Below are 114407 nucleotides of genomic sequence, written 5' to 3' on the forward strand. Positions count from 1 at the left end.
ACCCGCCGCGAGCTCGCCAGGGTCGCCGCCCAGCGCGAGCACGCGCTCAACCGCTACCAGAGCCTCATCGAGGCCACGAGCGCCGCGGTGTGGGTCCGGGAGGTCGACGGCAGCGCCCGCCGCGACGCCCCGGGGCTGCGCGCGATCACCGGGCAGAGCGTCGCGGAGATGCGCGGCTGGGGCTTCCTCGACGCGGTCCACCCCCAGCACCGCGACGCCTGGCGCGCGGCGTGGGAGCAGGCCGTCACCGCCGAGACCGCCGAGGTGTTCTCGCTGGTCTACCGGCTGCGCACGGCCGACGGCGGGTACCGGTGGTTCCGCACCCGCGCCGTCCCGGTCCGCACCGAGGGCCGCGTCGCGCAGTGGGTCGGCACCGAGACCGACATCGACGACGCGATCCGGGCCCGCGACCGGCTCGACCTGCTCGCCCGGGCCACGCTCGCGATGAACTCGGCCGTCGAGCCCGAGGGCGAGCTCGGGGCCCTCGCCGACGCGCTGGTGCCCGACTTCGCCGACGTCTGCCGCGTCTACCTGGTGGACCCGCCACGGGCGCGGGGCGGCATCACCGGGCGCCGCTCGGTGGCCCGGACCGCGCCCGGCCTGCCGGAGTCCCCGATGACCGACCCCCGGTTCGTGTTCGCCGCCGACCACCCCATCGCCCGGTGCGTCCGCACGGCCGCACCGGTGCTCGCCGCGGTGCCCCGGATCGGCGAGCAGGACTGGCAGCCGACCCCGCAGATGGCGCGGTGGGGGGTCGGCGTCGACGCCCACTCGGTGCTGGTCGCGCCGGTGCTCTCCGGCGGGGTCGTCGTCGCCGCCCTGCTGTTCGTGGGCGCCGGCGACCGGCCCCCCTACACCGAGGACGACCTGGGCCTGGTCGGCGAGCTGGGCACGCGGGCGTCGGCCGCGGTGGAGAAGGCGATCGCGTTCCAGCAGAGCAGGCAGGTCGCCGTCGCCCTGCAGAGCGCGATGCTCACCGAGCCGCCGACGGCGCCCGGCCTGGAGATCCAGACGCGCTACCTGCCGGCCGCGGCGGGCCTCGCGGTGGGCGGCGACTGGTTCGACGCGTTCCCGCTGCCCGGCGGCGACCTCGCCGTCGGGGTGGGCGACGTCGCCGGTCACGACCTGCCCGCGGCGGCCACGATGGGCCAGCTCCGCAGCATGCTGCGGGCGCTCGCCGACGACGCCCGCCCCCCGTCGGCGGCGGTGGCGGCGCTGGACCGCGTCGCGACCCGGCTCGGCGTCACCCGGTTCACCACGCTGGTGCACGGACACGTGGTGCGGGGCGCCGGGGGCACGGTGTTCCGCTGGTCCAACGCCGGGCACCCGCAGCCCGTGCTGGTGTCGGCCGACGGCGATCCCGCGTTCCTGGCCGGGGACGTCGGGGTGGTCCTCGGCGTCGCGCCGGGCAGCGCGCGCCGCGACAACGAGGCCGTGCTGCCGCCGGGGAGCACCCTGCTGCTCTACACCGACGGGCTCGTCGAGCGCCGCCGCGACCCCGACGACCGGGCGAACGCCGACCTGCTCGCGCTCGCCCGCGCCCACGCCCACCGCCCGCTCGGCGAGTTCTGCGACCACCTGGTCCGCGACACCGCCGCCGACACCGACGACGACATCGTGGTGCTGGCGGTGCGCGTCTCGTGACCCCCGACGTCGTGGCCGATCTCGTGTCCCGCATCGGCGCGCTGCCCGGCGACAGGGTCGTGGTGGGCGTCGCCGGTTGTCCCGGCGCGGGCAAGTCGACGCTGGTCGCGGCCCTGCTCACGGCGCTGGCGGCCGAGCACGGGCCCGAGTCCGTCGCGCACGTCCCGATGGACGGGTTCCACCTCGCCGACGTCGAGCTCGCCCGCCTGGGCCGGTCGGACCGCAAGGGCGCCCCCGACACCTTCGACGCCGGCGGGTACGTCGCGCTGCTGCGGCGGATCGCCGCGCACGACGAGGACGTCGTCTACGCGCCGGCGTTCGAGCGCGACCTCGAGCAGCCCGTGGCCGGGGCGATCCCGGTGCCGCGCACGGCCCGGGTGGTCCTCACCGAGGGCAACTACCTGCTGCTCGACGCGCCGGGCTGGCGCGCGGTGCCCGGCCTGCTCGACGCCGCCTGGTTCTGCGACGTCGACCCGGCGCTGCGCCACGAGCGGCTGGTCGCCCGGCACGTGGCGTTCGGGAAGACCCCGGCCGCGGCGGCCGCCTGGGTGGCGGCGGTCGACGGCCCGAACGCGGCGCTGGTCGAGGCCTCGCGCGACCGCGCCGACCTGGTGGTGCGGGTCGGCTAGTGGTGCCGGGCCCGGTGCGCGGCGAGGGTGTCCAGCCCGAAGTCGGCCTCCGGGTCGCGCCACACCGAGTGCGCGTGGTTGACGTCGCGCTGGGTGTTGTCCCACTCCAGCAGCAGCCGGGGGCCCTGCAGCCGGTAGTAGTGCGGCTCGCCCGGTGCCGTCGATCCCGCCCAGGCCAGGTGCACCGCGTCGAGGGCGGTGTCGTCGGCGTAGCGGGGCAGCGGGGAGAGCCCCTCGGGGACGCGGTCGAGGTAGCAGCCCAGCAGCGCGCGCAGCCGCTCGCGCTGGCCCGCGTCCAGCGCCGACGCCGGCACCCCCTTCGGGGCGTCGGTGAGCGCGACGGCGGCGTGGTCGGCGTCGTCGAGACCGGCCTTGTCGTCGATGCCGTCGCTCATCCTCTGCAGCTTCGCCTGCTCGGCCGCGTCCTCGAACGGGGCGCGCCAGATCCCGGCCAGCGGGATCACCCGGTCACCCGCCGACGCGCGGGTCCGGTTGCCCGAGACGATGTCCGACGGCGCGCGCGGCAGCAGCACCGCCGCGGCGGCGAGGTCGGGGTCGAGCGAGCGGACGAGGTCGCGCGCGAGGTCCTCGACGGCCCCGAGCGGGCGCAGCCGCGCCCCGCCCAGCAGCGGGGAGGAGGCGGGGTCGGCGCCGAGGAACAGCGGCGTCGTCGCGGCCACCCGCCCGTCGACGACGAGGACGTTGACCGACACGTGGTGCCCGCCGAACCGCCACGCCCACGGCGCCGCTCCGCCCGGCTCGCCGAAGACCCGCAGGTAGTACAGCCCGGGGTCGCGTCCGCGGTCGCGGTCGAAGGAGGTGACGAAGCCCTCCGTGCGGTCCAGGACGTTCTCCAGGCCCATCACAGTCGCGACGGTGACGTACGCGGCCTCGGACAGCGCGCTCGCGACCAGGGCCATCGCCAGCCGCTGCTGGGCGGGGCGCTGCGCGTGCACGGTGAGCCCGCCGTGGTCGGTCGGCGTGTAGAACCAGCGCAGCCGCTCGGCGTCGTCGGCGGACCCGGGGACCGCGCCCGAGGCGACGCGGCGCTGCTCGGCGTCGAGGGAGTCGAGCCACGCGGCGGCGGCCTCGGCGCAGCGGGCGGCGACGTCGCGGGCGGCGGCATCTGCGGTGATCACCGGCGGATGCTAACCGCTCAGGGGCGGGGCCGCCCCGCCCCGATCCGGCAGTCGATCTCCTCCGGGGCGAGGCCGGTGAGGTCGGCGATCAGCGAGCGGGCGGCGTCCTCGGCGCCCACCATCGAGACGACCGTGGTGGCCGCCTCGATCTCCGGCACGTAGAGCACGATCCGCCGGTCCGACGGCCAGGCCAGCACCTCGAAGATGCGCACACCGGGCCCGTCGTCCACGCCGCCAACGGTAGACCCGCCGGAGGCGTCGCGACACGGGCTCAGCCGCAGGGCGTGACGGAGCAGTCCTGGGTCGACGGCGGGGTCCGCGTCTCCTGCGGTGCGCCGCCGCCGGTGCCGAACAGCAGGGAGTCGTCCTCGCGGGGGCGCTCGGGCTGCGGGGCGCCGGACTCCTGCGGGGCCTCCGGCGCCGGGGGCGGCGGCTCCTCCGTCGGCGTGACGACCGGTTCCGGCGTGGGCGTCGGGGTCGGCGTCGCCTCCGGGTCGACGCCGGGGGGCGCGTCGGAGGCGGCCTCGCCGATCGGGCGGTACGGCGGGAACGTCTCCACCGGCGCCTCGTCGAGCGCCTGGCCCATGAACGTCCGCCAGACCTCGCCGGGCAGGGTCTTGCCGCTGATCGGCTCGCCGCTCGCCGTCCGGATCGGGGAGTTCATGTCGGTGCCGATCCACACCGACGTCGACAGCGACGGGGTGAACCCGGCCATCCAGGCGTCGTTGTTGTCGCCGTCGAACCGCGACTGCACCGTGCCGGTCTTGGCCGCGACCGGGCGCCCGCCGGGCAGCGACAGGCCGTCCTGCTCGGCGACCTCCAGCATCGACTCGACGACGTTGCGCGCGACCCGCTCGGGGAAGCGCCGCTCGCCCTCGGTGATGCCCCCCGCCCCCGCGGCGGAGAACAGCACCCGCCCGTCGGCGGTGACGACCTCGCTGACCAGGTGCGGCTGGTGCCACACCCCGCCGCCGGCGATCGTCGCGTACGCCGAGGCCAGCTCGAGCGCACTGACCTCCTTGTTGCCCAGCGCGATGCCCTCGTTCGGGTCGTCGAGCGGCGCGGTGATCCCGGCCGCCCGGGCCGCCGCGGCGACGGCCTCGGGGCCGACCTGCTTGGCGAGGGTGTTGAACACGACGTTGTTGGACACCGTCATGGCCTGCTTGAGGTCGCAGCGGTCGCAGTCGGCGCCCTCGGCGTTGCGCAGCCCGGGCACCTCCTCGCCGTCGAAGGTCTCGCCGAGCCCGACCGGCGGGTCCTGCTGCAGGCCGGCGAGCACCACGAACGGCTTGAACGTCGACCCGGCGAGGCGCTGCACGCGCGCGTAGTCCAGGCCCAGGCCGTTGTCGCCGCCGTAGTAGGCGAGGATCCCCCCGGTCTGCGGGTCGATCGCGACCATCGCGCTGCGCAGGTCGTCCGGCTGCCCCTCCAGGGCCGCCTGCGCGGCCTCGACGGCCTGCTGCTGGCGCTCGGGGTCGATCGTCGTGGTGATCCGCAGGCCCTCCTGGGCGAGGTCCTCCGAGGTGATGCCGAGCGCGTCCAGCTCCGCGGTGACGGCCGTGACGACGTGCCCGTTCGCGTCGGCGGGCACCCCGGCCGCGGCCCGGCGGGGCTCGATCGTCGCGGGGAACTGCACCGCGGCCCGCTCCGCCGGGTCGAGCCAGCCCTGCGCGACCATCCCGTCGAGCACGAAGTTCCAGCGCTCGACGGCGCGGTCGGGGTTGCGCGCGGGGTCCCAGCGCGACGGCGACTGGATCAGCCCGGCCAGCAGCGCGCCCTCGCTGGGGTCCAGCAGCTGCACCGGCTTGCCGAAGTAGGCCTGGCTCGCCGACTGGATGCCGTAGGCGCCGCGGCCGAAGTAGATCGCGTTGAGGTAGTCGCCGAGGATCTCGTCCTTCGTGCGCTCCTGCGAGATCTTGACGGCGAGCACGACCTCCTTGTACTTGCGCCACAGCGAGTACTCGTCGCCGACGAGGGCGTTCTTGACGTACTGCTGGGTGATGGTCGAGCCGCCGCCGGACCCGCCCTGCACCTGGTTCCAGACCGCCCGCAGGATGCCGGTCAGGTCGAAGCCGGGGTTGGAGTAGAACGTGCGGTCCTCGGCGGCGAGCACGGCGTCGCGGACGTGCGGGGGGACGTCCTCGATGGCCACCGCGATCCGGTTGCCCTCCTCGGGCACCAGCCGCGTCAGCCGGCTGCCGTCGGAGTAGGACACCAGCGCGACCTGGTTGGTCACCGCGTCGGTGGGGCTGGGGACGGAGAAGAACACCCAGCCCAGCCCGAAGGCCAGCAGCGGGCCCAGCAGCACCGCGGCCAGGCCCGCGAGGGCGGTGCGGCGGACCAGGCGCAGGCGCTGGGCGCGGCGCTCCTCCGGGGTGGCGGGCCTGCGGTGCTGCGACCCGCCGCCGCCGGGGCGCAGCCGGTTGACGAGGGCGCCGATCCGGCCGGGGGCGGCGCGGCGGCGGCCGGTGCCGTCCGCGCGGGCGGTGTCCTGGACCGTCGCGCCGCGGCGGCGCGTCGGGGGCTGCCACCAGCCGACCTCGCCCGCGGCGGCCCGGCGCCTCCCGCCCGCGGACCGCGACCCGTGGCCCGGACGCCGTGCGGAGGCGACGGTGTGTGCTCCCGACACCGGTCACCTCCCGTTCGTCCTGCCGCTCCGGGGCGCCGGAGGTTCCACCGCTCCAACGGGTCTCCGCACGGCCGCGGTGTGGCGGGCGCTCCGAGATCACCCGATGAGAGGAAGCGTGTCGCGCCTCGACCCGGTGACCCGGTCGACCGCGGCCACTGTACGTAGTCGGGCTGGGCCGTTCGGCCCAACCCCCCGCAGGCGTAGCGTCGGTGGGGTTGCGGAGCGGTCCGACGGGGCCGCGCCATCGGTGGATCTCGGGTGGTGGGTGGATCGTGGTGTGGCGGCGGGCCGTGCGGGGCGCGGGATTCGCGGTGGGGGCGCTGGGTGTGCTCGGCGCGGCCGGGGCGCGGCGCCCGGTGATCCGGCGCTGGCCTGCGTCGATCGTGCAGGCGGCGCCGTGCCTGCCCGCGTCGGAGTTCCCGGGGGCGGTGTCGCTGCTGGCCGGGGCGGCCGGGGTGGGTGCCGCGCTGGCCGGCGGCCCGGCCGGGCTCGCCGCCGCGGCGCTGAACGGTGTCGCGGTGGCCGCCCTGCACGGTCTGCGCGGTGACGCAGCGCGCTCGGCCGTGGTCCTCGACGCGGCGCTGGCGGGCCTGCCCCGGACACCGGGGCCGGCCCCCGCCGGACGGCTGCCGGCGGGGCGCGCGGCCCGGTCCCGGCACCTGCGCGCGGCCGACCTCGCCTACGGCGACGACCCCGCCCAGCGCCTCGACGTGTGGGGCCCGGCGGAGCCCGTCCGGGGCGCGCCGGTGCTCGTCCAGGTCCACGGCGGCGGGTGGACGGGCGGGGACAAGGCGCTGTCCGCCTCGCCGCTGCTTTCGCACCTCGTCGACCGCGGCTGGGTGTGCGTCACCGTCAACTACCGCCTCGGCCCGCAGGAGCGGTGGCCGTCGATGATCGTCGACGTCAAGCGCGCGCTCGCGTGGGTGCACGAGCACATCGCCGAGCACGGGGGCGACCCGTCGTCCGTCGCGATCACCGGGGGGTCCGCGGGCGGGCACCTGGCCTCGCTGGCCGCGGTCACGGCGGGCGACCCGGCGTTCCAGCCCGGTTTCGAGGCCGCCGACACCTCCGTCGTCGCGGCGGTGCCGGTGTACGGCGTGCACGACTTCTCCGTCGACGAGCACGGCCTGCACCACACGGTGGAGCACGACGTGATCGGCACGACGTACGCCGCCGACCGCGCGACGTGGCTGGCCGCGTCACCGCTGCACCGGGCCGGGCCGGACGCCCCGCCGTTCCTGGTCGTGCACGGCAGCGCCGACACGATCGTCTCCGTCGGCCAGTCGCGGCGGTTCGTCGCGCGGATGCGGGAGCTGGGCAACGAGGTGCACTTCGCCGAGCTGCCGCACGCCCAGCACGGCTTCGACGGGTTCCCGTCGGCGCGCACCGGGCACCACGTCCGGGCGGTCCACCGGTTCCTCTCCGCCGTCCACGCCCGACGCCCGGCCCCGGCCGCCACCACCGTGGGGTGACGCGGTGGAGTTGCGCGCAACGGAATTGTGCGCGAACGGCCTATGGCGTCGCGGCTCCCGACCGCACAGACTGGGCGCGCGGCCCGGGGCTGGCCGCGGTGGGCGGCTCGGGGAGTACGACGTGCTGGCATGGGTCGTGGGTGGAGCCGCCGTCTGGATGGTGTCCGCCGTGGGCGTGGCGGGTGTGCTCGGCGCGGTGATCGCGCGGGCCGACCGCGAGGACCCCTTCGTCGACGACTCCCGGATGCTCGTGCCCACCCAGCGCACCGCCTCACCGCTGTGCGACTGCCCGGTGCACAGCGCCGTCTCCTGAGCGCCGTCCCCCTCAGCGCCGTCCCCCCGGGTCGGGTCCCGATCTCCTACGGGGTGAGCAGGGCCGCCATCCGCTCGCGCAGCGCGGTGGCCGCCGAGTAGGGCCGCACCATCACCGTCAGCTCCGTGAGCACGCCGTCGACGGCCCTGAGGATGTCGACGCCCTGCAGTGCGCGGTCGCCGACGCGGGCGGTGAAGACGAGCACCCGCCCGTCGTCGTCGCCGTACGCGTCGGTGTAGGTGAAGTCCTCGAACACGCCCACGACGGCGGTGAGGATCGCCCGCAGCGCGTCGCGCCCGACGTAGGGCCGGTGGACGACGGGGGAGACGAAGACGGCGTCGGGGGCGAACAGCGCCACCGCCGCGTCCACGTCGCCGCGGTGCACGGCGTCGCGGAAGGCGGAGATCGGGTCGGTCATCGGGCCGTCGTGCCCGCGGGGGCGAACGCCTCGGTCAGCAGCTCGTAGGACCGGATCCGGTCGGCTCCGGCGTGGGCGCCGGTGACGACCATCAGCTCGTCGACGCCGGTGCGCTCGACGAGCGCGCGCACGCCGTCGCGGACCGTGTCGGGCGAGCCGATGACCTGCCCGGCCAGCCGGTCGTCGACGAACGCCCGCTCCTGGGCGGAGTACGGGTACGCGGCGGCCTCCTCGGGGGTGGGCACGAGGCCGGGCGTGCCCAGGCGGAGCCGGAGGAACTGCAGGGCGCTGGGCAGCGCCAGCCGCTGCGCCTGCGCGTCGGTCTCGGCGGCCAGCACCGAGGCGCAGATCATCGCGTAGGGCTCCTGCAGGGTGCCGGGCCGGAAGGTCTCGCGGTACAGCGCCAGCGCGGCGTCGGTGTTCTCGCCGCTGAAGTGGTGCGCGAAGGCGAACGGCAGGCCGAGCAGCCCCGCGACCTGCGCGCTGTACCCGCTGGAGCCCAGCAGCCACATGTCCGGCCGCTGCCCGTGCGCGGGCACCGCGGTGACCGGCCCCTCGCCGCGGAAGTAGGAGGCCAGCTCAGTGAGCTGCTCGAGGAAGTCGTCGGCGCCCAGCGACCCGGCGCCGCGGCGCAGGGCCTGCGCGGTGCGCGGGTCGGTGCCGGGGGCGCGCCCGATGCCGAGGTCGATCCGGCCGGGGTGCAGGGCGTCGAGGGTGCCGAACTGCTCGGCGACGACCAGCGGCTGGTGGTTGGGCAGCATGACGCCGCCGGAGCCGACCCGGATCGTCGAGGTGGCCCCGGCGAGGTGCGCGATGAGCACGGCGGGCGACGAGCTGGCGATGCCGGGCATGCCGTGGTGCTCGGCCACCCAGTAGCGCCGGTAGCCCAGCTGCTCCACGCGCCGGATCAGCGCGGTGCTGTCCTGCAGCGCTTCGGTGGGGGTCGAGCCGGAGCCGACGGGGACGAGGTCGAGTACGGAGAGAGGCACCACGACGGGTGCAACCGCCGCGCCCCGGCCGTTCTTCCCGACCGCGCGTCCGGCCCAGCGGGGCGCCCGCGGAGCGCTACCGGGCAGTAGGCGGTCGGTCACCGTCGGTGAGCTGGGAAGTACTCGACCGGAGCAGTCCGGGGGATCGGAATCGTCGGCGATCGGACCTGCGGGGCGTACGGCGTTCGGCCGCAGGTGCGGATCCGAAAGCGTTGCCGGAAACTGCTCCGAGGACGTCGTGGAACAATTCGCGGCCGAGGAAGGACGGCCGCTTGTCAACGATCCACGACGTCCTCCGGGAACTGCTCCAGATGCCCGGTGCGACCTATTCCTGTGCCGCCGTCCGGGCGAGTGGCGACGTCGTCGCCGAGGCCGGTGCGGAGCCGGTCGACCCGGCCGCCGTCGTGCGCTGGGCGCGCACGGCCGCCGACCTGCTCGCCGACGCGGACGACGACCTCGAGGACCTGATGGTCACCTCGCGGCGGTCCTACCGGATCGTCCGCCCGGTCGACGGGGGAGAGCGGGGTCCGCTGCTGCTGCTGCTGTGCCTCGACCGGTCCCGCGCCACCCTGGCCGCCGCCCGCCGCGAGCTGGCGCTGGTCCGGCTCGTCGACGCCCCGCCCGCACCGTCGGCCCTCCCACCTGGGGTGATCGAGGTCCCGCCCCCCTCGCAGGCGCTCGCGGCGCCGCCGGCGCCGCTGCCGCGCCGGGTGCCCGCGGCGATCCCGCCGCCCGCGGTGCGGATCCCGTCGACGCGGGCCCCGCGGTGGCCGTCGCGGGCCCGGCCGCCCGGGTCCGTCGCCGTCGCGCCGCCGCCCGCGGCGCCGTCGGTGGTGCCGCAGCCGCGCCGTGGCGCGCCGGTCCCAGGGCCCGCGCCCGGAGCCGACCGCGGCGCCGGCGCCGCGCTGGGCCGACGACGTCGGCACCCTGCGCCGGCTGCTGGCCGGGCTCCGCGCCCTGTAGTGGTCCGGGCCCCGCGACAATGCCCGGAAAAGGGGGTCCCGTGCGGGCCCGAAAATGGTGGGGGATACGGTCGGCACACCCCGAACGGGTGACGGTCGCGAACTCCCCGCGTCGACCGGATTCTGTGCCCCTGGAGGCTCGGCAATGAACATCGAACACTCGCTCGACATGGTCGCCAACATCAAGGGCGCCTTCGCGGCCGCGATCGTCGACTACGACAGCGGCATGACGCTCGGCTCGCGCGGCGGCAGCCCGGAGTTCGACCTCGACGTCGCCGCACCCGGCAACAGCGAGGTCGTCCGGACGAAGCTCGAGGTCATGGAGAAGCTGGGCCTGCGCGAGACGATCGAGGACATCCTCATCACCCTCGACACCCAGTACCACCTGATCCGCCCGATCCACGGCAACAACGACGAGAAGCTGTTCTTCTACCTCGTCCTCAACCGCGCCCAGGCGAACCTGGCCATGGCCCGGCGGGACCTGCGCGTCATCGAGCAGCAGTTCTACATGGCCGCCCCCGGGGTGAAGGCCGGTCGTCCCAGCCCGGGTGACCAGGCGTTCTTCCCCGCCGCAGCCGGTCGCTGAGCGGTCCGCGCGGGGTGTGGGGGAGGCCGGTCCCGATGTCGCGCCACCGTCACACCGTGAACGTCCGCGCGGACGGGCTGCGGGCCGTGCTCGGGCCGCTGCTGCGCGACCGGCGCGTCGTCACCGCGGTGCTCGTCGACGTCGACAGCGGCATGGTGCTCGACGCCTGGTCCTCGCACCTCGGGCGCACCGAGCTGGAGCTCCTGGGTGCCGGGCACGCCGAGCTGGTGCGCACCGCCCGCGGCGGTGCGCGCGGCCCGGACCAGGGGTGCGAGGTCGTGGTGAGCCACGGCGACGACTGGCACCACGTGGTCCGGACCGTCCCGGACCCGCACGGCGACCACCTCGCCCTGGCCGTCGTCGTCGCGGGCCGGCGGCGGGTGCTGGAGCGGGCGCGGCGCCGGCTGCGGGTGGTGTCGACCCCGGCCCTGACCGCAGGTCCCACGATGTCGCGCCGTCCGGACGCGCTGCGCCGCCCCGACCCGGAGGCGGTCCCTGAGGTGGCCCCGGACGCCCGTGGCGGCGGGGCGCCGATGTCGGTGGCGTCCGGATCTGCTCGCGCGGGATCCGGCGCGGCGGGGCCCGCCGCGGTCGGCGGGGTGCGGAGACCCGATCCGGACGGTCCGGGCCCGGACGGTCGGGGCCAGCACGGTTCCGGCCAGGACGGTTCCGGTCCGGTCCGGCCGGGATCCGGCGGCCGGACGCGGGAGGACGCGGCCCTGCTCTCCCTGGGCGGCGCGTTCCGGCCCGAGGGGCCGCGCGCGGCGCTGGACCTCGGCGGGGACGTGCTGCCGCCCCGCGCGCCGGTCCTCCGCGCGGTGCCGCCGACGGCCACCGCCCCTGCGCCGCCGGGTCCCGTACCGCGCTCGGACCGGCGGCCGGACCGTCCCCGCGCCCCGATCTCGGCCCTGGCCCCGGGTCCCCGTCGGCAGCATCCGGCCGACGGTTGACGGCGGACGGCAGACGGCCGACCCGGATGGGCCGTCCGGTCCAATCCGGCGTGTCCGGACGGGCGGGTCCGGCCGGGTCGCGCCCGGTGCGGGAGTATGCGGCGATGGCCGTCCCCGCCCCTCGGCTCCCCGCACCACGGCTCGCCGCCGCACTGGCCGAGCTGCTGTCGCGTGCCGGCGCGCGGGCCGTCCGGGTCGTCGACGGCACCGGGACGGTCGTCGCCACCGCGGGGGCGGACCCCGACGGCCCGTCCGGGTCCGACGACCCGTCCACGGTGGTGGCGCTGCTCCGCGAGGCGACGGCGTTCGGGTCGGGCGGTCTCGACGACGTCGTGGTCACCACCGACCGGTCCGTGCACGTCCTGCGCCGGGGCTCGGTCGCCGGGGTCTTCGTGCACCTGTGGGTGGACCGGGACGGGGCCGACACCGCGCGGGCCCGGCACGCCCTCGCCGACCCGGCGTTCCACGAGGTGGTGCGGCGGGCCGTGGCGCCCGGCGGGGTGGCGGCGTTCGGCCCGGTCCGCGGGACCGCCCCCGCCGGGTCCCTCCCCGCCGCCGCCCGCCGCCCCGGGCGGAGCGTCGTCGGGTCGCCCCCGTCGCCGTTCGCGGCCGCACCGGCCGCCGCGACCCCGGAGCCCACGCCGTCCGACGCCGCCCCCTCGGGTCCGGCGGCTCCCGTTCCCCTCCCGGGTGTCGCTCCCACCCCGGAGCCCGCCCCGCCGTCCGACCCGGCCGCCGCGGTCCCGCACCCCCGGCCGGCCGTGGCCCCGGTCCGCGCCGTCTCACCGGTCCCCGCCTCCCCGGTCCCCGTGGAGGCTCCGGTCCCGGCCGCCCACCGGGTCCCGGCCCCGCGCACCGCCCCCGGCCGGCCGGTCCCGCAGCAGCCCGCGCTGGCCGGTCTGGTCGCGGACCGCGCCCGCACCGGGGACGGGGTGCTGGCCGCGGTCGCCCTCGCCGAGCTCAGCCGACCCGACGCGCCGCCCGTCGTGCTGCCCCGCCGCCGGGCCGCCGGGGCGGTGCGGTCGGTGCCCGCCCCGCGCCCGGGCGGCACGGTGGGCCTGCCCGACCGCGCCTGGGCCCGCGACCTCGACACCCTGCGCCGCCTCGCCGACGGCCTGCGCCGCCTGAGCTGACCCGCACGGGCGGCGCGCCGGCGTCGTCCCCGTCCGGGGAGCCGCGCCGACGGCCCGCGGCACGAGACCTCTAGCATCGACGCGACGTCCGCACCACCCCCTGGAGGCCCTCCGTGTCCGCGCCCGCACCCAGTCCCGCCCCCGCTCCCGTCCGGGTGCCGGCGGGGACGACCGCGGGCGCCGCCGTCCGCGAGGCGGGCCTGCCGACGAGCGGCCCGAGCGCGGTCGTCGTCGTCCGCGACGCGCAGGGGCAGCTCCGCGACCTGGCCTGGGCACCCGACGCGGACGCCGAGGTCGAGTCGGTCGGCGCCGACACCCCGGACGGCCGCGCCGTGATCCGGCACTCCGCCGCGCACGTGCTCGCGCAGGCCGTGCAGCAGCTGCGCCCGGAGGCGAAGCTCGGGATCGGCCCGCCCGTCGTCGACGGCTTCTACTACGACTTCGACGTGGAAGTCCCGTTCACCCCCGAGGACCTGACGAAGCTCGAGTCCGCGATGAAGAAGATCATCAAGGCCGGGCAGAGGTTCGCCCGGCGCCGCTACGACTCCCTCGACGACGCCCGCAAGGAGCTCGCCGACGAGCCGTACAAGCTGGAGCTCATCGAGCTCAAGGGCGTCGACACGAGCGAGGTCATGGAGGTCGGCGGGGCGGAGCTCACGGCCTACGACAACGTGCACGCCCACACCGGCGAGGTCGTGTGGTCGGACCTGTGCCGCGGCCCGCACGTGCCCACCACGAAGTTCATCCCGGCGTTCAAGCTGATGCGCAGCGCCGCGGCCTACTGGCGCGGCAGCGAGAAGAACCCGATGCTGCAGCGCATCTACGGCACCGCGTGGGAGTCCACCGAGGCCATGGACCTCCACCTGGACCGCCTGCTGGAGGCCGAGAAGCGCGACCACCGCCGGCTGGGCTCCGAGCTCGACCTGTTCTCGTTCCCCGACGAGATCGGCTCCGGCCTCCCGGTCTTCCACCCCAAGGGCGGGATCATCCGCCGCGAGATGGAGGACTACGCGCGCCGCCGGCACGAGGAGGCGGGCTACGAGTTCGTCAACACCCCGCACATCACCAAGGGGCAGCTGTTCGAGACCTCGGGTCACCTCGCCTGGTACGCCGAGGGCATGTACCCGCCCATGCAGATCGACGCGGAGATCGGCGCGGACGGCGAGGTGCGCAAGCCCGGCCAGGACTACTACCTCAAGCCGATGAACTGCCCGATGCACAACCTGATCTACCGGGCGCGCGGGCGGTCCTACCGGGAGCTGCCGCTGCGGCTGTTCGAGTTCGGCTCGGTGTACCGCTACGAGAAGTCCGGCGTGGTGCACGGCCTGACCCGCGCGCGCGGCTTCACCCAGGACGACGCCCACATCTACTGCAGCCGCGAGCAGATGGGCGAGGAGATCCGCTCGCTGCTGCAGTTCGTGCTCGACCTGCTGCGCGACTACGGCCTCGACGACTTCTACCTTGAGCTCTCCACCCGCGACCCGGAGAAGTCGATCGGCAGCGACGAGGACTGGGAGGCGGCCACCGACGCCCTGCGCGAGGCGGCCGAGGCCAGCGGGCTCGAGCTCGTCCTCGACCCGGGCGGGGCCGCGTTCTACGCCCCGAAGATCAGCGTGCAGGCCAAGGACGCGATCGGGCGCACCTGGCAGCTCTCCACGATCCAGGTCGACCTCATGGAGCCCGGCCTGTTCGACCTGGAGTACACCTCCACCGACGGCTCCCGGCAGCAGCCCGTCATGATCCACCGCGCGCTGTTCGGCTCGATCGAGCGGTTCTTCGGCGTGCTGCTGGAGCACTACGCGGGCGCGTTCCCGGCGTGGCTGGCGCCGGTGCAGGTCGTCGCGATCCCCGTCACCGACGACCAGGTCCCCGCCGTCCGCGAGATCGCGGCGGCGCTGCGGGCGCGCGGGATCCGGGTCGACGTCGACGCGGGCGACGACCGGATGCAGAAGAAGATCCGCACCCACACCCTCGCCAAGGTGCCGTTCCTGCTCCTCGCGGGTGCCCGGGACGTCGAGGCGGGCGCGGTGAGCTTCCGGTTCCGCGACGGCACCCAGGTCAACGGCGTGCCGGTGGCCGACGCGGTGGAGCGGATCGCCGCGTGGGTGGCGAGCCGCAACAACGCCAACCCCACCGCCGACGCCCTCACCGCCTGACCGTCGACGGCCGCACGCCGGACCCCGGCCTAGGATCGGTGACCATGAGCGACGCCGCCGATCCGGAGCTGGAGCCCCGCGACGGCATCGGCACGCCCGACGGTTTCCGCAGGCTGTGGACCCCGCACCGGATGGCCTACATCAAGGACGCCGGGGCCACGGGCTGCCCGTTCTGCCGGATCCCGTCGCTGCCCGACGCCGAGGGTCTCGTCGTCGCCCGCGGTGACGCCGTCTACACCGTGCTCAACCTGCACCCCTACAACCCCGGCCACCTCATGGTGCTGCCCTACCGGCACGTCGCGGAGCTGGAGGACCTCACGCCCGACGAGGCGGGGGAGCTGATGGCGTTCACGCAGGAGGCGGTGCGCACCATGAAGCGGGTGGCGGCCCCGCACGCGTTCAACGTCGGGCTGAACCTGGGCACCGTCGCGGGCGGGTCGCTGGCCGACCACCTGCACCAGCACGTCGTGCCGCGCTGGGGCGGCGACGCCAACTTCATCGCCGTCGTCGGGCAGACCAAGGTCATCCCGCAGCTGCTGAGTGAGACCCGCGACCTGCTGGCCTCGGCGTGGGACCAGCACGGATAGGCTGGAGTCCCCACCAGCAGGAGCGCGATGCTCAACCTCTTCGCCCGTGTCCACGTCAACCGCGCCGTCGAGCCCTTCGGGCGCTGGCTGGTCGCGCGCGGGGTCACGCCGAACGCGGTCACCGTGATCGGGACGATCGGCACGGTCGCCGCGGCGGTGTGGTTCCTGCCGCGCGGCGAGCTGTTCGTGGGCACCCTCGTCATCTGGTTCTTCGTGATGTTCGACATGATCGACGGCGCGATGGCGCGCGCCCGCGGCCACAGCACCCCGTTCGGCGCGGTGCTCGACTCCACCTGCGACCGCCTCGCCGACGGCGCCCTGTTCGCCGCGCTGGCCTGGTGGGCGCTGGGTGTGGGGGAGCAGCGGCTGGTCGGGCTCGCGGCACTGGTCTGCCTGGTCGCGGGCTCGCTCGTGTCCTACGTCAAGGCGCGCGCGGAGGGGGCGGGCCTGTCGGCCGACGGGGGCCTGGTCGAGCGGGCGGAGCGGCTGATCATCGCGCTCGTCGGCAGCGGGCTGGAGGGCCTCGGCGTCCCGTACGCCCTGGCCGTGGCCCTGTGGCTGCTCGCGGCGGCGTCGGTGTGGACGTTCGGGCAGCGGCTGGTCGCGGTCCACCGCAGCGCCACCCCGGCCCAGGCGTGAGCGCGCGGGCCCACCTCGTCGACGCCGCCTACGCGGCCGGCTGGCGGGGGGTGCGGATGCTGCCCGGGCCCGTCGCGCAGCGGCTGTTCCGGCTCGGGGCCGACCGGGCCCGTTCCCCCCAGCTGCGGGCCAACCTGGCCCGGCTCGCCCCTGAGGCCGACCTCGACGCGCTGACCCGCGAGGGTCTGCGCAGCTACGCCCGCTACTGGTGCGAGGTGTTCCGGCTCCCGTCGGCGGACCTCGCCGACGTGCACCGCCGGATGGACCGCCACGTCCGCGGCGCCCAGCCGTTCCTCGACGCCCAGGAGCAGGGCCGCGGCGTCGTCTTCGCGCTCACCCACAGCGGCAACTGGGACGTCGCCGGGGTCTGGCTCGTCGAGACGCTGCGCGCGCTCGGCCGCGACCCCTCGTTCACGACGGTCGCGGCGAAGCTGGAGCCGGAGTCGCTGTACCGGCGGTTCGTGGCGTACCGGGAGTCGCTGGGGTTCGAGGTGGTGGCCGCGGAGGACGGGTCGCGGGCCCACCGCGCGCTGATGCGGCGGCTGCGCGGCGGCGGGGTCGTCTGCCTGGTCTCCGACCTCGACCTGAGCCGCTCCGGCGTCGACGTCGACCTCTGCGGCGAGCCCGCCCGCCTCCCCGGCGGGGCCGCGCGCCTCGCCGCCGCGACCGGTGCGCTGCTGCTGCCCGCGGTCCCGTCGTTCACCCCCGCCGGGTGGGCGCTCGACATCGCCGCCCCGGTCCCGGTGCCCGACCGGGCCGCCGTCGCGAAGGCGACCCAGGGCGTCGCCGACGCGTTCGGGTCGATGCTGGCGCGGGTGCCGCAGGACTGGCACATGCTGCAACCGATCTGGACCGCCGATCGTGGATGACGCGGATCGGTCATGAGGGTCGGCATGGTCTGCCCGTACTCGCTCGACGTGCCCGGCGGCGTCCAGGCCCACGTCCTCGACCTCGCGCACGCCCTGGTCGCGGCCGGGCACGACGTCGACGTGCTCGCCCCCGCCGGCCCGGACACCCCGGTGCCGCCGTTCGTGACCCGGGCCGGGCGCGCGCTGTCGGTGCCCTACAACGGGTCCGTGGCGCGGGTGCGGTTCGGGCCGGTGTCGTTCACGCGGGTGCGGCGCTGGCTCGACGCGCACGAGTTCGACGTCCTGCACCTGCACGAGCCCACGACCGTCAGCCTCTCGGTGCTGACGCTCCTGGCCGCCGAGCCCTGCCCCTACGGGGGGCCGATCGTCGCCACGTTCCACACCGCGACCGACCGCTCCCGCGCCCTGAGCGCGCTCGGCGGCGTGCTGCGCCCGCTGATGGAGAAGGTGACGGCGCGGATCGCGGTCTCGCCGACGGCCCGCGCGGTGCAGGTGCGCCACCTCGGCGGCGACGCGGTGGAGATCCCGAACGGCGTCGACGTCGCCCGGTTCGCGCGGGGGCCCGTCCTGCCGACGGCGGGGGAGACCGTCGGGTTCGTCGGGCGGTTCGACGAGCCGCGCAAGGGGATGGCGCTGCTGCTCGACGCGCTGCGGGTGCTCGCCCCGGCCCGGCCCGACCTGCGGGTGCTGGTCGTCGGGCGCGGTGACGCCGACGCGCTGCGCCGCGCGGCCGGGCCGTGGGCCGACCGGCTCGAGGTCCTCGGCCCCGTCGACGACGCCACCAAGGCCGCGGCCCTGCGCTCGGTGCGCGTGCTGTGCGCGCCCCACCTGCACGGCGAGAGCTTCGGCATGGTGCTCACCGAGGCGATGGCCGCCGGGGCGCCGGTGCTCGCGGCCGACCTCGACGCGTTCCGGGCCGTCCTGGGCCCGGCGGGCGCGCTGTTCCCGGCCGGGGACGCCGCGGCGCTGGCCCGGTCGCTGGCCGCGCTGCTCGACGACGGGCCCCGCCGGGCCGCCCTGTCCGCGGCGGGCCGCGAGCGGGTGGCCGCCTACGACTGGCCGGTCGTCGCGGCCGACGTCGTGCGCGTCTACCGGGCTGCGCTGGCCGGGGCGCCGCGCCGGAGGGCGGGATGACCTCCGGCGGGTCGGGGTCCGGCGGTGCGCGGGTCGGGGTCCCGTGGCGGCGCTGACGGTGCTGCTCGCCGTCGCGGTGCTCGCCGCGGCGGTGATGGTGGCCGGTCGCGTGCGCCGGCTGCACCGCCTGCACATCCGCGTCGACGCCGCCCGTGCCGGGCTCGACGCGGCGCTGCGGCGGCGGGCGGAGGTGGGGGCCGAGATCGGGTCGCGGGACGCGGGGCTGGGGGCCGTCGCCGCGGCCGCCCTCGCCGCGCGGGGGGTGGACGGGGCGCGGGAGTCCGTCGAGAACGAGCTGGGCCGCCGGCTCGCCGCCGTCGACCGGACAGGGGTGGCGGCGTCGCTGGTGTCGCAGCTCACCGAGGCCGAGCGGTTCGTGGTGCTCGGGCGCAGCGTCTACCACGACGCCGTCCGCGACACCCTCGACCTGCGCTCACGCCGCCTCGTCCGCTGGCTGCGCCTGGCCGGCACGGCCCCGCTGCCGGCGTACTTCGAGATCGCCGTGATCCCCGCCGCGGCCGCACGCGCCGCTCCGGGCCCTGACGTACGATCGATCGACCGCCCTTCCGAGCACCCCGCTTCTTGCGATCTGAGAGGTACCACCGTGTCGTCGCCCGAGCAGTCCGCAGCCACCGCCTCCCCCCAGCTGGGCACCGCGCGCGTCAAGCGCGGGATGGCCGAGATGCTGAAGGGCGGCGTGATCATGGACGTGGTCGACGCCTCGCAGGCGAAGATCGCCGAGGACGCGGGCGCCGTCGCCGTCATGGCGCTGGAGCGGGTCCCCGCCGACATCCGCGCCCAGGGCGGCGTCGCGCGCATGAGCGACCCCGACATGATCCAGGGCATCGTCGACGCCGTCTCGATCCCCGTCATGGCCAAGGCCCGCATCGGGCACTTCGTCGAGGCGCAGGTGCTGCAGAGCCTCGGCGTCGACTACATCGACGAGTCCGAGGTCCTCACCCCGGCCGACGAGGCGCACCACATCGACAAGTGGGCCTACACCGTGCCGTTCGTGTGCGGCGCCACCAACCTGGGCGAGGCGCTGCGGCGCATCTCCGAGGGTGCGGCGATGATCCGCTCCAAGGGCGAGGCCGGCACCGGCAACGTCGTCGAGGCCACCCGGCACATGCGCTCCATCCGCGGGGAGATCCGCAAGCTCGCCGGGCTCGACGAGGCCGAGCTGTGGGTCGCGGCCAAGGAGCTGCGCGCCCCGATCGACCTGGTCCGCGAGGTCGCCGCCGCGGGCAAGCTCCCCGTCGTGCTGTTCACCGCGGGCGGCATCGCCACCCCGGCCGACGCCGCGATGATGATGCAGCTCGGCGCCGAGGGCGTGTTCGTCGGCTCCGGCATCTTCAAGTCCGGCGACCCGGCCCAGCGCGCCGAGGCCATCGTCAAGGCCACCACGTTCTTCGACGACCCCGACGTGATCGCCAAGGTCTCCCGCGGCCTCGGCGAGGCCATGGTCGGCATCAACATCGACCAGCTGCCCGCCGACCAGCGCTACGCCGGCCGCGGTTGGTGACCCTGCGTCCCCGGGCCGGGTGCTTCACCCGGCCCGATGGGGTGACGCAGCGGTTCCACCTCACGCACAGCCCCTAACGTCCCCGGCGTCGAACGTGACGGATGGGGATGGTGGGACTCATGAGGCGACAGGTGACGGTCGGGGGTCTGGTGGCCCTCGCGCTGCTGACCGGTTCCGTGGTGGCCCACGCCGCCCCGGCGGCGCGGGACTGCGGGGGAGTGGAGAGCGCGGCGTCGGGCCTGGTCGCGGGTGCGGACGATCCGGCCGACGACCCCGGTGACGACGACACCGGCGACGACTCCGATGGTGACGGCGACACCGGCGACGGCGACGCTGCGGCCGGTGACGACGCTTCCGGTGACGACGCTTCCGGCGACGACGCCGTGGACGACGACACGGCCGCCGACGACCCCGCGGACGGCGACGACCCCGCGGACGGCGACGACTCCGCTGACGGCGACTCCGCTGACGGCGACTCCGCTGACGGCGACTCCGCAGACGACGGCGACTCCGCAGACGACGGCGACAGCGCAGACGACGGCGACGCCGCTGACGACTCCGCCGGCGACGGGTCGGGGGACGACGACGCGGCCGTCGAGCCCACGGACGGCGACTCGTCCGATGACGGCTCCGTGGACGACACGACCGACCCCTCCGCCGACGAGCCCGCGGACGGCCCGCCCACCGGCGACACGCCCGACACCGACGAGCCCGCGGCCGCCTCGACCGACGAGCCCGGCACCGACGACGGCACCGGCGACCCCGCCGCGGGCGCGCCGGACGAGACCGCGGCCGGAGGGGAGGCCTGCGCCGCCCCGACCGCCGCGGAAGCGCTGGGCTGGGGCGAGCCCGCGATGGCCGACGAGTTCGACGGTCCGCTGGCCGGGGCGTGGCGGGTCTACTCCGGCACCGGGTTCGACGGGCAGGGCACCCGCACCGCGGACGCACTGACCGTCGACGACGGCGTCCTCACCATCACCGGCGACGCCGCGGGCGCGACCGGGGGGATGGCGTGGTCGGCGGGCCAGGAGTACGGGCGCTGGGAGGCGCGGGTGCGCACCCCGGCGAGCGACCCGTCGTACAACGCGGTCCTGCTGCTGTGGCCCGACGACCCCGCCGCCGCCGGTCGCGAGATCGACTTCATGGAGATGCTCGACCCCACCCGCCGCACCGCGAACGCCTTCGTCCACCCCGGCGCGGAGGCGGCCCCGGTGATGGGCGAGATCGCCGTCGACGGCACCGCGTGGCACACCTGGGCGGTCGAGTGGACCCCGACGTCGGTCACCACCTTCCTCGACGGCGTCGAGTGGTGGCGCGTCGACGACCCCGCCCTCGTCCCGTCCGGCCCGATGCACCTGTGCCTGCAGCTGGACTGGTTCCCGACCGGGGCCGCGGACGTGCAGGAGTCGTCGATGCAGGTCGACTGGGTGCGCCAGTACGCGCTCCCGGCGGGCGCCGCCGCGGCCGACGTCCCGCCCGTCTCCGCCGACCCGACGGGGATCGACCCGTCCGGCGCCGACCCGACGGGCACCCCGGACGACGTCACCGCCGCGTCCGAGGGCGGACCGGCCCCCCGCCTCGCGGAGGGCGCACCGGACGCCCCGGCCCGCCCGGGCCTGATCCCCCACCCCGTCCGCATCGGCTGAGCACCACCGGCGCGTGAACGGAACACGGGTGGCCGTCGGTCCGTGATCGAACAGCCACCACGTTCCGTTCACGGGCGGCTCAGACGTACTCCATCACCAGCACCCCGGCGCACCCGGGGACCAGCGCCTGGTAGGTGTGCGCGCGGTCGCCGGGGAAGCGGGCGTAGTCGCCGACGGCGAGCTCCACCTCCCCGCCCACCGGTCCCGCCCGCCACCGTCCCGCCGTGACGAGCAGGTGCTCGGTGGTGCCGGGGATGTGGGCGTGGGCCTCGCGCGCCGGGCCCGGCTCCGCGGTGATGACGTGCAGGTCGCGCCGCGCCCCGGGCGGGCAGGCGGCGAGCAGGGTGCCGGTGAACGGGGAGTGCTCCGAGGTCAGCGCGAGCCCCTCGCCCGCGCGGACCACCCGCACCGGGGACTCGACGGGGTCGACGAGCCGGCTGAACGGGACGTCGAGCACGACCGCGATCGCCCACAGCGTCTCCACGCTCGGGTTGCCGGTGCCCGACTCCAGCTGCGACAGCGTCGACTTCGCGATCCCCGCCCGCCGCGCCAGCTCGGTGAGCGAGAGGCCCATCCGCTCGCGCTCGCGGCGCAGCGCGGCGGCGATCGCCGCGAGCGGTGCCGTTCGTTCCATCGGACTCCTTGTTCGGCTTGACGAACGATGGTCGAGGTGTTCAGTCTAGAGGACATGCGTTCGCTGAATCGAACGGACGGCCTGCGGGACGTCCTGGCGCTCGCCTCCGCGGTCGGGGTGGTCGGGGCGTCGTTCGGGGCGCTCGCCGCCGCGGCCGGCATCCCGCTCGCCCTCGCCGTGGGGATGTCGCTGCTGGTGTTCGCGGGGGGATCGCAGTTCCTCGTGGTGAGCGTGGTCGCGGCGGGCGGGAGCCCGGTCGCCGCGGTCGTCGCCGGGCTGCTGATCAACGCCCGGCACCTGCCGTTCGGGCTGGCCATGGCCTCCGTCGTCGGCCGGTCCTGGCCGCGTCGGCTGCTCGGCGCGCACGTCCTCATCGACGAGTCGGTCGCCTTCGCCCGCGGCCGGGGCGCCCGCGCGTTCTGGACCAGCGGCGTCGCGCTGTTCGTGTTCTGGAACGTCGGCACCGTCGTCGGGGTCCTCGGCGGGGCCGCCGTGCCCGACACCGACGCGTTCGGCATCGACGCCGCCTTCCCCGCCGCCCTGCTCGCCCTGCTGTTCCCCGGCCTGCGCGCGGCCGACGCCCGCCGGGTCGGGCTGACGGCCGCGGCCCTCGCGCTCGTCGCCACGCCGTTCCTCCCGCCGGGTCTCCCGGTGCTGGTCGGCCTGCTCGGCCTGGTCGTGGCCGGGCGCGCGCCTGCCGCCGCGACGCCGCCCGCCGCGACACCGCCCGCCGGGACACCGGACCGGGGGCCGGCGTCGTGACCTGGCCCGCCGTCCTCGCCCTCGCCGCCGGCACCTACCTGCTGCGACTGTCCGGCCTGGTCCTGCGCGACCGGATGACGCTGTCCCCGCGCCTGGAGCGCCTGCTCGACCTCGGAGCGACCGCGCTGCTCGTCGCCCTGCTCGCCACCGCCGCGCTCACCCAGGACGGCGGGTTCGCGGGCTGGGCGCGCACCGGGGGCGTCGCGGTCGGGGCGCTGGCCGCGTGGCGGCGGGTGCCGTTCGTCGTGGTCGTGGTGCTCGCCGCCGCCACGACGGCGGGGCTGCGCCTCCTCGGGGTGCAGTGACCAGGGGAGTAGGGGAGGCTCGGAGCCGTGCACTGTCTGGTGATCGGGGCGACCGGCTACGTCGGCGCCCGCCTCGTGCCCCATCTGCTGTCCGCGGGACACGCCGTCCGCGTCCTCGTCCGCGACCCGGCGAAGCTGGACCGCCTGCCGTGGGCCCACGACGTCGAGCGCGTCGTCGGCGACGTCGACTCCGCGGCCGACCGCGCCTGCACCGGCGTGGAGGCCGTGTTCTACCTCGTGCACTCCATGGACGGCCCCGGGTACGCCGGTCGTGACCGCGCCGCCGCCGAGCGCCTGGCGGCCGCCGCGGGGGAGGCCGGCGTGCGGCGCGTGGTCTACCTGGGCGGGCTGCAACCGGCCGGGGAGGAGAACTCCGAGCACCTCGCGTCGCGCCGCGAGACCGGTGACGCCCTGCTCGCCGGACCGGTGCCCGCCGCGGTGCTGCAGGCCGGGATCGTCGTCGGGGCGGGGTCGGCGAGCTTCGAGATGATCCGCCACCTCGCCACGCTGTCGCCGGTCCTGCCGCTGCCCGACCGCGCCTGGAACGCCGTGCAGCCCATCGGCATCGACGACGTCCTGCACCACCTGACGGCCTGCCTCGAGCTCGCACCCGAGGTCAACCGCACCTTCGACATCGGCGGCGCGGAGGTCCTGTCCTTCCGCGAGCTGATGACCGGCTTCGCCACCGTCGCGGGGAGGTTCCGCCCGCTGACCGTGCCGCTGCCGGTGTCGGCGCCGCGGATGCTCGCCCGCGCCGTGGAGGCGCTGACCCCGGTCGACCGGCACCTCGCCGGGCCGCTGCTGGAGTCCATGGCGCACGACCTGGTCGTCCGCGACGACCCGCCGAACGGCCCCCCGCCCGGCGGCCCCACCCCCTACGCGGAGACGGTCCGGCGCGCGCTGGCCGAGGAGGGCGCGGCCGGGCGCGCGGCCACCGACCTGCCCGAACCGGTGCTGCACGGCGAGCACGTCGAGGACGTCGAGGCGCCCGCGGCGGTGCTGTGGGAGGTGATCAGCGGCATCGGCGGCGACAACGGCTGGTACACGGTGCCCGGGGTGTGGGCGCTGCGCGGCGGGATCGACCGGCTGCTCGGCGGCGTCGGGGCCCGGCGCACGCGCGCCGCCCGCCCGGTGGAGGGCGCGGCACTGGACTGGTGGCGCGTGGAGGAGGTCGACGAGGGCCGCTCGCTGACGCTGCGCGCGGAGACCAAGCTGCCCGGCACCGTGCACCTGGAGCTGCGCGCCGAGCCCGTCGACGCCGGCCGCAGCCGTTACGTCCAGCGCGTCGTGTTCCGCCCGGACGGCCTGACCGGCCGCGCCTACTGGTACGCCCAGCTCCCCGCGCACGACTTCGTGTTCGCGGTGATGGCGCGGACGATCGCGGGCGTGGCCCGGACCCGGGCTAGGCGAGGGGCGGCGACGCGGCGGGCGGCGACGCGGCGGGCACAGCCGGCCTGACCAGCCGCCGCGCCGCGGGCAGGGCCAGCAGGGCCGCGCACCCGGCGACGACGACGGCGAGCACGCCGAGCGGGCGGGCGAACCCGGCGGAGCCCCCGGCGAGCGACAGCAGCAGCGGCACGCCGAAGCCCAGGTAGGCGCACGCGTAGAAGGTGCCGGTCAGGGCGCCGCGCGCGGTGGGGGAGGCGAGCTCGCCGACCATCGTCAGCCCGGCGGCCAGGCACAGGCCGTAGCCGACGCCGAGCAGCAGCGCGACCGGCACGAGCAGCGGCCAGGCGCCGGTGGAGACACCCAGGAGGCTCAGCCCGAACCCCGCGGCCCCGACCGCGAGTCCCGTCGGCCCGGCGGCGACGTAGCCGATCCGCCGGCCCAGCGGCTGGGCGAACACCCCGGTCAGCAGCGTCACCCCGGCCACGAGCCCGGTGATCGCCACCGCGATCTGCGGCATCGACGGCGTCAGCAGCAGCGGCAGCACCGTGACCGCGGTGGAGGGGAAGGTGAACACCCCGATCGCGACGGGCAGCACGACCAGCACGAACGCCGTCCGGGTCCCGGGCGGCACGCCGAGGTTGATCCACGGTCCGCGGCGGCGGTCGGCGGGGGCGAGGGTCTCCGGGACCCGCGGCAGCAGCGCGAGCCCGACCAGCATCAGGGCCACGTGCACGAGGTAGGGGAGCACGGTCGGCAGCGGCAGCCACTGCGCCAGCAGCCCCGACACCAGCGGCCCGATCGCCCAGCCGCCGCCCAGCGCCGCGGTCGTCAGCCGGGCGGCGCGGGCCGGGTCGCCGACCAGCTCGCCGAGCCAGGCCGTGCCGACGCTGAACACCACCCCGGACACCGCGCCCTGCAGGAACCGGCAGACGAACAGCAGCAGCACCGACCCGGACGCGCCGAGGAACAGCAGCGACGTGACGACCGAGAGCACCACGAACGGCACGACGACCCGGCGGCGCCCGAAGCGGTCCGACGCGGGCCCGGCGAGCAGCAGCGCCGGCACGAGCCCGGCAGCGTAGACGCCGAACGCGCCGGTCAGGGCGTCCGACGACAGGCCGAGGAGGTCGCGGTAGACCAGCAGCAGCGGGGTGGGCACGTTGGTGCCGAAGGCGACCACGAAGACCGCGGTCCACAGGGCGGCCACGGCGCGTCGGTGCACCGGGCGCACGCTACCCCGCGGGGGCCTCGTCGTAGCGCGCGAACCGGCGGGTGAACGCGGCGGTGCCCGACGTCATCGCCCGCAGATCGACGGCGTAGCGCAGCAGCTCGACGCACGGCACCTCGGCCCGGACGAGCGTGCGGCCGGGCGTGTCGACCTCGGTGCCCAGCACCCGCCCGCGCCGCCCGGACAGGTCGCCGAGCACGGTGCCGAGGTGCTGGTCGGGGATCCGCACGTGCACCTCGTCGAACGGTTCGAGCAGCACCGTGCCGCAGACGGCCGCCGCCTCGCGCACCGCCAGCGCCCCCGCGGTCTGGAACGCGGCGTCGGAGGAGTCGACGGAGTGCGCCTTGCCGTCGACCAGGACCGCGCGGACGTCGACGACGGGATGGCGGTCGTCGTCGAGGCCGCGGTCGAGCTGGGCGCGGATGCCCTTCTCGACGCTCGGGACGAACTGCGTCGGCACGGCCCCGCCGACGACCGCGGACCGGAACTCGACCCCCGATCCCCGCGGCAGCGGCTCGAACTCGACGTGGCACACGGCGTACTGCCCGTGCCCGCCGCTCTGCTTGACGTGTCGTCCGGTGACCCGACCCGGACCGGCGAGGGTGACCCGCATCGCGACCCGCACGGGCTCGGTGTCGATGCCCGCCCCGCCCGCGCGCAGCCGGGACAGCACGACGTCGGCGTGGGCCTCGCCCATGCACCACAGCACGCTCTGGTGGGTCTCGGTGTTGCGCTCGAGCACCAGCGTCGGGTCGGCGGCGACGATCTTGCCCAGGGACTTGACCAGCGCGTCCTCGTCGCCGCGGGTGCGGGCGACGACGGCGATCGGCAGCAGCGGCTCGGGCAGGTCCCAGCAGGACAGCAGCAGCGGACGGTCGGCCGCCGACACGGTGTCGCCGGTCTCGGCCGACCCGAGGCGGGTGAGCGCGGCGATGTCCCCGGCCACGACGGCGTCGACCTCGTGCAGCGTCGCCCCCAGCGGCACGTGGACGTGGGCGAGCCGTTCGTCGTCGTCGTGGGCGTGGTCGGCCCCGCGCTGGCGGGGGACCGCGGTCCGCCCCCAGGCGGCGTGGCCGCTGACGTGCACGGCGGTGTCGGGCCGCAGCGTCCCGGAGAACACGCGGACCAGCGAGACCCGTCCGACGTAGGCGTCGACCGAGGTCCGGACGACCTCGGCGGCGAGCGGGCCGTCGGGGTCGGCGGACAGGGCGTCGCGGGGGCTGCCGTCGATGCCGCAGACCGGGGGCAGCGGGTGCTCCAGCGGCGACGGGAACCCGCCCGCGAGCACCTCCAGCAGCGCGTCGAGCCCGATCCCGCCCGCGGCGCAGACCGGGATCACCGGGTGGAACGACCCGCGCGCGACGGCGGTCTCCAGGTCGGCGACGAGCGTGCCGAGCTCGAGGTCCTCGCCGTCGAGGTAGCGCTCCATCAGCGTCTCGTCCTCGGACTGCTCGATGATCCCCTCGATCAGCGACGCCCGGGCCTCGCGCGCGCCGTGCGGGGCCTGGCCGGCGGGGGTGCGGGAGAGCAGGCCGTAGATGCCGGTGAGGCGCTCGCCGATGCGGATCGGCAGGTAGAGCGGGGCGACCCCGGCCCCGAACGACTCCTGGCAGGCGGCGATCGTGGCCTCCAGGTCGGCGCGCGGGCCGTCGCAGCGGGCGACGACGACGGCCCGCGGCATGCCCACCGCCGCGCACTCCTCCCACTGCGCCACCGTCGCCGGGTCGATCCGGCCCTCGCGGCCCTCGTCGGCCGAGACGACGAACAGCGCGGCGTCGGCGGCGCGCAGGCCCGCCCGCAGCTCGCCGACGAAGTCGCCGTAGCCGGGCGTGTCGACCAGGTTGATCTTGATGCCGTCGTGGAGCACGGGGGCGACCGACAGCGCGACGGACCGCTGCTGGCGGACCGCGGCGGGATCGTGGTCGCCCACCGTCGTGCCGTCGGTGACCGACCCGGCCCGGGGGATCGTGCCGGTGTGCGCGAGCAGCGCCTCCACCAGCGTCGTCTTGCCGGACCCGGACGGCCCGACCAGCACCACGTTCCGGATCCGTGCGGGGGAGACGGCCGCCCCGACCGTCCGCGTCCGCACGCCCGCTGCTCTGCCGGCCATGGTGACCACCTCGTCCCCGTCGACGTGAGCGTCATCACACACCTGAGCGGCCTCCCGGGACAAGGGCCGCACGACCACAACGGTCAGAACCCGGGTGCATTGGTGCCCGCCGGTAGGGTCTGCGCCGTGGCTGTCCCCGGTCCTGGTTACGCGATCACCGCCCGTGTCGAGGTCCCCTCCTCCGCGAGCGCGGCAGGCGATCTCACGATGGCCGTCGGCCGGGTCGGGGGTGTCGTCACCGCGTTCGACGTGGTCGAGGCGGCCACCGCCACCCTCGTCGTCGACATCTCCTGCAACGCCCTCAACGAGGGGCACGCGCAGGAGATCACCGCGGCACTGGAGGCGCTGCCGGGCGTCTCGGTGCGCAAGGTGTCGGACCGGACGTTCCTGCTGCACCTTGGCGGCAAGATCGAGGTGACGTCGAAGGTCAGCCTCCGCAACCGCGACGACCTCTCCCGCGCCTACACCCCCGGCGTCGCCCGGGTCTGCCAGGCGATCGCGGCCAACCCGGCCGACGCCCGGCGGCTGACGATCAAGCGCAACACCGTCGCCGTCGTCACCGACGGCTCCGCGGTGCTCGGGCTGGGCAACCTCGGCGCGGCCGCCGCGATGCCGGTCATGGAGGGCAAGGCGGCGCTGTTCAAGCGCTTCGCCGGCGTCGACGCCTGGCCGGTCGCCCTGGACACCCAGGACACCGAGGAGATCATCCGGACCGTCCAGATCCTCGCGCCCGCCTACGGCGGCATCAACCTCGAGGACATCGCCGCACCCCGCTGCTTCGAGATCGAGGCCCGGCTGCGGGAGATGCTCGACATCCCCGTGTTCCACGACGACCAGCACGGCACCGCGGTCGTCGTGCTCGGGGCGCTGCGCAACGCGCTGCGGGTCGTCGACAAGAAGCTGGACGAGTGCAAGGTCGTGGTCTGCGGGGTGGGCGCGGCGGGCTCGGCGATCATCCGGCTGCTGCGGTCGGGCTCGCCCGGTGACGTGCTCGCCGTCGACATCGACGGGATCGTGCACTCCGCCCGGCCCGGCCTCGACGACAACCTCACCTCGATCGCGGGGATGACGAACCGCTCCGGGACCACCGGCACGCTCGCCGACGCCCTCGTCGGGGCCGACGTCTTCATCGGGGTGTCCGCGCCCAACCTCTTCGGCGCGGCCGAGCTCGCCACGATGGCCGACGACGCGATCGTGTTCGCCCTGGCCAACCCCGACCCCGAGGTCGACCCGGCGCTGGCGCTGCAGCACGCCGCGGTCGTCGCGACCGGGCGGTCGGACTACCCGAACCAGATCAACAACGTCCTCGCCTTCCCGGGGGTGTTCCGCGGCCTGCTCGACGCCCAGGCCCGCGACATCACCGACGCCATGCTGCTCGCCGCGTCCGCCGCGATCGCCGACGTGGTGACCGAGCCCAACGCCAGCTTCATCGTGCCCAGCGTGTTCGACGCGGCCGTGGCCCCGGCGGTGGCGGAGGCGGTGCGGAACGCGACGGCGAAGAAGGACGTCGCCCCCGCCTGACCGCCGCGCCCCCACCCGGTGGGCCGCGGATTACCCTGGCCCGCGTGGTTCCCGTGATCGGTGTGCTGGCCCTGCAGGGCGACGTCCGCGAGCACGTGCGCGCGCTGGAGGAGTGCGGGGCGCGGGCGGTGGCCGTCCGCCGCCCGGCCGAGCTCGCCGCCGTCGACGCGATGGTGCTGCCCGGCGGGGAGTCGACCACGATGAGCCGGCTGCTGGTCACCTTCGACCTGCTCGAGCCCCTGCGCGCCCGCGTCGCCGACGGCATGCCGACCTACGGGTCGTGCGCCGGGATGATCCTGCTCGCGCGCGAGGTCCTCGACGGCCGCCCCGACCAGGAGCAGCTCGGCGGCCTCGACGTCGTGGTGCGGCGCAACGCGTTCGGCCGCCAGGTCGACTCGTTCGAGACCGACCTCGACGTCACCGGCGTGCCGGGCGACCCGGTGCGCGCGGTCTTCATCCGCGCGCCCTGGGTGGAGAAGGCGGGCGACGACGTGGAGGTGCTGGCCACGGTGCCCGACCACACGGTCAGCGGGGCCGGCACCGGCGCCGCGGCCGGGCGGCCGGTCGCGGTGCGGCAGGGCAGCGTGCTGGCCACGGCCTTCCACCCCGAGCTGACCGGCGACCTGCGCATCCACGCTCTCTTCGTGGCGACGCTGCGCTGACGCCCCACCCCGCCCCGCGCCCCCCGCCGCTCGCCGCGCCCGCCCGCCCCGCCCCGCCCCGCCTCGGTTGCAGTGGGGTGGCTCCACTCCAATCCGGTTGGAGTGGAGCCACCCCACTGCGACTCATCGTGGGCGGGCTCCCGGCCCCTCGGCCGTGACCGGAGGGCGGGGGCGGGCCGCGGCCGCCCGGTAGGACGCGACGAGCTCCGCCGTCACCTCGCGACGCTGCACGCGCAGGCGGCCGGGGAGGGTCGGGAGGATCGCCGCACCGGCCGCCGTGAACCGCGCCCGCTTCTCCTGCTCCCGCGCGTAGTCCTCCGGTGCGAGGTGCCACTGGTAGGAGTTGATCTCCCAGGCCAGCGCGACGTCGTCCCACCACGCGTCGGCGATCCCCAGGAACCGGCCCGCGGCGTCGTGCACCGGTGCGTTCCACCACGGTTCGGGCAGTCCGGACCGGTGCCACAGCTTCTTCGCGTCCAGCTCGGCGGCGGACCGGATGCCGTCGCGCACGTCGCGCAGGACCCGCCGCGGGGTGGCGGACCCGTGCTGGCCGCCGGCGTCGAGCTCGGTGACCAGCTGCGCGACGGTGCACAGGTTCCGCTGCACGGCGTCGGAGATCAGCTCCGCGATCTCGCGCTCCGAGCGCAGCAGCCGCGCCGCGTCGGCGACGGCCCGTGCGACCGGTGCCAGCGGGATCCCGCCGCGGGAGACCGGGTGGGGCAGCCTCCGGGTCCGGTCGATCCGGAGGAACCAGGTGTTGCGGACCTGACGCGTGTGCGGCACCAGGAGATGCAGCGACGCACCGGAGGCCGGGCCGCGCCGGATGCGGTGCCGGCGGCAGGCCTCGAGCCCGGTCAGCACGGCGTCGGCGCCGGCGTGCAGGAGTGCGGCGACCACGAGCTGGTCCGAGGTCGGCTGCCCCGTGGACAGCAGCAGGACGCCGGGCGCGAGCCGCTGCCACGGACCGCCGTCACGGCAGCGGTGGTACACCGTCGACTCCGGCACCCCGAGCGCCACCAGGGCACGGGCGGTGATCACCCCGCCGCGCGACGCGGCCCAGATGGCCGCCCGATCAGGTCCACGCCTCCGCCTCACGCCGCAGATGATGCGGGTGGAGGCCGCACCTGCGAGGCGTTTCGGACCAACTGCCACCGCCCGGGTCCCCGTCCCGTCGCAGTGGGCGGTGAGCAGCGGGCGGCGGTGCGGCGGGGGGGCGGGTCAGGTGGGGAGGCGGTAGCGGATCAGGCGGCTGCTGTTGCCCACCACCGCGACGCTGCTCGCGTTGTGCAGGACCGCCGCCACCACCGGGCTCAGCGCGCCGCCCGCGCCGATCAGCAGGCCTGCCGCGTTCACCGCGATGGACATGCCGTAGTTCTGGCGGATCAGGCCGATGCCGCGGCGGCCGAGGTCGCGCAGGGCGAGCAGGGCGCGGAGGTCGTCGCCGGCCAGCGCGACGTCGGCGGTCTCCACCGCCACGTCGGTGCCGCCGACCCCCATCGCGATGCCGATGTCGGCCAGGGCGAGCGCGGGGGCGTCCTTGGTGCCGTCGCCGACCATCGCGACGGTGTGGCCGTCGGCCTGCAGCGCCCGCACGAGGTCCTGCTTCTCCTCGGGCATGACCTGCGCCCGGAACTCGGTGATCCCCAGCTCCTCCGCGACCGCGGCGGCCGTGGTCGGGTGGTCGCCGGTGAGCATGACGATCCGGGTGACGCCGTCGGCGCGCAGCGCGTCGAGCACCTCCCGGGACTCCGGCCGCACGGTGTCGCGCAGCGACACCAGCCCCACCAGCCGCCCGTCGACGGCGAGCAGCAGCGGCGTCTCCGCCGCCCGCTGCAGCCGCCGCACCCAGTCCTGCGCCCGCCGCGACACCGGCACCCGCTGCGCCCGCAGCAGCTCGCGCGACCCGATGAGCAGCACCCGCCCGTCGCTCTGCACGCGCATGCCCTGCCCGAGCAGCACCTCGCACTCCTCGTGCGGCGGGATCGCGATGTGCCGCTCCTCGGTGGAGCGGATCACGGCCTGCGCCAGCGGGTGCCGCGAGTGGATCTCCGAGCTCGCCGAGTACGCGAGGACCTGCTCCGGCGACCAGTCGTCGTCGAACGACACGACGTTCGTGACGACCGGCCGCCCCTGCGTCAGCGTCCCGGTCTTGTCGAACACCACCGCGTCGACGCGCCCGGCCGCCTCCAGGTGCGCCCCGCCCTTGATCAGGATGCCGCGCCGGGCCCCGTTGCCGATCGCGGCGCTGATCGCGGTGGGCGTGGCCAGCCCGACGGCGCACGGGCACGCGATGAGCAGCATCGTCATCGCGCGCCGGACGTCGCGGGTGACCAGCAGCGTCAGCGCGGCGACCGCGAACGAGGTGGGCACGAAGCGCCGCGAGAAGTTCTCGCCGACGGTCTGGATCGGGGCGCGGTCGTCCTGGGCCTGCTCGACCCGGGCGATGATCCGCCCGATCGCGGTGTCGCGCCCCACCGCCGACGCGCGGACGACCAGCCGCCCGCGCAGCAGCACCGACCCGGCGTGCAGCGCCGCGCCGGGCTCCACGGCGACGGGCAGCGTCTCCCCGGTGATCGCGGCCTGGTCGACGACGCCCTCGCCGGAGACCACCACCCCGTCGACGGGCAGCACGACGTGCTCGTGCACGACGACCTCGTCGCCGATCACGAGGTGGTCGATGTCCACCTCGATCTCCGTGCCGTCGGCGAGCCGGGTCCAGGTGCGGGTCTGCGTGCCCGTCAGCAGCTCGGAGATCGCGCGCCGGGAGCGGCGCAGCGTGAGGTCGGCGACGTACTCGCCGATGTTGAGCAGCCACAGCACCGTCAGCGCGACGACGTTCTCGCGCAGCAGCAGCGAAGCGACCGTCGCCGCGGACACGAGCGCGTCGGTGCCCGCCCCGCGGCCGCCGACGAGCGCGCCGAACGCCCCCTTGAGGAACGGGTAGCCGGTGAAGATCGTCACGCCGGTGGCGACCGTGCGGCTCGTCGGCCCCAGCAGCGGGGGCCGGCCCAGGCCGCGGCGCACCCCGAGCGCGGCGAGCGCGACCCCGCCGACGACGAGCCGGACGAGGTCGCCGTCGCGGGCGTCGGCCGAGCGCGGCGTGCGGGCCGACGTCGCCTCCGGGTCGGCGCCGAGTCCCTTCTCGACGGCCTCGACGAGCTCGCCGCGGTCGCAGCGGGCCGGGTCGAACCAGACGACGACGTTGCCGGTGCGCGGGTACGCGTGGACCTGGCGGACCCCGGCGACCGCGTCCACCGCATCCTCGACGGCGACCGCGAGGGCGGGGGAGCGGAGCAGGCCCGGCGTGGCGAACCGGACACGCCCGGCGGCGTCGGACCGGACGGTGGCTGGAGGCTGGACGGTGGCGGCCGGCACCACTAGTGGGAGTGCCCGTGACCGGTCGCCGCGCCCGGCGCCGGGGCCTGCTCGCCGATCCGCTCGCGGGCCTCGGCGACGATGTCGGCGGTGGCGAGCCGGGCCTTCTCGGCGCCGGTCTCCGCCGCCCGCGCCCCGCGCAGGCCCAGCGCGGTGACGCCGACGGCGGTGCCGCGCACGGCGTCGCGGGTGACGACCTTCTTGACCCCCTCGAACGCGACCGCGCCCGCCAGACCGGTGACCACCAGCGAGGCGGCCTTGCCGACGAATGCGCCGAGCACCATGGAGCCACTCCTATCGAGAACCGTTGTCGATCCCGACCAGACTACAACGATCACGGACCGCGTCGGCACAGCGTCTAGACTCGGCCACGGCAAGATCGGTCGCGGAGGTGTCGCATGGACGGTCCCCCGACCGCCGAGCTGGGCGGGGAGGCGGCGCTGCGGGAACGGGTCCGGGCTGTGGGCCGCCTGCTGGTCGCCTACTCCGGCGGGGTCGACTCCGCGCTGCTCGCCGTCGTCGCCGCGCAGGAGCTGGGCACCGGCGCCGTCGCTGTCACCGCCGTGTCGGCGAGCCTGCCGCACAGCGAGCGCGTCGCCGCCCGGGCCTTCGCCCGCGCGCACGGCGTCTCCCACGTCGAGGTCTGCACCGACGAGCTCGACCGTCCCGAGTACGCCGCCAACGACGGCGACCGCTGCTACCACTGCAAGTCGGCGCTGCTCGACGTCCTGACCCCGCTCGCGGCGCTGAGCGGCGCGCGGATCGCGCTCGGCACCACGTGCGACGACCTCGGCGACCACCGGCCCGGGCAGCGCGCCGCCGCCGCGCGCGGGGCGATCGCGCCGCTGGTCGAGGCGGGCCTGGGCAAGGCCGACGTCCGCCGGATCAGCGCCGGGCTCGGGCTCGGCACCGCCGACAAGCCCGCCGCCGCGTGCCTGTCCTCGCGCGTCGCCTACGGCGAGCCCGTCACCGTCGAGGTGCTGGGCCGGATCGAGCGGGCCGAGGACGCCGTGCGCGCGCTCGGCTTCGCGGTCTGCCGCGTCCGGTCGCACGGCGACGGCTCCGTCGCGCGGATCGAGGTCCCCGCCGCCGACGTGCCCCGCGCCGCCGACCTGCGCCGCGAGCTCGACGCCGCGGTCCGGGCGGCCGGCTTCGCGTTCTGCGCGCTGGACCTGCAGGGCTTCGCGAGCGGGCGGATGAACGTGCTGCTCGGGCTGCCGGCCCTGCGGTGACGGGGCCCGAGGGGTACGCCGACCTCGGCTACGCCCGCCCCGACCTCGACCGCGAGCAGCGGTCGGGGCTGCCCGAGGTCGTCTACGGCCCCGGCAAGACCCCGGAGGCGATCTCCGGGGTGGTGCGCGAGCTGCTGGCCGCCAACACGGGCCCGGTGCTGGTCACCCGGATCGAGGCCGGTGCCGCCGCTGAGGTGGCGGTGCCCGGCGGCACCTACGACGCGGCGGCCCGGCTGCTCGTCTGGCGCCCCGCCCCGTCGCGGGGGTTCCGGGTCGTCGTCGCCTCGGCCGGCACCTCCGACGCCCCGGTCGCGGCGGAGGCGGCCGCCGTCGCCGCCGCGGTGGGGCTGGAGGTCCACGAGATCCGCGACGTCGGCGTCGCGGGGCTGCACCGGCTGCTCGCCGAGCGCGAGGTGCTCGCCGCGGCCGACACCGTCGTCTGCGTGGCCGGGATGGAGGGCGCGCTGGCCAGCGTCGTCGGCGGGCTGGTCGGGTGCCCGGTCGTCGCGGTGCCGACGTCGGTGGGTTACGGCGCCGCGCTGGAGGGCGTCACGGCGCTGCTCGCGATGCTCACCTCGTGCGCGGCCGGCGTCGTCGTGGTCAACATCGACTCCGGGTTCGGCGCGGCGATGGCGGCGCACCGCCTCGCGCACGCGGCGGACCGTCGGGCGGCCGCGCGGTGATCTGCTGGCTGAACCCCGTCGGCGGGGTGTCCGGCGACATGCTGCTCGGGGCCCTGCTCGATCTCGGCGCCCCGCTCGACGGGGTCCGCGCCGCCGTCGCCGCGACGGGCCTGCAGGGCTGGAGCCTCGACGCCGAGCGCGTCACCCGCGGGGCGCTGACGGCGACCCGCGCCGTCGTCACCGTCCACGACACCGCGACCGAGCGCCGGGCCGCCGCCCTGCTGGAGCGGGTCGCGGCCTGGCCGACGGCGGTGCGCGCGGTGCGGGCGATCGCCGAGGTGGAGGCCCGCATCCACGGCGTCGACCCGGCGCAGGTGCACCTGCACGAGATCGGCGGGCTCGACACGGTCGTCGACACCGTGGGGGTCGCCGCGGCGCTCGACCTGCTCGGCGTCACCGCCCTGCACTGCGGCCCGCTCCCGCTGGGGCACGGCACCGTGACCACGCGGCACGGCGTCCTCCCGCTCCCCGCCCCCGCCACCGCCGCGCTGCTCGCGGCCGCGGGCGCGCCGGTGACCGGGGTGGGGGAGGGCGAGACCGTGACGCCGACCGGCGCCGCCCTGCTTCTCGGCGCCGTCTTCGGGCCCGTCCCGCCGATGGTCCTGCGCGCGGTGGGCTACGGGGCGGGCGGCCGCGACGACCCGGACCGCCCGAACGTCCTGCAGGCACTGCTCGGGCAGGCGCAGGGGGAGGTGGGGACGATGACGCTGCTGGAGACCAACGTCGACGACGTCACCGGCGAGGTGCTCGGGCACCTGGTCGCCCGCCTCCTCGACGCCGGGGCCGCCGACGCCTGGATCACCCCGATCGTGATGAAGAAGGGCCGCCCGGCGCACACCGTGCACGTCCTGGCCGCGCCGGAGCGGGCCGCCGGGTGCGAGCGGATCGTCCTCGCCGAGACCGGCAGCCTGGGCCTGCGGCGCAGCCCCGTCGAGCGCGTGGCGCTGCCGCGGCGCACCACGACCGTCGACGTGGACGGGCACGCGGTCCGCGTCAAGCACGGGCCGTGGGGGTCCAAGCCCGAGCACGACGACGTCGCCGCGGCCGCCGCGGCGCTCGGGCTACCCCTGCGCGAGGTCGCCCGGCGCGCCCGCGACGACGGTGATCGCGGGCCCGAGCTTGAGGGTCCGGGTGACGTAGCAGACCCGTTCCGCTGACGCGACGAGCGCGTCGCGCTCCTCGCCCGTCGGCGACTCGGTGGTGACGGTGATCCGCAGCGCGGAGAACTGCGGGCCGTCGTAGGTGCCCGTGACCACGACGTCCAGCCCGACCAGCTCGATGTCGCGCTTGCGCGCGGAGTAGGCCATGGCGAGCGTCATGCAGGAGGCCACCGAGGCGAGCAGCAGGTCGGTCGGCTGCGGCCCCTTCCCGGTGCCGCCCGGGACGGACTCCGGCTCGTCCACGACGAGCTCGAACCCCCCGGCGTCGACGACGGCGCGCAGGCCGCCGTCCCAGCGCGAGCTGACCGTGCGTTCGGTCACGAGTACCTCCGGTAGTGGGACGTGCAACACACGTGCAACGAACACCTGGGAACGTGGCGCCTCGCCCGACCCGAGGAGCTGCTGATGACGATCATGACGTGTCCCGCCGCGACCGCGACCCGAGCCGCCTGCACCGACGGGTGCACGATCGACCCGGCCCTGCGCGCCCACCACGACCGCCTCCTCACCGTGGAGCACGACGCCGACGAGGTGCTCGAGCTGATGGAGCTGGCCGTCACGTGGGGCGAGCTGGAGTACGCCGACGAGCCGCTCGTCGGCCCGGACCGGTGGATCGAGTTCGCGGCCACCCACGTCTGGGTCGACGCCGACCGCGCCGAACGGATCTTCTCCCTGGCCGCCGACGTCGCGGCCCGCTCGGCGGTCCCGGTCCGGATCGCGGCGTAACCGGTCACCGGGCCAGGCCCGTCACCGGCTCGGTCCCGACGTCGAACACCGTGGCGGTCGCGTCGCCGAGCCGCAGGTCGAGGTGCCCGGTGTCGTCGAGCGTGCCCAGCACGGCGGCGTGCAGGCCGCGCGCGGTGAACGCCGCGACGAGCTCGTCCTCGCGCCCGTCCGGGGCGCAGAGCAGGAAGCCGAAGCTGGGGAAGCACGTGAGCCAGGCGGCCAGGTCGACGCCGGCGGGCACCGGCAGCGCGGCCAGGTCGACCGCGACGCCGAACCGGCCCTGCTCCAGCAGCATCGCCAGCGACCCCGCGAACCCGGCCATGCTGATGTCCTTCGCGGCCACGCACGACCCGGCGGCCGCCACGGCGGCGAGCAGCCGGACGTCGTCGGCGCAGCGGGTGCCGCGGGCCTCGAAGGCGGGGAAGAACGGGAAGTCCGGGCGCATCGTCCCGTCGAGGGCGTAGGCCACCACCAGCTTCTGCCCGACGGCCATGCGCGTCACCGACAGCGGGTGCGTCGCGGCGCCGACGCCGAACGCGGACACCGCGGGCTCGCCGTCGTGCTCGGTGAGGTGCCCGCCGATCACCGGGACGCGCAGCAGCTCGCAGGCCCGGCGCATGCCCTCCAGCACGCGGCGCGCGACCCCGGCGTCGGCGACGACGGTGTCGACGATCCCCAGCGGGACCGCGCCCATCGCGGCGAGGTCGTTGACGTTGGTGAGCACCGCGGCGAAACCGGCGCCGAACGGGTCGGCCCGCACGAAGGGCGGCCACATCGCCTCGCCGCAGGCCACGACCGACCCGCCGAACGCCTCGACGACCGCGCCGTCGTCGCCCGGCCCGCCCAGCCAGTCGCTGCGGCCCAGCACCTCCGACACCAGGCCGATCGCGGCCTTGCCGCGCATCCCGGGATGGGAGCGCAGCACGGTGACGAGGGCGTCGAGCGAGTCCTGATCAGTACGGGGCACGTCTCCTATAGTAGGTGTCTCTCCACTATGTGACCTATCATCGACGCGTGGTCGACCCGTCGTTCCTGCATCTCCCCGCGCGAGCGGCCAAGCCCCGCAGCACCGGGCTGACCCACGTGCTCGACCCGGGCATCCCGCCCGGCGCCGCCGCGGACCTGCTGTCCTCGGCCGCGGCCCACGTCGACATCTGGAAGGTCGGCTGGGGCACCGCCTACGTCGACGCCGCGCTCGACGCCAAGCTCGCGCTGCTCGCGGCGCAGGGCGTGCCCGCCTGCCTCGGCGGCACGCTGCTGGAGATCGCGTTCGCGCAGGGCCGCGCCCGGGAGTGCCTGGCGTGGGCCCACGACACGGGGTTCGCGATGGTCGAGGTCTCGCGCGGCACCGTCGACATGACGCTGCCGGAGAAGCGCGCGCTGATCGCCTCGGCCGTCGACCGCTTCACCGTGCTCGCCGAGGTGGGCGCGAAGTCGCCGGGCGAGCAGCTCGCGGCCCGCACCTGGCCCGCCGAGGCCCTGTCCGACCTCGACGCGGGCGCGAGCCTGGTCGTCACCGAGGGACGGCAGAGCGGCACCGTCGGCACCTTCGACTCCGCGGGGCGCGTCCGGCCCGACGTCGTGGAGGCCGTCGCGGCCGCCGTCGGCGTGGAGCGGGTGGTGTTCGAGGCGCCGCGGTCCTCGCAGCAGGCGTGGTTCGTCCGCCGCTTCGGGCCCGACGTCAACCTCGGCAACGTCGCGCTCTCGGAGGTGCTCTCGGTCGAGACGCTGCGCCTCGGGCTGCGCTCGGACACCGCCGCCGCCCGGCAGGAGGACGCGGCCGGGGCGGGTCCCGCGTGAGCGCCCCCGCCGCGGCGCCGCGGACCGGGCCCAACGTTGTCCCCGGCCGCTACCGCGGGGTGTCCGTGGCGGCCCTGCCGCCCGGCCTCGGGATCGACGAGGAGTCGCTGCGCGCGTACTTCACCGGGCGCGACGCCTACCGCCGCACCCGGTTCGTCGTCGCGCGGTCGGAGGGCCGCGTCGCCGTGCTGCACGTCGTCAAGGCGGGGGAGGTGGAGCTGTTCTCCCCGATCGTGCAGGTCACGCTGCTCGCCGGGCCCGACGAGTGCGCGTGGGTGCACGACCCGGAGGTCGACACCGCGATCCCGTCGGCGCTCGCCGCGGCCGCGGCCACCGTGCCCGGGAAGCGCGCGGTCGTCGTGCAGGGCCGCTACGAGCACGTCAACTTCATCCTCGACCCCGCGCCGCTGCGGATCGTGGTGCGCGAGGTCGTGCCCCCGGAACCGGCGAAGCTGTTCGACCAGGCGCAGCGGATCCTCGCGATCACCGAGGACCTGCCGCCGATCGAGCTGGTCAGCGAGCTGACCGACCTCGGCGCGCTGGCCGCCGAGCACCCGGCGGGGCACTACCTGCTGCCGTGCCGCGGCTCCGGGGGCGACGTCGCGGGCGCGCAGGTGTCCTACCTCGACGAGCACCCGCCGCAGGCCGACTGGACCCTGCTCGGCTGCACCCGCTCGCAGCAGATCCACGAGTGGTTCTACGGCACGGAGGTCCCCGTCGTGGACTTCTGCCCGAAGCGCGCCCCCGGCCCGCAGCCGCCGGTGCTGCTCACGAAGTGCTGCCTGCAGGAGGAGCACACCGACACCGCGCCCGGGCGGGTCACGGTGCCGTGGGGCTCGTCGCTGGAGCACGTCCGCGAGGCGCTGCGCACCCTCGCCGCGCAGCAGGAGCCGGTGTGGGCACCCGTCTGAGCAGCTCCACCCTCTACGCCCACCTGTGGGGCACCCCCGAGCTGGCGGCGGTCTTCGACGAGCGCGCGATGCTGCAGACCTGGCTCGACGTCCTCGCCGCGCTCGCCCGCGCGCAGGCGTCCCTCGGGATCGTCCCCGACTCGGCGGCCGCGGCGCTCGCCGAGATCGGCATCGACGACCTCGACCTCGACCACGTCGCCGAGCAGACCCGGGCCACCTCGCACTCGACGCTCGGCCTGATCCGGGGCCTGCTGCGGGTGCTGCCCGAGCACGCCCGCGAGCACGTCTACGTCGGGGCGACGGTGCAGGACGTCACCGACAGCTGGTTCGGGATCGTCATGCGCGACGTCGGCGCGATCGTGCGGCGCGACCTGCTCGCCGTCGAGGGGCGGCTGCTGGCGCTCGCGCGGGAGCACCGGAGCACCGTGATGGCCGGGCGGACCCACGGGCAGCCCGGTGCGCCGATCACGTTCGGCTTCAAGGTCGCGTCCTGGGCCGACGAGGTGCACCGCCACCTCGACCGGCTGGACGAGGGCGCCCCGCGCTGGACGGTCGGGCAGCTCGGCGGGGCCGTCGGCGCGCTCGCGTTCTTCGGCGCCGACGGGCCGCAGCTGCGGGCCCGGTTCTGCGCGGAGCTCGGGCTCGGCGACCCCGGCATCTCCTGGCTCACCGCGCGCGACCGCGTCGCGGAGTTCGGCGGGGTGCTGGCCGGGGTCTGCGGCACGCTGGCGCGGATCGGCACCGAGGTCTACGAGCTCGCCCGCCCGGAGATCGGCGAGCTGGCCGAGGCCGCGCCACCGGGGGCCGTCAGCTCGATCACGATGCCGCACAAGCGCAACCCCGAGGGCAGCGAGCACCTCGACACCCTCGCCCGCCTCGCCCGGTCCTCGGCCGCGGTGCTGCTGGAGGGGATGGTCGGCGGCCACGAGCGCGACGGGCGGTCGTGGAAGGCCGAGTGGATCGCGCTGCCGGAGGTCTGCCAGCTCACCGGCACCGCCACGGCGCTGGCGCTGCGCCTGCTCGACGGCCTGGAGGTCGACGCGGCGGCGATGGCCGCGAACGCGCAGCGCTACGGCGGGGGGCTGACCTCCGAGCGGGTGCTGGCCGGGCTGTCCGGGGTGCTCGGCAAGCACCGCGCCCAGCAGGTGCTGCACGAGGTGCTGCGCGAGTCCGGCGAGGACCTCGTGGCCGGGCTCGTCGCGCGCGGGGTGGCCGACGAGGCGCAGGTCCGGGCCTGGGCGACCGGCCCCGCCGTCGACGCGGCGGCGGGGATGGTGGACGGCGTCGTTGCGCGGGCGCGCTCGTGCGCGGAAAGGGTGGCCCTGGCCACCCTTTCCGCGCACGGCCGCTTTCCGCTCGGCGTGTTCCCGACACCGCTGCACCGCGCACACCGCCTGGAGGCCGCGCTCGGCTGCGGGCCGGTGTGGGTCAAGCGCGACGACCTCGCCGGGTTCGGGGTCGCCGGCAACAAGACCCGGCCGCTGGAGGTCCTGGTCGCCGCCGCGCTCGCCGAGGGCGCCGACGTCCTCGTCACCGGGGGAGGGGCGGGGTCCAACTTCGCCCCCGCCGCCGCGCTGGCCGCCCGGGTCGCGGGGCTGGACTGCGAGCTGCTCGTCGCCGGCGCCCCGGGCGGCGCCCCCGCCCCGAACCTGGCGCTCGCCGTCGCCTCGGGGGCGGAGCTGCGCTACACCGGCGAGGACCGCAGCCGGCTCGACCGCGACGTCGCCGACCGCGCCGCCGAGCTGCGCGCGGCGGGCCGCCGCCCCTACGCCGTGCCCCGCGGGGGATCGACCGGGCTCGGGGCACTGGGGTTCGCCGCCGCGGCGGCCGAGGTGCTCGCGGAGCTGACGCCCGCGCTGGTCGTGCTGTCGGTCGGCTCGGGCGGCAGCATCGCCGGGCTGACGGCCGGGTTCGCCGCGGCCGGCGTCGACGTGCCGGTGCTCGGGGTGTCGGTGAGCCGCCCGCTGCCCGACATCGCCGCCCACGTCGCCGGGCTGGCCGCCGACTGCGCGGCGCTGCTGGGCGGGCCCGTCCCCACCGCCCCCGAGTGGGTCGACGCCCGCGGCGCCGGGTTCGGCGTCGCGTCGGCGCGCGACCGCGACGCCGCCCGCCTCGCCCTGCACACCGAGGGCCTGCTGCTCGACGACTCCTACGGCGCGAAGGCGTTCGCGGTGCTGCTCGACCGGCTCCCCGCCGCCGGCCCGGTCGTGTACTGGCACACCGGCGGCGTGCTCCCCGCCCTCACCCACCTACCCGCCAGCCCCGACGTGGAGGCCCCGCAGTGACCACCCCCCGCCGCACCCGCGAGGGCGGACCGCCCCAGGGCGGCCCGGCCCGCGAGCTGGTCGAGTCCGGGTTCGCCCTGGAGAACGCCGACGCCCCGTTCCTGCACCGCGGGCTCAACCTCGCCGACATCTCCCACGTCCTCGACCTCGCCCGCCGCGGCATCGTCGCCCCCGACGCCGAGCGGGAGCTGCTTGCCCTGCTCCTCGACGTCCACGAGATCCCGGCCGAGGACTTCCCCTACGACCCGGAGTTCGGCGAGGCCTACAACTCCCGCGAGCACTACTTCGTCGGCCGGATCGGCGACGCCGCGGGCTGGCTGCACGCCGGGCGCCCGCGCCGCGAGGCCACCCGGATCGCGCTGCGCCTGCACCTGCGCCGCCAGCTCGCCGAGCTCGTCACCGAGGCCGTCGCCTTCGCGCGCGTGGCCTGCGACCGCGCCGAGGAGCACTCCCACACCCTGCTCCCGGACCAGACCTACCTGCAGCAGGCCCAGCCGTCGACGTTCGGGCACTACCTGCTCTCGTTCGTCTACTCCTGCGTCCGCGACGCCCGCCGCCTGCTCGACGAGCTCGACTGGGTCGACTGCTCGCCCGGGGGCGCGGGCTGCGTCAACGGCACCCGGCTGCTCGAGGACCGCAGCTTCATCGCCGCCTCGCTCGGGTTCGAGGGCGTCATCGAGCACACCCGCGACGCGATGTGGCAGGTCGACGGCCTGATCCACGTGCTGGCGACGGCCTCGAGCCTGCTGTCGAACTTCTCCAAGCTCGCCGAGGACCTGGAGATCTTCTCCTCGAGCGAGTTCGACTTCGTCGACCTCGACGACTCCTTCACCCGCTCGTCGGTGCTCATGCCGAACAAGCGCAACCCCTACGCGCTGGCGATCGTCCGCGGCGCGTCGGGCGTGATCATCGGTCGGCTCTCCGGCTTCCTCGCGGTGACGAAGAGCCCGTCGGCCCGCAGCGACAACCTGATCTTCGCCTACGGCGAGGTGCCCCGGGCCCTGGACCTCACCCTGCGGATCACGCGCCTGTTCACCGGCGTCGTGCGCACCCTGCGGGTCAACGCCGACCGGATGGCCGAGGAGCTCGCCCGCGGCTACACCCAGGCCACCGACCTCGCCGAGCACCTCGTGCAGCGGGTCGGCGTCGACTACCGCACCGCCTACGTCGTGGTCGGTCGCGCGGTCCGCACCGCCAGCCGGGCCGGGATCCCGGGCGGCGGCATCACCGGCGAGATGATCGACGAGGCCGCGCGGGAGCACACCGGCCACGACTGGGGCCTCGCCGGGGCCGACCTGTCCGAGGTGCTCGACCCCTGGCGGATCGTCCTGTCGCGCGCGGCCCAGGGCGGGGCCGCGCCCGACGCCGTCGCCGCCATGATCGCCTCCCTGCGCACCCGCCTCGACGGCCTCGACGCCGAGGCCGCCGCCCGGACCGCGGGCTTCGACCGCGTCGAGGACGCCCTGCTCGAGACCGCGCGCGCCGTGGTCGACCACAAGGAGAACCGATGCTGACGCTCCCCACCGATGTCGCCGTCGTCAACGTCGGGCTGCCGATGTTCGCCGACTCCGTCCGCGAGCAGGGCGTGCCCGTCCAGCAGGTGGACTGGTCGCCCCCCGCGGGCGGCGACCCCGACCTCGTCGCCGCCCTGACCCGGGTCTACGGTCCGCGGGCCGCGGAGATCGACGCCGCGAACGCGGAGGTCGTGCGCCGCCTCGACGAGGGCGTGCCCACCCTGACCGGCGTGTCCCGGGTCGCCGACGTCCTGCCCGGGCTCGGCGAGCGCACCCTGCTGCACTGCGGGCCGTCGATCACCTGGGACCGGGTGTGCGACCCGCTGCGCCGCTCGATGCGCGCCGCCGTCGTCGCCGAGGGCTGGGCGTCCGACGTCGACGAGGCCGGGCGGGCGCTGGCCGACGGGTCGGTGACGCTGGCCCCGGCCAACGCCCACGACACGGTGGTGCCGATGGCCAGCGCGATCGGCCCGTCCGCGCCGGTGTGGGTCGTCGACTGCCCGCAGGGCGGCACCCGCGCCTACGCGCCGATCAACCAGGGACCGGGCGAGGTGCCGTGGTTCGGCCGCGAGACCCCCGCCGCGATCGAGCGGCTGCGGTTCCTGCGCGACGTCGCGGGCCCCGCGCTCGCGCGCGTCGTCGAGGAGGCGGGCCCGCTCGACGTGTTCGCCCTCGCGAAGCAGGGCGTCGCGATGGGCGACGACCTGCACATGCGCACCCAGGCCACCACCAACCTGCTCATCCGGACCTGGCTGCCGCAGATCGCCGCGCTGCCCTCGCCCGAGCGCGAGCAGGTGGCACGGTTCCTGGCGGGCAACCACCTGTTCTTCCTCACCGTCGCGATGGCCGGGGCGCGCTCGCTGACGGCGTGGGCCGGGCAGGTGCGGGGGTCGAGCATCGTCACGACGATGAGCCGCAACGGCACCGACTTCGGCATCCGGCTCGCGGGCTCCGACACCTGGCACATCACCGACTCCCCGCCCGTCGGTGACGCGCTCTACAACGCCGGCATGGGCCCCGACGACGCCGCGCCCGACATCGGCGACAGCGCGGTGCTCGAGCTGACCGGCCTCGGCGGGCCCGCGGCCGGCGGCTCGCCCGCCGTCGCCGGGTTCCTCGGCGGCACGATGGCGGCCGCCGCGGAGGCCACCGAGCGGTTCGCGCGGATCAGCGCGGGGCGCAGCAGCCGCTTCACGCTGCCGCCGATGGGCTTCGTCGGCACGCCGCTGGGCGTCGACGTCCGCCGGGTGGTGGAGCTGGGCATCCGCCCGCAGGTCACCACCGGGATCCTGCACGCCCACGACGGCAGCGGGCAGGTCGGCGCCGGGGTGGCGACGGCCCCGGCCGCGTGCTTCGAGGCGGCCCTGAAGGAACTGGCCGGCTGACGTGGGGGACCGGGGACGGTCGGCGGCGCGCCCGCCCGGGCGGGCCACCACGACGCTCGACGTCGGTCTCGGCGTCCGCGAGGTGCTGGCCGGGCCCGCGACCGGGCAGGTGGTCTCCGTCCACCGGGTGGCCGCCTACCTGCGGTTCCCGGCCGGGCTGATCGCCCTGACCAGCGGGCTCGCCCCGTCCGGGCCGCTGCACCTGCGCGTGGCCGTGCTCCCCGGTCTGCACGTGGGGGAGCGGGTGGTCGTCGAGGGCCCGGCGCTGTCGGGGCCGACCTGGTCGCGGTCCCTCGACGCGCCCACCTGGACCGGATCCCTCCCCCCGCATCCTCCTGCCGGTGGTCGCACACCCGGCCGAGGTGTGCGCGCGCTGCGGGACCTCGCCGCGCGCCTCGGCGGCCGCGGACCCGGCCTGACCCCCGAGGGCGACGACGTGCTCGCCGGGGCGCTGCTGGCGACGCGGGCCGTGGCGGGGCCGTCGGTCGAACCGGAGCTGCGGGAGATCGCCGCGTCGGTGCGCACCACGGAGGTGGCGGCGGCGTTCCTGGCCTGGGCGGCGCGCGGGCAGTGCATCGCCCCCGCCCACGACCGGCTCACCGCCACCGACGACCACGCCCGCCGCAGCGCGGAGCGGCGGTTGCGGGCCATCGGGGCCAGCTCGGGCGCGGCCCTGCTGCGGGGTCTGCGGTGGGGTCTGCGGTGGGGGAGCGGTCAGGCCTCGGGCACCGACAACCAGATCGCCCTGCTGGGGTCGGCACCGGAGTTCGACCAGCTGTGCGGGCGGTCGGTGGGGTAGTGCAGCGCGTCGCCGTCCCGCAGGGTGTACCGCTCGCCCGCCACCTCGACGTCGAGGGCGCCCTCCAGCACCAGCAGCAGCTCCTCGCCGGGCCGCGGCCGGGGGCGGCCCCCGGCTCCCGCCGCGATGGTCGCCACCGAGCCCGCGGCGCGGAACCGCTCGGGCGGCCCGCTGATCCCGCGCAGCTCCACCCCCTCCGCCTCGGAGCGGACGGCCGGGCGCGCGCCCGCGGGGACGTGCGCGGCGACGGGGACGGTGTCGACGCCCTCCACGAAGTGCCCGATGGGGCGCTCCAGCGCGGCCGCGAGCTTGAGCAGCGTGGTGATCGTGGGGACCATGTCGCTGCGCTCCACCTTGTGGATCGCGGCGGCGGAGACGCCCGAGCGCTGCGCGAGCTGCTGCAGGGACAGGCCGATCTGCTGGCGCAGGTCGCGCACCTTCGGACCGATGGCGCCGACGATCGGCTCCCACGCCGCGGGGTCGCCCGGGCCGCGCGTCTCGGGCGGGGCAGCGGTCATGTCGGCTCTCCTTGACACAGTGATCACGTTCAGTATAGTAGATTTCTCGTTGCTTATGGTGGACGCAAGCGTGATCGTCCACCTCCTATTACACATCGACCGACGGAAGCGGGTTCCACCTTGCCTCGCAAGACGGTGATCATCGGCGGCGGCGCGGCGGGTCTGGGGTCCGCGGGCGGGGTCAAGGCCGCCGATCCCGGCGCCGACGTCGTCGTCTACACGGAGAACGAGGACGTCGCCTACAGCCCCTGCGGCATCCCCTACGTGCACGGCGGCGAGATCCCGGACTTCGAGCGGCTCTTCCTGGCCGGCAAGCAGGCCTACGTCGACGCCGGCATCGACGTCCACTACGAGACCGCGGTCACCGCGATCGACACCGCGGCCAAGACGGTCACGGTGGCGGGCGAGGGCGCGGTCTCCTACGACCAGCTCATCATCGCCACGGGCTGGAACTACGCCGACCCCGGCGTCCCCGGCGGCGAGCTGAGCGGCCTGTACTACGTCAAGAACATCCGGCGGGCCATGGAGTGGGACAAGGTCATCTCCGAGACGAAGAGCGCGGTGGTCGTCGAGGCCGGCCCGCTCGGCCTGGAGATGGTCACCGCGCTCGCGCACCGCGGCGTCGAGACGCACCTGATCGACCCGAACCCCTACGCGCTGGCGATGATGGCCGACCCGGACATCATGAAGCCGGTCGAGGACTCCTGGCGCGAGCTCGGCGTGCACCTGCACTTCAACACCACGCTCGAGGCGTTCCTCGGGGACGCCGACGGCAAGGTCCGGGCGGTGCAGACCTCCGGCGGCGAGATCGCGGCCGACCTCGTCGTCATCTCCACGCACAAGACGCCCGAGAACGCGCTCGCGAAGGCGGCCGGGATCAAGCTCGGCTCCACCGGGGCGATCGTCGTCGACGAGAGGATGAAGACCTCCGCGCCCGACGTGTGGGCCGCCGGCGACGTCGTCGAGATCCCGCACGGCCTCACCCGCACCCCGCTGCAGGGGCTGACCGGGTCGCACGCCTACGCCCAGGGCAAGACCGCGGGCACCAACGCCGGCGGCGGCGACCGCGCCTACCGCGCCGTGTACGTGCCCTGGGGCACGCCCGCGGGCAAGTGGGTCATCGGCGGGGCCTCCTTCGGCGAGGCCACGGCCACCGCGCTGGGCATCCCGTACGTCAAGGGCGAGGCCCAGGGCATCTCGCGGGCCCGCTACTACCCGGGCGTGCAGCCGGTGCGCGTGAAGCTGCTCGCCGAGCCGGGCACGCTGCGGCTCATCGGCGCGCAGATGGTCGGCGGCGGCGAGGGCATCAAGGAGCGGGCCGACTTCCTCGCCCAGGCCATCCGCTTCGGGATGACGCTGCACGACCTGTCGACGATGGAGAACGTCTACTCGCCGGCCATCGGGGCCCTCAACGAGCCGATCGTGGTGGCGGCCACGAACGGCGTCGCCGAGTCGAAGAAGAAGGCCTGACCATGGCGGGCACGGGCTTCTTCGGCTGGTTGCGCAGCAACTCCGAGCACTACCTCCTGATCGCCGCCCACCAGAAGCTGGCCAGGACGCAGGGCTCCCCGCCCCCGCGGCCGCCGAAGGGGGCCAAGGAGATCTTCTGGCTGAAGGTCTTCGCGCCGACCTACGCGCTGCTGCCGTGGCCGCTGCGCAGCCGGATCATGCGGGCGATGCCCGGCAGCCACCGTCAGACCTGGGCAGCGCCGCCCCGATCCCAAGGACCCGCGGTCTGACCGCGACAGGTATCCACCGCACCAGAAGGAGAAGAACGTGGCTCAGATCAAGGGCGAGCGCCCCACCGAGGGCGACATCATCGTCGACTACGACGAGAAGCTCTTCGACGACATCCAGGCCAACGAGGGCGAGAAGGCCTACATCTTCATGCACACCGTCCCCTACGAGGGCTCGGTCGGCTTCGTCAACATGCTCACCGCCACCCGGATCAACCGGAAGGGCTTCGACACCTCGATGGTGCTCTACGGCCCCGGCGTGCTCATGGCGTCGGGTACCCGCGGCTTCCCCACCGTGGGCGCCGAGGCCTTCCCCGGCCACATGAACTTCAACAACCAGCTCCAGACGTTCATGAAGGAGGGCGGCAAGGTCTACGCGTGCCGCTTCGCCATGGCCGCGCTGTACGGCATGCGCGAGGCCGACCTCATCGAGGGCGTCAAGCCGATGCACCCGCTCGACGTGCTCGACGCGACGCTCACCGCCCGCCGTGAGGGCGCCCTCGTCCTGCAGACCTGGACGCTCTGACACACGCCGGACCAGTGGGGCGGGGGTCGCATCGCGACCACCCGCCCCTTCGGCCATCGAGAGGGACACGATGAGCAGCATCGCCAACATGGGCGGCACCGAGGGGTGGGGTCGTGCCACCGCCCCGACGCCGGACGAGCCGCCGTTCGCCGAGTCGTGGGAGGGTCGGGCGTTCGCGCTCACCCTGCTGACGATGGGCCGCATCTCCGGCCGCAACCTCGACGCGTTCCGGCACGCCCTGGGCAGCCTCGACCGCGCCTCCTACCTCGACGACGGCTACTACGGCCGCTGGCTCAACGCGGCCGAGCTCATGCTCACCGAGAGCGCGATCCTCGCCCCCGGCACCGTCGACGCCCGCGTCCGGGCCAACCGGGGCGAGTCCGTCGAGGTGCCGCCGGCGCCGGAGCAGGACGCCAAGCCGGACTACAAGCCCACCGCCGCGGGATCGCTGCGGACGGTGGAGGAGCCACCCCGCTTCGCCGTCGGCGACCGCGTGCTCGTCAAGGACGAGGACCCGACCGGGCACACCCAGCTCGTCGCCTACCTGCGCGGACGGACGGGCGTCGTCACGATCGTCCAGCCCGCCGCGCTGCTGCCCGACACGCACGCGCACTTCCTGGGGGAGAACGCCCAGCACGTCTACGCGGTGGAGTTCGACTCGCACGACCTGTGGGGCGCCGACGCGGAGTCGTTCACCCTCACCGCCGACATGTTCGACAGCTACCTGGAGCCGGCATGACCATCAATCCCGACCGCCTGTCCCCGGCGCTGCGCACCGAGGCCCTCGAGCAGATCCTCACCGAGCGCGGGCTCGTCGACCCGGCCGTGATGGACAAGTTCATCAGCACCTACGAGAACGACGTGGGCCCGCTCAACGGCGCCAAGGTCGTCGCGAAGGCCTGGACCGACCCGGAGTACAGGGCGCGCCTGCTCGCCGAGGGCACCTCCGCGATCAAGGAGCTCGGGTTCGCCGGGCCGCAGGGCGAGCACATCGTCGTCCTGGAGAACACGCCGTCGCTGCACCACGTCGTCACCTGCACGCTGTGCTCGTGCTACCCGTGGCCGGTGCTCGGCCTGCCGCCGGGCTGGTACAAGGACCCGGCCTACCGGGCGCGGATCGTGCGCGAGCCGCGGACCGTGCTCGCCGAGATGGGCCTGACCCTGGCCGACGACGTCGAGGTCAAGGTGTGGGACTCCAGCAGCGAGGTGCGTTACCTCGTGCTGCCGCTGCGCCCCGCCGGCACCGAGGACGCGTCGGAGGAGGAGCTGGTCGGGCACGTCACGCGCGACATGATGGTCGGCGTGGCGCGGTGACGACCCCGCTGCTGGAGGTCGACGGGCCCGCGGCGCCGCCGCGCGACAACGGCGAGCTGGTCTTCGCCGAGCCGTGGGAGAGCCGCGCGTTCGGCCTCGCGGTGACGCTGCACGACGCCGGCTCGTTCACCTGGGACGACTTCCGCGACCACCTCGTCGCCCGCATCGCCTACTGGGAGCGCTCGCACCCGGAGGGGGAGTGCTACAGCTACTACCGCTGCTGGCTCCAGGCGCTGGAGTCGGTGGTGCAGGAGCGCGGGCTGGTGGCGGACGGGGAGGTCACCGGCCGGGCGGGCGAGCTCGCCGAGCGCCCGGCGGGACACGACCACGAGCACGACGAGGGCCACGGCCACGGCCACGGGCACTGACCCCTCGTGAGCGGGAACGGCGGCCGGGGCCGCCGTTCCCGCTCACGGGCGGGTCCGCCGGATCTCCGCGTAGACCTCCCGGTGCCGCTGCGCGCTCGCGGCCCAGGTGTAGCGCCCCGCCACCGCGTGCCCGGCGGTCCGCAGGCGGTCGCGCAGGGCGTGGTCGGTGACGATCCGGTGCAGCGCGTCGGCCAGTGCCGGGCTGTCGCCGACGGCGGGGAGCAGGGCGTCGACGCCGTCGGTGAGGTACTCGCCGAACACCGGCAGGTCGCTCGCGACGACGGGCAGGCCCATGCTCAGCGCCTCCAGGACGACGAGCCCCCAGCCCTCCTTGACCGACGGGAACGCGAGCGCGTCGGCCGCGGAGTACCAGCCGGCCAGCTCGGCCTCGTCGACCGTGCCGAGCTGCACCACGTCGACGCCGAGCTCCAGCCCGAGCGAGGGCAGTGACGCGAGCGCGGCGTCGCGGTAGGCGGTGTAGTCCTGGAAGGAGTGCCCGCCGACGACCGCGAGGACCGGGCGCTCGTCCCGGTCGCGGGCCAGCGCGCCGAGCGCCTCGAACAGGTGGTGGGTGCCCTTGCGCGGCTCCACCCCGCCGACGGCGAGCAGCAGGAACCGCTCGCGCGCCCCGACCCGCTCCCGCAGCGCGGCCCGCTGCTGCGCGGTGACCGGCGGGAACCGGGCGGTGTCGACGCCGTTGGGCACGACGTCCGGGGTCACGCCGTACTCGTCGCGCAGGATGCCGCGCCACTGCTCGCTGACGACGAGCACGCGGTCGGGCTGGTGGATGGCCTTGGCCTGGCAGTCGATCAGGGCGGGGGTGGTGAAGTCGTCGACGTGGTGGACGGTGCGCACGACCGTCACCGGTGCCCCGTCGTCGCGCACGGCGACGGCGGCCCGGGCGGAGATGCAGTCCTGCGGGTGCAGGATGTCGAACCGGCCCGCGAGCCCGCGCAGGCCGTCGGTGAGGGCGTCGATCGCGGCGAACACCCGCTCGTCGAGCGTGCCCGCGCGCTCGCGCACCGGGACGATCGTGTGCGGCACGTCGACGGGGCGGAAGAAGCCGACGTCGGGGTCGCCGAGGGTCACCACGTGCACCGGGTAGCCCTGGCGGTGCAGCTCCTCGGCCAGGCACAGCGTGTGCACGACGCCGCCGCGCGGCTTCGTCGAGTACGTCAAGAGTGCGACCCCGCGCGTCACACCGCCCGCCCGACGATCTCCGGGTCGCGCGCGGCGATGGCGGCCGCGGCGAGCGCGGCCCGGGCGGCCGTGGCCGTGACCACGCACCCGGCCTCGGTGAACACCCGCCGCTGGGCCTCGAGGCCCTGGGGGTCGCCGTCGGAGCCCAGCACGTAGACGACGATGCGCGGTCCGCCGCCGGCGATGATGTCGGCGCAGACCGGGGCGAGCTCGGCGGCCGGGTCGGGGTGCGCGCCGTGGCCGAGCACGACGTCGAGCACGATCACGGCGACGTCGGGGTCCGCACCGTCGGAGCGCAGCATCTCGATCCGCGCCTCCGGGTCGATCATCGGGTGCGGGCGGCCCTGCGTGTACTCCTCCTCGCCCAGGTCCAGGCACGTGTGGGCGCCGTCCGGGGCGGGCAGCCCCAGCGACTTGTCGACCGGGGTGTTGGAGTGCACGTCGCCCAGCGCGCCGGCCAGGATGACCAGTGCCTCGTAGCAGAGCGTGCCGCCGGAGTAGAGGCCGCGCAGCAGCGTCCGCTCGGCGGGCAGGTCGGCGATCGCGGCGGCGACGGCGTCGCGCAGGCCCTCGGTGGGGTCGGGGGCGGTGCGGCCCAGCGCCTCCAGCGCCCGCACCGCGCCGGTCTCCAACGACCCGGCGAGGACGACGCCGTCGGGCACCTCGATCGACCCGGGCTCGAGCCCGATCAGCGCGGCGACGACCGGCTTCCCGGCCGCGGCGGCGAGCACCGACCGCGCGACGTCGGGGTCCGGGGGCTTGGAGACGAACAGCACGACCTCGGTGGCGTCGTCGGCGCGCAGCGCGGCCAGCGCCTCGCGGGCCATGATGCCGCCGACCGCGGCGGACATGTCGCGGCCGCCGAGCCCGATGACGTGCGAGACGCCGACGCCCCAGCGGTCGACCAGGGTCATCGCCTCCTGCGCGCCGGTGCCCGCCGCGGCGACGACGGCGACGGGCCCCGGCGTCACGACGTTGGAGAAGCCCAGGCAGGTGCCGCCGAGCATCGCGGTGCCCGCCCCGGGGCCCATCACCAGCAGGCCGAGACCGGCGGCGCGCTCCTTGAGCTCCACCTCCGCCTCGACGGGGACGTTGTCGCTGAACAGCAGCACGTGCAGGCCGGCGGTGAGGGCCTGGTGGGCCTCCAGCGCGGCGTAGTCGCCGGGCACCGACACCACGGCGACCGAGCTGTCCGGCGCGATCTCCAGCGCCTCGCGGACGCTGCGGGCGGACCGGACCGGCCCGTCGGCGGCGTCGGTGGAGCCGCGGCTGAACATCGCCTCCTCGCCCGCGGTGGTGCCCGCGGCCACGGCGTCGTCGGACTCGCCGCGCACGGCGATGAACAGGTCGCCCGCCCCGGCGCCCGACCACTCGCCTGCGTCGAAGCCCTCCGAGCCGAGCGTGTCGAGGTTCGCGGGCGTGGCCATCGCCGCCGACGCCCACTCGACGCCCTCGACCTGGCGCATCGTGCGCGTGCCGGTGAGCTGGACGACGGAGTCGAGGTAGGTGTCGCGGAAGAGGGTGACCCGGTGGACGGTCACAGCACGGCTCCGATCGGGGAGTGCGCGGCGAGGATGCGGGTGCCGGCCTCGCCGCCGTCGGTGGGGTCGAGGGAGGCGCGCACGTGCGCCACGTCGGTGATCACGGCGGCCTGGCCGCCGTGCCGGACGAAGTCGATCGCGGCCGCCATCTTGGGGCCCATGCTGCCGGGCGGGAACTGCCCGTCGTCGTGGTGGCCCTGGGCCTCGTCGACGCCCATGTCGAGGATCGGGCGCTGCCGGTCGGTGCCGAAGTCGAGCGCGACCCGGTCGATGTCGGTGATGAGGACGAGCGCCTCCGCGCCGAGCTCGGTGGCGACGAGGCGGGCGGTGAGGTCCTTGTCGATGACGCCGTCGACGCCGCGGTACCCGCCCGCGTCCTCGACGACGGGGACGCCGCCCCCGCCGCAGGTGATCACGATCATCCCCTGGTCGACGAGCGAGCGGACCGCGCCGATCTCCAGGATCCGGCGGGGGGCGGGCGAGGCGACGATCTGGCGGTAGCCGCGCCCGGAGTCCTCGACGACCGTCCAGCCGCGCTCGGCGGCGAGCCGCTCCGCCTCGTCCTTCTCGAAGAACGGGCCGATCGGCTTGGTCGGCTCGCCGAAGGCGGGGTCCTCGCCGTCGACGACGACGTGGGTGACCATCGCGACGACGGCGGGCGGGGCCTCGCTCACGACCTCGTGCAGCGCCAGGACGAGCAGCGTGCCGAGCTGGCCCTGCGTCATCGCCCCCTGCACGAACAGCGGGAGCGCGGGCACCTCCTCGGCCGCACCGTGCTGCTGGATCGACAGGTTGCCGACCTGGGGTCCGTTGCCGTGGACGACCACGACGACCCAGCCGGCGTCGCGGAGCTCGCAGATGGCCTGGGCCATCGACCGGGCGTTGGCCGCCTGTTCGGTGTGCGTGCCGGCCTGACCGGCACGGATGATGGCGTTGCCCCCGAGGGCGACGACGGCGGTCCGCGGCATGACTCGTACTCCAGCCGTACAGGATGATGATGGGTAATCAACTATAGTGGATGAACCTGGGTGAGTGGAGGACCGGAGTGCACGGAGCAGCGGCAGAGCAGGCGGCGCAGGCCCGGTGGCGCGCCGCGGAGGACCGGCTCTACCCGGTGGCGATGAGCGATCCCGACGGCTACCGCCGGGGGCTGGAGTCGGTGCAGGCATTGGTGGGTGAGCTGCGTCGCACCGCGGGATCGTTCGACGACCTGCTCGCCGCGGAGGCCGACCCGCAGGCGCTGCTGGCCGTGCTGCCCGAGGACCGGCCGGCCCTGCCCGTCGACCTGCTGGTGGGTGCGGCGTGCAGCGCGCGGGCCCGGGAGGTCCTCGCCGAGCGCGAGGGCGGGCGGCGGGCGGCGGTGATCGCGACCGCGCGGGCCGAGGGCAGGTCGTGGGCGGTGCTGCAGGGCCCGGAGCGGATCGAGGAGCTCTACGGCGGCTCGACCGTCACGACCCACCTGGCCACCGGCCGCACGCTGCTGGCCGCGGTCGACCCCTACGCCGGGGCGGAGCCGTACCTGCTGCAGGAGTACGCCGCCGACGGCGCGCCGGGCCGGGAGCGGGCCTTCGCCGACGCGGCCGCCTGGGTCGCCGAGCGCGACCGGTGGGCCGCCGAGATCGAGTCCTCTTGACTGATCACGATGCGAAGGGTCTCCTATACGACATGACCGCTCTCTATAGTGAATCCTCGTCGACGGGGCGGAGCACGGGCGTGGACGTCAGCTCGCTGATCATCGATCTGCAGAGCGTCGGACTCCGCGTCGAGGCGCCGGTCGAGTCCCGGCGCGGGGGAGCGGGCCCGTCCGACTCCGGCATGCTGTGGATCGAGGGCGTGCCGGTCACCGTGCCCACGCAGACCGACGGCCCCTCGCCCTACGTGCTGAAGGCCGAGGACGACGGGCAGGGCATCTACCGCGACGGCGTCAAGCTGGCCTCGGTCGCCACCAGCCACCGGCCGCGCTTCTACGACATGACCACGGCCGACGGCGTGCCGTACTGGAAGATCGCGCTGCTGCACCTCGACTCGCTGGCCAGCACCGTCCTGCAGACCTGCAACTACTGGGGCAACTCCGACCAGTGCAGGTTCTGCGGCATCGGCGTCTCGCTGGACTCCGGGCGCACCATCGCGAAGAAGACCCCGGCGCAGCTGGCCGAGGTGGCCGTCGCCGCGCGCGACCTCGACGGCGCCGTCGACGCCACCCTCACCACCGGGAGCACCCGGGCCCCCGACCGCGGCGCGTACTACGTCGCCGAGTGCGGTCAGGCGGTCAAGGAGGCCTCCGGGCTGCCCGTCGAGGTGCAGTTCGAGCCGCCGCACGACCTCGCGGTGCTCGACCGGGTCCACGGGTCGGGCGTCGACGCCGTCGGGATCCACGTCGAGTCGTTCGACCCGAAGGTGCTCGCGCACGTCGCGCCCGGGAAGTTCCGCACCGGCATCGAGACCTACTTCCGGACCTGGGAGCGGGCCGTCGAGCTGTGGGGGCCGGGGCGCGTGTCGACCTACGTCATCCTCGGCATGGGCGAGGACCCGGACCTGACGATCGCCGCGTGCAAGCGGGCCGTCGAGATCGGCGTCTACCCCTTCGTGGTGCCGCTGCGGCCCGTCGCGGGCTCGCTGATGGAGGAGGTCGCGCCGCCGACCGCGGAGTACACCGAGCGCGTGTACCGCAAGGTCGCGGGCTACCTGGAGGAGCGCGGGATCGGCGCCGACACCGCCGTCGCCGGGTGCGCGCGCTGCCAGGCCTGCTCCGGGATCAACGGGCTGCAGAACCAGCTCAGCGAGGGCAAGCCGCTGCTGCAGATCGGCTCGCGACCGGCCGCCGGATCATGACGCGCGTGGTGGGTGCGCGGCCGCAGGTGTCCTGCCGCCTCACCGACGGCGACGCCGCGGACCTCGCCGCCCACCACGCCGTCCGGCACGCCGTGTTCGTCGAGGAGCAGGGGATCTTCGCCGCGTCCGACCGCGACGTCCACGACGACGACCCGGCCACCCTGCACGTCCTGGGCCTCGTCGACGGCGAGCCGGCGGGGACCGTCCGCCTGTTCCCGCTCGGCGACGGCCTGTGGCAGGGCGACCGCCTCGCCGTGCTCACCGCGCACCGCACGTCGGGTCTCGGTGCCCCGCTGGTGCGCTTCGCCGTCGCCACCGCGGGTGCGGCGGGGGGTCGGCGGATGGTCGCGCACATCCAGCCGCCCAACGAGCGGTTCTTCCTGCGGCTGGGCTGGACCCGGGTCGGTGGCGTCGAGACCTACGTCGGTCACCCGCACCTGCGCATGGAGATCGCCCTCGGCGGCCCCTGACCCTCAGGGCATCCGCGTGTAGCCGTCCCGCAGCTCGGCCGGCAGTGCCCGCGCGATGCGGGCCCGGGCCGCGAGGCGGTCGACCGGGGTGCCCAGCCTGCCGACGAGCAGGTCCGACCCGATGCGGCCGGCGACGCGGGCCGCGGCCTCGTGGCGCCCCAGGTGCGCGAGCGCCAGTGCCTGGTACTTCGGGGAGTCGTGGGTGCGGGCCTCCTCGAACAGCGCCTCGGCCCACGAGCGGTCGAACCGCGTGCGCATCTCCAGCAGCCGCATCGCCGCCCGGGGCCGGAACGGCAGCGACCGCTCCAGCATCGGCGCGGCCGCCTCGACCCGCGCCCCGGCGTCGTCGGTCCGGCCGATCCGCAGGTCGCAGTCGGCGAGGGCGAGCAGGGCGTGCAGCTCCTGCTCCAGCTCCAGCGCCCCGCCCCCGCGGTGGGCCAGGTCCACGGCCAGCTCGGCGTGCTCCCGCGCGCGGCCGACGTCGCCGAGCTCCTGCCACAGCCACGACGTCGTCGTCTCGATCCCGGCGCGGTAGAAGCTCACGCCGTAGCCGTCGATGAGCGAGCGGGCGCGGTCGAGCGAGCGCAGGGCCCCGGCGAAGTCGCCGACGTCGCCGCGGGCGAGGCCGATGAAGAACAGCGTCTGCAGCAGCGGGCGGAACTGCCCGGTGCGCCGGCACAGCACGGCGGCCCGCTCCAGCACCGCGCGCGCCTCGGTGAACCGGTCCTGGTGCTGCAGCAGCGCGCCCTGGTAGGCCAGCGCCATCGCCGTGGTGGCGTTGCCCGGCTCCTCGGGCTCCGCGCGGAGCACCTGCTCGTACGCCGCGCCCGCCGCGGCGTAGTCGCCGTCCCAGTGCCGCACCCGGCCCAGCAGGAGCGTGGCGCTGGGCAGCGCGCCCTTCGCCGCCGCGGCCGACTCGGCCAGCTGCGAGGCGCGCTCGGCCAGGTCGACCGCGCCCAGGACGTCGCGGGCGTAGAAGGCGGTCCAGCCGAGCTGCTCCAGCACGCGCGCCTCGAGCTCCTCGTCGTCGAGCTCGCGGGCGAGCACCAGCGCGTGCTCGTGGTCGTCGCGCGCCTCGTCGTGGCGGCCCAGCTCGGTGCGGGTCTCCCCGCGGCGCAGCCGCACGACGGCGAGCAGGGCGCGGTCACCGCTGCGCTCGGCCGCCCCGATCGCGTCGGTCAGCAGCCGCTCGGCCTCGTCGTTGGCGAACGTCAGGTGCGCGGCGTGGGCGGCCAGCTGCCAGGCGCGGGCCGCCTCGCCCCAGTCGTGCGCCGCGGCCAGGTGCCGGGCCGCGGTCTCCGGGCGGGCGTCGGCGAGCCGGGCCGCCCGGCGGTGCCTGCTGACCCGGATCGGCTCGGGGACGGAGTCGTAGGCGACGGTGCGGACGATGTCATTGGGGAAGCGGAACCGCTCGCCGCGGGTGGCCAGCAGGCCCGCACGCAGCGCCCGCGCGGCACGGGCCGCGCAGTCCTCCACGTCGAGGCCGCTGACCGCGGCCACGTCGTCGAGGGCGAAGGCGTCGCCGAGCACGGCGCCGAACGCGAGCAGCGCGGTGACGTCCTCGCCGGCGTGCTCCAGCCGCTCCGCCACCGCCTCGTGCAGCGAGCCGGGGATGGCGAGCTCGCCCGTGCCGGACGAGGGATGGCGCAACAGCTCGGTGACGAACAGCGGGGAGCCGCCGGTCCACGCGTAGAGCTTCGCGACGTCGTAGGCCAGCCCGGAGTCGCGCACCAGCGCGGCGACGGCCGGTTCGGCCAGCGGCCCGACCTCGTGCACCTCCGCGACGTCGCGCAGCGCCGCCGCGACCGGCGCGTCCTCCCCGGTGCGCTCGGTGACGACGACGAGGAACCGGCCCCGGGTGTGCGTGGCGAGGAAGTGCAGCGCCTCGACGGTGGACGCCCCGGCGTGCTGCAGGTCCTCGATCACCAGCAGCACGGGCTGCTCCTCGGCGAGCCCGCCCAGGAACCGGGCGAGCGCCTCGAGGCTGCGGCGGTGTTCCAGCTCGGCGCCGACCCGCTCGTAGGGCTCCGGCCCGGTGCGCGTCGCGATCTCCGGCACGAGCTCGATCAGCGTGCCCAGCCACTCGCCCGCGGTCGTGCGCACCCGCTGCGGGTCCAGCCGGGAGACGCCGTCGCGCACCGCGTCCAGCAGCGGCTGCAGGTACAGCGAGCGCTCCGCCTCCCGGCACCACCCGGTGAGCACCAGCGCGCCGGAGCGCCCGGCGCGCGCGGCGAGCGCCTCCACCAGCGCGCTCTTGCCGATGCCCGCCTCGCCGACGACGAGCACCGAGCCGGGACGCCCGCCCGTGGCCTCCTCCCAGCGGGCGACCAGGCGGGACAGCTCGGCCTCCCGGCCGACGAGCGGGGCGGGTTCCGGGACCGGGGCGGGGGCCGCGGGCCGGGCCTTCTCCGCGCGCAGGACCGACAGGAACAGCGCCTGCGTGGCGGGGGAGGGATCGGCGCCGAGCTGGTCGGCGAGCGCCGTGCGCAGCGCCCGGTAGACCAGCAGCGCCCGGGCCGACTCCCCGGCCCGCCGGTGCGCCGTCATCGCCGCCCGGGCCGCCTCCTCGTCGAGGGGGTCGTCGCGCAGCGCGGCGCCGGCGGCCTCCACGACGCCGGCGTGCGCCCCCAGCTCCAGCGCCGCGGTCCACCACGTGCGCCGGGCCCGGCGCAGCTGGTGCTCGGCGAGCAGGCGCACCTCCGCGGTCCACGGCGCGTCGCGCTCCTCGGTGAGCGGCCGGCCCTGCGCGAGCAGCGCCGCGGCCCGCTCCGCCGCGCCCGCGGCGGGCCCGAACCGCTGGCCGGCGAGCTCCTGCTCGGCGGTGAGGACGAGGTCGCGGGCCTCGAACAGGTCGACGGTGGTGTGCTCGTCGAGGACGAGCCGGTAGCCGCTGGGCCCGCCCTCGAGCCGCTCGCGGCCCACCGCGCGGCGCAGCCGGCTCACCAGCACCGCGATGTTGCGCTCGGCGTGGTCGGGCGGCCGGGACCACAGGACGTCGATCAGCACGTCGACGGGGACGAACCCGCCGTCGTGCGCGGCGAGCACCTTGAGCAACCGCTGGGCCTGCCCCGCGGGCGGGGACTCCTCGGTGTCGCCCTGGACGCGGAAGGTCCCGAGCAGGGACAGCCTCAGGCGACCGGTTGACACCCCGCGGATCCTATCCCCGTCCGGGTTCGGGGATAGGATCGTCGGGATCCGGAAGGGGTTCGTGGATGAGTGGGCACTCCAAGTGGGCGACGACGAAGCACAAGAAGGCCGTCATCGACGCCCGGCGCGGCAAGATGTTCGCCAAGCTGATCAAGAACATCGAGGTGGCTGCGCGCACCGGCGGCGGTGACCTCGACGGGAACCCCACGCTCTACGACGCCGTCCAGAAGGCGAAGAAGAGCTCGGTCCCCAACGACAACATCGACCGTGCGCTCAAGCGCGGGTCGGGCCAGGACGCGGGCGGCGCCGACTACCAGTCGATCACCTACGAGGGCTACGGCCCCAACGGTGTCGCGCTGCTCATCGAGTGCCTGAGCGACAACCGCAACCGCGCCGCCACCGAGGTCCGGGTGGCGATGACGCGCAACGGCGGGGCGATGGCCGACCCCGGCTCCGTCGCGTACCTGTTCACGCGCAAGGGCGTGGTGATCGTCCCGAAGAGCGGCGACCTCACCGAGGACGACCTGCTGCTCGCCGTCCTCGACGCGGGCGCGGAGGAGGTCAACGACCTCGGCGAGAGCTTCGAGGTGATCTCCGAGGCCACCGACCTGATCCCCGTCCGCACCGCACTGGTCGACGCCGGCATCGACTACGACTCGGCCGACCCCACCTTCATCCCGTCGATGAGCATCCCGCTCGACGCCGAGGGTGCGCGCAAGGTCTTCCGCCTCATCGAGGCGCTGGAGGACAGCGACGAGGTGCAGAACGTCTACGCGAATTTCGACGTGAGCGACGACGTGATGGCCGAGGTCGGCTGACCGTCCCCCCCACCGCGCAGACCGGGGAGCGCCGCGCAGGCGGCCGGCGGTCTGCGCGGTGAGCACGGGGTCTGCGTCGTGGGGTCCCCGCCGTGGGGTCCGCGCCGCGTCAGCGGGCCCGGAACACCGCCACCCGGGCCGGGCGGACGGAGCGGCCCGCGGCGTCCAGGCCCGGCTCCAGCAGCCGGGCCACGGTGCGGTCCTGCGCCGGGTCGTCGGTGGGCACCACCTCCACCGCCTCCATCTGCGTTCCGCGGAACGCCTCGCCGGGGGCGGGGGTGACGAGCGCGCCCCCGCGCCCGACGACCAGCCGCTCGAGCCCGGCGGCGACGGCGGTGAAGGCGGCCCGTTCGCGCCGGGAGCGGGCGGTGGCGGCGCAGGCGAGGCTGTCGCGCAGGAGCGCGTGCAGGTCGACGAGCAGCGGGACGTCGGGGCCGGTGGCCGCGCGGGCGTCGGTGAGGGCGGCGATGGCGGCGGCCTGCCGCGTCAGCAGCCGGGTCACGTCATCGATCTTGTCGGCGAGTTCCCGCACGCCCCGACCGTATCGCTACGCTCCCGCCGTGGCCGTCCACGGTATCGATCTCGGCACCACGAACTCCGCCATCGCCCGGACGGGCCCGGACGGGCGGCCGCAGGTGCTGGCCGGGATGTCGGGGGAGCCCACCACCCCGTCGGTGGTGCTGTTCGCCTCCGGCACCGAGCACGTCGTGGGGGAGGGGGCGCGCCGCGAGGCGCGGCTGGACCCCGAGCACGTGTGCGCGCTGGTCAAGCGGCGGATGGGCGACGCCGAGTGGCGGTTCGTCGCGCACGGCACGGCCTGGTCGGCGCCCGCGGTGTCGTCGCTGGTCCTCAAGTCCCTCGTCGCCGACGCCGGGTTCGCCTCCGGCGAGACCCCGACGTCCGCGGTGATCACCGTCCCCGCCTACTTCGGTGACGAGGAGCGCCGCGCCACCGTCCTCGCGGGCACCTACGCCGGCCTCGACGTCGTCGACGTCCTGTCCGAGCCGATCGCCGCCGCGCTCGCCTACGGCTTCGGTCGCCTCGACGGCAGCCCGGACCTGTCGAAGGACAGCGCCCACGAGACCGTCCTGGTCTACGACCTCGGCGGCGGCACGTTCGACGCCACCGTCATCGAGCTCGCCGACCGCCGGATCTCCGTGCTCGCCGTCGAGGGCGACCACCAGCTCGGCGGCGCCGACTGGGACGAGCGGATCGCGCTGCACCTGGCCCGCGGCTTCGGCGAGGAGAACCCCGACGCCGAGGACCCGATGGACGACGCCGTCGGCACCCAGGCGCTGGTCCTCGCGGCCGAGCGCGCGAAGCACCAGCTCTCCGACACCACGAGCACCGACGTCGTCGTCACCCACGACGGCGCCCGCGCGACGATCACCCTCACCCGCGACGAGGTGGAGGCGATGACGGCGTCGCTGCTGCGGCGCACCGTCGACCTCACCCGGTCCTGCCTGGCCGAGGCCGCCCGCCGCGGGGTGTCGCGCGTCGACCGGGTGCTGCTCGTCGGCGGCTCCTCGCGGATGCCCGCCGTCGCCGACGCCCTGCTCACCGAGCTCGACCTCGACGCCCGGCTGCACGACCCCGACCTCGCCGTCGCCCGCGGCGCCGCGCTGTACGGGGAGAAGAAGGAGCTGGAGCGCATGGTCGCGGCCGACCTGCGCACCCGCGGCCGCCTCCGGGACGGCGCCCCGCTGGAGGACGCCGCGCCCGCCGACCTCGACGACGCCGCCCGCCGCGTCGCCGACGCCTACGCCGTGCCGCTCGCGCAGGTGCGACGGGCGGTGGAGATCCGCGTCGACACCGTCGTCTCGCGCGGGTTCGGGGTCCTCGCGGTCAACGCGGCGGCCGGCCGGCTGGAACCGACCTGGCTCGTGCACCGCAACGACCGCCTCCCGGTCCGCACCAGCCGCAGCTTCGGCACGATGCGCGCCGACCAGTCCGTCATCGCGCTCACCGTCGTCGAGCAGCAGGGACAGGCCGAGTCGTCGCGGGCGGAGGACGCGAAGGTGCTGGTCGAGGGCCAGATCACCGGCATCCCGCCCGGCTACGACGAGGGCGCCGAGGTGCGGGTCGTCTTCGAGATGGGGTTCGACGGGGTCCTGCACGTCACCGCGGCGCACGTCGAGGCCGGGCTGCCGCTCACCCTCACCGTGACGACGGGCGCCACGCTCTCGCAGGCGGAGGTGGCCCGCGAGCGCGACCGGCTCGGGAAGCAGCGCCGCCGTGAGTGAGGGCCACCGTGAGTGAGGGCTCGCCATGAGCAGCGCGTTCGATCCCGGCGACTACCGCAAGCGGGTGCTGGCGGCCGTCCTGAGGCGAGGTGGGCCCGAGTCGTCGGACCCGTTCGAGCTCTACGACCTGCCGCTGGACGACGACCCTGGCGACGCCGCCGTCGCCGCCCGCGTCGCCGAGGTGTGGGGCGCCTGGCAGCGGATGCGCGACCACCCCAAGTACCGCGTGCTCGTCGCCGAGCTGGTGGCCGGGCACGACGCCCGCTCCGCGGAGGTGCTCGACGGCGGCAGGCGGCACACCGCGGCCGCGCGGGTCCGGGCCCAGCGCGAGCAGCGCGACGCCGGGCGCTACGCCCTGCTCGACGCCGCGATCGCCCGGCTCGTCGACCGGCACCGCGGCGTCCCGGCCGACAAGGTCGAGGGGCTGCACGAGGTCGGGGCGCTGGCCGGGCTCACCCGTGACGAGGTGACCGCGCGGCTGCGCCGCCACCGGGTCCTGCGGGCGGCGGACCGGCCGGCCGGCGTCACACCGGAGCGGCGCCGCCAGGTCCGCGCCCTGCTCGACGAGTTCGGCCGCCTCACCGACGCCCCCGCCCCGCCGACGCTCCTCGGCCTGCTCGGGCTGGACCCGTCGGCGTCGGAGCAGCAGGTGCGGGCCGGCGCCGCGGCGTGGCGGTCCCGCGCCCGGGAGCTGCCGCCGACGCGGCTGCGCACGGTCCTCGACGAGCTGCTGGTGCACGTCGCGGAGCTGGTCGAACCGGGTGCGGCGGCGATCGCGACCTACCTCGACGCCGTCGCCGCCGACGTCGCCGAGCACCTGCGGCCGCGGGTCCGGGCCGCGGTGCTGGTGGAGGACCGGCTGGTGGCCGAGGACCACGCGCACCTCCTCGACGAGGCCCGCGCCCTCGGCCTGGACGACGCCCGGGCCCGCCGCGTCCTCGCCGAGGTCGCAGCGGAGCTGGGGGCGCCGATCGAGTCGGGCGCCACCCCGCCGCCGCCGACACCGACGACGACACCACCGCCACCGGCACCGCCGACGGCCCGGCCGCGCGGGCGGGAGTGGGAGGCACCCCTCAAGGCGGCCCGCGCCGCCCTGCGGGCGGGCCGCCCGACCGAGGCCCGACGGCTCGTCGACGACGCGCGGCGGGTCGCCGGGACCGACGGCGTGACCCCGGTGCGGGCGGTCGCCGACGAGATCACCGCCGTGCTCGACGAGGCCTCGCGGCGGTGGCAGGCGGCCGTCGCGGCCGTCGCCGCCCGCCGGGCCACCGACGCGCTGGAGCACCTGGAGCACCTGGAGCGCACCGCGGCCGACGTCCCCGGCCCGGGCGGGGCCGACCTCGCCCGCCTGCTGGCCGCCTCGCGGCGCGACGTCGCCCGTGCCGACGCGGCCGTGGCCGCCGCCGTCGCCGGCCCGACCGCCGACCGGGCCGCGGCGCTGCTCGCGGTGCTCGACACCTGTCCCGGCCACCCCGGGGCGCAGGCGGCGCTCGCCGCCGTCCCGGTCGCCCCGCCGGCGTGGGTCCGGGCCGCCCGCGACGGCCGGGGCGACGTCCTCGTCGTCTGGGAGCCCTCGCCCACCCCGCAGGTGCGCTACAAGGTCTCGCGGCGCCGCCCGGACGGGACGTGGCAGGTGGTCGGGCGCGTCACCGACACCTCCGTCCTCGACGGCGGCGCCCCACCCGCCGTCGAGGCGCCCGTCTACGCGGTGGAGGCGGTGCAGGCCGGCCGCAGCTCGGCGGCGGTGCGGTCCGACGATCAGACGCCCCCGGGCACGACGCCCGCCCCGGCTCCTGGGCCCCCTGCCGCCGCGGGCCCGCCCGCCCCGACCCGGGTCCGTGCCGAGCGCGTCGCCTCCGGGTCGGTCGTCGTGCGCTGGGACGGTCCGCCGGGGGCCGAGTTCCGCGTCCGCTGCGCACTGCCCGACGGCCGCTGGCGGGTCGTCGGCCGCACCCGCGACCACGAGATCGAGGACGGCGGAGCCCCCGGCGGCCCGGTGCCGGGCTACACGGTCAGCGCCGCCGTCGACGGCGGCCGGTCCGCCGAGACCGCCTCCTAGACCGGACGGGGGCACACTGGGCGGCGCACTCCGTCCGTGGTGACCCGTACCGGCTACCGTGGCGGCGCGTCACCCGCGCTTTCGGGACTTCGACAGGGGAACAGGACCATCAGGACATGAACCTTCGCATCTTCGGTTGGTCGTACGCGGTGACCGTCGTGTCGCTCGTCGTCGCCTTCCTGTACGGCGGCTGGCAGGCGCTGATCCTCTGCGCCATCCTGGGCGTCCTGGAGATCTCGCTGTCGTTCGACAACGCGGTCGTGAACGCCACGATCCTCGAGCGGATGAGCGACTTCTGGCAGAAGATCTTCCTCACCATCGGCATCTTCATCGCCGTGTTCGGCATGCGGCTGGTCTTCCCGCTGGTCATCGTGGCCGTCACCGCCGGGCTCAACCCGGTGGAGTCGTTGACGCTCGCGCTGGAGCAGCGCCCGGAGAGCGACCCCACCAGCTACGCGGCCCTGCTCGACGAGGCCTACCCGCAGATCGCCGCGTTCGGCGGCATGTTCCTGTTCATGCTGTTCCTGGACTGGATGTTCGAGGACCGCGACATCAAGTGGCTGCAGCCGATCGAGAAGTTCCTGTCGCGCATCGGGCAGATCGAGCGCATCTCGATCGTCCTGGCCGTGCTCGCGCTCGTGCTGCTCTCGCAGTTCCTCGCCGAGGACCCCGCCGTCGTTCTGCTCGCCGGCTCGCTGGGCCTGATCACCTACCTCGCGGTGCAGGGTCTGGGCCAGTTCTTCGAGCAGGCCGGCCAGGCGCAGATGGAGGAGGTCGAGGGCGAGGAGGGCGCGGAGCCCGCCGCCAACGGGTCGGGCGGCCCGAGCACCCTCGCGAAGGCCACCGGCAAGGCCGGCTTCTTCCTGTTCCTCTACCTCGAGGTGCTCGACGCGGCGTTCTCCTTCGACGGCGTCATCGGCGCGTTCGCGATCACCCCGGACCCGATCATCATCGCGCTGGGCCTCGGCCTGATCGGCGCCATGTTCGTCCGGTCGCTCACGGTGTTCCTGGTCCGCAAGGGGACGCTGGCCGACTACGTCTACCTCGAGCACGGCGCGCACTGGGCGATCGGCGCGCTCGCGGTGATCCTGCTGGTCGGGATCGGCTACCACGTCAACGAGATCCTCACGGGCCTCATCGGCGTCGCGTTCATCGGGGCGGCGCTGCTGTCGAGCATCCTGCGCAACCGGCGGCTCGCCGCCGAGGGCGTCGACACGCACAAGACCGCCGACGAGCTGGCGGCGAAGTGACGATCAGCCTGCAGAAGGGCCAGAAGGTCTCGCTGGCCAAGCGCGGCGGCGGCAGCCTGTCGGTCGTCCGGATGGGCCTGGGCTGGGACGCGGTGAAGAAGCGCGGCCTGTTCGGCTCGCGCAGCCAGTCGATCGACCTCGACGCCTCGGCGCTGCTGTTCGACGCCGGCCGTCAGCTCGTCGACGCCGTGTGGTTCCGCCAGCTGCGCAGCAAGGACGGCTCGGTGCAGCACACCGGGGACAACCTCACCGGCGCGGGGGAGGGCGACGACGAGTCCGTGATCGTCGACCTGGCCCGGCTCTCGCCTGCGGTCGCGCAGATCGTGTTCACGGTCAACTCGTTCACCGGCCAGGACTTCACGCAGATCGAGAACGCGTTCTGCCGCCTCGTCGACGAGACGACGGGCGAGGAGCTGGCCCGCTACGAGCTCTCCGGCTCCGGCACGCACAACGCCCAGATCATGGCCAAGGTCGCGCGGGACGGGCAGGGCGGCTGGAGCATGACGGCCATCGGCGCGATCGCGTCGGGCCGCACGTTCCAGGACCTGCTGCCGGCCACGGCCGCACACCTGTAGGTCGTGCGCGAAGACGGTGGCCCTGGCCACCGTCTCCGCGCACGTGCCTCAGAGGTCGAACTCGGCCGGCGCGATGCCGACGGCCAGGCACGCCTCGCGGACGGCCTGCTGCTCGTCCTTGTCGAAGTCGCCGTCGGCCCCGCCGACGATGATCCCGACCTGGATGACGGCCCGGGCCGCGGGCTGGTCCTTCTTGAGCTTGCCGATCGTGGCGATGGCCTCGACCTTGCCGAACTCGTAGTCGGACTCCAGCTTCGAGGCGTAGAAGGTGAAGTGGTCCTGCAGCTCGCTGGGCGGGAAGACCTTCAGCGCCTCGTTGCTGCCGATGAACCCGGCGGTCTTGCGACGCTCCTCGGCGCTGATCGTGCCGTCGGCGGCGGCGATGAGCGCGCACATCGCCATGCTCGCCTTCGCGAAGTCCTTGGACTTGAACTTGGCGACCTCGGTGGTCGCCGTGGCCTGCAGGCCGGCCATCTTGGTCTTGAGCTGGTCGAAGAAGCCCATGGTGTCGCAATCGTCCTCTCGTCGGAGGGTTCACACCCTGCCACGCGCCGGTGATCGGCCCTGCACCGCCAACTCCCGGAGCACCCCCAGGAGTTCCGCACCGGCCGCACCACCCGTCGCGGAGGTGACGACGAGCCCGTCGCGGGTCCAGCCGGTGTCGTGCAGCTCGCCGTGCGCGGGGCGGACGGCGCGGTCGGCGGCGTCGAGCAGGTCGGCGTCGAGCAGGGAGTCGCCCGCGGCCAGCAGCGTGTGCGCGCCGAGCCGGGCGGCGACCTCCCGGGCGGCCGCCGACTTGGTGAGCCCGCGCGGCACGGCGTAGACCTTGCGGCCCTGCAGCGACACGGTCCACCCGAGCTCGGCGCACCAGCCGGTGAGGTCGCGGACCCAGCCGTCGGGCACCTCGGCGCGCTCGACGACGGCGTAGCAGAACAGGTCGCTCGCGGTGCGCCGGTTGAGCACGAAATCCCCGCTCACGGCGTCGAGGTGCTCCTGGACCCGGGCGAGCGGGGCGCACCCCGTCAGCCGGTCCCGCACGACGGCGGCCCAGTCGGGGTCGGGGGTGCCGTCGACCAGCAGGTGCCCGCCGTTCGCGGCGATCGCGTACCGCGGCGGCGGGCCCGGCAGGTGCACGCGCGCGAGCTGCTCGGGCGTGCGGGTCGTCGTGGGGACGATCTCGGCGACCTCGCGCAGCGCCCGGAACGCCGCGACGGCGTCCTCGGTCATGAACGACAGGGGCACGCTCCGGTAGACCTCGACGCAGAGCAGGCGCGGGGCCTCGTGGTCGGGCATCCGCAGGTCCAGCGACCGGGCGGAGTAGATGACGGTGCGGTCGAGGTCGAGGCACGCGACGACGCTCATCGGCTCGCGGCCAGCCCGTCGGCCCCGGTGGCGCCCCGCGTGTAGCGCGGGTGGATGAGCCCGACGCAGCTGTAGGGCAGGTCGTCGACCTCCTCCACCGGCACGCCGCGCTGCTCCGCGAGCAGCCGGACGTGGGCGAGGTCGGCCGCAGGCGCACCCACCCGCGTCAGCACCTTCCACGGGACGCGGCGCAGCAGCACGCGGGTGGTCTCGCCGACGCCGGGCTTGACCAGGTTGACGTCGCCGATGCCGTAGGCGTCGACGATCCGCTCGACCGCGGCCCACCCGGCGTGGTCGGGCTCGCGGTCGACGGGCCCGGAGGTGTCGGTGACGCCGGGGAACCCGGCGGTGACGGCGTCGAGGAACGCGTTCGACACGTCGGAGCCGGCGAGCTCGCGGTAGAACTTCGCGCCGTGGTACTGCCCGGGGCCGATCAGCCGGTCGTTGAGCACGGTGCGCGACACCAGCCCGGACACCGTCGAGTTGAGGCAGGCCGAGGCGATCAGCCAGTCGTCGCGGGTGCCGAAGGTGCGGGCGCAGCGACCGGGATCGGCGAGGACGGCGAGGTCGGGGTCGAAGCCGCGCCCGTCGGCGGCCAGCGCCGCCGCCAGCTCCCGGTTGATCGCGCCCTTGCCGGTCCAGCCGTCGACGAACACGACCCGGGCGGGGTCGTGGTGCTCGGCGAGGTGGTCCAGCGCCAGTGCGTCGATGCCGCGCCCGCGCACGATCGACACCGCGTAGTGCGGCAGGTCCAGGCCGTGCCGGGCGGCGGCCCAGCGGCGCAGCAGGATCCCGACGGGGGTGCCCGCCCGGGCCAGGGAGGCGAGCACGACGCCGGGCCCGCGCTCGCGCAGGACCAGCTCGGTGACGGTGCCGACGGCCTGCGCGAGGCGCGCCGCGGTGGCGTCGAGCGCGGTGCGGTACACCTCCAGGTAGGCCGCGTCGGGCTGGAACTCCACCGGCAGCGACTCCGCGTAGTGCGCCCCGCCGCTCTGGATCGCCTCCTCGCGCTCCTCGGTGGGCGCCTCCAGCTCCGCGCCGGACAGGTCGGTGAGCAGCCAGCCGACCTCGTCGGGGGCGTAGCTGCCGAAGCCGGGGCCCCGCAGCGGGTCCGGGGTCATGGGGTGATCACCAGCGTGGTCCTCCGGGTCAGCGGCGCGAGCGCGGCGAGCAGCCCGTCGCGCAGGGCGGGGGTGTCGGCGGGCGGGTCGACGACGACCACCACGTGGTCCCAGGACCCGGGCCCGCCGAGGTTGTAGGCGAACCGCGGGCCCGGGCCGTCGGCCGGGTCGTCGTGGGCGGGGAAGGTGATCCCGGTGCGCAGGGCGTAGCCCGGCTCGTCGACGACGACGGCGGGGGAGCGGGTGGTAGTGGAGAACCGGACCGCGCACCCGGCGTCGGCGAGGGTCTGGGCCAGGCGCAGCGGCAGCGCCATCAGCTCCTCGGTGCCCAGCACGAGCGTGTTCTCCCCCGGCTTCGCGCCGAGGGACCGGGCCAGCGCCGGGAGGGCGGCGTCGAGGGCGCGGTGGTGCTCGGCGAGGAAGCCGTGGCGACCGCCGACGGGCAGGCCGTCGGGCCACCCGCACTCGGCGAGGCGGACCGGTGCAGCAGGGTGGCTCTGCTCCGATCCGGTCGGCGTGGAGCCACCCCACTGCGACCCGTCGGCGAGGCCCGCCCGGACCTCCGCCGCCCGCTCGTGCACGTCGGCCGGCACCGTCACCTCCGCGCGGCACAGCGCCACCACGTCCAGGCGGGCCCCGAGCGCGGCCACCCCGCCGAGCAGCGCGTCGTCGGGCCGGGCGTCGACCAGGGTCGCCACGACGTAGCGCTCGCGCGGGTGGGCCGCGTGCAGCGCGGTGATCGTGTTGAGCACGGTGCGCCCGGTGCTGAGCTCGTCGTCGACCAGGACCAGGGGCCGGTCGCCGCGCAGCAGGTCGGGGTCGGCGGGCAGCAGCAGGTGTTCGGTGGCGTGCGAGTGCTCCTCGCTGAACCCGCCCGCGGTGGCGAACCCGGCCACCGGACGGCGGGTGGAGTGCAGGTGGTCGCACTGCAGCGCCTCGGCGACGCAGTGCCCCAGCGCGGTCGCGGTCTCCGCGTAGCCGAGCACCAGCGCGTCGACGGCGGTCCGCCCGGCCCCGGCCGTCAGCCCGAGGGTGATCGCGGCGCTGCGCTCCCCGCCGACGGCGGCGTGCAGCAGGTCGACCGGCAGCGCGCGGGGCCCGCGCCCGGCCAGCGCGTCGGCGACGAGCCCGCCGAGCAGCAGGCCCGCCGCGCGCACCAGCCGCGGATCGGTCGGCATGTGCTTGCCCAGGACGCGCGACACGAGCAGCTGGGCGCGCCGCGGGTTGCGCCGCAGCGCGAGTCCGAGCAGGACCGCGGGGTCGGCGCCCGGGCCGGCCGCACGGACGTGCACGCCGATCCGGTCGGCGAGGGGGGACGTCGGGAGGGTCACCGGCGCAGTGTGTGTCACCTGGGCAGGCTGGCGGCGAGCAGGTCGACGAACGACACGCTCTCGCGCGCGACGCCGAACACCTGCGCCCGCAGCGCGGTGAGCCGCGCCCAGGCCATGTGCGGGCGGATCTCGTTCATCTTGTTGCCGTGCCCCGACGCCATCACGCCGCTGCCGCGCCCGGCCCCGAGCACCGCGGCGGCGTCGCGGTACTCCTCCGACGACACCACCGACAGCGCGTTGACGACGGCGACGTGGCTCGGGTGGATCGCGGTCTTGCCGTGCAGCCCGTTGGCCTTGTCCATCTCGACCTCGCGGATCAGCCCGTCGATGGCGCGGGAGACCAGCCTGCTGCGCAGCTCGCGCTCGTCGACGACGTCGAAGGGGGCCTGCCGCAGCTGCGGCTTGAAGATCCGCTCGGCCGCGGCGTAGTACTCCCACACCGGCCCGGTGACGGTGAACCCGGTGCCGTCGGCGCGCCCCAGCACGTTGACGACGTCACCGATCAGGTTGCTCACGACCTTGACGTCGTAGATCGTCAGCTCGGGGGAGCGGCGCAGGCCGTAGAGGGCGCAGAGGTCGGTGGCGCCCAGGCGGACCGCCAGTATCCGGGCGCGGTCGCGGTGCAGCAGCGCGCGCAGGCGGGTCAGCTCGTCGACGCGGGTCTCGGCGTAGAGCACGGCGCCCGACTCGATCACCGGCATCGCCAGCAGCCCGCGCCCGTCCCGGACGGGCCCGGCGCGGCCGTCGGCCTCATCGAGGGCGTGCAGGTAGTCGGTGCCCGACAGGGCGGTGAACTTGGGCAGCACGAAGCCGTCGAGGACGCGCACGGCGTCCCCCAGGCGCGCGACGAGCGCGGGCATCTGCCGCGGTTCGCGGACGCGGACGAACAGCAGCGGCAGCGCGACGGCGGGGTCGCCGTGCAGCTCGGTGAGGGCGCGGACGAGGTTGTCCTCCGCGGTCTCCACCTGCTCGTCGGCGATGGAGTCCTCGAGGCAGACGACCACGGACGTGACGCCCGCGGCCGCCTGCTTGATGACGTCGGCGACCAGCGCGGGCCGGTCGGCCGGCATGTAGAGCGTGGCGCCGAGCGCCACCGAGAGCAGGTCGTTCCCGCTCTCGCGGGTGAACTGCTCCGGTGGCCGCTCGAAGAGCTCGTCCTGCTCGGACCCGCTCAGGAACCCGAAGTGCCTCATCGCAGAGCCTCTCGGTAAGGAGGCCACTGCGCTGTGGCCGGGCTATCGGGTCACTTGCGTCCGCGGGCCCATTCCATGCCCCAGCCGTACGCCCGGTCGACGTCGGCCTGACCGCCGCGGATGTAGCGGACCTCCCGGTTGACGACCAGCTCGCCGCCTCGGTTCTCCAGCAGGGCGATGACGCAGGTCGGCGAGCCCGGGTCGGACTCGTCGAGCCGCACCTCGATCTCGGGGCCGGCCGTCGGGAACAGCGTGACGACGCCGTCGGCGCTGGCCCAGTTCGGGGTACCCTCGTAGATGAACGTGAACACCAGGATGCGGCGGATCTCGTTGATCCGCGACAGGTCGATGAACATGTTCTCGCCGCCGACGTTCGACCCGGAGCGGTCGTCCCCGTCGAGCCGGATGATCGGGGCGCCCTGGTAGGGGGCCTGGAACGCGTTGCCCAGGGCCTGCACCACGCCCTTGGTGCCGTCGGTGAACTCCCACAGGCACGCCAGGTCGAGGTCGACGCCTCCGCCGCCCCCGCCCGTCAGCTTGCTGAACAGGCCCTTCTTGGCCGGGGCCGCGCCGGTGCTCCACTGCAGGTTGACCCGCAGCTGGCCGCTCCCGCCGCCGCCCTTCTTCAGCGAGATGCTGGGTGCCGACTTCGTCAGGGTGACCTTCGACAGCGACACCCCACCTCCACCCGCGGACGGAGCCGACGCGGGCTGCTCGGGCTTGGACGGTCGCTTGTTGTAGTCGATGGCCACGGCGACCTCAGACGTTGACGCCGAAGTCGCGGGCGATCCCCGCGAGACCCGAGGCGTAGCCCTGGCCGACCGCGCGGAACTTCCAGTCGGCGCCGTTGCGGTACAGCTCGCCGAAGACCATCGCGGTCTCGGTGGAGGCGTCCTCGGTGAGGTCGTAGCGGGCGATCTCGGCGCCGCCGGCCTGGTTCACCACGCGGATGAACGCGTTGCGCACCTGGCCGAAGCTCTGCGAGCGGGTGTCGGCGTCGTAGATGCTGACCGGGAACACGACCTTGTCGACCTCGGCGGGCAGGCCGGCCAGGTTGACCTTGACCTGCTCGTCGTCGCCCTCGCCCTCACCGGTGAGGTTGTCGCCGGTGTGCTCGACGGTGCCGTCGGGGCTGGTGAGGTTGTTGAAGAAGATGAAGTGCTTGTCGGAGACGGCCTTGCCCTCCGCGTTGAGCACGATCGCGGAGGCGTCGAGGTCGAACTCCGTGCCCGTGGTGGTACGGACGTCCCAACCGAGACCGACGATGACGTCGGTGAGGCCCGGGGCCTCCTTGGTCAGGCTGACGTTTCCACCCTTGGTGAGGCTGACTCCCACGTACTGCTCCGAATCTGTTGTGGGGGGCTCGTTCCCCCCAATCCTCGCCCGGCCCGCGTCGCGTACCGCACAGCCGGGTCGAACCCGACCGAGCATATCGGGACGGACCGGACCCGGTGTCAAGATGCCAAACGGTGAACGAGGGCGGCTGGTTCCCGCCTAGCGTGCCCGATATGGACGAGTTGCGGGTGGGACGCCCGGGCCCGGAGGCCGCGGGGGAGCTGTGGACGGTCCAGCGCGCCGCCTATGTCACGGAGGCGCAGCGCTACGACGCGCCGTGGATCCCGCCGCTGCGGGAGACGCTGGACGAGGTCCGCGCCGACCTCGCCGGTGACGTCCCGGCGGCCGCGGCGTGGCTCGGGCCGCGGCTGGTGGGGTCGGTGCGCGGGCGCGTCGAGGGCGGGCTCATGGAGATCGCGCGGCTCACGGTCGCCCCCGACGTGCAGCGCCGGGGCGTCGGCCGGGCCCTGCTGACGGCGGTGCACGCGGCCGCCCCGCCGTCGGTCGTGCGGTTCTGGCTGGTCACCGGCGCGCGCAGCGACGACAACCGGCGGCTCTACGCCGCGGCGGGCTACGTGGAGACGGGCTCGGTCGTCGACTCCGCCGGGGTCGGGCTGGTGCGGATGGAACGGGACCGCGACCCGGGGGTATCAGCACGGTCCGGTCACGGTCCTTGATGTGGCCCCGCGCGGCGGTCGAGACTGCCGTCGCCGTCGGGGTGGCCGTTCGTCGCGTCTCGCCGGGCCCGGGCCCGGCGGATCGGAGTTCCGCATGAGCACCCCGTCGGGACCGCCCCCGGGCTGGTACCGGGCCGCGGACGGCCGCTGGTACCCGCCGCCCGCCCAGCAGCAGTACCCGCCCCACCGGTACGGGCCGCCGCAGCAGCACGGCGGCCCCCCGCAGCAGTACGCGCCGCCGCAGCACGGGGCCCCGCCGCCCGCCCCGCGCCGCCGCGGACCGGGCCGCGCGCTGGTCGTCGTCGGGATCGTGGTGGTGGTGCTCGTCGTGCTCGGGGCGGTGGCGGTCAACCGGCTCGTCACGGGCATCGGGGAGAGCGTCGGCGGGCTGGCCGGCGGCACCGGCTGCGACGCCGTGTCGACCGAGGCCGTGGACGGCGCGCTCGGCGGGAGCTACGACGTCGTCCAGCTCGGGGCGCTGGGGGCGGTCGCGGCCCCCGTCCTGGACTCCCGGGTCCTCGCCGACGCGCCGTCGTGCTGGGCGGTCGAGTCCGGCGACGGCGGGCGGCTCGCCCGGATCGCGCGCTACTCCGGGCCGGACGCCGCGGACCGGTTCGCCGCGGAGAGGGCGGCGGCGATGGGCACGACGGAGGACCGCGGCGGCGGGATCACCGTGTCCGCTGCGGCCTACTTCAACAAGGACGTGCCGGCCGGCGACGAGGCGTTCTGCACCACCGGCGACTTCACCGCCTCGGCCGGGGTGCTGGTGCGGACCGGCGACCTGCTGGTCTACGTGTCGACGACCGCGGCGGGCGACGGGGCGGAGTCGATCCCCGACATCGAGTTCGACCCGGCGGGCGGCGCGTCGGACGCGATCCGGTTCGGCACCGACGACGCCAACTGCGACCGGGCGGTGGCGCTGGCGGCCCAGGTGCGGTGAGGCGGGCGGGCCCGGTCCTGTCGGGGGGCGGTCCTAGACTCCGGCAGCGATGAGCCCCGCAGCCCGCACCCCCGCCGCCACCCCGCCCGCCGCGCCGCCGACGACGGGTCGCCGGCTGCTGTTGCTCGACGGTCACTCCCTGGCCTACCGGGCGTTCTTCGCCCTGCCCGCGGAGAACTTCCGCACGGGCACCGGCCAGACCACCAACGCGGTCTACGGGTTCACCTCGATGCTCATCAACCTGCTGCGCGACGAGGCGCCCACCCACCTCGCGGTGGCCTTCGACGTCTCCCGGAAGACGTTCCGCTCGGAGCGGTTCACCGAGTACAAGGCCAACCGCTCGACGACCCCGGACGACTTCCGCGGCCAGGTCGACCTCATCAAGGAGGTCCTCACCGCGCTGGCGATCCCGTACTTCGCGGTCGACAACTTCGAGGCCGACGACGTCATCGCCACCCTGGCCACGCAGGCCGAGGCCGAGGGCTTCCAGGTGGCGATCACCACGGGCGACCGCGACGCGTTCCAGCTGGTCAGCGACAACGTGATGGTGCTCTACCCGACGCGCGGGGTGTCCGAGCTGGGCCGGATCGACCCGGCCGCGGTGATGGACCGCTACGGCCTCACCCCCACCCAGTACCCCGACTTCGCGGCGCTGCGCGGCGACCCCAGCGACAACCTGCCCAACATCCCCGGCGTCGGCGAGAAGACCGCGGCCAAGTGGGTGCGGGAGTTCGGCTCGCTCGCCGACCTCACCGACCGCGTCGACGAGGTCAAGGGCAAGGCGGGCGACGCGCTGCGCGCCAACCTCGCCAACGTCCTGCTCAACCGCCAGCTCACCGAGCTCGTCCGCGACGTGCCGCTGCCCGCGGTGCCCGCGGAGCTGGAGGTGCGCCCGTGGGACCGCGACGCGGTGCACCGGCTGTTCGACGAGCTGGAGTTCCGGGTCCTGCGCGAGCGGCTGTTCTCCACGCTGGTCTCCGCGGAGCCGGAGGCCGAGGGCGGCATCGAGGTGCAGGGCGCCGCGGTGGAGCCGGGCGGGGTCCGGGCCTGGCTCGACGCGCACGCCCGCGACGGTCGCCGGGTCGGGCTCGCGTTCCACGGCATCACCGGCGGGGCCACCTCGGGCGACCTGGCGGGGATCGCACTGGCGGCGGGGGAGCCGTCGGTGGAGGCCCGGGCGGCCGGGGCCGACGCGGGCGTCCCGCAGGGCGGCTACCTCGACGTCACCGCGCTGACCCCCGACGACGAGGCCGCGCTCGGCGAGTGGTTGGCCGACGCGGGCGTGCCCAAGGCCGCGCACGACGCGAAGTCGGCCCTGCACGCCCTGCGCGGCCGGGGCTGGACGCTCGCCGGGCTCACCAGCGACACCGCGCTCGCGGCCTACCTCACCCGGCCGGGTCAGCGCAGCTTCGACCTGGCCGACCTCGCGCTGCGCCACCTGCGCCGCGAGCTGCGCGTCGACGGGGAGGACACGGGAGGGCAGCTCTCGCTCCTCGGCGGCGAGGAGGAGGCCGACGCCGCCCGCGCGACCGGGCAGATGGTCGCCGCGTCCGCGGTGGCCGAGCTGGCCGACGCCCTCGACGTCGAGCTGGCGGAGAAGGCGGCCACGTCCCTGCTCACCGGGCTGGAGCTGCCGCTGGAGTACGTGCTGGCCGACCTGGAGACCGCGGGCATCGCCGTCGACGGGGAGGCGCTGGCCGCGCTGGAGGCCGACTTCGCCGGCCAGGTGAAGCAGGCCGCCCAGGACGCGTACGCCGTCATCGGCAAGGAGATCAACCTCGGCTCGCCCAAGCAGCTGCAGGTGGTGCTGTTCGACGAGCTGAACATGCCGAAGACCAAGCGCACCAAGACCGGCTACACCACCGACGCCGACGCGCTGCAGACGCTCTACGAGCAGACCGGCAACGAGTTCCTCCAGCACCTGCTGCTGCACCGCGACGCCACCCGGCTCAAGGTCACCGTCGACGGGCTGCTCAAGTCGGTCGCCGACGACGGCCGCATCCACACCACCTACAGCCAGACGATCGCGGCCACCGGCCGGCTGTCCTCCACCGAGCCCAACCTGCAGAACGTGCCGATCCGCACCGCGGCCGGTCGCCGGATCCGGGAGACCTTCGTCGTGGGTCCCGGGTACGCGGAGCTGATGACGGCCGACTACAGCCAGATCGAGATGCGGATCATGGCGCACCTGTCCGAGGACGCCGCGCTGATCGAGGCGTTCCGGTCGCGGCACGACTTCCACGCCGAGACCGCGGCGCGGGTGTTCTCCGTCGACGCCACGGAGGTCACGCCCGCCCAGCGCGCGAAGATCAAGGCGATGAACTACGGCCTGGCCTACGGCCTCTCCGCGTTCGGGCTGTCCAACCAGCTGCGGATCTCCACCGAGGAGGCCCGCGGCCTGATGGACGACTACTTCGCCGGGTTCGGCGGGATGCGCGACTACCTGGCAGGAGTCGTCGACCGGGCCCGCAAGGACGGCTTCACCGCCACGATCATGGACCGTCGCCGCTACCTGCCCGACCTCACCAGCGACAACCGCCAGCGCCGCGAGATGGCCGAGCGGATGGCGCTCAACGCCCCCATCCAGGGCAGCGCCGCCGACATCATCAAGGTCGCGATGCTCGGGGTGCACCGCGCCCTCACCGCCGAGGACCTGCGCAGCCGGATGCTGCTGCAGGTCCACGACGAGCTGGTGCTGGAGGTGGCCGACGGCGAGCGCGAGCAGGTGGAGGCGCTCGTGCGCCGCGAGATGGCAGCGGCGGCGGAGCTGTCGGTGCCGCTGGAGGTGTCGGTCGGCTACGGCCGCAGCTGGGACGACGCGGCCCACTGAGCGGGCGGGCCGCCGACCACGACGGGCCCGACGCGCAGCACCCCGTCGCTCAGCGGCTCGCAGCGCATCCCGCCCCGGCGGCGCAGCGCCCGGAACGCACCGGGGGCGAGGACGACGTCCATCCATGCGCACGGGTTCGCCGGGCGGTGGGTGCGGAAGCGGACCGGGCCGTCGCCGGAGTCGAGGGTGAACTCGGTGCCGCGGGGCAGGTCGTCGACCGCGAACCCGCGCAGCACCACGGTGCGGCGGGTGAGCAGCGGGTCGGGCACGGCGGGGAGCCCGAGGTCGGCGGCCACCTGCTCCAGCGACTCGACGGCGAACACCGTCACCGAGGCGGTCCGGTGCGCGGCGTGGCCGAAGTAGCGGTCCCCGACGACGCCGAGCCCGGCGCGGACCTCGATGCAGGTGCGCGACCCGCCGTCGGGGTCGGGGAGGGGGCCGTCGGCGGGGCGTCCGGAGTAGGCGTGGACGGGGGAGGCGTGCAGCGCGACGATCTCCCCGTGCATGTCCCCGAGCCTACGGAGGGGCGCCGCGCGGAGATCAGGGCGTGGCCGGTCGCCGGGCCACCAGCACCCGGGCCGGCGGCAGGTTCGCCCACACCGTCGAGCTGACGGCGACCTCGCCGAACCGGGCGCGGACGGCCCGCTCCTGACGCCGGGCCGGGGGCAGCCACGTCGTCGGCAGCAGCGTGACCTGGGTGAACGTGCCGGTCGGGGCCAGCGCGTCCGCGGCCAGGTCGGCGATCGGCGCGCTCGCCCACGCCACCCACGGCAGCAGGCTCGACACCGCGTCGACGCGCCCGATCCCCAGCCCGCGGAGCAGGGCGGGCAGGTCGCCCGCGTCGCCGGGCACCACGGTCACGCCCGGGTGGCGGGCCGCGAGGCGCCGTGCCAGCTCGGGGTTCAGCTCGATCGCGACGTGCCTGCCGCGTCCGGCCAGGCGCGCGGCGAGCGCGTCGGTGACGCGTCCGGTGCCGGCCCCGAGCTCGACGACGACGGGGTCGCCGTCGAGGGACAGCGGGGCGAGCATCGCCGCGACCAGCGCGTCGGAGCTCGCGGTGACGGTGGCGACGCGGGTGGGGGCGCGGAGGAACTCGCGGAACAGGACTCGGCTGTCGGACACGGCCGGACCGTAGTGATCCGGGGTGAACGCCCGGGGGGCGCGCCGCGTCGGCGCGGCGTCGGGCGCGTGAGCGGTGCCGTCCGCACCCCGCGGCCCCGGCGGGCGGCCGCGTGCGGATCGCGCCGGTCCCCGCGTGGCACGGCCCCGCGGCCGCGGGCCCCGGGTAGCCTCCCGGCTCGAACGACCGTTCGCGGAGGGGGAACCAGGTGCGGGTGCTCGGCGTCGACCCGGGGCTGACGCGGTGCGGCCTCGGCGTGGTCGACGGCTCGTCCGGGCGCACGGTCCGGGCCGTCGCCGTCGACGTGGTGCGCACCGCCCCTGACCTGCCGCTGGAGCAGCGGCTGCTCGCCGTCGGGGCGGAGGTGGAGCGGTGGATCGAGCGGCACCGGCCCGACGTCGTCGCGATCGAGCGGGTGTTCAGCCAGCACAACGTGCGCACGGTGATGGGCACCGCGCAGGCGAGCGGGGTGGTGGCGCTGCTCGCCGCCCGGGCCGGGCTGCCGGTCGCCTTCCACACCCCCAGCGAGGTCAAGGCCGCCGTCACGGGGGAGGGCCGCGCGGGCAAGGAGCAGGTGACGATCATGGTGACCAAGGTGCTGGGGCTGGCCGAGGCGCCGCGCCCGGCCGACGCCGCCGACGCACTCGCCCTCGCGATCTGCCACTGCTGGCGGGCCCCGATGCTGGACCGCATGGCGCGGGCGAAGGCGCGGTCCGACGAGCTGGCGAAGGCGCACCGGGCCCGGCTGGCGGCGGCGGCGAAGGCGGCCCGCTGAGCCGAGGCTCCGCCGCCGCGCCGTCACCGCGGCTCCGTGCCCGCCGTGGAGCCGTGGACCCGTGCCCACCCCGCCACCTCGGCGCCTGCGCACCACCGAGCACCGGCTCCGCGCCCACCCCGGCACCGCGCCGTGCACACCGCCCCGTCGCCGTACACGGGCCGCGGCGTGTGCAGCGCGGCCGTCAGGTGTGCACGGTCGGGCGGCGCGTCCCCGGGGCGGGGGCCGCCGGGGCACCGGTAGCCTGCTGCTCGAACGGCTGTTCGTCGGCGGAGGAGGGTGCTGCGTGATCGCGTCGGTGCGGGGTGAGGTGCTGGAGATCGCGCTCGACCACGCCGTCGTCGAGGTCGGCGGGGTGGGGCTCGCGGTGATCGCGGCCCCCAACACGCTGGCCGGGCTGCGCCGGGGTGAGCAGGCGCGCCTGTCGACGGTGCTGGTGGTGCGCGAGGACTCGCTCACGCTGTTCGGGTTCGCCGACGCCGACCAGCGCGAGCTGTTCGGGCTGCTGCAGTCCGTCGCCGGCATCGGGCCGCGGCTCGCGCTGGCCACGCTCGCCGTCCTGACCCCCGACGACGTCGTCCGTGCGCTGCTCGACGGCGACACCAAGGTGCTCACGCGGGTCCCCGGCATCGGCCCGAAGGTCGCCCAGCGGATGGTGCTGGAGCTCAAGGACAAGGTCGTGGCCGTCGCGGCGGCGCCCGCGGTGACGCTCCCGACGCCCGTCACCGGCACCCGGCGCGACGAGGTCGTGGAGGCGCTGGTCGGGCTCGGGTTCACCGCGAAGCCCGCCGAGACCGCGGTCGACGCCGCTCTGGCCCGCGACGCCGACGCCGACGCCGCAGCCCTGCTGCGCGCCGCGCTCGGCAGCCTGGGCCGGTCCCGGTGAGCCCGTCGTCGGCGGGCGCGGCGACGGTGGCCGCGGCCTCCGGCGGGCACGTCGCAGACCCCGTGGTCACCGCGCAGACCGCCGGCTGCCTGCGCCGCGACCGCCGGTCTGCGTGGTCGGGCCGGCGGCCGGGCGCGCCGGTGCGTACGGGTGAGCGGAGCAGGGGTGGCCGTGGGTGAGCTGAGCGCGGCCGCCGAGCCGGAGGACGTCGAGGTCGACGCCTCGCTGCGTCCCCGCAACCTCACCGAGTTCATCGGCCAGCCGCGGGTGCGCGAGCAGCTCGAGCTGGTGCTGCAGGGCGCCCAGGGCCGCGGGACCCCGCCCGACCACATCCTGCTGTCCGGACCGCCCGGGCTGGGCAAGACGAGCCTCGCGCTGATCGTGGCCGAGGAGCTGGGGGCCGCGGTGCGGCTCACCTCGGGCCCGGCGCTGGAGCGGGCGGGCGACCTCGCCGCGATGCTGTCCAACCTCGCTCCCGGCGACGTGCTGTTCATCGACGAGATCCACCGCATCGCCCGCCCCGCCGAGGAGATGCTCTACCTCGCGATGGAGGACTTCCGGGTCGACGTCGTCGTGGGCAAGGGCCCGGGCGCGACGTCGATCCCGCTCGACATCGCCCCGTTCACCCTGGTCGGGGCCACGACCCGGTCCGGGGCGCTGACCGGTCCGCTGCGCGACCGGTTCGGGTTCACCGCGCACATGGAGTTCTACGAGCCGCACGAGCTGGAGCGGGTGCTGCGCCGCGCCGCGGTGATCCTGGGCGTCGACCTGCACCCGGACGGCGCCGAGGAGATCGCCGGGCGCTCCCGCGGCACGCCCCGCATCGCCAACCGGCTGCTGCGCCGGGTCCGCGACTTCGCGGAGGTCCGGGCCGACGGCCGGGTCACCCGCGCGGTCGCCCGCGACGCGCTGGCCGTCTACGACGTCGACGAGCTGGGCCTCGACCGCCTGGACCGGGCCGTGCTCGGGGCGCTGGTGCGGTCCTTCGGCGGCGGCCCGGTGGGGGTCTCGACGCTGGCCGTCGCCGTGGGGGAGGAGCCGGGTACCGTCGAGGAGGTCTGCGAGCCCTACCTCGTCCGTGCCGGCATGCTCGCCCGCACACCGCGGGGACGGGTCGCCACGGCGTCGGCCTGGGCCCATCTGGGTCTCACCGCTCCGCCGGACGTCCTCCCGGGTGGCCCTCCGCCGTTGTTCTGAGGCCGGGCTGGCAGACTCCAGCCAGGCCGACGACGTGCGGAGATACGGAGACCATGGACCTCTCGCTGCTGTTCCCCCTGTTCATCCTGCTGCTGTTCATCCCGATCTTCCTGTCGGGGCGCAAGCAGCGCCGGCAGATGGCGGAGATGCAGCAGATGCAGTCCGAGCTGGCGGTCGGCGACATCGTCGTCACCACCTCCGGGCTGCGCGCCACGGTCGTCGACGCCTCCTACGAGGAGACCGTCGACCTGGAGATCGCCGACGACGTCGTCACCACCTGGGTGCGGGCCGCGGTCCGCGAGAAGGTCGTGGCCACCGAGGAGGCCGCCGCCGACACCGACGACGCCCCTCCGTCGTTGGTCAAGGACAACGACTCCAACGGCGCCACCCAGAGCTGAGCGGCCGACAACCCCCGCCGCGGCCACCGGTCGCGGTGTGACGTCAGGAAGAGACCACCGTGGCCACCACCCCGGGGCAGATCCGCCCCTGGCGCTACCTCGCGTCGTTCGTCGGCGTCATCGCCGTCCTGTACTCGCTGGTGTTCTTCACCGGCGACGGCGCGATCACGCCCAAGCTGGGCATCGACCTGCAGGGCGGCACCCGCGTCACGCTGGAGGCCCGCACCGAGACCGGCGCGCAGGCCCCGCGCGACCAGCTGCTGCAGGCGCAGTCGATCATCCAGCAGCGCGTCGACGGGCTGGGTGTCGGTGGCTCCGAGGTGGTGCTCGACGGCAACAACCTGACGATCACGGTCCCCGGTGACGACGGGGAGCAGGCCCGCTCGCTGGGCCAGACCGCGCAGCTGCGGATCCGCGAGGTGATCGGCGGCCCGGTCGCCGCCACCCCGGCGCCCGCCACGGACCCGGCGGCCCCCGCCGACCCCGCCGCCCCGGCCGCGGTCGACCCCGCCGCCCCGGCCGACCCCGCCGCCCCCGTCGACCCCGCCCCGGCGGACGCGCCGCAGGGCGCGGGCCCCCCGGTCGTCGAGACCGACGTGGCCCCCGTCGCGCAGACGACCCCGCTGACGGCGCCCACCCCCGAGCCGACGCCCGAGCCGGCCCCCGACGCCCCCGCCTCCGACGCCCCCGACGCGGCGGTCCCGGACGCCCCCGCCGACCCCGAGCTGGCCGCGGCCATCGACGAGGCCAGGGCGCTGCGGCAGAGCACCGACCCCGCCGTGCAGCAGCAGGCCCTCGCCACGCTGGACTGCGCCGCGAACGACCCCCTGCGCGGCTACGACGACCCGTCGCTGCCGCTGGTGGCGTGCGACGTCGACGGCACCGCGAAGTACGTGCTCGCCCCGATCCTGCTGGAGGGCACCGAGATCGCCGGGGCCCAGGCCCAGCCCGCCCAGGGCGGGATCGGCACCGTCGTCAGCGTCCAGTTCACCTCAAGCGGGGCCGCCACCTGGGGCGCCTACACCTCGGCGAACATCGGCAAGAACGCGGCGTTCGTCCTCGACGGCGAGGTCGTGTCCGCCCCGCGGATCAACTCGGCGATCTACGGTGACACCCAGATCGAGGGCCAGTTCACCCCGGAGGAGGCCCAGGACCTCGCCGGGATCCTGCGCTACGGCTCGCTGCCGCTGTCGTTCACCTCGTCGGAGGCCCAGACGGTCTCGGCCACGCTCGGGCTCGCGTCGCTGCAGGCCGGCCTGATCGCGGGCGGCGTCGGGCTGCTGCTGGTGTTCCTCTACTGCCTCGTCTACTACCGCGTGCTCGGCCTGCTGACGATCCTGTCGCTGATCCTGTCCGGCGCGGTCGTCTACGCGGTGCTGGTGCTGCTCGGGCGCTGGATCGGGTTCACCCTCGACCTCGCGGGCGTCGCCGGGTTCATCGTGGCCATCGGCATCACGGCGGACTCGTTCGTGATCTTCTTCGAACGGCTCAAGGACGAGATGCGGGAGGGCCGGACGTTCCGCTCGGCCGTGCCGCGGGCCTGGGTGCGCGCCCGGCGCACGATCCTGGCCGCCGACGCCGTCAGCTTCCTCGCCTCGGTCGTGCTCTACGTGCTGGCCGTCGGGCAGGTGAAGGGCTTCGCGTTCACCCTCGGCCTGTCCACGGTGCTCGACCTGGTCGTCGTGTTCCTGGTGACGCACCCGCTGGTCGCGCTGGCGTCGAACAACAAGGTGTTCGGCAGCTCGAAGTTCTCCGGTCTCGGGTCCGCCGCGCGGATGGGGGCCGAGCACAAGAAGGCCACCGCCGCCGCGTCCGGACGTCGCGTCTCCACCACGAAGGGGGCCTGACATGCCCAGCGTGTTCGCCCGGCTCTACACCGGCACCGGCGCGTTCGACGTCGTCGGCCGGCGGAAGACCTGGTACGTCGCGTTCGGCGTGCTGGTGGCCGTGTGCGTCGTGTCGATCGTGCTGCGGGGGTTCAACCTCGGCATCGACTTCACCGGCGGCACCCAGATCCAGTTCCCGACGGCGGGCACGAGCGCGCCCGTCGAGGTCGAGTCGGTGCGCGCGGTCTACGAGCAGGCGGTCGGCGAGGAGCCCGCCGCGGTGCAGGTCGCGGGCACCGGCGCCGCCCAGTCGGTGCAGATCCGCTCCGAGACCCTCGACGCCGCCCAGCTCGTCACGCTCAAGGACGCCCTGTTCGCCGAGTTCGCGCCGGTGGGTCCGGACGGCGTCCCGAGCCAGAGCGCGATCAGCGACAGCGCGGTCAGCGGCAGCTGGGGCGACCAGATCACCCGCCAGGCGCTGATCGCGCTCGCGGTGTTCCTCGTGCTGGTCACGGTGTTCCTGGCGTTCTACTTCGAGCGGTCCATGGCGATCGCCGCGCTGGTGGCGCTGGTGCACGACGTCGTCGTCACCGCGGGGATCTACTCCATCATCGGGTTCGAGGTCACGCCGTCCACGGTGATCGGCCTGCTGACGATCCTCGGCTTCTCCCTCTACGACACCGTCGTGGTGTTCGACAAGGTCAAGGAGAACACCCGGGGTCTGCTCGGGCTGTCCCGGCGCACCTACGGCGAGGCCGCCAACCTCGCGCTGAACCAGACGCTGATGCGCTCGATCAACACCTCGCTCATCGCGGTCCTGCCGGTGCTCGGCCTGCTGGTGATCGGCGTGGGGCTGCTCGGCGTCGGCACGCTCGCCGACCTCGCGCTCGTGCAGATGGTGGGCATCATCGCCGGTGCGGTCTCGTCGCTGCTGCTGGCCACGCCGCTGCTCGTCGACCTGAAGATGCGCGACCCGAAGTTCCGCGAGCAGGCCGAGCGGGTCCGGATGCGCCGCCTGCGGGCGACCGCCCCCGCCGGCGACGCCCCGGACGTCGGCGACGACACCGCGCTGGCCGCCGAGCTGCGCAAGGAGAAGGCGTTCACGGCCGCGTCCGGGGTCCCGGCGCGCGCCGCCACGGCCGCGTCGGCGGGCGGGGCGAAGAAGCCGACGGCCCGGCGGCCGCAGGCCAACCGCCCCACCGGGCGTCGGCGCACGTGACCGTCGCCGATCCCGACCTCGACGAGGACGGCTCGCTCACCCACGTCGTCGGGCTCGTCCGCGACGTGCCCGACTACCCGGCGCCGGGGATCCTGTTCAAGGACCTCACCCCGGTCTTCGCCGACGCCCGCGCGTTCACCACGGTCGCCACCGAGCTGGCGGCGTGCGTGGGGGAGGCCGACGTCGTCGCCGGGATCGAGGCGCGCGGGTTCCTGCTCGGGGCCGCGGTGGCGCTCGTCGCGGGCGTCGGGGTGATCCCGGTGCGCAAGGCGGGCAAGCTGCCGCGCGTCGCCGGGTCGCGCACCTACGACCTGGAGTACGGCACCGCCACCCTCGAGCTGCCCGCGGAGACCGTGTCGCCCGGCGCCCGCGTGTTCGTCGTCGACGACGTGCTGGCCACCGGCGGGACCGCGGCCGCCACGGTCGCCCTGCTCGCCGTCGCGGGGGCCGAGGTGATCGGGTTCGGGGCGCTGCTGGAGCTCACGGCGCTGTCCGGGCGCCAGGCGCTGGCGCCACTGCCGGTGCACGCGCTCCTGCACGCCTAGAGCGTCTATCCTTCTCGGGGTGACAGACGTCCAGCCGGCGGCGCCCCCGGTCCCCACCCCGGACGGCCCCGCCAAGCCCTCGGCCACCCGCCGTGTCCGGGCCCGGATCGCGCGCCGGATGACGCCGCAGCGCGTCGCCGTCGTCGCGCCGGTGCTGGAGCCCCTGGCCAGCGTGCACCGCACCGTGCACCCCAAGGCCGACCTCGCGCTGCTGCAGCGCGCCTTCGACGTCGCCGAGGCCAAGCACGAGGGCCAGAAGCGCAAGTCCGGCGACCCGTACATCACCCACCCGCTGGCGGTCTCCACGATCCTGGCCGAGCTGGGCATGGACACCACCACGCTGGTCGCGGCGCTGCTGCACGACACCGTCGAGGACACCGACTACTCGCTCGACCGCCTGCGCGCCGACTTCGGCGAGGAGGTCACCCAGCTCGTCGACGGCGTCACCAAGCTCGACAAGGTCGAGTACGGCAACGCGGCCGAGGCCGAGACGATCCGCAAGATGATCGTCGCGATGGCCCGCGACCCCCGCGTGCTGGTGATCAAGCTCTCCGACCGGCTGCACAACATGCGGACCATGCGGTTCCTGCCGCCGGAGAAGCAGGCGAAGAAGGCGCGCGAGACCCTGGAGGTCTTCGCCCCGCTCGCGCACCGGCTCGGGATGGCCACGGTCAAGTGGGAGCTGGAGGACCTGTCCTTCGCGATCCTGCACCCGAAGAAGTACTCCGAGATCGTGCGGCTGGTCGCCACCCGCGCCCCGTCCCGCGACACCTACCTCAAGCAGGTCATCGACGAGGTCACCGCCCAGCTCGAGTCGGCGCGGATCGCCGCCACCGTCGAGGGCAGGCCGAAGCACTACTGGTCGATCTACCGCAAGATGATCGTCAAGGGCCGCGACTTCGACGACATCCACGACCTGGTCGGCGTCCGGGTGATGGTCGACGACGTGCGCGACTGCTACGCCGCGATGGGCATGGTCCACGCGCTGTGGCAGCCGATGCCCGGGCGCTTCAAGGACTACATCGCCCAGCCCCGGTTCGGGGTGTACCAGTCGCTGCACACCACGGTGATCGGGCCGGACGGCAAGCCGCTGGAGTGCCAGATCCGCACCGCGGAGATGCACCGCACCGCCGAGTACGGCATCGCGGCGCACTGGCGCTACAAGGAGACCGCGCAGAAGAACGGCGCGGCGTCGCACGCGGGCTCGACCGTCGAGGTCGACGACATGTCGTGGATGCGCCAGCTGCTCGACTGGCAGCGGGAGGCCGCCGACCCCGGCGATTTCCTGGAGTCGCTGCGCTTCGACCTGGGCACCAAGGAGATCTTCGTCTTCACGCCCAAGGGCGACGTGCTGACGCTCCCACTGGGGTCCACGCCCGTCGACCTCGCCTACGCCGTGCACACCGAGGTCGGCAACCGCTGCATCGGCAGCAGGGTCAACGGCCGGCTGGTCGCGCTGGAGCGCAAGCTGGAGTCCGGCGACGTCGTCGAGATCTTCACCTCGAAGGCGGAGGGCGCCGGGCCCTCGCGCGACTGGCTCGCGTTCGCCGCGTCCCCGCGCGCCCGCACCAAGATCAAGCAGTGGTTCGCGAAGGAGCGCCGCGAGGAGGCGATCGAGAGCGGCAAGGAGGCCATCACGCGCGAGGCCCGCCGCACCGGCGTGCCCCTGCAGCGGCTGGTCTCCGCCGACTCGATGGCGGCGCTGTCGCGGGAGCTGCACTTCCCCGACCTGTCCGGGCTCTACGCCGCGGTCGGCGAGGGCCACGCGAGCGCCCGGCACGTCGTGCAGCGGCTCGTCGCGCTGCTGGGCGGGATCGAGGACGCGGAGGAGGAGCTGGCCGAGCGGGCCACCCCGTCGACGATCCGGACCCGGCGCGCCACCGGCGACGCCGGGGTCGTCGTCCGGGGCGACTCGGCCGACCTCGCCGACCTCTACACCAAGCTCGCCCGCTGCTGCACCCCCGTGCCCGGCGACGACATCCTCGGGTTCGTCACCCGCGGCGGCGGCATCTCGGTGCACCGCACCGACTGCACCAACGCCGCGGAGCTGCAGAGCCGCTCCGAGCGGATCATCGACGTCGCCTGGTCGGTGTCGGCGGGCTCGGTGTTCCTCGTGGCGATCCAGGCCGAGGCGCTCGACCGCCACCGGCTGCTGTCCGACATCACCAAGGTGCTGGCCGACGAGAAGGTCAACATCCTCTCCGCGTCGGTCACCACCTCGCGCGACCGCGTCGCGGTGTCGCGGTTCAGCTTCGAGATGGGCGACCCCAAGCACCTCGGGCACGTGCTCAAGGTCGTGCGCAACGTCGAGGGCGTCTACGACGTGTACCGGGTGACCTCGGCGGGCTGAGGGTCCGCGCTCAGGACGCGGCGAGCGGGCCGACGTAGGTGCCGGGGCGGGTGGCGCCGTCCTGGCGGAGCACGGTGTCGCCGTTCCACGGCACGGTGAGCTGCGAGGTGTCGCCGGGCGGGGTCGTCACGAGCTCGGTGGGGATCCAGCCCGTCGAGCCCAGCGTGCCGACGGAGCCGTCGGTGCCGGTGAGGTAGGTGAGGGTCGCGGAGACCGAGCCCCCCGGTTCCAGCGTGGCGCCCGTGCCGCTGTCCTCCTGACGCAGCACGGAGTAGACGGGGCCGTTGGGGTCCTCGGGGCCCCGCAGGTCGACGCCCGGCACCCCGCGCGCCTCGCACGGCCGGTCGGAGACGTTGCGGTAGACGATCGACACCGTGCGCTGGCCCTCGCCGCTCGCCTGGCCGAGGCCGGCCCGCAGGTCGGCGGCGACGCAGCGGGCGACCCCTCCCGCGGGCGGGGTGGAGCCCGCCGTCGTGGTGGCCGGTGCGGGCGGACCGGAGGCCGTGCCCGGGGCCGGTGCCGGGGGCGCGGCGGAACCGCAGCCCACGAGCAGCACGAGGGGGACGAGTGCGAGGATCCGCCTGATGATCATGCCCCGCACCGTAGTGCCGGGCAGCGCAGGCGGGCGGTCGTGGCCCGCGCGCGTACCGGTGACCCGGTCAGCGCCACAGGTCGCAGTGGTGCTCCGCGGCGAACTCCCCGGCCGGGCGGTCCACGGGGGCCCCCGCGGTGATCGTGCGGACCGTGCCCTCGCCGGTCCAGGCGGGCCAGCCCGGGTCGCCGGTGCGGGCGAACCGGGCCCACGCCGTCACGAGCTCGGCGGCGGTGCCCTGCTGGGCCGCGGTCAGCGTGACGCCCGGGCGCAGGTCGAACAGGTAGGGCACCTCGGCGCCGTGGGTGACGCCGTCGGCGAGGTCGGGGGCGAGCGCGGCGAACGGCGACGGGGCGGTCGGGTCGGCGAACTCGTAGGCGTAGACCGGCCCGCGGCCGGCGAGCGCGGCGTAGGTGTCGAGGGCGGGGCAGGCGTAGGCGCGGTCGGTGACGACGTCGGCCCAGGTCCGCGACGGCGTCGCGTCGCCGGGGGCGTAGGTGCGGCCGACGTCGCGGGCCCGGTCGCCGCCGGCCCGGGCCAGCAGCGTGCGGAACGTCGCCGGGTCGAGCGTCGGCAGGAACGCGTTCGTGAACAGCGTGCCCTCGTCACGGGTGGTGCCGGCGAGCACCGGCACGGGAGGCGCCGTCGCGAGCACGTCGGACGGGCGGCGGGGGAGCAGGGGCGTGCCGACGGCCGGGCTCCAGTAGCCGGGCAGCCCGACGAGCCGGTCCACCGGCAGCGCGCGCAGGCAGTCGACGACCCGGTCGCGGGGGCGGTCGCAGTCGAGCGCGTCGACGACGCCCGTCCCCAGCTGCTCGGCGACCGGCAGCGGCTTCCAGGTGTCCCCGGCCGGTCCGGTGCCCGGGCCGATCACGTCGAGGACGTTGGCCGTGCCGCACCCGCCGCTCTGCAGCACCGCCCGCGCGAACAGCCCGGCGGCGGCGGGGGAGGCGAGCTGCGCGCACACCCCGTCGGCCCCCGCCGACTCCCCGGCCAGCGTCACCTGCGCCGGGTCCCCGCCGAACGCGGCCGCGTTGCGGGCGACCCAGCCCAGGGCGGCCTGCTGGTCGGCGAGGCCGAACGTGCCCGACCCGGGAAGGCCCGGCAGGGCGAGGAACCCGAGCACGCCCAGCCGGTAGTTGACCGTGACGACGACGAGCCCGGCCCGGGCCAGGCGGCGCGGGTCGTAGTCGGTGCCCGCCCCGGCGGAGAACCCGCCGCCGTGCAGCCACACCAGCACCGGCAGGCCCGCGTCGGCGGGCGTGCCGGCGGGGACGGTGACGTCGAGGGTGAGGCAGTCCTCGTCGACGCTCGCCGCGGTGGCGTGCGGGACGCCCGGCGCGGCGGCGGTCTGCGGGCAGCGGGACCCGGGACCGGTGGCGTCGCGGACCCCGTCCCACGCCACCGGCGGGCCCGGGGCGACCCAGCGCTGCGCCGGGGCCGCGTACGGGACGTCGCCGAAGCGCAGGACGTCGCCGTCGGTGCGGCCCCGCAGCTCGCCCTGCTCGACGCGGACGGTCTCGCCGACCGGCGGGCCCGCGCCGCACGCGGACACCACGAGCGCGCCGAGCAGCGCACACGCGACCGCCCGCAGGTGCACGGCGGGTCAGCCGGCGATCGTGGCCGTCTCGATCACGACCGGCTCGACGGGGGCGCCGCCGCCCGGCGAGGGGTCCAGCGACCCGTCGTGCCCGGCGCGGGCGATCGTGTCGACGACCTCCAGGCCGGCGGGGTCGATCGAGCCGAACGCGGTGTACTGCGGCGGGAGCTCGCCGTCGCCGTAGACCATGAAGAACTGGCTGCCGCCGCTGTTCGGCTGGCCGGTGTTGGCCATCGCCAGGATGCCGCGCCCGTAGGTGAGGCCGTCGAAGAACTCGTCGGGGACGGTGTAGCCGGGGCCGCCCTGCCCGGTGCCGGTCGGGTCGCCGCACTGCAGCACCTGCAGGCCCGGGTCGGTGGTGAGGCGGTGGCACGGCGTCTGGTCGAAGTACCCCTGCTGCGTGAGGCTGACGAAGCTGTCGACGGTGCACGGCGCCAGCGCCCGGTCCAGCGTCAGCGGGACGGCCCCGGCGCTGGTCTGCAGGGTCACCGCGACGGTGCCGGAGCTGGGGACGTCGGTGCCGGCAGGCGGCTGGACGGGCTTCGCGGCCTCGCTGCCGTCGGCGGGGAAGGCGCACGTCGTGGGGTTCGGCAGCGGCTCGGGACGCACGGGGAGCGCGACGGCCTCGGTGGGGATCTCCGCCGGGGTGACGGCCGTCGGGGCCGGGTCGGCGGCCGGGGTGGCGTCCTCCCCGCCGGACAGCGTCGTGAACAGCACGATCCCGACGACGACCACCACCACGACGGCGACCGAGGTGATCGCGGCGACCCGCTTGCGGCGCCTCTCCTGCTGCACGCGGCGCTCCTGCTGGCGCTCGAGCTTGCGCTTGGCCGCCTCGCGCCGCATCTGGTTGGTCGCCACCCGTGCACCTCCGTGTCCGCCGATCGGCCGCCACGATATCCAGGAGGACCGGGCTCTACGCTGGTCGGGTGCTCGTTGCCGGATTTCCCGCAGGTTCGTTCCAGACCAACTGCTACGTCGTGGCGTCGGGTCCGGGGGAGGCGTGCGTCGTGGTCGACCCCGGCCAGGACGCCGTGGAGCCCCTCGACGCGCTGCTCGCCGAGCACCGCCTGACCCCGGTCGCCGTGCTGCTCACGCACGGGCACTTCGACCACACGTTCAGCGTCACCCCCGTCTGCGACGGCCACGACATCGCCGCGTGGATCCACCCCGAGGACCGCGAGATGCTCGCCGACCCGATGAAGGGGCTGTCGCGGGAGTCCGCGGCGTTCTTCGGCGGGCGGCTGGAGATGCGGGAGCCGCGCTCGGTCGAGGAGATGACCGACGGCTCCTCGCTCGACCTCGCCGGCCTCACCCTGCGCGTCGACCACACCCCGGGGCACACCCGCGGCTCGGTGATCTTCACGCCGACCTCGGCCGCCGACGCCGGGCAGGGCGCCGAGGTGATCATCGCGGGCGACACCCTGTTCGCCGGGTCGATCGGCCGCACCGACCTCCCGGGCGGCGACCACGGGCAGATGCTGGAGAGCCTGCGCGACAAGCTCCTCACCCGCTCCGACGACGCGCTCGTCCTGCCCGGGCACGGCGCCACGACGACGATCGGCCGCGAGCGGGCGTCCAACCCGTTCCTGCAGGGGCTCGACACCCCGGCCCCGGGGCGTGGCCTGTGAGCTCCTTCGCCGCGCCCAAGGGCGTCCCGGAGTACACCCCGCCCGACTCCGCCGCCTTCGCCTGCGTCCGCGACACCCTCGTCGCGGCCGCGTCGCGCGCGGGCTACGGGCTGCTGGAGCTGCCGGTGTTCGAGGACACCGGGCTCTACGCGCGCGGGGTCGGGGAGTCGACCGACGTCGTCAGCAAGGAGATGTACACCTTCGCCGACCGCGGCGAGCGCTCGGTGACGCTGCGGCCCGAGGGCACCGCCGGCGTGGTCCGGTCGGTCATCGAGCACGGGCTCGACCGCGTCGGGCTGCCGGTCAAGGTCTACTACGCGGGCCCCTTCTTCCGGTACGAGCGCCCGCAGGCCGGGCGGTACCGGCAGCTGCAGCAGGTCGGCGTCGAGGCCATCGGCGTCGACGACCCGGCGCTGGACGCCGAGGTCATCGCCGTCGCCGACGAGGGCTACCGCGCACTGGGCCTGACCGACTTCCGCCTCGAGCTCACCTCGCTCGGCGACGCCGACTGCCGCCCGGCCTACCGCGAGCTGCTGCAGGAGTTCCTGGCCGGGCTGCCCCTCGACGACGCCACGCGCGCCCGGGCGCAGCTCAACCCGCTGCGCGTGCTCGACGACAAGCGCCCCGAGGTGCGCGCGCTGATGGCCGACGCGCCGCTGCTGCTGCACCACCTCTCGCCCGCGGCCGCCGAGCACCACGCCGCGGTGCTGGCCCACCTCGACGACCTCGGCGTGAAGTACGTGGAGAACCCGCGGATGGTGCGCGGCCTGGACTACTACACGAAGACGACCTTCGAGTTCGTCCACGACGGGCTGGGCGCGCAGTCCGGCATCGGCGGCGGCGGGCGCTACGACGGGCTCATGGAGACCCTCGGCGGGCAGCCGCTGTCCGGCGTCGGCTTCGGGATCGGCGTCGACCGCACGCTGCTCGCCTGCCGGGCCGAGGGCGTCACACCGTGGTCGGACGCGCGCGTCGAGGTGTTCGGGGTGCCGCTGGGCGACGCCGCGAAGCGCCGGCTCGTCGTGCTCGCCGGGGAGCTGCGCCGCGCCGGGGTGCGCGTCGACCTCGCCTACGGCGGGCGCGGGCTCAAGGGCGCGATGAAGTCGGCCGACCGCTCCGGCGCCCGCTACGCCCTCGTCCTCGGCGACCGCGACCTCGACGCCGGCACCGTCGGCGTGAAGGACCTGGCGTCGGGGGAGCAGCGGTCGGTCGCCCTCGACGCCGTCGTCGGCGAGCTGGTGGTGCTGCTCGGTGGCTGATCCCGACGCGGTCACCGACGCCGCCCGCTGGGACGCCCGGCACGCCCTCGCCGGGCCGGTGTCCCCGATGCCGCCCGACGCCCTGCGCGGTCGCGAGCACCTGCTGCCCGCCGGGGGCCGGGCCCTCGACGTCGCCTGCGGGCGCGGCGGGGTCGCGGTGTGGCTGGCGGGGCGCGGGTTCGCCGTCGACGCGGTGGACGTCTCGCCGGTCGGGCTCGCCGCGGGCGCGGCGGCCGCGGACGGGGCCGCGGGCGTCACCTGGATCGCGCACGACCTGACCACCGGCCTGCCGGGGGCGGGCCCCTACGACGTCGTGGTCTGCCAGCGCTACCGCGACCCGGCGCTGTACCCGGCGCTGGCCGCGGCCCTGGCGCCCGGCGGCCTGCTCGTGATCACGGTGCTGTCCGAGGTGGGCGACTCCGGCGGCCCGTTCCGCGCGCGCCCCGGCGAGCTCGTCGCGGCGTTCGGCGACCTGGTCCCCCACGCGATGGCCGAGGGCGGCGGCGAGGCGACGCTGGTGGCGCGGCGCCGGGCGTGACCGCAGGGCCTCCGCGCGTCAGACCCGCAGCGCCTCGGGGGTCTCGCGGCGGGCCACCACCGCGGCCAGCGCGGTGGTGATCGGGACCGAGGCCACCAGCCCGATGCTGCCCACGAGCGTCCGCACGATCTCCGTCGCCACCGCCTGGGAGGTGGCGACGTCGCCGAGGGACTGCCCGGACAGCGAGAACAGCAGCAGCAGCGGCAGGGACGCGCCCGCGTAGGCGAGCACCAGGGTGTTCACGGCGGAGGCGACGTGGTCGCGGCCGATCCGCATGGCCGCGGTGAACAGCCCGGCGGTGCTCATGTCCGGGTCGGCCCGGCGCAGCTCCCAGACGGCGCTGGTCTGGGTGACCGTGACGTCGTCGAGCACGCCGAGCGCCCCGATGACGACCCCGGCGAGCAGCAGGCCGCGCGCGTCGACCCCGGTGCCCAGGGAGGCGATCAGCGTGGTGGTCTGGTCGTCGAGGCCGGTGAGCCGGGCGGCCACCGAGAACAGGGCGCCGAGCACGCCGATCAGGGCCAGCGAGACCAGCGTGCCCAGCACGGCCGTCGAGGTGCGGGCGGACGGGCCGTGCGTCAGGTAGAGCACCGCGAACATGATCAGGCAGGACCCGACGACCGCGACGGCGAGCGGGTTGCTGCCGGCCAGGATCGCGGGCAGCACGAACCCCAGCAGCACCACGAAGCTGAGCACGAGCGCCCCGAGCGCCGCGAGGCCGCGCCACCGGCCCAGCACCACGACGGCCGCGGCGAACAGGCCGGTGAGCCACAGCAGCGAACCGCCGCGCTGGAAGTCGACGACCTGGTAGGAGCCCGGGTCGGTGGCGTCCCCGCCGGAGTAGCCGAGCACGACGTCGTCGCCGACGCCGATCGTCGGGGTGCCGGGCTCGACCGGCACGACCTGCACCAGGTCACGGCCGGGCAGCGGCCCGTCGGCCATCCGGACGACCAGCGCGACGCACCCGCCAGCACCGGAGCCGGGGGAGCAGTCGGTGGCCTGCGCCGCGGTGACCTCGCCCTGCACCGGGGTCTGGGCGGTGGCCGGGGGTGCGACCGACGGCCCGCCGGGCCACAGCAGCACCACCCCGACCAGCGTGGCCATTGCGCACGGCACGAGCAGCGCGGCGATGAGGATCCGCACCCGGCGCCCGGCCGGGGGAGCGGGTCCCCCGTGCGCGTGGCCGTGACCGGTGACCGGCGCCGCCGCCCGCCGCCGGGAGCGGGCGCGCCGGGCGGCGGCGCGCCCGGCCGGGGGTGCGTCGGCGGCAGCGGGATCCGGTCCGGTGGCCCGGGGTCCGGCGGGATCCGGGTCCGGGGAGCGGTCGTCGCCGGGGACCGCGCGGATCGGCCCGGTCGGGGCGTCGTCGGCCGGGTCGTGCGGGGGCCGGGCGCGCCCGCCGGACCGGCGGGGGGCGCCCGCGCGGGGGACGCCGGGGTCGGACACGGCCCCATCCTGCCGGGGCGCCCGGCGGCCCGGCATCCGGCCTAGAGGACCAGGCTGGCGGCGAAGGCCAGCGCGAACCCGACCAGGCCGATCAGGGTCTCCATGACGGTCCAGGTCCGCAGCGTCGTGCGCACGTCCATCCCGAGGAACCGGCCCACGAGCCAGAACCCGGAGTCGTTGACGTGGGACAGGACCGTCGACCCGGCCGCGATGGCGATGACGACGAGCGCCAGGTCGACGCCGCTCATGCCCTGGGCGGCCACGACCGGTGCGACCAGTCCGGCGGTGGTGGTCAGCGCGACGGTGGCGGAGCCCTGCGCGACCCGCAGCGCGGTGGCGATGAGGAACGCGGCCACGATGGCGGGCAGGCCCAGCGCGTCGAGGGACTGCGCGAGCGCGTCACCGATGCCGCTGGCCCGCAGGACGCCCCCGAACGCCCCGCCCGCCCCGGTGATGAGGATGATCGCGCAGACCGGCCCGAGCGCGGAGTTCACGATCGACTCGGCCTCCTCGCGCCCGAACCGCTCCCGGCCCAGCACGAACAGGGCCACGAGCACCGTGATGAGCAGCGCGACCGGGGTCTGGCCCAGCAGCCGCAGTGCCCCGACGGTGGTCGTGTCCCCGTCGACGACGCCCGCGGTGGCGAGGGTGTTGAGCCCGGTGTTGAGCAGGATCAGCACCAGCGGGAGCAGCAGGAGCGTGAGGACGGTGCCGAACCGCGGCGGCGCCGTGCGGACCGTCGTGCGGGTGTCGCCGCCGGTCCCCGGCTCGTCGGCGGACAGGAGGTCGGGCACCGGCACGTCGGTGCGGCGGCCGGCCCAGATCCCGAACAGGTAGGAGGCGACGTACCAGGTGGGCAGGCCGATGACGAGGCCGACGACCAGCACGAGCCCGATGTCGGCCCCGAGGATCCCGGCCGCGCCGACCGGTCCGGGGTGCGGCGGCACGAACGCGTGCATGACCGCGAACGCCCCGGCCGAGGGCAGCGCGTAGGTCAGCACCGACCCGCCGAAGCGCCGCGCGACGCTGAAGATGATCGGCAGGAACACGACGAACCCGGCGTCGAAGAAGATCGGGAACCCGAACAGCAGCGACGCGACGCCCAGCGCGAGCGGGGCGCGCTTCTCGCCGAAGCGGCTGACGAGGGTGTCGGCGAGGACCTGCGCGCCGCCCGTGACCTCCAGCAGCTTGCCGATCATGGCCCCCAGGCCGACCAGCAGCGCGACGCTCGCCAGCGTCGTGCCGAACCCGTCCAGCAGCGCGGGCACGGCCTGGTCGACCGGGATGCCGGCGGCGAGCGCGGTGAGCAGGGTGACCAGGATCAGCGCGACGAAGGCGTGCAGCCGCAGCGCCATGATGAGCACGAGGAGCAGGGCCACCGCACCCACGGCGATGAGGAGCAGCACCCCCGTGCCGTGCACGGGTACGAAGTCGTCCATCAGCGCGTCCCTTCGGGGTCGGTGCCGGGTTCCGGATCAGGGTCGGGGCCGGCGAGGGCCGCGAGGGCGCGGTCGGCGACCTCGTCGGGGGTGCCGGTCGTCTCGATCCCCACCCCCGGCTCGTCGTCCTGGAGGGGCTCGAGCGTCGCGAGCTGGCTGCCCAGCAGGGACGCCGGCATGTAGTGGCCGCGCCGGGCCGTCAGCCGCTCGGAGATCAGCGTCTCCGGGGCGAGCAGGTGGACGAAGTGCACCGAGGGGTGGCCGTCGCGGAGCAGGTCGCGGTAGGTCCGCCGCAGCGCCGAGCAGGTGACCACCGCGCCGGTCCCCGCGGCCTCCCGCTCCCCGATCCAGGCCGCGATCCGCCGCAGCCACGGCCAGCGGTCGTCGTCGTCGAGCGGGTGGCCCGCGGCCATCTTCGCCCGGTTGGCCTCGGGATGGAGGTCGTCGCCCTCGACGAAGGCCCAGCCCGTGCGCCGCACGAGCTCGGCGGCCACGGAGGTCTTGCCCACCCCCGAGACGCCCATGACGACGAGGGTGCGGATCGGCGCATCGGACACAGCGGGCAGCCTGCCCCAGAGCGGGCGGATCCGCCGCACGGGCCGGGGGAACCGCCTTGCCCGGAGATCGAACGTGTGTTCGAATGACGCCATGCGGTGGAGCGGGCAGCAGGTCCTGGACGACGGTGTCGGAGCGGAGGCGGCGCTGCCGGGCCTGCGCGGCCTGCTGCGCTCGGTGCGCACCCCCGAGTTCGCCGGCACGGTGTTCCACGAGGTGGAGGCGCGTTCGGCGCTCAACCGCGTGCCCGGCTCGTCGCCGGTGCCGTTCCGGTGGACCGTCAACCCCTACCGCGGCTGCTCGCACGCCTGCGTCTACTGCCTGGCCGGGCCCACCCGCGTGCTCATGGCCGACGGGTCCACGCGCCCGATCGCCGAGCTGCGCGTCGGCGACGCCGTGGTCGGCACCGAGCGGGTCGACGGGCGACGCCGCTATGTGCGCACGACGGTGCGGGCACACTGGTCCACGGTCAAGCCCGCGGTGCGCCTGCGCCTGTCCGGCGGCACGGAGATCGTCGCGAGCGGGGAGCACCGGTTCCTCACCGACTCCGGCTGGCGCCACGTCACCGGCGGCTGGTGCCGCTCCGGTCGCCGCCCGCGGCTGCGGGCGGGGAGCGCGCTGCTGGGGCCCGGCGCGTTCGCCGCGCACCCCGCCACCCCGTCCACGCCCGGCTACCGGCGGGGCTACCTGACCGGCCTGGTCCGTGCCGACGGGCCCGCGCCCGCCGAGCCCGACCGCTGCTTCCCCTCGGCCCACCTGGAGCTGGAGGCGCTCGGGCGCGCCCACCACTACCTCGCGGAGATCGGCCGGGAGGCGCCGGTCCCGGTCGCCGTCGGGGGAGTGGTCGACGGGCGCATCGCCCCGCCCGCCGTCCGCGCCGGGGCCCCGGGCGCGGGCAGCCCGGGCGGGGGGATCGCTCCGGTCGCCGAGGTCGTCCGCTGGCCCGAGAGCCCAAGCGGCGACTGGTGCGCGGGGTTCCTCGCCGGGGTCGTCGACGCCCGGGGCGGCGTCGTGCACGGGGAGCTGCGGGTCCGCCACGCCGACGAGGAGGTGGTCGGGCGGGTCACCGGCGCGCTGCACCGGCTGGGGTTCGGCTTCGCGATGGAGCCCGCCGAGCGCGGCGAGCGGGTCGTCCGGCTCACCGGCGGCCCGGCGGCCTACCTGCGGTTCCTGCAGGTCACGAGCCCCGCGGTGGGTCGGCGGCGGGACCTGTCCGGTGCGCCGGTCGGGGTGGCCGCCGAGGTCGTCGCGGTGGAGCCGACGGGGCGCACCGAGGCGATGTACGACATCACCACCGGCACGGGCGACTTCGTGGCCGAGGGGGTCGTGAGCCACAACTGCTTCGCCCGGGGCACCCACACCTACCTCGACCTCGACCCGGGGGCCGACTTCGACTCCCAGATCGTCGTCAAGGTCAACGTCGCCCGCGTGCTCGACCGCGAGCTGCGCCGCCCCCGCTGGGCGCGCGAACCGGTCGCGATGGGCACCAACACCGATCCCTACCAGCGCGCGGAGGGCCGCTACCGGCTCATGCCGGACGTGATCGACGCCCTGGCGCGCTCGGGCACCCCGTTCTCGCTGCTGACGAAGGGCACGGTGCTCTCCCGCGACCTGCCGCGGCTCGCGGCCGCGGCCCGCGACGTCCCGGTCGGGCTCGGCGTCTCGATCGCCCTGCTCGACCGCGACCTGCAGCACCGGCTCGAACCCGGCACCCCGTCCCCGGAGGCCCGGCTCGACCTCGTCCGCCGCATCACCGAAGCCGGGCTGGGCTGCGGGGTGATGGTCGCACCGGTGCTGCCGCTGCTCACCGACTCCGACGAGGCCCTCGACGCGCTGTTCGGGCGGATCGCGGCGGCGGGCGCCACCGGGGTGAGCGTGATGGCGCTGCACCTGCGGCCCGGCACCCGCGAGTGGTTCCTGGACTGGCTCGCCCGCGAGCACCCGCGCCTCGTCGGGCCCTACGGGCGGCTCTACCGCCGCGGCGCCTACGTCGACGCCGAGTACCGGCGGGCCCTGGCGGCGCGCGTCGCCCCGCTGCTGCGCGGCCACGGGCTCGCCGCCTCGGAGGGCGTGGTGCGGGGCTCGCCCGGCCCGGCCGAGCTGGCCCGGGCCGCCGTGCACACCGCCGAGCAGCTCACGCTCCTCTGACCGGTCGGCAGCTGCGTCCCGCGGGACGCGCCCGGCGGCGCGGCGTCGCCGGGTAGGGAAACCTGCTGGCCGGGTCCCGTGGGGTGCCGGATAGCCTCGTCGCCGTGATGCGATCCCACCCCGCCGGTACGTTGCGTGCCGAGCACGCCGGACAGTCCGTGACCCTCGCCGGCTGGGTGGCGCGCCGCCGTGATCACGGCGGAGTGATCTTCGTCGACCTCCGCGACGCCTCCGGGTCGGCGCAGGTCGTCTTCCGCGAGGGCGAGATGGCGGAGCGCGCCCACCGGCTGCGCTCGGAGTTCTGCGTGCAGATCACCGGTGAGGTCGTGGCCCGACCGGCGGGCAACGAGAACCCGGAGCTGCCCACCGGCGCCGTCGAGGTCACCGTCACCGCGTTCACCGTGCTGTCGGAGTCGGCGCCGCTGCCGTTCCCGGTCGACGAGCACGCCGAGGTGGGCGAGGAGATCCGCCTCAAGCACCGCTACCTCGACCTGCGCCGCAGCGGCCCCGCCGCCGCCCTGCGCCTGCGCAGCGCGGTCAACCGGGCCGCCCGCGGGGTCCTCGACGCGCGCGAGTTCGTCGAGATCGAGACGCCGACCCTCACCCGCTCCACGCCCGAGGGCGCCCGCGACTTCCTCGTGCCCGCCCGCCTGCGCCCCGGCAGCTGGTACGCGCTGCCGCAGAGCCCGCAGCTGTTCAAGCAGCTGCTCATGGTCGGCGGGATGGAGCGGTACTACCAGATCGCCCGCTGCTACCGCGACGAGGACTTCCGCGCCGACCGCCAACCGGAGTTCACCCAGCTCGACATCGAGATGAGCTTCGTCGAGCAGGACGACGTGCTGGAGCTCGCCGAGGCGATCCTCGCGGCGCTGTGGGACCTGATCGGGTACGAGATCCCGCTCCCGATCCCGCGGATGACCTACGAGGAGGCGATGCGCCGCTTCGGCTCCGACAAGCCCGACCTGCGGTTCGGCATCGAGCTCACCGACATGACGGAGTACTTCTCCGAGACGCAGTTCCGCGTCTTCCAGAACCCCTACGTCGGCGCCGTCGTCATGCCCGGCGGGGCCTCGCAGGCCCGCCGCGCGCTCGACGCGTGGCAGGAGTGGGCCAAGCAGCGCGGCGCCCGCGGCCTCGCCTACGTGCTGATCGGCGAGGACGGCACCGTCGACGAGCGCGGTCCGGTGGTCAAGAACCTGTCGGAGACCGAGCGCGAGGGGCTCGCGAAGGCCGTCGGTGCCCAGCCCGGCGACTGCATCTTCTTCGCCGCGGGGTCCGCGAAGGACGCCCGCGCCCTGCTCGGGGCGGCGCGCGGGGAGATCGCGCGGCGCACCGGGCAGCTCGACGAGTCCGCGTGGTCGTTCGTCTGGATCGTCGACGCGCCCATGTTCGAGTCCACCGCGGAGACCGACGACGTCGCCGTCGGCGGCGGTGCGTGGACGGCGCTGCACCACGCGTTCACCTCGCCCAACGACGAGTGGATCGACACCTTCGAGTCCGACCCGGGCAACGCGCTCGCCTACGCCTACGACATCGTCTGCAACGGCAACGAGATCGGCGGCGGGTCCATCCGTATCCACCGCGCCGACGTGCAGAAGCGCGTCTTCGAGATCATGGGTCTCGGGGCGGAGGAGGCGCAGGAGAAGTTCGGCTTCCTGCTCGACGCGTTCGCGTTCGGCCCGCCCCCGCACGGCGGCATCGCGTTCGGCTGGGACCGGATCACCGCGCTGCTCGCCGGGGTCGACTCCATCCGCGAGGTCATCGCGTTCCCGAAGACCGGCGGCGGCTACGACCCCCTCACCGCCGCCCCCGCCGCGATCACGCCGGAGCAGCGCAGGGAGGCCGGGGTGGACGCCAAGCCGGCCGCCAAGCCCGCCGCCGCACCCACGCAGGCGGCGCCCGCCGAGCCGCGCTGACGCGCCGTGCAGCACCTGCGGGTCATCTCCCCGACGGGAACCACCGACGCCGTCCGCGACCTGCTGCTCGGTGAGCCCGGGGCCACGCACGTCACGGTGCTGCCCGGGGCGGCGGTCCAGCCCGCCGGGGACGTGGTGGAGGCCGACGTCACCCGGGAGGCCGTCGACGCCGTGCTCGACGGGCTGTGCACGCTCGGGGTGGACCGCACCGGTGGCGTCACGCTGGAGGCGATCGACACCACGCTGTCCGACGCGGCCGACACCGCCGAGGAGGTGGTGCCCGGCGACCCGCAGGACGCCGTCATCTGGGACGAGGTGGTGGCCCGCACCGGCGAGGACTCGCGGCTGTCGATCAGCTTCCAGGCGTTCCTCACCGTCGCGTGCCTGCTCGCCGCGATCGGGGCGGTCACCAACTCGCCGGTGACGGTGGTCGGCGCGATGGTGCTCGGACCCGAGTTCGGCCCGCTGGCCGCGGTGGCGGTGGGGATCGTGCTGCGCCGCGGCGACCTCGTGCGCCGGGGGGCGCTGGCGCTCGCCGCCGGCTTCCCGCTGGCGATGGCCGTCACCGCCGCGGCGACGCTGCTGTTCGACGCGATCGGCCTGCTCGACGCCACCACCCTCGACTCCCTGGACCAGGTCGACTTCATCTACCAGGTCGGTTGGTTCTCCTTCATCGTCGCCCTGCTCGCCGGGGCCGCCGGGATGCTGGCCCTGACCTCGGCGAAGTCGGCGTCGCTGGTGGGCGTGTTCATCTCGGTCACCACGGTGCCCGCGGCGGCGTTCGCCTCCGTCGCGCTGGTGGAGGGGCGGTTCGCCGAGGCCGCCGGGTCGGCGCTGCAGCTGCTCGTCAACATCGTCGGGATCGTCCTCGCCGCCGTGCTCGTGCTGCTGCTCTCGCGGCGGGCCCGGGGACGGCGCCACCGGTTGCGGCGGCTGTCCACGGGGTAGTGTCGCGGGCGATGGTAAGCGACCTGGCGAGCTTCCCCAGGCCGGTGCTCCTCGCGCTGGCTGCCGCCGAACGCCTGCTCACCCGCAGGGCGGGCGCGTCGGTGGTCCTCGCCGATCCCGAGGACCTGGGCGGCAGCGACCGCTCGGTCGTGGCCCGCGCCCGGGTCGCGCGCAACCCGTTCTCGCTGCCGCGCACGCTCGTCGTCAAGCACTACCTCGCCGACCCGGAACCGGGGATGCCCGATCCCTTCCACCACGAGGTCGCGAGCTGCCAGCTGTTCACCGCCCTGCCCAGCGAGGGGCGCGCGAGCCCGGTGCTGATCGCCCACGACCCGGCCGCCCGGCTGCTCGTCCTGGAGGACCTCGGGCGCAGCTCCACGCTCGCCGACGCGCTGTTCGGTCCCGATCCCGCCGCGGCGCAGCGCTGCCTGCTGGGCTGGGCGCGCGGGCTGGGCCGGATGCAGGCGGCCACGGCCGGGCGGGAGCACGACTTCGGTGCCCTGCTGCGGCGGCTGGGGGAGCGGACCTCGCGCGACCCCGTCGTCGACGACGCGCGCGCCGCGCTGGCCGGGGTCGCCGCGATGCTCACCGACGAGCTCGGCGTGACCGTGCCCGCCGCGGCGCACCGGGAGGCCCAGGACACCGCGCGCCTGCTCAGCGGCACCCGGTACCGGGCGTTCAGCCCCTCGGACACCTGCCCGGACAACAACCTGGTCACCAGCCGCGGCGTGCGGTTCGTCGACTTCGAGGGCGGCTGCTTCCGCGACGTCGCGCTGGACGCCGCGTACTTCCGGGTGCCCTTCCCCGGCTGCGAGGCGAGCTTCGCGCTGCCGCCCGGCATGGCCGCGACGATGCTGGAGGCCTGGCACAACGAGATCGCCGGCGTGTGGCCCGACCTCGACGACCCCGAGCGGCTGGAGCACCGGCTGCTGGACGCGCAGCTGCTGTGGGTGTGGCTGTGCACGTGGTGGCTGCTCCCGCGCATCCGCGGCCGCGACGCGCCGCTGGGCCTCGACCCGACCCGGACGCCGCGGATCAGCACCGCGCTCGCGCACTACTGGCGGGAGATGGCGGGGGCCGCGTCCGCAGCCGGGCGGCACGCGAGCGCCGAGCTCGGGGTGGCCGTCGCCGACGTCCTGCGCGACCGGCACACCGACGGCCCGTCGACGCTGCCGGTGTACCCGGCGTTCCGGTCGGTCGCGTAGCCACGGGTGCCGCGCTGCGCGGCGGGCCCCGGGGCCCGCCGCGCACCGCGGTGGGTCAGCCGGTCGACTGCCGGGCGTGCTCGACCTGCTCGACCCGGTCCTCGGCGGCGAGACGGGTCAGCTCCGCCCCCGCCTCGGCGTCCCGGGTCAGGTTGTCGCCCGTCTCCGGGTCGAAGACGTGCACCTTGCGGCTGTCGAGCCAGAACTCCGCGTCCCGGCCCTCGCGGATGCGGCTGGTCGCGTCGATCGACACGATCGCCTGGGTCCGCAGCTGGTCGGAGTCCAGCTCCCGCGACAGCTCCTTGAGCTGCTGCGTCACGTCCTCCGGCGCGTCGTAGGGGATGTAGGCGTACTGCGAGTCGCCGAGCCACTCCGTGACGTCGACGCGCGCGGTGAACACCGACCCCAGCGGACGCTTGGAGTCCTCGACGAGCGTGGCGTCCTCGAAGTACTCGGGGCGGATGCCGACGAGCACCAGCTCCTTGCCCTCGACGGCCTTCGCGCGCCGCTCGTCGAGCTCGATCGGCCCGAACGGGGTGTCCAGGCGGTTGCCCGAGACCGTCGCGGGCAGGAAGTTCATCGGCGGTGAGCCGATGAACCCGGCCACGAACAGGTTGACGGGCTGTTCGTAGAGCTCGCGCGGCGACGCGACCTGCTGGATGAGGCCCTTGCGCAGCACGCAGACGCGGTCGCCGAGCGTCATCGCCTCGGTCTGGTCGTGGGTGACGTAGACCGTGGTGATGCCCAGGCGCCGCTGCAGCCGCGCGATCTCCGTGCGCATCTGGCCGCGGAGCTTGGCGTCGAGGTTCGACAGCGGCTCGTCGAACAGGAACGCGTCGGCGGAGCGGACGATGGCCCGGCCCATCGCGACGCGCTGGCGCTGCCCGCCCGAGAGGTTCGCGGGCTTGCGCTCCAGGTGCTCGTGCAGCTCCAGGACGTCGGCCGCCTCGGTGACCCGCTTGCGCACCTCGTCGTCCGGGGCGTTCTGCAGCCGCAGAGGGAACGCGATGTTCTCGTAGACCGACAGGTGCGGGTAGAGCGCGTAGTTCTGGAAGACCATCGACAGGTTGCGGTCGCGCGGCGCCTTGTCGTTGACGCGCGTGCCGCCGATGACCATGTCGCCGCTGGTGATGTCCTCCAGCCCGACGATCATCCGCAGCAGCGTCGACTTCCCGCAGCCCGACGGGCCGACCAGGATCATGAACTCGCCGTCGGCGATGTCCAGGCTGACGTCGTTCACGGCGGGGAAGCCGTCGCCGTACTTCTTGACGATGTTGCGCATCTCGATCGAAGCCATGACTTCTCCTAACCCTTGACCGCGCCGTTGGTGAGACCGGCGACGATGCGCCGCTGGAAGAACAGGACGAGGACGATCACCGGGATCGTGACGACCACGGCGGCCGCGGCGATCGCCCCCGTGGGGTCCTCGAACTGCGACGCGCCGGAGAACAGCCCGAGCGCCGCGGGGACGGGGCGCGCCGCGCCCGTCGAGGTGAGCGAGATGCCGTAGACGAAGTCGTTCCACGCGAGGAAGAACGCGATGATCGCCGTGGTGAACACGCCGGGCGCCGCGAGCGGCACGATGACCTTGCGGAAGGCCTGCCAGGTGGTGGCGCCGTCGACCTGCGCGGCCTGCTCCATCTCCCACGGGATCTCGCGGAAGAACGCCGACATCGTCCAGATCGAGATCGGCAGCGTCAGCGACAGGTAGGGGATGATCAGGCCGGGCCAGGTGTCGTAGAGCCCGATCTGGCGCCACAGGTTGAACAGCGGCGTGACGATCGAGATCACCGGGAAGATCGCCACGGCCAGCGCGGTGGACAGGATGATCTTCTTGCCGGGGAAGTCGAGCCGGGCGATCGCGTAGGCCGCGAACATCGCGAGCAGGCACGACAGCGCGGTGGCGATCAGGCAGATGCCGAACGAGTTGACCAGCGCGGGCAGGAACAGGTCGCTCGCGTCACCGGTGAGGATGAGCGAGTAGTTCTCCCAGGTGAAGACGGTCGGCAGGAACTGGCCGTTGGAGATGTCGGACGAGGCCTTGAACGACAGGGACACGATCCAGGCGATCGGGAACAGGGCGTAGAGGATGATCCCGATTCCGGCGACGATCCACCAGGTGCGTTCGCGTGTGGACATCTACTTCTCCCCTCGGGCCTGGGACAGGTCGACCTTGAACCCCTTGATGAACCCGAACGCGATGAGTACCACGGACAGGAAGAGCAGCACCGACACCGCCGAGCCCAGCCCGATCTCCAGCCGGGCGATCGTCTGGCGGTAGGCCAGGAACGACACCGTCTCGGTGCCGTTCGCGCCTGCGGTCATGATGAAGACGCTGTCGAACACCCGGAACGCGTCGAGCGTGCGGAACAGCAGGGCCACCATGATCGCGGCCTTCATGTTCGGGATGGTCACCTTGCGCATGCGCTGCCACCAGGTGGCTCCGTCGACCTGTGCGGCCTCCTGCAGCACGTCGGGCACCTGGGCCAGACCCGCGAGCAGCAGCAGCGAGATGAACGGGGTGGTCTTCCAGATCTCGGCCAGGCAGATCACCAGCAGTGACGTGCCGGTCTGGCCGAACCAGTCGGTGTCGGCCGAGATGCCGGGCACCCAGGCGAACCAGCTGTTGACGAAACCCGAGGTCAGGTCGAACGCGAACTGCCAGGCGAACGCCGAGACGACCGTGATGATCGCGTAGGGCAGCAGGATCGCCGCCCGCAGGATCGGGCGCAGGCCCTTGAGCGCCTTGAGCATCACCAGCGCGAGCGCGAAGCCCAGCACCAGTTCCACGGCGACGGTGACGACCGTGATGAACGCGGTGACGCCGAACGACTGCCACCACAGGGCGTCGGTCAGGACCACCCAGTAGTTGTTCAGGCCGACGAACGAGCGATTGCCCGGGTCGGTGAGCCGGTAGGAGAACAGCGAGTCGTAGACGGCCTGGGCGATCGGGTACGCGGTGACGAGCAGCATCACGGCGAACGCCGGGCCGGCGAGCATCCAGCCCAGGCGCCGCTCCGCGCGGACCCGGTCGCTGGTGTGCGGTGGCCGTGCCGGTTCGGCCGTGGTCGACCCGGTGGACGGCGGCGCGGTGGTGGTCACAGCAGTTCCTCCCCGGACAGGACGGCCTGGATGAGCTCGGCCGCCGTCGGCCCGGTGACGCCCGGGACGACCGCGGTCGGCGGGTGGTACACGCGCTGCAGGCTGCCGGAGACCTCGCTGTAGTACGCCGTCTGCGGGCGGGGCTTCGCCTGCTGCAGCGACTGCGCGATCACCGGGGCCATCGGGAACTCGGCGACGACCTCGGGGTCCTCGAACACGGCGAGGCTGGCCGCCGGGTTGCCGTTGGACACGAAGTAGTACGCCTGGTTCTCGTCCGAGGTGATGCAGCTGGTGGCCTGGTAGGCCAGGTCCGGGTACTTGCTGGACGCCCCCACGCCGAGGTTGATCCCGCCGTACGGGGGCGCGCTCGGCGTGCCCGCGTCGACCTGCGGGTAGATGGCCCATCCGTAGTCGTCGACGACGGCCCGGTCGAGCGTGCCTCCCTCGGCCGCCTCCTGCGCCCGCGGCCAGACGAACGGCCAGTTGACCATGAAACTGGCGTCACCCGCCTCGAACGACGCGACGCTCTCGTCCTCGCCCGCGGTGGTGAACGCCGGGCCCACGACACCGCTGTCGGCCACCTCCCGCATGACGTCGGTGGCGCGCTGGGAGGCCGGGGTGTCGAGCCCCAGCTGGATGTCCGCCGGGTCGTCGGCGGTCTGCGCGATCACCTGTCCGCCCGCCGACTCGATCAGGGCGTTGAGCCAGACCACGAGCGACTCCGCGCGCCGGCCCTGCGCCGCGATCTGGGTGTCCTGCTCCTGTGCCGCGGCGACGAGCTGGTCCCAGGTGACCGGCTGGGACATGTCCAGCCCCGCGGCCGCGGCGACCGACTTCTTGTACCAGAGCAGCTGGGTGTTGGCCCAGAAGGGGATGCTGACCAGCTGCCCGTTCCAGGTGGCACCGTCGATCGCGCTCTGCACGACGCCGTCGCTGGCCTCGGCGGCGACGTCGGCCGGCACCGGGGCCAGGAAGCCGGCCTGCGCGAACTCCGGGATGTAGGGCGGGTCGAGGCTCATGATGTCGATCGAGGAGTCGCCCGCCGCGAGGCGGCGTACGAGCTGCTGGCGCTGCTCGGACGACTCGCGCGGCAGCACCGAGACGGTGATGTCGTACGCACCGTTCGCCGCCTCGGTGCAGCGGGCCGCGATCTCCTCCTGGCCACCGGAGTCGGGGTTGATGTACCAGGTCAAGGTCGGTGGGCCGGGGTCGGACACCCCGCACCCGGCCAGGCCGCACAGGGCGAGCGCGGCTACCGCCGCGGTGCCCAGGCGCCGCCGTCGTCGTTGACGCATGATGCTCCTCCGTTGGTCGACCACTGTCCGGCAGCCCGCCCGCGGGAACGGCTGCTGGGCAGCAGCCTGGTACCGGAGGGCGGGATCTGCGACTCGGAGCGGGTCACGACTTGGTGGAGAAATGTCCGGAGCCGGCGGCCCGGGGGGTCGGGCTCAGGCCGCGCGGCGCACCGGTTCGGTGGCCGCGGGGCCCGCGGCCGTCGCGATCGTCAGTCCGGCCTCGATGAGCCAGAGCTGCGCGCGGGTGCAGGTCGGGCAGATCCGGACGACGGTGCCGTCCGGCTCGTGCTGGCTGCTCCACGCCAGGTCGCCGGTGGTGTGCGGGAGGGCGCAGAGAGGGCAGATGTCCATGCCCGCAGAGCCTGGCCGACCCGCTTTGCCGGGCTGTGAACCCGGCGCTAACACCCTGCTCTACAGGGAGTGCAGGAACCGGTCGATCCGCACCAGCGCCTCCTCGAGCTGCGGCAGCGCGGTGGCGTAGGAGCAGCGGATGTGGCCCTCGCCGGACGGCCCGAACACGTTGCCCGGCACCACCGCGACGCTCTCGGCGTGCAGCAGCCGCTCCGCGAAGGTCTCGGAGTCCAGGCCCGAGGACCGGATCGAGGGGAACGCGTAGAACGCGCCGCCCGGTTCCGGGCAGTCCAGCCCGATCTCGCGCAGCCCCTTGACGAACACGCGGCGGCGGCGGTCGTAGTCGGCGACCATGCCCTCGACGTCGTCGTCGGGGCCGGACAGCGCCTCCACCGCGGCGAGCTGCGAGACGTGCGGCGCGCACAGCATCGTGTACTGGTGCACCCGCACGCACAGCTCCGCGACGGGCTGCGGCGCGCAGATCCAGCCGACCCGCCAGCCCGTCATCGCGTGGGCCTTGGAGAACCCGCCGAGCAGCACGGTCCGGTCCCGGGCGAGCGCCCCCAGGCAGGTGTGCACGCCGTCGTAGGTCAGCCGGTCGTAGATCTCGTCGGAGATCAGGTAGAGGTCGTGCTCCTCGGCGAGGCGGACCAGCGCCTCCAGCGCCGCGCGCGGCTGCACCGCCCCCGTCGGGTTGGCGGGCGAGCCGATCAGGATCGCCTTGGTGCGCGGCGTGATCGCGGCCGCGACGACGTCGGCGGCGATCGCGAAGTCGTCCTCCCAGCGCGTCGGCACCCGGACCGGGGTGCCGCCGGCGAACCCGACGCACGGCTCGTAGGCGACGTAGCAGGGCTCCGGGACGATCACCTCGTCGCCGGGGTTGAGCAGCACCCGCAGCACGAGGTCGAGGCCCTCGGAGACACCGGTGGTGATCAGGCACTCGTCGCGCGGGTCGTAGGTCGCGCCGTAGCGGCCGGCGAGGTCGTCGCAGATCAGCTCGCGCAGCCGCGGCAGGCCCGCGTTGGAGGTGTAGGTGGTGTAGCCGTGCTCGAGGGCGTAGATGCCGGCCTCGCGGATGCGCCACGGCGTCACGAAGTCGGGCTCGCCGACGCCGAGGGAGATGACGTCGTCCATCTCCGCGGCGATGTCGAAGAACCGCCGGATCCCCGACGGCGGGCAGGCGGCGATGACGGAGTTGAGCGGCCTCACGGCGTCACCGGCAGCCGGTGGTCGGCCTCGGGGGCGGCGAAGGAGTCGCCGTCGCGCTTGTAGGTCTTGAGGACGAAGTGCGTGGCCGTGGACCGGACCCGGTCGATCGTGGAGAGCTTCTGCGACACGAAGTCCGACACCGCGCGGATGCTGCGGCCGTCGACGGTGCAGCGCAGGTCCTGGCTGCCGGAGACCAGGTACACGCTGCGGACCTCGGGGAACCGGGCGATCCGCTCGGCCACGTCGTCGAAGCCGACGCCGCGGGCCGGGGCCAGCGAGACGTCGATGAACGCGGTGACGGTCTCGGCGGTGGAGTCGCCGTCGACGGCGTCCCAGTCGACGACGGCCTTGTAGCGGCGGATCGCGCCGGACGCCTCCCACGCCGCGACCGCGGCAGAGACCTCCTCCACGGGGATGCCGGTCATGGTGGCGAGGGTGTCGTGGGAGAGCTGGGCGTCGCGCTCCAGCAGTTCGAGGATCTGGCGCACGGTCGGACACTACGTCGCCGCGGCGGCCAGCCGCCGCACCGCCTCGACGATCACCGGTTCGGGGTGCGAGGCGTAGCAGCAGCGGATCTCCGACGGCGCGGGGGAGCCCACCGCGAACGCGCTGCCGGGCACGAACCCGACCCCGTGCTCCAGCGCGCGGGGCAGCAGCGCCGTGGTGTCGACACCGGGCAGCTCCAGCCAGCAGAACATCCCGCCCGTCGGCACCGAGCAGACGGCGCCGGGCAGGTGCTCCGCGACGGCCGCGGTGAAGGCGCGGGCGCGGCCCGCGGTGGCGGCCCGGACGGCGTGCAGGTGGGCGTCGAGGAAGGCGGTGTCGGCGAGCAGGTCGGCGGCGATCGCCTGCGTCAGCGACGACGTGCACAGGTCGGTGCACTGCTTGAGCCGCTCGACGGCGGCCAGCACGTCGGGCGGGCCGGACAGCCAGCCGACGCGCAGGGCCGGGGCCAGCACCTTCGACGTGCTGCCGAGCCGGATCACGCGGTCGGAGTGCGCGGCGACCGGGAGCGGGGGAGCGCCGTCGAAGGCGAGCAGGCCGTACGGGTCGTCCTCGACGATCGCGAAGCCGTACCGCTCCGCCAGGGCGGCCAGCCGGACGCGCCGTGCGGGGGAGAGGGTGACGCCGCGCGGGTTGTGGAAGGTCGACACGGTGTGCACGAGCCGCGGGCGCAACCCGTCGCGCAGCCGGTCCGCCAGCACGTCGACGCGCAGGCCGTCGGCGTCGAGCGGGACGGGGTGCAGCGCGGCGCCCGCGGCCTGGAACACCTGCAGCGCCCCGACGTAGGCCGGGTCCTCGACCACGACGGCGTCGCCGGGGTCGAGCACCGCGCGGGCGACGAGGTCGAGCGCCTGCTGCGACCCCGTCGTCACGACGACCTCGGTGATCCCGCGGCCGCAGCGCGCGGTCTCGTGGGCGGCGAGGACGGCGCGCAGGGCGGGGAGCCCGGCCGTCTCGCCGTACTGGATCGACGCGGGGTCGGCGAGCGCGGCCGCGGCGGCGTCGGCGATCCGCCCGCGGGGCATGAGGTCGGCGGCGGGCAGGCCGCCGGCCAGGCTGATCACCTCGGGACGGGAGGTGAGGGCGAGCAGGTCGCGGATGGCGGAGCCGCGGACGGCGCGCGACGCGGTGGACAGGTGCACGGGAACCTCGCGGGGTCGACCGGACGGGTGGGGCGTCCTGGATCGACAGGGCGGGTGGTGCGGTCCGGGGTGGCGGTCCGGGTCCGATGATGCCGAACGCTCCCGCGATACGGAACAACCTTCCCGATCAGTGGGAACCGATCCACCTCTTTCGACCGATGCCGCCACCGCCGGACATCTCTAGCGTCAGGAGGCATGAACCCGAAGACGATGCTCGGAGCGGTGCTGGTGGGGGCCGGTCTGGTGCTGGCCCTGGTGCTCCCGGAGCTGCGGTACCTGTGGTTCGAGGGCCGGCCGCTGGGGATCCTGCTGGCCGTGATCGGCGCGTTCGAACTGTTCGACGGCTACCGGCGGGAGCGGAGCGGGAAGGACGTCGACGCCGGACGGGAGCGCCCGGACCGGGGGTGAGGCGGCGCGTGGCAGGGTGGGACCGTGAGCACCGACGCGGACGGGCTGTTCGCGCTCGACGAGCCGGCCCCCGACCCCACCTCCGAGCCCCCGCGGGCCACCGCCCCGCTGGCCGCGCGGATGCGCCCGCGCACGCTCGACGAGGTCGTCGGCCAGGCCCACCTGCTCGCCCCCGGGGCCCCGCTGCGGCGGCTCGTCGAGGGAGGGGCGGCGGCGTCGGTGCTGCTCTACGGCCCGCCCGGCACCGGGAAGACCACGATCGCACGGCTGCTCGCCGGTGTCGGGTCGCGGCACTTCGTCGCGCTGTCGGCGCTGTCGAGCGGGGTCAAGGAGCTGCGCGAGGTGATCGCCGACGCCAAGCGCCGCCGCGACCACCACGACCAGCAGACCGTGCTGTTCATCGACGAGGTGCACCGCTTCTCCAAGACCCAGCAGGACGCACTGCTCGGCGCCGTCGAGGACCGGCTGGTGCTGCTCGTCGCGGCCACCACGGAGAACCCGTCGTTCTCGGTGGTCTCGCCGCTGCTGTCGCGCTCGCTCGTACTGCAGCTGCAGTCGCTCACCGAGGACGACGTGCGCGCGCTGCTGCGCCGGGCCGTCGCCGACCCGCGGGGCCTGGCCGCCGCCGTCGAGCTCGCGCCGGAGGCCGAGGACGCACTCGTCCGGCTCGCCGCGGGCGACGCCCGGCGCGCGCTGACCGCACTGGAGGCCAGCGCCGACGGGGTGGTCGGCACCGGGGCCACCGTGATCGACGTGCCCGCGGTCGAGCGGGCCGTCACCGAGGCCACCGTCCGCTACGACCGCCAGGGCGACCAGCACTACGACGTCATCAGCGCGTTCATCAAGTCCATCCGCGGCTCCGACCCCGACGCCGCGCTGCACTACCTCGCCCGCATGATCGTCGCGGGGGAGGACGCCCGGTTCATCGCGCGGCGGCTGATGGTGCACGCGAGCGAGGACATCGGGCTCGCCGACCCCACCGCGCTGCAGGCCGCCGTCGCCGCCGCCCAGGTCGTCCAGCTGATCGGGATGCCCGAGGCCCGCCTCGCGCTCGCCCAGGCCACGGTGCACCTGGCGACGGCGCCGAAGTCGAACGCGGTGATCGTCGGCATCGACGAGGCCATGGCCGAGGTCCGCGCCGGGGCCGTGGGCGCGGTGCCGCCGCACCTGCGCGACGGGCACTACGCCGGCGCCGAGAAGCTCGGCAACGCGGTGGGCTACCGCTACCCGCACAGCCATCCGGACGGCGTACTGGCCCAGCAGTACCCGCCCGACGCGGTGGTCGGGAAGGACTACTACCGCCCCACCCCGCACGGCGGGGAGCGCACGCTGTCCGAGCGGCTGGCCAAGCTGCGCCGGGTCGTCCGCGGGCGCTAGCCCGAGAGGTCGGCGCGGAACTGCATCGCCCGGTAGGGCCAGTTCCGCGCGGTGTTCCACTGGCTCACGACCAGGTGCAGGTCGGCCCGGGTGCTGCCGGGCAGCACGTAGCCGCCGTAGAGCTGGGCCACCCGCCCGGCCGCGTGGTCCTCGTGCTCCCACGCGCAGCCGTGCAGCACCGTCTCGCGGCGGGCGGTGTGCAGGTCGTCGAGGGGGGAGGCGAGGTCGAGGACGTCGATGCGGTAGTTCCCGGCGTCGAACACCGAGAGCAGCCAGCGGTCCTCGACGCGGCGCAGCGACAGCTCGCCGAACGCGCCCGGCAGGGCGACGGTCGGCGGCCGGCCCCACGCCCAGCCCGCGTCCGGGGTGAAGCCCCAGCTCTCCCACGCGCCCGTCTCCGTGATCCGGTCCTCGGGCACCCGGTGCAGGACCAGGCCGTGGGCGCGCTGGAAGCCGGTGGTGAACGCGTAGACGAACCCGTCGTCGCCGCGCTCCCAGGTGAGCATCTGGAACAGGCCGTCGTGGTGCCCGCCCGGCCAGCGGACGCCGGTGGGGCGCCAGGTGACGCCCTGGTCGCGCGAGGAGTGGATCTCCGTCCAGTGCACGTGGCCCAGCTCCCGGCACACCATGACGTGCAGGTACATCGTGTCGCCGACGGTGATCACGTCGGTGGGCAGCACCGTCGTGACCCGCCGGGGTCGGCGCGCGAACCAGCGGGGGAGCTGGTGGACGTAGCGCACCACCTGCCGGGCCCGCCGGCCCCGCCCGGCGCTGCCCGTCCAGCGCAGCCCGGTCGGCACCGAGGCCGGGTCGCCGAACAGCACCACCGGCGAGCGCCAGCCGCGGCCGCCCGCACGGGGGGAGGCGAAGGTGTCGCCGAACACCGAGACCAGCCGCCCGTCCGGGGCCGTGGTCGTGGTGCCGAGGTCGGTGCCGCCGATGCCGAACGCGTCGGTGTGGCCGGGCCCGGTGAGATCACGGACCTTGGTGGCGACGCCCATGGGCCAGAGCGTGCCACGCCGCCGGGTCCGCGCGCCGCGGTCAGGCCGGGTCCCGCTCGATCGGGCAGCTCATGCACCGCGGCCCGCCCCGGCCGCGGCCGAGCTCGCCACCGGGGATGTCGAGCACCTCGATGCCGTGGCGGCGCAGGAACGTGTTGGTGGTGACGTTGCGCTCGTAGGTGACGACGACCCCGGGCGCGACGGCGAGGACGTTGCAGCCGTCGTCCCACTGCTCCCGCTCGGCCGCGTGGACGTCCTGCTCCGCGGTGAGGACGCGGATCCCCGGCAGGCCCAGCGCCCCGGCGATCGCGGCGTGCATGCCGTCCGGGGAGTGGTCGGTGACGTGCAGCTCCTTCTCGGTGTCGCCGGGCCGCACGGTGTAGGCGGGGAGCATCCCCAGGCCCGCGTACTTCGTGAACGTCTCCGGGTCGACCATGGTCATCACGGTGTCGAGGTGCATCAGCGCGCGGGTCTCGGGCATCCGCAGCGCGACGATCCGGTCGATCTCGCCGCCCGCGAACAGCGCCCGCGCCAGCCGCTCCACGCCCGCGGCCGTCGTCCGCTCGCTCATCCCCACCAGCACCGCTCCGCCCCCGAGCACGAGCATGTCGCCGCCCTCGGTGGTGGCGACGCCGTTCTCCGAGCCCGCCGACCAGATCCGGAACCCGGCGTCGGCGAACAGGGGGTGCCAGCGGTAGACGGCCTCGTAGTGCACGGTCTCGCGGATGCGCGCCTGCTTGCGCATGCTGTTGATCGACACGCCGCCGCCGATCCAGGCCGACGTGTCGCGGGTGTAGAGGTGGTTGGGCAGGGGCTCGAGGACGAAGTCGTCGGGCTCCAGGACGTGGAAGGCGACCGAGCGCGGCTCCGGGATCCGGTCGAGCACCTCGCGCTTGGTGATCCCGCCGACCAGGTGCTCGGTCAGGGTGTCGAGGTCCATCGCGTCGAAGCAGTTGCGCAGCGCGTCGATGGCCATGGGGCCGTACACGCGCTCGTCGAAGATCCGGTCCAGGACGTGGGCGTGCGCCTCCGGGATCCCGACGGTCGTGCGCAGCAGCTCGCCGAACAGGTGGACGGCGACGCCGCGGGAGGCCAGCACCTCGGCGAACCGGTCGTGCTCCTCCTGCGCCCGCTGCACCCA

108 protein-coding genes (2 of these 108 only partly in view) are annotated in these 114407 nt (G+C 75.2%); 64 read left to right on the forward strand and 44 right to left on the reverse strand.

Annotated elements, in window-relative coordinates:
- Nucleotides 1-1644: the 3' portion of a SpoIIE family protein phosphatase gene (locus tag H6H00_RS22020; RefSeq protein WP_185717619.1), read on the forward strand. 711 nt of this gene lie to the left of the window's left edge; 1644 of the gene's 2355 nt are visible here — the last part of the coding sequence; the start codon falls outside the window, past its left edge; it ends in the stop codon at nucleotides 1642-1644.
- Complete coding sequence (locus H6H00_RS22025) at nucleotides 1641-2273, forward strand: nucleoside/nucleotide kinase family protein (RefSeq protein WP_185717620.1); 633 nt, start codon at nucleotides 1641-1643, stop codon at nucleotides 2271-2273. The genes H6H00_RS22020 and H6H00_RS22025 overlap by 4 nt, the downstream gene beginning before the upstream one ends.
- Here H6H00_RS22025 and H6H00_RS22030 read toward each other — a convergent pair.
- Genes H6H00_RS22030 through H6H00_RS22040 form a run of 3 tightly spaced genes read right to left on the reverse strand, consistent with a single transcriptional unit; the run spans nucleotide 2270 to nucleotide 6041 of the window.
- The gene (locus H6H00_RS22030) at nucleotides 2270-3412 is read right to left on the reverse strand and encodes a DUF3500 domain-containing protein (protein ID WP_255425311.1); all 1143 of its coding nucleotides are present in this window, start codon (nucleotides 3410-3412) and stop codon (nucleotides 2270-2272) included. The two genes, H6H00_RS22025 and H6H00_RS22030, sit on opposite strands and share 4 nt — an antisense overlap.
- Nucleotides 3413-3429: 17 nt before the next feature.
- A complete protein-coding gene (locus H6H00_RS22035; protein ID WP_185717621.1) occupies nucleotides 3430-3642 on the reverse strand; it encodes a hypothetical protein in 213 nt (70 codons plus the stop codon).
- 41 nt (nucleotides 3643-3683) lie between these two features.
- A complete protein-coding gene (locus H6H00_RS22040; protein ID WP_255425312.1) occupies nucleotides 3684-6041 on the reverse strand; it encodes a transglycosylase domain-containing protein in 2358 nt (785 codons plus the stop codon).
- 272 nt (nucleotides 6042-6313) lie between these two features.
- Between H6H00_RS22040 and H6H00_RS22045 the strand changes: the two genes are divergently transcribed.
- A complete protein-coding gene (locus tag H6H00_RS22045) occupies nucleotides 6314-7513 on the forward strand; it encodes an alpha/beta hydrolase (protein ID WP_185717622.1) in 1200 nt (399 codons plus the stop codon).
- Nucleotides 7514-7634: 121 nt separating this feature from the next.
- Complete coding sequence (locus H6H00_RS22050; RefSeq protein ID WP_185717623.1) at nucleotides 7635-7826, forward strand: hypothetical protein; 192 nt, start codon at nucleotides 7635-7637, stop codon at nucleotides 7824-7826.
- A gap of 46 nt (nucleotides 7827-7872) precedes the next feature.
- On the opposite strand, the gene H6H00_RS22055 is transcribed toward H6H00_RS22050, so the two are convergent.
- On the reverse strand, nucleotides 7873-8244 hold the full coding sequence (locus H6H00_RS22055) for a nuclear transport factor 2 family protein (RefSeq protein ID WP_255425313.1): 372 nt from the start codon (nucleotides 8242-8244) through the stop codon (nucleotides 7873-7875).
- Entirely contained in the window at nucleotides 8241-9233 is a 993-nt protein-coding gene (locus H6H00_RS22060) for an LLM class flavin-dependent oxidoreductase (RefSeq protein ID WP_255425314.1), read from the reverse strand. Before H6H00_RS22060 ends, H6H00_RS22055 begins: the two co-directional genes overlap by 4 nt.
- Before the next feature lie 272 nt (nucleotides 9234-9505).
- On the opposite strand from H6H00_RS22060, the gene H6H00_RS22065 reads away from it, so the two are divergent.
- The 11 genes from H6H00_RS22065 to H6H00_RS22115 all read left to right on the forward strand — a co-directional run bounded on the left by H6H00_RS22065 (nucleotide 9506) and on the right by H6H00_RS22115 (nucleotide 21417).
- Nucleotides 9506-10288, forward strand: a complete 783-nt coding sequence (locus H6H00_RS22065; protein WP_185717624.1) for a hypothetical protein — start codon at nucleotides 9506-9508, stop codon at nucleotides 10286-10288.
- A gap of 52 nt (nucleotides 10289-10340) precedes the next feature.
- Nucleotides 10341-10781, forward strand: coding sequence for a hypothetical protein (locus H6H00_RS22070; RefSeq protein ID WP_185717625.1), 441 nt, complete (start codon nucleotides 10341-10343; stop codon nucleotides 10779-10781).
- A 56-nt stretch (nucleotides 10782-10837) separates the two neighbouring features.
- Nucleotides 10838-11731, forward strand: a complete 894-nt coding sequence (locus H6H00_RS22075) for a hypothetical protein (RefSeq protein WP_185717626.1) — start codon at nucleotides 10838-10840, stop codon at nucleotides 11729-11731.
- Between the two features lie 104 nt (nucleotides 11732-11835).
- Nucleotides 11836-12864, forward strand: a complete 1029-nt coding sequence (locus H6H00_RS22080) for a hypothetical protein (RefSeq protein WP_185717627.1) — start codon at nucleotides 11836-11838, stop codon at nucleotides 12862-12864.
- A 113-nt stretch (nucleotides 12865-12977) separates the two neighbouring features.
- Nucleotides 12978-15020 carry a threonine--tRNA ligase gene (gene thrS / locus H6H00_RS22085; RefSeq protein ID WP_185717628.1) on the forward strand — a complete coding sequence of 681 codons (2043 nt, stop codon included), beginning with the start codon at nucleotides 12978-12980 and terminating at the stop codon, nucleotides 15018-15020.
- A gap of 44 nt (nucleotides 15021-15064) precedes the next feature.
- Nucleotides 15065-15607 carry an HIT family protein gene (locus H6H00_RS22090; protein WP_185717629.1) on the forward strand — a complete coding sequence of 181 codons (543 nt, stop codon included), beginning with the start codon at nucleotides 15065-15067 and terminating at the stop codon, nucleotides 15605-15607.
- A 27-nt stretch (nucleotides 15608-15634) separates the two neighbouring features.
- The gene (gene pgsA / locus H6H00_RS22095; RefSeq protein ID WP_185717630.1) at nucleotides 15635-16246 is read left to right on the forward strand and encodes a phosphatidylinositol phosphate synthase; all 612 of its coding nucleotides are present in this window, start codon (nucleotides 15635-15637) and stop codon (nucleotides 16244-16246) included.
- Entirely contained in the window at nucleotides 16243-17115 is an 873-nt protein-coding gene (locus tag H6H00_RS22100) for a phosphatidylinositol mannoside acyltransferase (protein ID WP_185717631.1), read from the forward strand. Before pgsA ends, H6H00_RS22100 begins: the two co-directional genes overlap by 4 nt.
- 12 nt (nucleotides 17116-17127) lie before the next feature.
- On the forward strand, nucleotides 17128-18249 hold the full coding sequence (locus tag H6H00_RS22105; RefSeq protein ID WP_185717632.1) for a glycosyltransferase family 4 protein: 1122 nt from the start codon (nucleotides 17128-17130) through the stop codon (nucleotides 18247-18249).
- A 604-nt stretch (nucleotides 18250-18853) separates the two neighbouring features.
- Nucleotides 18854-19771, forward strand: a complete 918-nt coding sequence (gene pdxS, locus H6H00_RS22110; protein ID WP_185722654.1) for a pyridoxal 5'-phosphate synthase lyase subunit PdxS — start codon at nucleotides 18854-18856, stop codon at nucleotides 19769-19771.
- Nucleotides 19772-19890: 119 nt separating this feature from the next.
- The gene (locus H6H00_RS22115) at nucleotides 19891-21417 is read left to right on the forward strand and encodes a glycoside hydrolase family 16 protein (protein WP_185717633.1); all 1527 of its coding nucleotides are present in this window, start codon (nucleotides 19891-19893) and stop codon (nucleotides 21415-21417) included.
- Between the two features lie 79 nt (nucleotides 21418-21496).
- On the opposite strand, the gene H6H00_RS22120 is transcribed toward H6H00_RS22115, so the two are convergent.
- A complete protein-coding gene (locus H6H00_RS22120; RefSeq protein ID WP_185717634.1) occupies nucleotides 21497-22051 on the reverse strand; it encodes an XRE family transcriptional regulator in 555 nt (184 codons plus the stop codon).
- A gap of 54 nt (nucleotides 22052-22105) precedes the next feature.
- On the opposite strand from H6H00_RS22120, the gene H6H00_RS22125 reads away from it, so the two are divergent.
- The 3 genes from H6H00_RS22125 to H6H00_RS22135 are packed head-to-tail and all read left to right on the forward strand — an operon-like array spanning nucleotide 22106 to nucleotide 24576.
- The gene (locus tag H6H00_RS22125; protein WP_185717635.1) at nucleotides 22106-22813 is read left to right on the forward strand and encodes an AzlC family ABC transporter permease; all 708 of its coding nucleotides are present in this window, start codon (nucleotides 22106-22108) and stop codon (nucleotides 22811-22813) included.
- Nucleotides 22810-23118: an AzlD domain-containing protein gene (locus H6H00_RS22130; RefSeq protein ID WP_185717636.1), complete on the forward strand. Its 309-nt coding sequence runs from the start codon at nucleotides 22810-22812 to the stop codon at nucleotides 23116-23118. Before H6H00_RS22125 ends, H6H00_RS22130 begins: the two co-directional genes overlap by 4 nt.
- Nucleotides 23119-23157: 39 nt before the next feature.
- Nucleotides 23158-24576, forward strand: coding sequence for an SDR family oxidoreductase (locus H6H00_RS22135; RefSeq protein WP_185717637.1), 1419 nt, complete (start codon nucleotides 23158-23160; stop codon nucleotides 24574-24576).
- Here the strand turns inward: H6H00_RS22135 and H6H00_RS22140 are convergent.
- Nucleotides 24521-25729 carry an MFS transporter gene (locus H6H00_RS22140; RefSeq protein WP_185717638.1) on the reverse strand — a complete coding sequence of 403 codons (1209 nt, stop codon included), beginning with the start codon at nucleotides 25727-25729 and terminating at the stop codon, nucleotides 24521-24523. The two genes, H6H00_RS22135 and H6H00_RS22140, sit on opposite strands and share 56 nt — an antisense overlap.
- Before the next feature lie 10 nt (nucleotides 25730-25739).
- A complete protein-coding gene (locus tag H6H00_RS22145; RefSeq protein WP_185717639.1) occupies nucleotides 25740-27845 on the reverse strand; it encodes an elongation factor G-like protein EF-G2 in 2106 nt (701 codons plus the stop codon).
- 126 nt (nucleotides 27846-27971) lie between these two features.
- Between H6H00_RS22145 and H6H00_RS22150 the strand changes: the two genes are divergently transcribed.
- Both H6H00_RS22150 and pdxT read left to right on the forward strand, forming a co-directional pair.
- Nucleotides 27972-29366, forward strand: coding sequence for an NAD-dependent malic enzyme (locus H6H00_RS22150; protein WP_185717640.1), 1395 nt, complete (start codon nucleotides 27972-27974; stop codon nucleotides 29364-29366).
- A gap of 44 nt (nucleotides 29367-29410) precedes the next feature.
- Nucleotides 29411-30028: a pyridoxal 5'-phosphate synthase glutaminase subunit PdxT gene (gene pdxT / locus H6H00_RS22155; RefSeq protein ID WP_379539962.1), complete on the forward strand. Its 618-nt coding sequence runs from the start codon at nucleotides 29411-29413 to the stop codon at nucleotides 30026-30028.
- A gap of 123 nt (nucleotides 30029-30151) precedes the next feature.
- On the opposite strand, the gene H6H00_RS22160 is transcribed toward pdxT, so the two are convergent.
- The 3 genes from H6H00_RS22160 to H6H00_RS22170 form a co-directional block, all read right to left on the reverse strand.
- The gene (locus H6H00_RS22160; protein ID WP_185717641.1) at nucleotides 30152-31123 is read right to left on the reverse strand and encodes a hypothetical protein; all 972 of its coding nucleotides are present in this window, start codon (nucleotides 31121-31123) and stop codon (nucleotides 30152-30154) included.
- Between the two features lie 123 nt (nucleotides 31124-31246).
- Nucleotides 31247-33403, reverse strand: a complete 2157-nt coding sequence (locus H6H00_RS22165; protein WP_304632925.1) for a heavy metal translocating P-type ATPase — start codon at nucleotides 33401-33403, stop codon at nucleotides 31247-31249.
- 2 nt (nucleotides 33404-33405) lie between these two features.
- Nucleotides 33406-33687, reverse strand: coding sequence for a DUF1490 family protein (locus tag H6H00_RS22170; protein ID WP_185717642.1), 282 nt, complete (start codon nucleotides 33685-33687; stop codon nucleotides 33406-33408).
- 114 nt (nucleotides 33688-33801) lie between these two features.
- Between H6H00_RS22170 and larE the strand changes: the two genes are divergently transcribed.
- The 3 genes from larE to larC are packed head-to-tail and all read left to right on the forward strand — an operon-like array spanning nucleotide 33802 to nucleotide 36475.
- Nucleotides 33802-34635 carry an ATP-dependent sacrificial sulfur transferase LarE gene (larE, locus tag H6H00_RS31950; protein ID WP_221775630.1) on the forward strand — a complete coding sequence of 278 codons (834 nt, stop codon included), beginning with the start codon at nucleotides 33802-33804 and terminating at the stop codon, nucleotides 34633-34635.
- Nucleotides 34632-35318 (forward strand): nickel pincer cofactor biosynthesis protein LarB, encoded by a 687-nt coding sequence (gene larB, locus H6H00_RS31955; RefSeq protein WP_221775631.1) that lies wholly within the window; start codon nucleotides 34632-34634, stop codon nucleotides 35316-35318. The genes larE and larB overlap by 4 nt, the downstream gene beginning before the upstream one ends.
- Nucleotides 35315-36475 carry a nickel pincer cofactor biosynthesis protein LarC gene (gene larC / locus H6H00_RS22180; RefSeq protein WP_185717643.1) on the forward strand — a complete coding sequence of 387 codons (1161 nt, stop codon included), beginning with the start codon at nucleotides 35315-35317 and terminating at the stop codon, nucleotides 36473-36475. The genes larB and larC overlap by 4 nt, the downstream gene beginning before the upstream one ends.
- Here larC and H6H00_RS22185 read toward each other — a convergent pair.
- A complete protein-coding gene (locus H6H00_RS22185) occupies nucleotides 36380-36799 on the reverse strand; it encodes an OsmC family protein (protein WP_185717644.1) in 420 nt (139 codons plus the stop codon). The two genes, larC and H6H00_RS22185, sit on opposite strands and share 96 nt — an antisense overlap.
- 84 nt (nucleotides 36800-36883) lie before the next feature.
- Between H6H00_RS22185 and H6H00_RS22190 the strand changes: the two genes are divergently transcribed.
- The gene (locus H6H00_RS22190) at nucleotides 36884-37204 is read left to right on the forward strand and encodes a hypothetical protein (RefSeq protein WP_185717645.1); all 321 of its coding nucleotides are present in this window, start codon (nucleotides 36884-36886) and stop codon (nucleotides 37202-37204) included.
- 4 nt (nucleotides 37205-37208) lie between these two features.
- Here the strand turns inward: H6H00_RS22190 and H6H00_RS22195 are convergent, their stop codons facing one another.
- Nucleotides 37209-38171 (reverse strand): AIR synthase related protein, encoded by a 963-nt coding sequence (locus H6H00_RS22195; protein WP_185717646.1) that lies wholly within the window; start codon nucleotides 38169-38171, stop codon nucleotides 37209-37211.
- A 47-nt stretch (nucleotides 38172-38218) separates the two neighbouring features.
- On the opposite strand from H6H00_RS22195, the gene H6H00_RS22200 reads away from it, so the two are divergent.
- The 6 genes from H6H00_RS22200 to H6H00_RS22225 are packed head-to-tail and all read left to right on the forward strand — an operon-like array spanning nucleotide 38219 to nucleotide 45898.
- On the forward strand, nucleotides 38219-39004 hold the full coding sequence (locus tag H6H00_RS22200) for a phosphosulfolactate synthase (protein WP_185717647.1): 786 nt from the start codon (nucleotides 38219-38221) through the stop codon (nucleotides 39002-39004).
- Nucleotides 39001-39915: an XcbA family protein gene (locus tag H6H00_RS22205; RefSeq protein WP_185717648.1), complete on the forward strand. Its 915-nt coding sequence runs from the start codon at nucleotides 39001-39003 to the stop codon at nucleotides 39913-39915. The genes H6H00_RS22200 and H6H00_RS22205 overlap by 4 nt, the downstream gene beginning before the upstream one ends.
- A complete protein-coding gene (locus H6H00_RS22210) occupies nucleotides 39900-42200 on the forward strand; it encodes a pyridoxal-phosphate dependent enzyme (RefSeq protein WP_185717649.1) in 2301 nt (766 codons plus the stop codon). Before H6H00_RS22205 ends, H6H00_RS22210 begins: the two co-directional genes overlap by 16 nt.
- Nucleotides 42197-43714 carry an argininosuccinate lyase gene (gene argH, locus H6H00_RS22215; RefSeq protein WP_185717650.1) on the forward strand — a complete coding sequence of 506 codons (1518 nt, stop codon included), beginning with the start codon at nucleotides 42197-42199 and terminating at the stop codon, nucleotides 43712-43714. The genes H6H00_RS22210 and argH overlap by 4 nt, the downstream gene beginning before the upstream one ends.
- The gene (locus H6H00_RS22220) at nucleotides 43708-45099 is read left to right on the forward strand and encodes a YlbE family protein (protein ID WP_185717651.1); all 1392 of its coding nucleotides are present in this window, start codon (nucleotides 43708-43710) and stop codon (nucleotides 45097-45099) included. Before argH ends, H6H00_RS22220 begins: the two co-directional genes overlap by 7 nt.
- Before the next feature lies 1 nt (nucleotide 45100).
- The gene (locus H6H00_RS22225) at nucleotides 45101-45898 is read left to right on the forward strand and encodes an oxamate carbamoyltransferase subunit AllH family protein (RefSeq protein WP_185717652.1); all 798 of its coding nucleotides are present in this window, start codon (nucleotides 45101-45103) and stop codon (nucleotides 45896-45898) included.
- Here H6H00_RS22225 and H6H00_RS22230 read toward each other — a convergent pair.
- Entirely contained in the window at nucleotides 45814-46416 is a 603-nt protein-coding gene (locus H6H00_RS22230; protein WP_185717653.1) for a helix-turn-helix domain-containing protein, read from the reverse strand. The genes H6H00_RS22225 and H6H00_RS22230 overlap by 85 nt on opposite strands.
- Before the next feature lie 120 nt (nucleotides 46417-46536).
- Here H6H00_RS22230 and H6H00_RS22235 point away from each other — a divergent pair, with 120 nt between their 5' ends.
- The 6 genes from H6H00_RS22235 to H6H00_RS22260 all read left to right on the forward strand — a co-directional run bounded on the left by H6H00_RS22235 (nucleotide 46537) and on the right by H6H00_RS22260 (nucleotide 50360).
- Nucleotides 46537-47886, forward strand: coding sequence for an FAD-dependent oxidoreductase (locus tag H6H00_RS22235; protein ID WP_185717654.1), 1350 nt, complete (start codon nucleotides 46537-46539; stop codon nucleotides 47884-47886).
- 2 nt (nucleotides 47887-47888) lie between these two features.
- Nucleotides 47889-48155: a hypothetical protein gene (locus tag H6H00_RS22240; protein ID WP_185717655.1), complete on the forward strand. Its 267-nt coding sequence runs from the start codon at nucleotides 47889-47891 to the stop codon at nucleotides 48153-48155.
- Between the two features lie 37 nt (nucleotides 48156-48192).
- On the forward strand, nucleotides 48193-48678 hold the full coding sequence (locus H6H00_RS22245) for an MSMEG_0572/Sll0783 family nitrogen starvation response protein (RefSeq protein ID WP_185717656.1): 486 nt from the start codon (nucleotides 48193-48195) through the stop codon (nucleotides 48676-48678).
- Nucleotides 48679-48748: 70 nt separating this feature from the next.
- Nucleotides 48749-49417: a nitrile hydratase subunit beta gene (gene nthB / locus H6H00_RS22250; protein ID WP_185717657.1), complete on the forward strand. Its 669-nt coding sequence runs from the start codon at nucleotides 48749-48751 to the stop codon at nucleotides 49415-49417.
- Entirely contained in the window at nucleotides 49414-49992 is a 579-nt protein-coding gene (gene nthA / locus H6H00_RS22255; protein WP_185717658.1) for a nitrile hydratase subunit alpha, read from the forward strand. The genes nthB and nthA overlap by 4 nt, the downstream gene beginning before the upstream one ends.
- A complete protein-coding gene (locus H6H00_RS22260) occupies nucleotides 49989-50360 on the forward strand; it encodes a nitrile hydratase accessory protein (protein WP_185717659.1) in 372 nt (123 codons plus the stop codon). Before nthA ends, H6H00_RS22260 begins: the two co-directional genes overlap by 4 nt.
- Before the next feature lie 42 nt (nucleotides 50361-50402).
- On the opposite strand, the gene H6H00_RS22265 is transcribed toward H6H00_RS22260, so the two are convergent.
- From H6H00_RS22265 to H6H00_RS22275, 3 genes are read right to left on the reverse strand one after another with little or no spacing between them, the layout of a single operon-like run.
- The gene (locus H6H00_RS22265; protein WP_185717660.1) at nucleotides 50403-51539 is read right to left on the reverse strand and encodes an MSMEG_0565 family glycosyltransferase; all 1137 of its coding nucleotides are present in this window, start codon (nucleotides 51537-51539) and stop codon (nucleotides 50403-50405) included.
- 17 nt (nucleotides 51540-51556) lie between these two features.
- On the reverse strand, nucleotides 51557-53101 hold the full coding sequence (locus H6H00_RS22270) for an AllF/FdrA family protein (RefSeq protein WP_185717661.1): 1545 nt from the start codon (nucleotides 53099-53101) through the stop codon (nucleotides 51557-51559).
- Complete coding sequence (locus H6H00_RS22275; protein WP_185717662.1) at nucleotides 53098-54069, reverse strand: carbamate kinase; 972 nt, start codon at nucleotides 54067-54069, stop codon at nucleotides 53098-53100. Before H6H00_RS22275 ends, H6H00_RS22270 begins: the two co-directional genes overlap by 4 nt.
- 50 nt (nucleotides 54070-54119) lie before the next feature.
- Here H6H00_RS22275 and H6H00_RS22280 point away from each other — a divergent pair, with 50 nt between their 5' ends.
- The 3 genes from H6H00_RS22280 to H6H00_RS22290 all read left to right on the forward strand — a co-directional run bounded on the left by H6H00_RS22280 (nucleotide 54120) and on the right by H6H00_RS22290 (nucleotide 56403).
- Entirely contained in the window at nucleotides 54120-54734 is a 615-nt protein-coding gene (locus H6H00_RS22280) for a hypothetical protein (protein ID WP_185717663.1), read from the forward strand.
- Nucleotides 54735-54814: 80 nt separating this feature from the next.
- Complete coding sequence (locus tag H6H00_RS22285) at nucleotides 54815-55933, forward strand: MSMEG_0568 family radical SAM protein (RefSeq protein ID WP_255425315.1); 1119 nt, start codon at nucleotides 54815-54817, stop codon at nucleotides 55931-55933.
- Between the two features lie 5 nt (nucleotides 55934-55938).
- The gene (locus tag H6H00_RS22290) at nucleotides 55939-56403 is read left to right on the forward strand and encodes an MSMEG_0567/Sll0786 family nitrogen starvation N-acetyltransferase (protein ID WP_255425316.1); all 465 of its coding nucleotides are present in this window, start codon (nucleotides 55939-55941) and stop codon (nucleotides 56401-56403) included.
- A 3-nt stretch (nucleotides 56404-56406) separates the two neighbouring features.
- On the opposite strand, the gene H6H00_RS22295 is transcribed toward H6H00_RS22290, so the two are convergent.
- Entirely contained in the window at nucleotides 56407-59550 is a 3144-nt protein-coding gene (locus H6H00_RS22295; RefSeq protein ID WP_185717666.1) for an ATP-binding protein, read from the reverse strand.
- Nucleotides 59551-59615: 65 nt separating this feature from the next.
- On the opposite strand from H6H00_RS22295, the gene H6H00_RS22300 reads away from it, so the two are divergent.
- Complete coding sequence (locus tag H6H00_RS22300; RefSeq protein ID WP_185717667.1) at nucleotides 59616-60368, forward strand: YebC/PmpR family DNA-binding transcriptional regulator; 753 nt, start codon at nucleotides 59616-59618, stop codon at nucleotides 60366-60368.
- 109 nt (nucleotides 60369-60477) lie between these two features.
- Here the strand turns inward: H6H00_RS22300 and H6H00_RS22305 are convergent, their stop codons facing one another.
- A complete protein-coding gene (locus H6H00_RS22305) occupies nucleotides 60478-60900 on the reverse strand; it encodes a nucleotide exchange factor GrpE (RefSeq protein ID WP_185717668.1) in 423 nt (140 codons plus the stop codon).
- Nucleotides 60901-60928: 28 nt separating this feature from the next.
- On the opposite strand from H6H00_RS22305, the gene H6H00_RS22310 reads away from it, so the two are divergent.
- The 4 genes from H6H00_RS22310 to H6H00_RS22325 all read left to right on the forward strand — a co-directional run bounded on the left by H6H00_RS22310 (nucleotide 60929) and on the right by H6H00_RS22325 (nucleotide 66495).
- Nucleotides 60929-62611, forward strand: a complete 1683-nt coding sequence (locus H6H00_RS22310) for an Hsp70 family protein (protein WP_185717669.1) — start codon at nucleotides 60929-60931, stop codon at nucleotides 62609-62611.
- 25 nt (nucleotides 62612-62636) lie between these two features.
- The gene (locus H6H00_RS22315) at nucleotides 62637-64670 is read left to right on the forward strand and encodes an Ig-like domain repeat protein (RefSeq protein ID WP_185717670.1); all 2034 of its coding nucleotides are present in this window, start codon (nucleotides 62637-62639) and stop codon (nucleotides 64668-64670) included.
- A 116-nt stretch (nucleotides 64671-64786) separates the two neighbouring features.
- Nucleotides 64787-65920: a DUF475 domain-containing protein gene (locus H6H00_RS22320; RefSeq protein ID WP_185717671.1), complete on the forward strand. Its 1134-nt coding sequence runs from the start codon at nucleotides 64787-64789 to the stop codon at nucleotides 65918-65920.
- The gene (locus tag H6H00_RS22325) at nucleotides 65917-66495 is read left to right on the forward strand and encodes a TerD family protein (RefSeq protein ID WP_185717672.1); all 579 of its coding nucleotides are present in this window, start codon (nucleotides 65917-65919) and stop codon (nucleotides 66493-66495) included. Before H6H00_RS22320 ends, H6H00_RS22325 begins: the two co-directional genes overlap by 4 nt.
- A 48-nt stretch (nucleotides 66496-66543) precedes the next feature.
- Here the strand turns inward: H6H00_RS22325 and H6H00_RS22330 are convergent, their stop codons facing one another.
- From H6H00_RS22330 to H6H00_RS22355, 7 genes are read right to left on the reverse strand one after another with little or no spacing between them, the layout of a single operon-like run.
- Nucleotides 66544-66999, reverse strand: coding sequence for a tellurite resistance TerB family protein (locus tag H6H00_RS22330; protein ID WP_185717673.1), 456 nt, complete (start codon nucleotides 66997-66999; stop codon nucleotides 66544-66546).
- Between the two features lie 30 nt (nucleotides 67000-67029).
- On the reverse strand, nucleotides 67030-67857 hold the full coding sequence (locus H6H00_RS22335) for an HAD family hydrolase (protein ID WP_185717674.1): 828 nt from the start codon (nucleotides 67855-67857) through the stop codon (nucleotides 67030-67032).
- Nucleotides 67854-68978 carry a cysteine protease StiP family protein gene (locus H6H00_RS31960; protein WP_221775632.1) on the reverse strand — a complete coding sequence of 375 codons (1125 nt, stop codon included), beginning with the start codon at nucleotides 68976-68978 and terminating at the stop codon, nucleotides 67854-67856. The genes H6H00_RS22335 and H6H00_RS31960 overlap by 4 nt, the downstream gene beginning before the upstream one ends.
- Nucleotides 68975-70309 carry a phosphoribosyltransferase family protein gene (locus H6H00_RS31965; protein WP_221775633.1) on the reverse strand — a complete coding sequence of 445 codons (1335 nt, stop codon included), beginning with the start codon at nucleotides 70307-70309 and terminating at the stop codon, nucleotides 68975-68977. The genes H6H00_RS31960 and H6H00_RS31965 overlap by 4 nt, the downstream gene beginning before the upstream one ends.
- 14 nt (nucleotides 70310-70323) lie before the next feature.
- On the reverse strand, nucleotides 70324-71502 hold the full coding sequence (locus H6H00_RS22345) for an HpcH/HpaI aldolase/citrate lyase family protein (RefSeq protein WP_185717675.1): 1179 nt from the start codon (nucleotides 71500-71502) through the stop codon (nucleotides 70324-70326).
- A 50-nt stretch (nucleotides 71503-71552) separates the two neighbouring features.
- Nucleotides 71553-72254, reverse strand: a complete 702-nt coding sequence (locus H6H00_RS22350; protein WP_185717676.1) for a TerD family protein — start codon at nucleotides 72252-72254, stop codon at nucleotides 71553-71555.
- Between the two features lie 7 nt (nucleotides 72255-72261).
- Nucleotides 72262-72837, reverse strand: coding sequence for a TerD family protein (locus tag H6H00_RS22355; protein ID WP_185717677.1), 576 nt, complete (start codon nucleotides 72835-72837; stop codon nucleotides 72262-72264).
- Nucleotides 72838-73010: 173 nt separating this feature from the next.
- Between H6H00_RS22355 and H6H00_RS22360 the strand changes: the two genes are divergently transcribed.
- From H6H00_RS22360 to polA, 3 genes are all read left to right on the forward strand, one after another.
- Entirely contained in the window at nucleotides 73011-73514 is a 504-nt protein-coding gene (locus H6H00_RS22360; RefSeq protein ID WP_185717678.1) for a GNAT family N-acetyltransferase, read from the forward strand.
- 94 nt (nucleotides 73515-73608) lie between these two features.
- Complete coding sequence (locus H6H00_RS22365) at nucleotides 73609-74454, forward strand: hypothetical protein (protein WP_185717679.1); 846 nt, start codon at nucleotides 73609-73611, stop codon at nucleotides 74452-74454.
- Nucleotides 74455-74503: 49 nt separating this feature from the next.
- Nucleotides 74504-77284 (forward strand): DNA polymerase I, encoded by a 2781-nt coding sequence (gene polA, locus H6H00_RS22370; RefSeq protein WP_185717680.1) that lies wholly within the window; start codon nucleotides 74504-74506, stop codon nucleotides 77282-77284.
- Here the strand turns inward: polA and H6H00_RS22375 are convergent.
- Together H6H00_RS22375 and H6H00_RS22380 are read right to left on the reverse strand one after the other, a co-directional pair.
- Nucleotides 77251-77790 carry an MOSC domain-containing protein gene (locus H6H00_RS22375; RefSeq protein ID WP_185717681.1) on the reverse strand — a complete coding sequence of 180 codons (540 nt, stop codon included), beginning with the start codon at nucleotides 77788-77790 and terminating at the stop codon, nucleotides 77251-77253. The genes polA and H6H00_RS22375 overlap by 34 nt on opposite strands.
- Before the next feature lie 34 nt (nucleotides 77791-77824).
- Nucleotides 77825-78406 (reverse strand): class I SAM-dependent methyltransferase, encoded by a 582-nt coding sequence (locus H6H00_RS22380; protein ID WP_255425317.1) that lies wholly within the window; start codon nucleotides 78404-78406, stop codon nucleotides 77825-77827.
- Between the two features lie 206 nt (nucleotides 78407-78612).
- Here H6H00_RS22380 and ruvC point away from each other — a divergent pair, with 206 nt between their 5' ends.
- The 8 genes from ruvC to H6H00_RS22420 all read left to right on the forward strand — a co-directional run bounded on the left by ruvC (nucleotide 78613) and on the right by H6H00_RS22420 (nucleotide 87600).
- The gene (gene ruvC / locus H6H00_RS22385; protein WP_185717682.1) at nucleotides 78613-79179 is read left to right on the forward strand and encodes a crossover junction endodeoxyribonuclease RuvC; all 567 of its coding nucleotides are present in this window, start codon (nucleotides 78613-78615) and stop codon (nucleotides 79177-79179) included.
- A 286-nt stretch (nucleotides 79180-79465) separates the two neighbouring features.
- The gene (ruvA, locus tag H6H00_RS22390; protein ID WP_185717683.1) at nucleotides 79466-80065 is read left to right on the forward strand and encodes a Holliday junction branch migration protein RuvA; all 600 of its coding nucleotides are present in this window, start codon (nucleotides 79466-79468) and stop codon (nucleotides 80063-80065) included.
- Between the two features lie 171 nt (nucleotides 80066-80236).
- Complete coding sequence (gene ruvB / locus H6H00_RS22395) at nucleotides 80237-81262, forward strand: Holliday junction branch migration DNA helicase RuvB (protein WP_218604843.1); 1026 nt, start codon at nucleotides 80237-80239, stop codon at nucleotides 81260-81262.
- Nucleotides 81263-81315: 53 nt separating this feature from the next.
- Entirely contained in the window at nucleotides 81316-81660 is a 345-nt protein-coding gene (gene yajC / locus H6H00_RS22400; RefSeq protein WP_185717685.1) for a preprotein translocase subunit YajC, read from the forward strand.
- 59 nt (nucleotides 81661-81719) lie between these two features.
- Nucleotides 81720-83507 (forward strand): protein translocase subunit SecD, encoded by a 1788-nt coding sequence (gene secD, locus H6H00_RS22405; protein WP_185717686.1) that lies wholly within the window; start codon nucleotides 81720-81722, stop codon nucleotides 83505-83507.
- Between the two features lies 1 nt (nucleotide 83508).
- Nucleotides 83509-84705 (forward strand): protein translocase subunit SecF, encoded by a 1197-nt coding sequence (secF, locus tag H6H00_RS22410; RefSeq protein WP_185717687.1) that lies wholly within the window; start codon nucleotides 83509-83511, stop codon nucleotides 84703-84705.
- A complete protein-coding gene (locus H6H00_RS22415) occupies nucleotides 84702-85250 on the forward strand; it encodes an adenine phosphoribosyltransferase (RefSeq protein ID WP_185717688.1) in 549 nt (182 codons plus the stop codon). The genes secF and H6H00_RS22415 overlap by 4 nt, the downstream gene beginning before the upstream one ends.
- Nucleotides 85251-85269: 19 nt before the next feature.
- A complete protein-coding gene (locus H6H00_RS22420; protein WP_185717689.1) occupies nucleotides 85270-87600 on the forward strand; it encodes a RelA/SpoT family protein in 2331 nt (776 codons plus the stop codon).
- 10 nt (nucleotides 87601-87610) lie between these two features.
- Here the strand turns inward: H6H00_RS22420 and H6H00_RS22425 are convergent, their stop codons facing one another.
- The 3 genes from H6H00_RS22425 to H6H00_RS22435 all read right to left on the reverse strand — a co-directional run bounded on the left by H6H00_RS22425 (nucleotide 87611) and on the right by H6H00_RS22435 (nucleotide 90653).
- Nucleotides 87611-88192: a DUF4232 domain-containing protein gene (locus H6H00_RS22425; protein ID WP_185717690.1), complete on the reverse strand. Its 582-nt coding sequence runs from the start codon at nucleotides 88190-88192 to the stop codon at nucleotides 87611-87613.
- Between the two features lie 67 nt (nucleotides 88193-88259).
- Entirely contained in the window at nucleotides 88260-89792 is a 1533-nt protein-coding gene (locus H6H00_RS22430) for a carboxylesterase/lipase family protein (protein WP_185717691.1), read from the reverse strand.
- Between the two features lie 6 nt (nucleotides 89793-89798).
- Entirely contained in the window at nucleotides 89799-90653 is an 855-nt protein-coding gene (locus tag H6H00_RS22435) for a peptidylprolyl isomerase (RefSeq protein ID WP_185717692.1), read from the reverse strand.
- Nucleotides 90654-90721: 68 nt separating this feature from the next.
- On the opposite strand from H6H00_RS22435, the gene H6H00_RS22440 reads away from it, so the two are divergent.
- From H6H00_RS22440 to H6H00_RS22450, 3 genes are read left to right on the forward strand one after another with little or no spacing between them, the layout of a single operon-like run.
- Complete coding sequence (locus tag H6H00_RS22440; protein WP_185717693.1) at nucleotides 90722-91423, forward strand: MBL fold metallo-hydrolase; 702 nt, start codon at nucleotides 90722-90724, stop codon at nucleotides 91421-91423.
- The gene (gene hisS / locus H6H00_RS22445) at nucleotides 91420-92682 is read left to right on the forward strand and encodes a histidine--tRNA ligase (RefSeq protein ID WP_185717694.1); all 1263 of its coding nucleotides are present in this window, start codon (nucleotides 91420-91422) and stop codon (nucleotides 92680-92682) included. The genes H6H00_RS22440 and hisS overlap by 4 nt, the downstream gene beginning before the upstream one ends.
- Entirely contained in the window at nucleotides 92675-93220 is a 546-nt protein-coding gene (locus H6H00_RS22450) for a class I SAM-dependent methyltransferase (RefSeq protein WP_255425318.1), read from the forward strand. Before hisS ends, H6H00_RS22450 begins: the two co-directional genes overlap by 8 nt.
- Before the next feature lie 18 nt (nucleotides 93221-93238).
- Here the strand turns inward: H6H00_RS22450 and H6H00_RS22455 are convergent, their stop codons facing one another.
- The 3 genes from H6H00_RS22455 to H6H00_RS22465 are packed head-to-tail and all read right to left on the reverse strand — an operon-like array spanning nucleotide 93239 to nucleotide 96662.
- On the reverse strand, nucleotides 93239-94666 hold the full coding sequence (locus tag H6H00_RS22455) for a YibE/F family protein (RefSeq protein WP_255425319.1): 1428 nt from the start codon (nucleotides 94664-94666) through the stop codon (nucleotides 93239-93241).
- A 41-nt stretch (nucleotides 94667-94707) separates the two neighbouring features.
- On the reverse strand, nucleotides 94708-96105 hold the full coding sequence (locus H6H00_RS22460; RefSeq protein WP_185717696.1) for a GntP family permease: 1398 nt from the start codon (nucleotides 96103-96105) through the stop codon (nucleotides 94708-94710).
- Nucleotides 96105-96662 carry a gluconokinase gene (locus H6H00_RS22465; RefSeq protein ID WP_255425320.1) on the reverse strand — a complete coding sequence of 186 codons (558 nt, stop codon included), beginning with the start codon at nucleotides 96660-96662 and terminating at the stop codon, nucleotides 96105-96107. Before H6H00_RS22465 ends, H6H00_RS22460 begins: the two co-directional genes overlap by 1 nt.
- Nucleotides 96663-96753: 91 nt before the next feature.
- Here H6H00_RS22465 and H6H00_RS22470 point away from each other — a divergent pair, with 91 nt between their 5' ends.
- The 4 genes from H6H00_RS22470 (at nucleotide 96754) to H6H00_RS22485 (ending at nucleotide 102877) form a co-directional block, all read left to right on the forward strand.
- A complete protein-coding gene (locus H6H00_RS22470; RefSeq protein WP_185717698.1) occupies nucleotides 96754-98808 on the forward strand; it encodes an intein-containing Rv2578c family radical SAM protein in 2055 nt (684 codons plus the stop codon).
- A 104-nt stretch (nucleotides 98809-98912) separates the two neighbouring features.
- Nucleotides 98913-100724, forward strand: coding sequence for an aspartate--tRNA ligase (gene aspS, locus H6H00_RS22475; protein ID WP_185717699.1), 1812 nt, complete (start codon nucleotides 98913-98915; stop codon nucleotides 100722-100724).
- Between the two features lie 6 nt (nucleotides 100725-100730).
- Nucleotides 100731-101672 carry a DUF389 domain-containing protein gene (locus tag H6H00_RS22480; RefSeq protein WP_185717700.1) on the forward strand — a complete coding sequence of 314 codons (942 nt, stop codon included), beginning with the start codon at nucleotides 100731-100733 and terminating at the stop codon, nucleotides 101670-101672.
- A gap of 11 nt (nucleotides 101673-101683) precedes the next feature.
- A complete protein-coding gene (locus H6H00_RS22485) occupies nucleotides 101684-102877 on the forward strand; it encodes a hypothetical protein (RefSeq protein WP_185717701.1) in 1194 nt (397 codons plus the stop codon).
- Nucleotides 102878-102932: 55 nt separating this feature from the next.
- On the opposite strand, the gene H6H00_RS22490 is transcribed toward H6H00_RS22485, so the two are convergent.
- The 8 genes from H6H00_RS22490 to H6H00_RS22525 form a co-directional block, all read right to left on the reverse strand.
- Entirely contained in the window at nucleotides 102933-104174 is a 1242-nt protein-coding gene (locus H6H00_RS22490; protein WP_185717702.1) for an ABC transporter ATP-binding protein, read from the reverse strand.
- 8 nt (nucleotides 104175-104182) lie between these two features.
- Entirely contained in the window at nucleotides 104183-105016 is an 834-nt protein-coding gene (locus H6H00_RS22495) for a carbohydrate ABC transporter permease (protein WP_185717703.1), read from the reverse strand.
- Entirely contained in the window at nucleotides 105017-105979 is a 963-nt protein-coding gene (locus H6H00_RS22500; RefSeq protein ID WP_255425321.1) for a carbohydrate ABC transporter permease, read from the reverse strand.
- Nucleotides 105976-107274, reverse strand: a complete 1299-nt coding sequence (locus H6H00_RS22505) for an extracellular solute-binding protein (RefSeq protein WP_185717704.1) — start codon at nucleotides 107272-107274, stop codon at nucleotides 105976-105978. The genes H6H00_RS22500 and H6H00_RS22505 overlap by 4 nt, the downstream gene beginning before the upstream one ends.
- 153 nt (nucleotides 107275-107427) lie before the next feature.
- The gene (locus H6H00_RS22510; protein ID WP_185717705.1) at nucleotides 107428-107625 is read right to left on the reverse strand and encodes a hypothetical protein; all 198 of its coding nucleotides are present in this window, start codon (nucleotides 107623-107625) and stop codon (nucleotides 107428-107430) included.
- 60 nt (nucleotides 107626-107685) lie between these two features.
- Nucleotides 107686-108834, reverse strand: a complete 1149-nt coding sequence (locus H6H00_RS22515) for an aminotransferase class I/II-fold pyridoxal phosphate-dependent enzyme (RefSeq protein WP_185717706.1) — start codon at nucleotides 108832-108834, stop codon at nucleotides 107686-107688.
- Nucleotides 108831-109322 (reverse strand): Lrp/AsnC family transcriptional regulator, encoded by a 492-nt coding sequence (locus H6H00_RS22520; protein ID WP_185717707.1) that lies wholly within the window; start codon nucleotides 109320-109322, stop codon nucleotides 108831-108833. Before H6H00_RS22520 ends, H6H00_RS22515 begins: the two co-directional genes overlap by 4 nt.
- A gap of 9 nt (nucleotides 109323-109331) precedes the next feature.
- Complete coding sequence (locus tag H6H00_RS22525) at nucleotides 109332-110480, reverse strand: aminotransferase-like domain-containing protein (protein WP_221775634.1); 1149 nt, start codon at nucleotides 110478-110480, stop codon at nucleotides 109332-109334.
- A 195-nt stretch (nucleotides 110481-110675) separates the two neighbouring features.
- Here H6H00_RS22525 and H6H00_RS22530 point away from each other — a divergent pair, with 195 nt between their 5' ends.
- Nucleotides 110676-110888: a hypothetical protein gene (locus tag H6H00_RS22530; RefSeq protein ID WP_185717708.1), complete on the forward strand. Its 213-nt coding sequence runs from the start codon at nucleotides 110676-110678 to the stop codon at nucleotides 110886-110888.
- A 24-nt stretch (nucleotides 110889-110912) separates the two neighbouring features.
- Nucleotides 110913-112265 carry a replication-associated recombination protein A gene (locus H6H00_RS22535; RefSeq protein WP_379539965.1) on the forward strand — a complete coding sequence of 451 codons (1353 nt, stop codon included), beginning with the start codon at nucleotides 110913-110915 and terminating at the stop codon, nucleotides 112263-112265.
- On the opposite strand, the gene H6H00_RS22540 is transcribed toward H6H00_RS22535, so the two are convergent.
- Nucleotides 112262-113266 (reverse strand): glycoside hydrolase family 183 protein, encoded by a 1005-nt coding sequence (locus tag H6H00_RS22540; protein ID WP_185717709.1) that lies wholly within the window; start codon nucleotides 113264-113266, stop codon nucleotides 112262-112264. The two genes, H6H00_RS22535 and H6H00_RS22540, sit on opposite strands and share 4 nt — an antisense overlap.
- Nucleotides 113267-113306: 40 nt before the next feature.
- Nucleotides 113307-114407 carry the 3' portion of an arginine deiminase gene (locus H6H00_RS22545; RefSeq protein WP_185717710.1) on the reverse strand. 135 nt of this gene lie beyond the right edge of the window, so the window shows 1101 of its 1236 coding nt (coding positions 136-1236); its start codon lies off the right edge, out of view; the stop codon is at nucleotides 113307-113309.

The sequence above is a fragment of the Pseudonocardia petroleophila genome, assembly GCF_014235185.1.
Lineage (GTDB): Bacteria > Actinomycetota > Actinomycetes > Mycobacteriales > Pseudonocardiaceae > Pseudonocardia > Pseudonocardia petroleophila.

Excerpts from the sequence above, each read along its gene's own strand:
- H6H00_RS22365 (WP_185717679.1), top strand. The coding sequence starts at position 73,609 with ATGAGCACCCCGTCGGGACCGCCCCCGGGCTGGTACCGGGCCGCGGAC.
- H6H00_RS22230 (WP_185717653.1), bottom strand. The coding sequence starts at position 46,416 with ATGACCGCTGCCCCGCCCGAGACGCGCGGCCCGGGCGACCCCGCGGCG.
- H6H00_RS22510 (WP_185717705.1), bottom strand. The coding sequence starts at position 107,625 with ATGGACATCTGCCCTCTCTGCGCCCTCCCGCACACCACCGGCGACCTG.
- larE (WP_221775630.1), top strand. The coding sequence starts at position 33,802 with ATGGACGGTCCCCCGACCGCCGAGCTGGGCGGGGAGGCGGCGCTGCGG.
- H6H00_RS31960 (WP_221775632.1), bottom strand. The coding sequence starts at position 68,978 with ATGACCCCGGACCCGCTGCGGGGCCCCGGCTTCGGCAGCTACGCCCCC.
- H6H00_RS22070 (WP_185717625.1), top strand. The coding sequence starts at position 10,341 with ATGAACATCGAACACTCGCTCGACATGGTCGCCAACATCAAGGGCGCC.
- H6H00_RS22170 (WP_185717642.1), bottom strand. The coding sequence starts at position 33,687 with ATGGTGCTCGGCGCATTCGTCGGCAAGGCCGCCTCGCTGGTGGTCACC.
- H6H00_RS22330 (WP_185717673.1), bottom strand. The coding sequence starts at position 66,999 with ATGGGCTTCTTCGACCAGCTCAAGACCAAGATGGCCGGCCTGCAGGCC.
- secF (WP_185717687.1), top strand. The coding sequence starts at position 83,509 with ATGCCCAGCGTGTTCGCCCGGCTCTACACCGGCACCGGCGCGTTCGAC.
- H6H00_RS22460 (WP_185717696.1), bottom strand. The coding sequence starts at position 96,105 with ATGGACGACTTCGTACCCGTGCACGGCACGGGGGTGCTGCTCCTCATC.
- H6H00_RS22090 (WP_185717629.1), top strand. The coding sequence starts at position 15,065 with ATGAGCGACGCCGCCGATCCGGAGCTGGAGCCCCGCGACGGCATCGGC.
- pgsA (WP_185717630.1), top strand. The coding sequence starts at position 15,635 with ATGCTCAACCTCTTCGCCCGTGTCCACGTCAACCGCGCCGTCGAGCCC.
- H6H00_RS22190 (WP_185717645.1), top strand. The coding sequence starts at position 36,884 with ATGACGATCATGACGTGTCCCGCCGCGACCGCGACCCGAGCCGCCTGC.
- H6H00_RS22530 (WP_185717708.1), top strand. The coding sequence starts at position 110,676 with ATGAACCCGAAGACGATGCTCGGAGCGGTGCTGGTGGGGGCCGGTCTG.
- yajC (WP_185717685.1), top strand. The coding sequence starts at position 81,316 with ATGGACCTCTCGCTGCTGTTCCCCCTGTTCATCCTGCTGCTGTTCATC.
- H6H00_RS22470 (WP_185717698.1), top strand. The coding sequence starts at position 96,754 with ATGCGGTGGAGCGGGCAGCAGGTCCTGGACGACGGTGTCGGAGCGGAG.
- H6H00_RS22280 (WP_185717663.1), top strand. The coding sequence starts at position 54,120 with ATGAACCTGGGTGAGTGGAGGACCGGAGTGCACGGAGCAGCGGCAGAG.
- H6H00_RS22505 (WP_185717704.1), bottom strand. The coding sequence starts at position 107,274 with ATGCGTCAACGACGACGGCGGCGCCTGGGCACCGCGGCGGTAGCCGCG.
- H6H00_RS22220 (WP_185717651.1), top strand. The coding sequence starts at position 43,708 with ATGCTGACGCTCCCCACCGATGTCGCCGTCGTCAACGTCGGGCTGCCG.
- H6H00_RS22375 (WP_185717681.1), bottom strand. The coding sequence starts at position 77,790 with ATGCACGGGGAGATCGTCGCGCTGCACGCCTCCCCCGTCCACGCCTAC.
- H6H00_RS22315 (WP_185717670.1), top strand. The coding sequence starts at position 62,637 with ATGAGCAGCGCGTTCGATCCCGGCGACTACCGCAAGCGGGTGCTGGCG.
- H6H00_RS22320 (WP_185717671.1), top strand. The coding sequence starts at position 64,787 with ATGAACCTTCGCATCTTCGGTTGGTCGTACGCGGTGACCGTCGTGTCG.
- H6H00_RS22145 (WP_185717639.1), bottom strand. The coding sequence starts at position 27,845 with ATGGCCGGCAGAGCAGCGGGCGTGCGGACGCGGACGGTCGGGGCGGCC.
- H6H00_RS22490 (WP_185717702.1), bottom strand. The coding sequence starts at position 104,174 with ATGGCTTCGATCGAGATGCGCAACATCGTCAAGAAGTACGGCGACGGC.
- H6H00_RS22485 (WP_185717701.1), top strand. The coding sequence starts at position 101,684 with ATGGTAAGCGACCTGGCGAGCTTCCCCAGGCCGGTGCTCCTCGCGCTG.
- H6H00_RS22335 (WP_185717674.1), bottom strand. The coding sequence starts at position 67,857 with ATGAGCGTCGTCGCGTGCCTCGACCTCGACCGCACCGTCATCTACTCC.
- H6H00_RS22120 (WP_185717634.1), bottom strand. The coding sequence starts at position 22,051 with ATGGAACGAACGGCACCGCTCGCGGCGATCGCCGCCGCGCTGCGCCGC.
- H6H00_RS22105 (WP_185717632.1), top strand. The coding sequence starts at position 17,128 with ATGAGGGTCGGCATGGTCTGCCCGTACTCGCTCGACGTGCCCGGCGGC.
- H6H00_RS22080 (WP_185717627.1), top strand. The coding sequence starts at position 11,836 with ATGGCCGTCCCCGCCCCTCGGCTCCCCGCACCACGGCTCGCCGCCGCA.
- nthB (WP_185717657.1), top strand. The coding sequence starts at position 48,749 with ATGAGCAGCATCGCCAACATGGGCGGCACCGAGGGGTGGGGTCGTGCC.
- H6H00_RS22300 (WP_185717667.1), top strand. The coding sequence starts at position 59,616 with ATGAGTGGGCACTCCAAGTGGGCGACGACGAAGCACAAGAAGGCCGTC.
- H6H00_RS22360 (WP_185717678.1), top strand. The coding sequence starts at position 73,011 with ATGGACGAGTTGCGGGTGGGACGCCCGGGCCCGGAGGCCGCGGGGGAG.
- H6H00_RS22115 (WP_185717633.1), top strand. The coding sequence starts at position 19,891 with ATGAGGCGACAGGTGACGGTCGGGGGTCTGGTGGCCCTCGCGCTGCTG.
- polA (WP_185717680.1), top strand. The coding sequence starts at position 74,504 with ATGAGCCCCGCAGCCCGCACCCCCGCCGCCACCCCGCCCGCCGCGCCG.
- H6H00_RS22125 (WP_185717635.1), top strand. The coding sequence starts at position 22,106 with ATGCGTTCGCTGAATCGAACGGACGGCCTGCGGGACGTCCTGGCGCTC.
- H6H00_RS22495 (WP_185717703.1), bottom strand. The coding sequence starts at position 105,016 with ATGTCCACACGCGAACGCACCTGGTGGATCGTCGCCGGAATCGGGATC.
- H6H00_RS22540 (WP_185717709.1), bottom strand. The coding sequence starts at position 113,266 with ATGGGCGTCGCCACCAAGGTCCGTGATCTCACCGGGCCCGGCCACACC.
- H6H00_RS22425 (WP_185717690.1), bottom strand. The coding sequence starts at position 88,192 with ATGATCATCAGGCGGATCCTCGCACTCGTCCCCCTCGTGCTGCTCGTG.
- H6H00_RS22055 (WP_255425313.1), bottom strand. The coding sequence starts at position 8,244 with ATGACCGACCCGATCTCCGCCTTCCGCGACGCCGTGCACCGCGGCGAC.
- H6H00_RS22275 (WP_185717662.1), bottom strand. The coding sequence starts at position 54,069 with ATGCCGCGGACCGCCGTCGTCGCCCTCGGGGGCAACGCCATCATCCGT.
- nthA (WP_185717658.1), top strand. The coding sequence starts at position 49,414 with ATGACCATCAATCCCGACCGCCTGTCCCCGGCGCTGCGCACCGAGGCC.
- H6H00_RS22345 (WP_185717675.1), bottom strand. The coding sequence starts at position 71,502 with ATGAGGCACTTCGGGTTCCTGAGCGGGTCCGAGCAGGACGAGCTCTTC.
- H6H00_RS22240 (WP_185717655.1), top strand. The coding sequence starts at position 47,889 with ATGGCGGGCACGGGCTTCTTCGGCTGGTTGCGCAGCAACTCCGAGCAC.